This is a genomic window from Rhizobium sp. Root708 (genome assembly GCF_001429725.1).
GTDB lineage: Bacteria > Pseudomonadota > Alphaproteobacteria > Rhizobiales > Rhizobiaceae > Rhizobium.
This window is the reverse complement of record NZ_LMHV01000001.1, coordinates 111,974-223,354: the sequence shown is the minus strand read 5'-3', so window position 1 is coordinate 223,354 and position 111,381 is coordinate 111,974. Positions and strand designations below refer to the sequence as shown.

The 111,381-nt window shown below is 61.2% G+C and carries 113 protein-coding genes (2 of these 113 only partly in view); 74 read left to right on the top strand and 39 right to left on the bottom strand.

Annotated features, from left to right (window positions below; all coding sequences use genetic code 11):
* Together ASE04_RS01100 and rplS are read right to left on the bottom strand one after the other, a co-directional pair.
* On the bottom strand, window positions 1-215 hold the beginning of the coding sequence (locus ASE04_RS01100; protein ID WP_056810593.1) for an aldo/keto reductase family oxidoreductase. 664 nt of this gene lie to the left of the window's left edge; 215 of the gene's 879 nt are visible here — the first part of the coding sequence; it begins with the start codon at window positions 213-215; the stop codon falls past the left edge of the window.
* Between the two features lie 188 nt (window positions 216-403).
* Window positions 404-937 carry a 50S ribosomal protein L19 gene (rplS, locus tag ASE04_RS01095; protein ID WP_056810590.1) on the bottom strand — a complete coding sequence of 178 codons (534 nt, stop codon included), beginning with the start codon at window positions 935-937 and terminating at the stop codon, window positions 404-406.
* Window positions 938-1,282: 345 nt separating this feature from the next.
* Between rplS and ASE04_RS01090 the strand changes: the two genes are divergently transcribed.
* Entirely contained in the window at window positions 1,283-2,740 is a 1,458-nt protein-coding gene (locus ASE04_RS01090; RefSeq protein ID WP_056810587.1) for an NCS1 family nucleobase:cation symporter-1, read from the top strand.
* Between the two features lie 187 nt (window positions 2,741-2,927).
* Here ASE04_RS01090 and trmD read toward each other — a convergent pair whose 3' ends face one another.
* The 5 genes from trmD to ffh all read right to left on the bottom strand — a co-directional run bounded on the left by trmD (window position 2,928) and on the right by ffh (window position 6,635).
* Window positions 2,928-3,608: a tRNA (guanosine(37)-N1)-methyltransferase TrmD gene (gene trmD / locus ASE04_RS01085; protein WP_056811284.1), complete on the bottom strand. Its 681-nt coding sequence runs from the start codon at window positions 3,606-3,608 to the stop codon at window positions 2,928-2,930.
* 8 nt (window positions 3,609-3,616) lie between these two features.
* Window positions 3,617-4,186: a ribosome maturation factor RimM gene (gene rimM, locus ASE04_RS01080; RefSeq protein ID WP_056810585.1), complete on the bottom strand. Its 570-nt coding sequence runs from the start codon at window positions 4,184-4,186 to the stop codon at window positions 3,617-3,619.
* Between the two features lie 116 nt (window positions 4,187-4,302).
* Entirely contained in the window at window positions 4,303-4,671 is a 369-nt protein-coding gene (gene rpsP / locus ASE04_RS01075; protein ID WP_056810583.1) for a 30S ribosomal protein S16, read from the bottom strand.
* A gap of 49 nt (window positions 4,672-4,720) precedes the next feature.
* Entirely contained in the window at window positions 4,721-5,041 is a 321-nt protein-coding gene (locus ASE04_RS01070; protein ID WP_056810580.1) for a chorismate mutase, read from the bottom strand.
* Between the two features lie 16 nt (window positions 5,042-5,057).
* Window positions 5,058-6,635: a signal recognition particle protein gene (gene ffh, locus ASE04_RS01065; protein ID WP_056810578.1), complete on the bottom strand. Its 1,578-nt coding sequence runs from the start codon at window positions 6,633-6,635 to the stop codon at window positions 5,058-5,060.
* Between the two features lie 304 nt (window positions 6,636-6,939).
* On the opposite strand from ffh, the gene ASE04_RS01060 reads away from it, so the two are divergent.
* Window positions 6,940-7,944 carry an MBL fold metallo-hydrolase gene (locus tag ASE04_RS01060; protein ID WP_056810575.1) on the top strand — a complete coding sequence of 335 codons (1,005 nt, stop codon included), beginning with the start codon at window positions 6,940-6,942 and terminating at the stop codon, window positions 7,942-7,944.
* Here ASE04_RS01060 and ASE04_RS01055 read toward each other — a convergent pair whose 3' ends face one another.
* Window positions 7,945-9,903 carry an elongation factor G gene (locus tag ASE04_RS01055; RefSeq protein WP_056810573.1) on the bottom strand — a complete coding sequence of 653 codons (1,959 nt, stop codon included), beginning with the start codon at window positions 9,901-9,903 and terminating at the stop codon, window positions 7,945-7,947.
* Window positions 9,904-10,107: 204 nt separating this feature from the next.
* Here ASE04_RS01055 and dapF point away from each other — a divergent pair, with 204 nt between their 5' ends.
* The 5 genes from dapF to ASE04_RS01030 all read left to right on the top strand — a co-directional run bounded on the left by dapF (window position 10,108) and on the right by ASE04_RS01030 (window position 15,179).
* On the top strand, window positions 10,108-11,013 hold the full coding sequence (gene dapF / locus ASE04_RS01050) for a diaminopimelate epimerase (protein ID WP_056810567.1): 906 nt from the start codon (window positions 10,108-10,110) through the stop codon (window positions 11,011-11,013).
* The gene (gene mtaB / locus ASE04_RS01045) at window positions 11,010-12,284 is read left to right on the top strand and encodes a tRNA (N(6)-L-threonylcarbamoyladenosine(37)-C(2))-methylthiotransferase MtaB (protein ID WP_056810560.1); all 1,275 of its coding nucleotides are present in this window, start codon (window positions 11,010-11,012) and stop codon (window positions 12,282-12,284) included. Before dapF ends, mtaB begins: the two co-directional genes overlap by 4 nt.
* 15 nt (window positions 12,285-12,299) lie before the next feature.
* Window positions 12,300-13,886 carry a signal recognition particle-docking protein FtsY gene (gene ftsY, locus ASE04_RS01040; protein WP_056810558.1) on the top strand — a complete coding sequence of 529 codons (1,587 nt, stop codon included), beginning with the start codon at window positions 12,300-12,302 and terminating at the stop codon, window positions 13,884-13,886.
* 64 nt (window positions 13,887-13,950) lie between these two features.
* The gene (locus tag ASE04_RS01035; RefSeq protein WP_056810555.1) at window positions 13,951-14,595 is read left to right on the top strand and encodes a septation protein A; all 645 of its coding nucleotides are present in this window, start codon (window positions 13,951-13,953) and stop codon (window positions 14,593-14,595) included.
* Complete coding sequence (locus ASE04_RS01030; protein ID WP_056810553.1) at window positions 14,592-15,179, top strand: DUF2585 domain-containing protein; 588 nt, start codon at window positions 14,592-14,594, stop codon at window positions 15,177-15,179. The genes ASE04_RS01035 and ASE04_RS01030 overlap by 4 nt, the downstream gene beginning before the upstream one ends.
* On the opposite strand, the gene ASE04_RS01025 is transcribed toward ASE04_RS01030, so the two are convergent.
* The 5 genes from ASE04_RS01025 to ccmA are packed head-to-tail and all read right to left on the bottom strand — an operon-like array spanning window position 15,180 to window position 18,095.
* Entirely contained in the window at window positions 15,180-15,785 is a 606-nt protein-coding gene (locus tag ASE04_RS01025) for a DsbE family thiol:disulfide interchange protein (RefSeq protein ID WP_056810550.1), read from the bottom strand.
* Window positions 15,782-15,949 (bottom strand): heme exporter protein CcmD, encoded by a 168-nt coding sequence (gene ccmD, locus ASE04_RS01020; RefSeq protein ID WP_056810547.1) that lies wholly within the window; start codon window positions 15,947-15,949, stop codon window positions 15,782-15,784. The genes ASE04_RS01025 and ccmD overlap by 4 nt, the downstream gene beginning before the upstream one ends.
* A gap of 3 nt (window positions 15,950-15,952) precedes the next feature.
* Complete coding sequence (locus tag ASE04_RS01015) at window positions 15,953-16,714, bottom strand: heme ABC transporter permease (RefSeq protein WP_056810546.1); 762 nt, start codon at window positions 16,712-16,714, stop codon at window positions 15,953-15,955.
* A gap of 47 nt (window positions 16,715-16,761) precedes the next feature.
* The gene (gene ccmB / locus ASE04_RS01010; protein WP_056810543.1) at window positions 16,762-17,421 is read right to left on the bottom strand and encodes a heme exporter protein CcmB; all 660 of its coding nucleotides are present in this window, start codon (window positions 17,419-17,421) and stop codon (window positions 16,762-16,764) included.
* Entirely contained in the window at window positions 17,418-18,095 is a 678-nt protein-coding gene (gene ccmA, locus ASE04_RS01005; RefSeq protein WP_056811281.1) for a heme ABC exporter ATP-binding protein CcmA, read from the bottom strand. The genes ccmB and ccmA overlap by 4 nt, the downstream gene beginning before the upstream one ends.
* Window positions 18,096-18,323: 228 nt before the next feature.
* Here ccmA and acnA point away from each other — a divergent pair, with 228 nt between their 5' ends.
* The 3 genes from acnA to ASE04_RS00990 all read left to right on the top strand — a co-directional run bounded on the left by acnA (window position 18,324) and on the right by ASE04_RS00990 (window position 22,729).
* Window positions 18,324-21,014 (top strand): aconitate hydratase AcnA, encoded by a 2,691-nt coding sequence (acnA, locus tag ASE04_RS01000; protein WP_056810540.1) that lies wholly within the window; start codon window positions 18,324-18,326, stop codon window positions 21,012-21,014.
* Window positions 21,015-21,246: 232 nt separating this feature from the next.
* Window positions 21,247-21,984 carry a DUF1223 domain-containing protein gene (locus ASE04_RS00995; protein ID WP_056810537.1) on the top strand — a complete coding sequence of 246 codons (738 nt, stop codon included), beginning with the start codon at window positions 21,247-21,249 and terminating at the stop codon, window positions 21,982-21,984.
* 343 nt (window positions 21,985-22,327) lie between these two features.
* Window positions 22,328-22,729: a DUF2794 domain-containing protein gene (locus ASE04_RS00990; protein WP_056810535.1), complete on the top strand. Its 402-nt coding sequence runs from the start codon at window positions 22,328-22,330 to the stop codon at window positions 22,727-22,729.
* A 6-nt stretch (window positions 22,730-22,735) separates the two neighbouring features.
* Here ASE04_RS00990 and ASE04_RS00985 read toward each other — a convergent pair whose 3' ends face one another.
* The 4 genes from ASE04_RS00985 to ASE04_RS00970 all read right to left on the bottom strand — a co-directional run bounded on the left by ASE04_RS00985 (window position 22,736) and on the right by ASE04_RS00970 (window position 27,559).
* Window positions 22,736-23,293 carry a GNAT family N-acetyltransferase gene (locus tag ASE04_RS00985; protein ID WP_056810532.1) on the bottom strand — a complete coding sequence of 186 codons (558 nt, stop codon included), beginning with the start codon at window positions 23,291-23,293 and terminating at the stop codon, window positions 22,736-22,738.
* A 107-nt stretch (window positions 23,294-23,400) separates the two neighbouring features.
* Window positions 23,401-24,129 carry a Bax inhibitor-1/YccA family protein gene (locus tag ASE04_RS00980; RefSeq protein ID WP_056810529.1) on the bottom strand — a complete coding sequence of 243 codons (729 nt, stop codon included), beginning with the start codon at window positions 24,127-24,129 and terminating at the stop codon, window positions 23,401-23,403.
* A gap of 182 nt (window positions 24,130-24,311) precedes the next feature.
* Complete coding sequence (locus ASE04_RS00975; protein WP_056810524.1) at window positions 24,312-26,855, bottom strand: ABC transporter permease; 2,544 nt, start codon at window positions 26,853-26,855, stop codon at window positions 24,312-24,314.
* Window positions 26,852-27,559, bottom strand: a complete 708-nt coding sequence (locus ASE04_RS00970) for an ABC transporter ATP-binding protein (protein ID WP_056810521.1) — start codon at window positions 27,557-27,559, stop codon at window positions 26,852-26,854. The genes ASE04_RS00975 and ASE04_RS00970 overlap by 4 nt, the downstream gene beginning before the upstream one ends.
* Window positions 27,560-27,623: 64 nt before the next feature.
* On the opposite strand from ASE04_RS00970, the gene ASE04_RS00965 reads away from it, so the two are divergent.
* On the top strand, window positions 27,624-28,268 hold the full coding sequence (locus ASE04_RS00965; RefSeq protein WP_056810518.1) for an arylesterase: 645 nt from the start codon (window positions 27,624-27,626) through the stop codon (window positions 28,266-28,268).
* Window positions 28,269-28,336: 68 nt separating this feature from the next.
* Window positions 28,337-28,930, top strand: coding sequence for an RNA 2',3'-cyclic phosphodiesterase (thpR, locus tag ASE04_RS00960; RefSeq protein WP_056810515.1), 594 nt, complete (start codon window positions 28,337-28,339; stop codon window positions 28,928-28,930).
* Here the strand turns inward: thpR and ASE04_RS00955 are convergent.
* Complete coding sequence (locus ASE04_RS00955) at window positions 28,864-29,337, bottom strand: low molecular weight protein-tyrosine-phosphatase (RefSeq protein WP_056810512.1); 474 nt, start codon at window positions 29,335-29,337, stop codon at window positions 28,864-28,866. The genes thpR and ASE04_RS00955 overlap by 67 nt on opposite strands.
* Window positions 29,338-29,373: 36 nt before the next feature.
* Here ASE04_RS00955 and ASE04_RS00950 point away from each other — a divergent pair, with 36 nt between their 5' ends.
* Together ASE04_RS00950 and ASE04_RS00945 are read left to right on the top strand one after the other, a co-directional pair.
* The gene (locus ASE04_RS00950) at window positions 29,374-29,679 is read left to right on the top strand and encodes a 4a-hydroxytetrahydrobiopterin dehydratase (protein ID WP_056810510.1); all 306 of its coding nucleotides are present in this window, start codon (window positions 29,374-29,376) and stop codon (window positions 29,677-29,679) included.
* A gap of 52 nt (window positions 29,680-29,731) precedes the next feature.
* Window positions 29,732-30,121 (top strand): YkvA family protein, encoded by a 390-nt coding sequence (locus ASE04_RS00945; protein ID WP_056810507.1) that lies wholly within the window; start codon window positions 29,732-29,734, stop codon window positions 30,119-30,121.
* Here the strand turns inward: ASE04_RS00945 and ASE04_RS00940 are convergent, their stop codons facing one another.
* A complete protein-coding gene (locus tag ASE04_RS00940; RefSeq protein WP_056810503.1) occupies window positions 30,122-30,682 on the bottom strand; it encodes a sigma-70 family RNA polymerase sigma factor in 561 nt (186 codons plus the stop codon).
* 333 nt (window positions 30,683-31,015) lie between these two features.
* Here ASE04_RS00940 and ASE04_RS00935 point away from each other — a divergent pair, with 333 nt between their 5' ends.
* The 5 genes from ASE04_RS00935 to ASE04_RS00915 all read left to right on the top strand — a co-directional run bounded on the left by ASE04_RS00935 (window position 31,016) and on the right by ASE04_RS00915 (window position 36,016).
* Window positions 31,016-31,573 (top strand): invasion associated locus B family protein, encoded by a 558-nt coding sequence (locus ASE04_RS00935; RefSeq protein ID WP_056810499.1) that lies wholly within the window; start codon window positions 31,016-31,018, stop codon window positions 31,571-31,573.
* 228 nt (window positions 31,574-31,801) lie between these two features.
* Entirely contained in the window at window positions 31,802-33,037 is a 1,236-nt protein-coding gene (gene rlmN / locus ASE04_RS00930; protein ID WP_056810496.1) for a 23S rRNA (adenine(2503)-C(2))-methyltransferase RlmN, read from the top strand.
* A gap of 94 nt (window positions 33,038-33,131) precedes the next feature.
* Window positions 33,132-34,085, top strand: coding sequence for an ABC transporter substrate-binding protein (locus ASE04_RS00925; RefSeq protein ID WP_056810493.1), 954 nt, complete (start codon window positions 33,132-33,134; stop codon window positions 34,083-34,085).
* A gap of 258 nt (window positions 34,086-34,343) precedes the next feature.
* The gene (locus ASE04_RS00920; RefSeq protein WP_056810490.1) at window positions 34,344-35,225 is read left to right on the top strand and encodes an ABC transporter permease; all 882 of its coding nucleotides are present in this window, start codon (window positions 34,344-34,346) and stop codon (window positions 35,223-35,225) included.
* Window positions 35,222-36,016: an ABC transporter ATP-binding protein gene (locus ASE04_RS00915; protein ID WP_056810487.1), complete on the top strand. Its 795-nt coding sequence runs from the start codon at window positions 35,222-35,224 to the stop codon at window positions 36,014-36,016. The genes ASE04_RS00920 and ASE04_RS00915 overlap by 4 nt, the downstream gene beginning before the upstream one ends.
* Window positions 36,017-36,063: 47 nt before the next feature.
* Here the strand turns inward: ASE04_RS00915 and ASE04_RS00910 are convergent, their stop codons facing one another.
* Both ASE04_RS00910 and ASE04_RS00905 read right to left on the bottom strand, forming a co-directional pair.
* Complete coding sequence (locus tag ASE04_RS00910; RefSeq protein WP_056810484.1) at window positions 36,064-36,705, bottom strand: LysE family translocator; 642 nt, start codon at window positions 36,703-36,705, stop codon at window positions 36,064-36,066.
* Between the two features lie 78 nt (window positions 36,706-36,783).
* Entirely contained in the window at window positions 36,784-37,638 is an 855-nt protein-coding gene (locus ASE04_RS00905; protein WP_056810481.1) for an SDR family NAD(P)-dependent oxidoreductase, read from the bottom strand.
* A gap of 186 nt (window positions 37,639-37,824) precedes the next feature.
* Here ASE04_RS00905 and ASE04_RS00900 point away from each other — a divergent pair, with 186 nt between their 5' ends.
* Complete coding sequence (locus ASE04_RS00900; RefSeq protein ID WP_056810478.1) at window positions 37,825-39,048, top strand: argininosuccinate synthase; 1,224 nt, start codon at window positions 37,825-37,827, stop codon at window positions 39,046-39,048.
* Between the two features lie 48 nt (window positions 39,049-39,096).
* Here the strand turns inward: ASE04_RS00900 and ASE04_RS00895 are convergent, their stop codons facing one another.
* Complete coding sequence (locus ASE04_RS00895) at window positions 39,097-40,281, bottom strand: multidrug effflux MFS transporter (RefSeq protein ID WP_156408672.1); 1,185 nt, start codon at window positions 40,279-40,281, stop codon at window positions 39,097-39,099.
* 202 nt (window positions 40,282-40,483) lie between these two features.
* Between ASE04_RS00895 and ASE04_RS00890 the strand changes: the two genes are divergently transcribed.
* Window positions 40,484-41,125 (top strand): LysE family translocator, encoded by a 642-nt coding sequence (locus ASE04_RS00890; protein ID WP_056810471.1) that lies wholly within the window; start codon window positions 40,484-40,486, stop codon window positions 41,123-41,125.
* A 2-nt stretch (window positions 41,126-41,127) separates the two neighbouring features.
* Here ASE04_RS00890 and ASE04_RS00885 read toward each other — a convergent pair whose 3' ends face one another.
* On the bottom strand, window positions 41,128-41,559 hold the full coding sequence (locus ASE04_RS00885; protein WP_056810468.1) for a hypothetical protein: 432 nt from the start codon (window positions 41,557-41,559) through the stop codon (window positions 41,128-41,130).
* A 212-nt stretch (window positions 41,560-41,771) separates the two neighbouring features.
* On the opposite strand from ASE04_RS00885, the gene ASE04_RS00880 reads away from it, so the two are divergent.
* The 8 genes from ASE04_RS00880 to ppa all read left to right on the top strand — a co-directional run bounded on the left by ASE04_RS00880 (window position 41,772) and on the right by ppa (window position 52,794).
* Window positions 41,772-43,859, top strand: coding sequence for a M3 family metallopeptidase (locus ASE04_RS00880; RefSeq protein WP_056810465.1), 2,088 nt, complete (start codon window positions 41,772-41,774; stop codon window positions 43,857-43,859).
* A 138-nt stretch (window positions 43,860-43,997) separates the two neighbouring features.
* Window positions 43,998-45,113 (top strand): ABC transporter ATP-binding protein, encoded by a 1,116-nt coding sequence (locus ASE04_RS00875; protein ID WP_056810463.1) that lies wholly within the window; start codon window positions 43,998-44,000, stop codon window positions 45,111-45,113.
* Window positions 45,106-46,065, top strand: coding sequence for an ABC transporter substrate-binding protein (locus tag ASE04_RS00870; protein ID WP_056810460.1), 960 nt, complete (start codon window positions 45,106-45,108; stop codon window positions 46,063-46,065). Before ASE04_RS00875 ends, ASE04_RS00870 begins: the two co-directional genes overlap by 8 nt.
* An 11-nt stretch (window positions 46,066-46,076) precedes the next feature.
* Complete coding sequence (locus tag ASE04_RS00865; RefSeq protein WP_056810458.1) at window positions 46,077-47,756, top strand: ABC transporter permease; 1,680 nt, start codon at window positions 46,077-46,079, stop codon at window positions 47,754-47,756.
* Between the two features lie 129 nt (window positions 47,757-47,885).
* On the top strand, window positions 47,886-49,463 hold the full coding sequence (locus ASE04_RS00860; protein WP_056810455.1) for an alkaline phosphatase D family protein: 1,578 nt from the start codon (window positions 47,886-47,888) through the stop codon (window positions 49,461-49,463).
* Window positions 49,464-49,588: 125 nt separating this feature from the next.
* Window positions 49,589-51,406, top strand: coding sequence for a translational GTPase TypA (gene typA / locus ASE04_RS00855; RefSeq protein WP_056810446.1), 1,818 nt, complete (start codon window positions 49,589-49,591; stop codon window positions 51,404-51,406).
* 205 nt (window positions 51,407-51,611) lie between these two features.
* On the top strand, window positions 51,612-52,118 hold the full coding sequence (locus tag ASE04_RS00850) for a GNAT family N-acetyltransferase (protein WP_056810444.1): 507 nt from the start codon (window positions 51,612-51,614) through the stop codon (window positions 52,116-52,118).
* Between the two features lie 139 nt (window positions 52,119-52,257).
* Entirely contained in the window at window positions 52,258-52,794 is a 537-nt protein-coding gene (gene ppa, locus ASE04_RS00845) for an inorganic diphosphatase (RefSeq protein ID WP_056810442.1), read from the top strand.
* A 131-nt stretch (window positions 52,795-52,925) separates the two neighbouring features.
* On the opposite strand, the gene ASE04_RS00840 is transcribed toward ppa, so the two are convergent.
* Window positions 52,926-53,216 carry a YggT family protein gene (locus ASE04_RS00840; RefSeq protein WP_056810438.1) on the bottom strand — a complete coding sequence of 97 codons (291 nt, stop codon included), beginning with the start codon at window positions 53,214-53,216 and terminating at the stop codon, window positions 52,926-52,928.
* Window positions 53,217-53,352: 136 nt separating this feature from the next.
* Here ASE04_RS00840 and ASE04_RS00835 point away from each other — a divergent pair, with 136 nt between their 5' ends.
* Window positions 53,353-54,597: an MFS transporter gene (locus ASE04_RS00835; RefSeq protein WP_056810435.1), complete on the top strand. Its 1,245-nt coding sequence runs from the start codon at window positions 53,353-53,355 to the stop codon at window positions 54,595-54,597.
* Window positions 54,598-54,602: 5 nt separating this feature from the next.
* Here ASE04_RS00835 and ASE04_RS00830 read toward each other — a convergent pair whose 3' ends face one another.
* From ASE04_RS00830 to hemC, 6 genes are all read right to left on the bottom strand, one after another.
* Window positions 54,603-55,364: a glutamine amidotransferase gene (locus tag ASE04_RS00830; protein ID WP_056810433.1), complete on the bottom strand. Its 762-nt coding sequence runs from the start codon at window positions 55,362-55,364 to the stop codon at window positions 54,603-54,605.
* Window positions 55,354-55,839 carry a tellurite resistance TerB family protein gene (locus ASE04_RS00825; protein WP_056810430.1) on the bottom strand — a complete coding sequence of 162 codons (486 nt, stop codon included), beginning with the start codon at window positions 55,837-55,839 and terminating at the stop codon, window positions 55,354-55,356. Before ASE04_RS00825 ends, ASE04_RS00830 begins: the two co-directional genes overlap by 11 nt.
* Before the next feature lie 14 nt (window positions 55,840-55,853).
* Complete coding sequence (locus tag ASE04_RS00820; protein ID WP_056810424.1) at window positions 55,854-57,440, bottom strand: heme biosynthesis protein HemY; 1,587 nt, start codon at window positions 57,438-57,440, stop codon at window positions 55,854-55,856.
* 3 nt (window positions 57,441-57,443) lie between these two features.
* Window positions 57,444-58,655 (bottom strand): COG4223 family protein, encoded by a 1,212-nt coding sequence (locus ASE04_RS00815; RefSeq protein WP_056810421.1) that lies wholly within the window; start codon window positions 58,653-58,655, stop codon window positions 57,444-57,446.
* Window positions 58,656-58,735: 80 nt separating this feature from the next.
* Window positions 58,736-59,440: a uroporphyrinogen-III synthase gene (locus ASE04_RS00810; RefSeq protein WP_056810419.1), complete on the bottom strand. Its 705-nt coding sequence runs from the start codon at window positions 59,438-59,440 to the stop codon at window positions 58,736-58,738.
* A gap of 5 nt (window positions 59,441-59,445) precedes the next feature.
* On the bottom strand, window positions 59,446-60,375 hold the full coding sequence (gene hemC, locus ASE04_RS00805; protein WP_056810416.1) for a hydroxymethylbilane synthase: 930 nt from the start codon (window positions 60,373-60,375) through the stop codon (window positions 59,446-59,448).
* Between the two features lie 73 nt (window positions 60,376-60,448).
* On the opposite strand from hemC, the gene tsaD reads away from it, so the two are divergent.
* From tsaD to ASE04_RS00780, 5 genes are read left to right on the top strand one after another with little or no spacing between them, the layout of a single operon-like run.
* Window positions 60,449-61,546 carry a tRNA (adenosine(37)-N6)-threonylcarbamoyltransferase complex transferase subunit TsaD gene (gene tsaD / locus ASE04_RS00800; protein WP_056810414.1) on the top strand — a complete coding sequence of 366 codons (1,098 nt, stop codon included), beginning with the start codon at window positions 60,449-60,451 and terminating at the stop codon, window positions 61,544-61,546.
* Window positions 61,543-62,526 carry an NAD(P)H-dependent glycerol-3-phosphate dehydrogenase gene (locus ASE04_RS00795; protein WP_056810412.1) on the top strand — a complete coding sequence of 328 codons (984 nt, stop codon included), beginning with the start codon at window positions 61,543-61,545 and terminating at the stop codon, window positions 62,524-62,526. Before tsaD ends, ASE04_RS00795 begins: the two co-directional genes overlap by 4 nt.
* Before the next feature lie 10 nt (window positions 62,527-62,536).
* Window positions 62,537-62,830: a YciI-like protein gene (locus ASE04_RS00790; protein ID WP_056810411.1), complete on the top strand. Its 294-nt coding sequence runs from the start codon at window positions 62,537-62,539 to the stop codon at window positions 62,828-62,830.
* Between the two features lie 2 nt (window positions 62,831-62,832).
* The gene (locus tag ASE04_RS00785) at window positions 62,833-63,264 is read left to right on the top strand and encodes an EVE domain-containing protein (RefSeq protein ID WP_056810409.1); all 432 of its coding nucleotides are present in this window, start codon (window positions 62,833-62,835) and stop codon (window positions 63,262-63,264) included.
* A 7-nt stretch (window positions 63,265-63,271) separates the two neighbouring features.
* Entirely contained in the window at window positions 63,272-63,922 is a 651-nt protein-coding gene (locus tag ASE04_RS00780; protein ID WP_056810407.1) for a class I SAM-dependent methyltransferase, read from the top strand.
* Here the strand turns inward: ASE04_RS00780 and ASE04_RS00775 are convergent.
* Window positions 63,909-64,397, bottom strand: coding sequence for a hypothetical protein (locus tag ASE04_RS00775; RefSeq protein ID WP_082597217.1), 489 nt, complete (start codon window positions 64,395-64,397; stop codon window positions 63,909-63,911). The genes ASE04_RS00780 and ASE04_RS00775 overlap by 14 nt on opposite strands.
* 301 nt (window positions 64,398-64,698) lie before the next feature.
* Between ASE04_RS00775 and sdhC the strand changes: the two genes are divergently transcribed.
* The 18 genes from sdhC (at window position 64,699) to ASE04_RS00685 (ending at window position 82,895) form a co-directional block, all read left to right on the top strand.
* On the top strand, window positions 64,699-65,094 hold the full coding sequence (gene sdhC / locus ASE04_RS00770; RefSeq protein WP_056810400.1) for a succinate dehydrogenase, cytochrome b556 subunit: 396 nt from the start codon (window positions 64,699-64,701) through the stop codon (window positions 65,092-65,094).
* Window positions 65,095-65,105: 11 nt separating this feature from the next.
* The gene (gene sdhD, locus ASE04_RS00765) at window positions 65,106-65,486 is read left to right on the top strand and encodes a succinate dehydrogenase, hydrophobic membrane anchor protein (RefSeq protein WP_056810397.1); all 381 of its coding nucleotides are present in this window, start codon (window positions 65,106-65,108) and stop codon (window positions 65,484-65,486) included.
* Window positions 65,487-65,493: 7 nt separating this feature from the next.
* Complete coding sequence (gene sdhA / locus ASE04_RS00760) at window positions 65,494-67,335, top strand: succinate dehydrogenase flavoprotein subunit (RefSeq protein WP_056810394.1); 1,842 nt, start codon at window positions 65,494-65,496, stop codon at window positions 67,333-67,335.
* Window positions 67,336-67,337: 2 nt separating this feature from the next.
* Complete coding sequence (locus ASE04_RS00755) at window positions 67,338-68,270, top strand: glycosyltransferase family 25 protein (RefSeq protein ID WP_056810391.1); 933 nt, start codon at window positions 67,338-67,340, stop codon at window positions 68,268-68,270.
* Window positions 68,271-68,279: 9 nt separating this feature from the next.
* On the top strand, window positions 68,280-69,059 hold the full coding sequence (locus ASE04_RS00750; protein WP_056810387.1) for a succinate dehydrogenase iron-sulfur subunit: 780 nt from the start codon (window positions 68,280-68,282) through the stop codon (window positions 69,057-69,059).
* Between the two features lie 224 nt (window positions 69,060-69,283).
* A complete protein-coding gene (locus tag ASE04_RS00745; RefSeq protein ID WP_056811279.1) occupies window positions 69,284-69,796 on the top strand; it encodes a protease inhibitor Inh/omp19 family protein in 513 nt (170 codons plus the stop codon).
* A 46-nt stretch (window positions 69,797-69,842) separates the two neighbouring features.
* Window positions 69,843-71,006, top strand: a complete 1,164-nt coding sequence (zapE, locus tag ASE04_RS00740) for a cell division protein ZapE (RefSeq protein WP_056810381.1) — start codon at window positions 69,843-69,845, stop codon at window positions 71,004-71,006.
* 177 nt (window positions 71,007-71,183) lie between these two features.
* Entirely contained in the window at window positions 71,184-72,146 is a 963-nt protein-coding gene (gene mdh / locus ASE04_RS00735; RefSeq protein ID WP_056810378.1) for a malate dehydrogenase, read from the top strand.
* A 40-nt stretch (window positions 72,147-72,186) separates the two neighbouring features.
* Window positions 72,187-73,380 carry an ADP-forming succinate--CoA ligase subunit beta gene (sucC, locus tag ASE04_RS00730; RefSeq protein ID WP_056810372.1) on the top strand — a complete coding sequence of 398 codons (1,194 nt, stop codon included), beginning with the start codon at window positions 72,187-72,189 and terminating at the stop codon, window positions 73,378-73,380.
* A 16-nt stretch (window positions 73,381-73,396) separates the two neighbouring features.
* Entirely contained in the window at window positions 73,397-74,299 is a 903-nt protein-coding gene (gene sucD / locus ASE04_RS00725) for a succinate--CoA ligase subunit alpha (protein ID WP_056810369.1), read from the top strand.
* Between the two features lie 161 nt (window positions 74,300-74,460).
* The gene (locus ASE04_RS00720) at window positions 74,461-77,445 is read left to right on the top strand and encodes a 2-oxoglutarate dehydrogenase E1 component (protein WP_056810367.1); all 2,985 of its coding nucleotides are present in this window, start codon (window positions 74,461-74,463) and stop codon (window positions 77,443-77,445) included.
* Between the two features lie 118 nt (window positions 77,446-77,563).
* Entirely contained in the window at window positions 77,564-78,793 is a 1,230-nt protein-coding gene (odhB, locus tag ASE04_RS00715) for a 2-oxoglutarate dehydrogenase complex dihydrolipoyllysine-residue succinyltransferase (protein WP_056810364.1), read from the top strand.
* Window positions 78,794-78,874: 81 nt separating this feature from the next.
* Window positions 78,875-79,390 (top strand): hypothetical protein, encoded by a 516-nt coding sequence (locus ASE04_RS00710; RefSeq protein WP_244490309.1) that lies wholly within the window; start codon window positions 78,875-78,877, stop codon window positions 79,388-79,390.
* Entirely contained in the window at window positions 79,387-80,139 is a 753-nt protein-coding gene (locus ASE04_RS00705; RefSeq protein ID WP_056810358.1) for an SDR family oxidoreductase, read from the top strand. Before ASE04_RS00710 ends, ASE04_RS00705 begins: the two co-directional genes overlap by 4 nt.
* Window positions 80,140-80,157: 18 nt before the next feature.
* Window positions 80,158-80,796: a LysE family translocator gene (locus ASE04_RS00700; protein ID WP_056810355.1), complete on the top strand. Its 639-nt coding sequence runs from the start codon at window positions 80,158-80,160 to the stop codon at window positions 80,794-80,796.
* A 26-nt stretch (window positions 80,797-80,822) separates the two neighbouring features.
* Window positions 80,823-82,229 (top strand): dihydrolipoyl dehydrogenase, encoded by a 1,407-nt coding sequence (gene lpdA / locus ASE04_RS00695; protein ID WP_056810353.1) that lies wholly within the window; start codon window positions 80,823-80,825, stop codon window positions 82,227-82,229.
* Window positions 82,230-82,351: 122 nt separating this feature from the next.
* The gene (locus ASE04_RS00690; protein WP_200960666.1) at window positions 82,352-82,612 is read left to right on the top strand and encodes a type II toxin-antitoxin system ParD family antitoxin; all 261 of its coding nucleotides are present in this window, start codon (window positions 82,352-82,354) and stop codon (window positions 82,610-82,612) included.
* Window positions 82,605-82,895 carry a type II toxin-antitoxin system RelE/ParE family toxin gene (locus tag ASE04_RS00685; protein WP_056810347.1) on the top strand — a complete coding sequence of 97 codons (291 nt, stop codon included), beginning with the start codon at window positions 82,605-82,607 and terminating at the stop codon, window positions 82,893-82,895. The genes ASE04_RS00690 and ASE04_RS00685 overlap by 8 nt, the downstream gene beginning before the upstream one ends.
* A gap of 21 nt (window positions 82,896-82,916) precedes the next feature.
* On the opposite strand, the gene ASE04_RS00680 is transcribed toward ASE04_RS00685, so the two are convergent.
* Together ASE04_RS00680 and ASE04_RS00675 are read right to left on the bottom strand one after the other, a co-directional pair.
* Window positions 82,917-83,996, bottom strand: a complete 1,080-nt coding sequence (locus ASE04_RS00680; protein ID WP_056810344.1) for a TraB/GumN family protein — start codon at window positions 83,994-83,996, stop codon at window positions 82,917-82,919.
* 82 nt (window positions 83,997-84,078) lie between these two features.
* On the bottom strand, window positions 84,079-85,014 hold the full coding sequence (locus ASE04_RS00675; protein WP_056810341.1) for a tyrosine recombinase XerC: 936 nt from the start codon (window positions 85,012-85,014) through the stop codon (window positions 84,079-84,081).
* A 143-nt stretch (window positions 85,015-85,157) separates the two neighbouring features.
* Here ASE04_RS00675 and ASE04_RS00670 point away from each other — a divergent pair, with 143 nt between their 5' ends.
* From ASE04_RS00670 to ASE04_RS00590, 17 genes are all read left to right on the top strand, one after another.
* Window positions 85,158-86,105 (top strand): GNAT family N-acetyltransferase, encoded by a 948-nt coding sequence (locus ASE04_RS00670; protein WP_056810340.1) that lies wholly within the window; start codon window positions 85,158-85,160, stop codon window positions 86,103-86,105.
* A gap of 21 nt (window positions 86,106-86,126) precedes the next feature.
* The gene (locus ASE04_RS00665) at window positions 86,127-87,263 is read left to right on the top strand and encodes an AAA family ATPase (RefSeq protein WP_056810338.1); all 1,137 of its coding nucleotides are present in this window, start codon (window positions 86,127-86,129) and stop codon (window positions 87,261-87,263) included.
* A 60-nt stretch (window positions 87,264-87,323) separates the two neighbouring features.
* Window positions 87,324-89,540, top strand: a complete 2,217-nt coding sequence (locus ASE04_RS00660) for a primosomal protein N' (RefSeq protein ID WP_056810336.1) — start codon at window positions 87,324-87,326, stop codon at window positions 89,538-89,540.
* Between the two features lie 79 nt (window positions 89,541-89,619).
* Window positions 89,620-90,009, top strand: coding sequence for an AGROH133_08824 family phage infection protein (locus ASE04_RS00655; RefSeq protein ID WP_056811276.1), 390 nt, complete (start codon window positions 89,620-89,622; stop codon window positions 90,007-90,009).
* A gap of 260 nt (window positions 90,010-90,269) precedes the next feature.
* On the top strand, window positions 90,270-90,830 hold the full coding sequence (locus ASE04_RS00650) for a F0F1 ATP synthase subunit delta (protein WP_056810333.1): 561 nt from the start codon (window positions 90,270-90,272) through the stop codon (window positions 90,828-90,830).
* Window positions 90,830-92,359 carry a F0F1 ATP synthase subunit alpha gene (gene atpA, locus ASE04_RS00645; protein WP_056810330.1) on the top strand — a complete coding sequence of 510 codons (1,530 nt, stop codon included), beginning with the start codon at window positions 90,830-90,832 and terminating at the stop codon, window positions 92,357-92,359. The genes ASE04_RS00650 and atpA overlap by 1 nt, the downstream gene beginning before the upstream one ends.
* A gap of 24 nt (window positions 92,360-92,383) precedes the next feature.
* Window positions 92,384-93,268 carry a F0F1 ATP synthase subunit gamma gene (locus tag ASE04_RS00640; RefSeq protein ID WP_056810326.1) on the top strand — a complete coding sequence of 295 codons (885 nt, stop codon included), beginning with the start codon at window positions 92,384-92,386 and terminating at the stop codon, window positions 93,266-93,268.
* Between the two features lie 23 nt (window positions 93,269-93,291).
* The gene (atpD, locus tag ASE04_RS00635; RefSeq protein ID WP_056810323.1) at window positions 93,292-94,740 is read left to right on the top strand and encodes a F0F1 ATP synthase subunit beta; all 1,449 of its coding nucleotides are present in this window, start codon (window positions 93,292-93,294) and stop codon (window positions 94,738-94,740) included.
* 77 nt (window positions 94,741-94,817) lie between these two features.
* A complete protein-coding gene (locus tag ASE04_RS00630; RefSeq protein ID WP_056810320.1) occupies window positions 94,818-95,225 on the top strand; it encodes a F0F1 ATP synthase subunit epsilon in 408 nt (135 codons plus the stop codon).
* A gap of 235 nt (window positions 95,226-95,460) precedes the next feature.
* Complete coding sequence (locus ASE04_RS00625; RefSeq protein ID WP_056811273.1) at window positions 95,461-96,231, top strand: SDR family NAD(P)-dependent oxidoreductase; 771 nt, start codon at window positions 95,461-95,463, stop codon at window positions 96,229-96,231.
* A gap of 104 nt (window positions 96,232-96,335) precedes the next feature.
* Window positions 96,336-96,671, top strand: a complete 336-nt coding sequence (locus tag ASE04_RS00620) for an ArsR/SmtB family transcription factor (RefSeq protein WP_056810317.1) — start codon at window positions 96,336-96,338, stop codon at window positions 96,669-96,671.
* 70 nt (window positions 96,672-96,741) lie between these two features.
* The gene (locus ASE04_RS00615) at window positions 96,742-97,635 is read left to right on the top strand and encodes a LysR family transcriptional regulator (protein WP_056810315.1); all 894 of its coding nucleotides are present in this window, start codon (window positions 96,742-96,744) and stop codon (window positions 97,633-97,635) included.
* A 144-nt stretch (window positions 97,636-97,779) separates the two neighbouring features.
* Window positions 97,780-98,259, top strand: coding sequence for a formate dehydrogenase subunit gamma (locus ASE04_RS00610; RefSeq protein ID WP_056810312.1), 480 nt, complete (start codon window positions 97,780-97,782; stop codon window positions 98,257-98,259).
* Window positions 98,256-99,812, top strand: a complete 1,557-nt coding sequence (locus ASE04_RS00605; RefSeq protein WP_056810309.1) for a formate dehydrogenase beta subunit — start codon at window positions 98,256-98,258, stop codon at window positions 99,810-99,812. Before ASE04_RS00610 ends, ASE04_RS00605 begins: the two co-directional genes overlap by 4 nt.
* Before the next feature lie 4 nt (window positions 99,813-99,816).
* Window positions 99,817-102,696, top strand: coding sequence for a formate dehydrogenase subunit alpha (fdhF, locus tag ASE04_RS00600; protein ID WP_056810306.1), 2,880 nt, complete (start codon window positions 99,817-99,819; stop codon window positions 102,694-102,696).
* 17 nt (window positions 102,697-102,713) lie between these two features.
* The gene (gene fdhD / locus ASE04_RS00595) at window positions 102,714-103,520 is read left to right on the top strand and encodes a formate dehydrogenase accessory sulfurtransferase FdhD (RefSeq protein WP_443216835.1); all 807 of its coding nucleotides are present in this window, start codon (window positions 102,714-102,716) and stop codon (window positions 103,518-103,520) included.
* On the top strand, window positions 103,510-103,758 hold the full coding sequence (locus ASE04_RS00590) for a formate dehydrogenase subunit delta (RefSeq protein WP_056810300.1): 249 nt from the start codon (window positions 103,510-103,512) through the stop codon (window positions 103,756-103,758). Before fdhD ends, ASE04_RS00590 begins: the two co-directional genes overlap by 11 nt.
* 2 nt (window positions 103,759-103,760) lie before the next feature.
* On the opposite strand, the gene ASE04_RS00585 is transcribed toward ASE04_RS00590, so the two are convergent.
* Together ASE04_RS00585 and gloB are read right to left on the bottom strand one after the other, a co-directional pair.
* Window positions 103,761-104,183 carry a cupin domain-containing protein gene (locus ASE04_RS00585; RefSeq protein WP_056810297.1) on the bottom strand — a complete coding sequence of 141 codons (423 nt, stop codon included), beginning with the start codon at window positions 104,181-104,183 and terminating at the stop codon, window positions 103,761-103,763.
* On the bottom strand, window positions 104,183-104,953 hold the full coding sequence (gene gloB, locus ASE04_RS00580; RefSeq protein WP_056810294.1) for a hydroxyacylglutathione hydrolase: 771 nt from the start codon (window positions 104,951-104,953) through the stop codon (window positions 104,183-104,185). The genes ASE04_RS00585 and gloB overlap by 1 nt, the downstream gene beginning before the upstream one ends.
* 53 nt (window positions 104,954-105,006) lie before the next feature.
* On the opposite strand from gloB, the gene ASE04_RS00575 reads away from it, so the two are divergent.
* From ASE04_RS00575 to ASE04_RS00565, 3 genes are all read left to right on the top strand, one after another.
* Entirely contained in the window at window positions 105,007-105,783 is a 777-nt protein-coding gene (locus tag ASE04_RS00575) for a class I SAM-dependent methyltransferase (protein ID WP_056810290.1), read from the top strand.
* Window positions 105,784-105,872: 89 nt separating this feature from the next.
* Complete coding sequence (gene hisC, locus ASE04_RS00570) at window positions 105,873-106,982, top strand: histidinol-phosphate transaminase (protein ID WP_056810287.1); 1,110 nt, start codon at window positions 105,873-105,875, stop codon at window positions 106,980-106,982.
* Window positions 106,979-107,908 (top strand): prephenate/arogenate dehydrogenase family protein, encoded by a 930-nt coding sequence (locus tag ASE04_RS00565; RefSeq protein ID WP_056810283.1) that lies wholly within the window; start codon window positions 106,979-106,981, stop codon window positions 107,906-107,908. The genes hisC and ASE04_RS00565 overlap by 4 nt, the downstream gene beginning before the upstream one ends.
* A 2-nt stretch (window positions 107,909-107,910) precedes the next feature.
* On the opposite strand, the gene ASE04_RS00560 is transcribed toward ASE04_RS00565, so the two are convergent.
* On the bottom strand, window positions 107,911-108,912 hold the full coding sequence (locus ASE04_RS00560; RefSeq protein WP_056810280.1) for a DUF2125 domain-containing protein: 1,002 nt from the start codon (window positions 108,910-108,912) through the stop codon (window positions 107,911-107,913).
* A gap of 11 nt (window positions 108,913-108,923) precedes the next feature.
* On the opposite strand from ASE04_RS00560, the gene ASE04_RS00555 reads away from it, so the two are divergent.
* Complete coding sequence (locus ASE04_RS00555; RefSeq protein ID WP_156408670.1) at window positions 108,924-109,493, top strand: gamma-glutamylcyclotransferase; 570 nt, start codon at window positions 108,924-108,926, stop codon at window positions 109,491-109,493.
* A gap of 2 nt (window positions 109,494-109,495) precedes the next feature.
* Here the strand turns inward: ASE04_RS00555 and ASE04_RS00550 are convergent, their stop codons facing one another.
* From ASE04_RS00550 to ASE04_RS00540, 3 genes are all read right to left on the bottom strand, one after another.
* The gene (locus ASE04_RS00550) at window positions 109,496-110,293 is read right to left on the bottom strand and encodes a lysophospholipid acyltransferase family protein (protein ID WP_056810277.1); all 798 of its coding nucleotides are present in this window, start codon (window positions 110,291-110,293) and stop codon (window positions 109,496-109,498) included.
* Window positions 110,294-110,371: 78 nt separating this feature from the next.
* A complete protein-coding gene (locus ASE04_RS00545; protein WP_082597225.1) occupies window positions 110,372-111,082 on the bottom strand; it encodes a YdcF family protein in 711 nt (236 codons plus the stop codon).
* 74 nt (window positions 111,083-111,156) lie between these two features.
* A protein-coding gene (locus ASE04_RS00540; protein WP_056810268.1) for a cell division protein FtsX crosses the window boundary here: on the bottom strand, window positions 111,157-111,381 show its final stretch. The gene runs 786 nt beyond the window's last position; 225 of the gene's 1,011 nt are visible here — the last part of the coding sequence; its start codon lies off the right edge, out of view — the gene reads right to left on this strand; its stop codon occupies window positions 111,157-111,159.

Sequence of the window (111,381 nt, the reverse complement as noted above, 5' to 3'; positions counted from 1 at the left end):
ATGATCTGGTTGGTGACGTGCGGGCCGTAGAAATCGCTGGTGTCGATGTGGTTGACGCCGCTGTCGACTGCTTCATGCAGCACGGCTATGGCTTCGGCGCCGTCTTTCGGTGGACCGAACACACCCTTGCCGGCCAGTTGCATGGCGCCGTAACCGAGCCGCGTCACCGCGCGCTCGCCGAGTGTGAATGTGCCCGATTTTTCGAGGTTGGACATTGTCTGCTCCCTTTGAAGACGGGGTAGACATAGGGCAGATGCGCCCCGGTGATAACGCCGTGCATCCCGCACGGGCCGTTCGGAATTTCGGACAATGACCAAGGAAGACGGCACTTGTCATGGAGCATGCGCGCAACAAAAAAGGCGACCCGAAGGTCGCCTTTTCAACAATCCCTGAGGATTGAAACTTATTCTGCTGCCGGCTCGGCTGCTGCAGCTTCTGCAGCTGCCTTGGCTTCCGCGGCTTCCTGTGCTGCCTTTTCGGCTGCGAGCGCCTGAGCTGCTGCAACCTTTTCGGCTTCCAGACGTGCCTTTTCCTCGGCCAGTGCCTGACGCTCGGCGTCGTTCAGCTTGCGGGCGCGCGTGCCGGTGTTCTCGACGATACGAGCCGACTTGCCGCGACGGTCGCGCAGGTAGTAGAGCTTCGCGCGACGGACCTTACCGCGGCGAACGATTTCTACGCTTTCGATTGCCGGGGAGTAGACCGGAAATACGCGCTCGACGCCTTCGCCGTAGGAGATCTTGCGAACCGTGAAGTTCTCCTGAAGACCGCCGCCGGAGCGAGCGATGCAAACGCCTTCGTAGGCCTGTACGCGGGTACGGGTGCCTTCCGTAACCTTCACGTTGACGCGGACGGTGTCGCCCGGGGAGAATTCCGGAAGCGTGCGCTGGGCTTCGATCTTGGCGACCTGTTCGGCCTCAAGCTGCTGAATGATGTTCATGACTCAACCTCTTTGTTGGTTCAACAGCCAGAGCGCTCTGAACGATCTATCCTTGGTCGAGCCGCGGATATTTGCCGGTAAGGGCAGGAGCGAATTCGTCTGTTTTTCTTTACGTGGCTGATGGGATTTTTCCCATTCCGGCGTGCGCATACCGTATCGCGCGGGCTTTGTCACCCCTTTGGGCCGGGAAATTTAACCCACCTGCCCTTTAAACCGGGCTTTCCAGGGCCGCATAAGGCATCAAGCCTGTGACTCATTTGATTAAATATTTGTCAAATGCACAACACAGGAGCAGATTCGTTTTCGGGTCAAATTCTGATCCGTGGGAGTTCTGGAGGGGAATGAATGACAATAAGCAATCCGTCGCCCTCGTTGTATAACGAGGACTTGGCGCCCGCTGAGGAGAGGAAGTGGGGCGCCTTCAGCATCTTCAATGTGTGGACATCGGATGTTCACAGCCTGTGGGGTTACTATCTGGCCGCTAGCCTTTTCCTGCTATGCGGTAGTTTCATCAACTTCGTGATCGCGATCGGCATCGGTTCGCTGGTGATCTTCGTCCTCATGAGCCTCGTCGGTAATGCCGGCGTGAAGACGGGCGTGCCGTTCCCGGTTCTCGCCCGTGCCTCGTTCGGCACGTTCGGCGCCAATGCTCCAGCTCTCGTGCGCGCCGTTGTCGCCTGCTTCTGGTATGGCGCGCAGACCGCGGCGGCATCCGGCGCCATCGTGGCGCTTCTTATCCGTAACGACAGCATTCTCGCCTTCCACCAGAACAGCCACATGCTTGGCCATTCCACGCTCGAGGTGATCTGCTACGTCATCATCTGGGCGCTGCAGCTTCTGATCATTCAGCGCGGCATGGAAACGGTCCGCAAGTTCCAGGATTTGGCCGGCCCCGCCGTCTGGATCATGATGCTGGTTCTGGCGGTCTATCTCGTCGTCAAGGCCGGTACCTTCTCGTTCGGCAGCGAGATTCCGCGCGACGTCCTGATCGAAAAGACCAAGGACGCGGGCATTTCGTACGAGCCGGGCTCGTTCCCGGCCCTTGCGGCGGTCGCGGCGACCTGGATCACTTACTTCGCGGCTCTCTATCTGAACTTCTGCGATTTCTCGCGCTACGCCAAGGACACGAAAACGCTGCGCACCGGCAATCTCTGGGGCCTGCCGATCAACCTGCTCGCGTTCTGCCTCGTCGCAGGCGTGACGACTACCGCTGCATTCACCGTCTACGGCGAAGTGCTGCTGCACCCGGAAGCGATCTCGGCGAAATTCGATAGCTGGTTCCTGGCGTTGCTTGCCGCCTTAACTTTCGCCGTCGCAACGCTCGGCATCAACGTGGTGGCAAACTTCGTTTCGCCGGCCTTCGACTTCTCGAATGTCTTCCCCCGGCAGATCAGCTTCAAGCGGGGCGGTTATATCGCAGCCCTGATCGCGTTGGTGCTCTATCCGTTTGCCCCATGGGAAACGGGTGCGGCGCACTTCGTGAACTTCATCGGTTCGACGATGGGCCCGATCTTCGGGATCATGATGGTTGACTACTATCTGATCCGGAAAGGCGAGCTGAACGTCGCAGACCTCTATCAGGAGAATGGCGAGTTCCGCTTCCAGAACGGCTGGCACGGCAATGCCTTCATCGCCTTGATCATCGGCGCGCTGTTCTCGTCGATCCTGCCAACCTTCACATCGATCCTGCCGGAATGGTGGGGAACCTATGGCTGGTTCTTCGGTGTCGGTATCGGCGGTGCCGTTTATTACGTGTTGCGCATGAGCGCACGTGGTTCGGCCGTTGGGGCTGCGTCCAGATAAGGAGATACCCGGCTTCGGCCGGGCATTTTTTCTTCGCCGCCGTCGCCAAGACGGCGGCTTTTCTCAGCTGGGCACAACACCGCGGCATGCCCAGGCAACGGAAGTGATGACGCTTAGGGGATGTTAGCCACGTCTTTTCGATCGATCGCGCGGGAACGTGCCCACTCCATCGACGGGAGGAAGTCTCCTACACGTCAATCAGATCCGGGCGGCGTTCGCGGGTCAGTTTCACCGCCTGCTCGTGGCGCCATTTGTCGATGGCGCCATGATTGCCTGAGGTGAGGATGGCAGGAATCTCGCGGCCTTCCCACTCCTGCGGGCGGGTATAGTGCGGATGCTCCAGCAGTCCGCCCTCGAAGCTTTCGTGCAGTCCGGAAAGATCATTGCCCATGACGCCGGGCAGGATGCGCACGATCGCGTCCAGCACCGTCAGAGCCGCCGGTTCGCCGCCCGAGAGCACGTAATCGCCGATCGAGACCTCTTCCAGCTCGCGCGCATCGATGACGCGCTGATCGACACCCTCGAAGCGGCCGCAGACGATGATGACGCCTTCGCCAGATGCCAGTTCGCGCACGCGCTTCTGCGTCAGCGGCTTGCCGCGCGGGCTCATCAGCAGGCGAGGGCGGCTGTCGTTTTCCGAAACGGTATCAATGGCGCGGGCAAGAACGTCGGGTTTCAGCACCATACCGGCGCCCCCCCCGGCGGGCGTATCGTCGACCGTCCTATGCTTGTCGGTGGCGAAATCACGGATCTGCACGGGCTCAAGCGCCCACTGGCCGCGTTCCATCGCCTTGCCGGCAAGGGAATAGCCGAGGTGGCCCGGGAACATTTCCGGGTAAAGCGTCAGCACCGTTGCCCGGAATGCCATCGCGTCGCTCACTTCTTCTTTTTCGGCGTGTCTGGCGTGAATTTCGCGCTGTCATCCTCGCTGTCGACGAGCCCGGCAGCCAAGGGGTCGATGGTGATCCTGCCGCCTTCGAGGTCGATGTCGAGAACCGATGCCTCGGAGAAGGGGATCAACACGGGGCGCTTGCCCGGACCCTTGAGTTCAAGAAGATCGCCCGCGCCGAAATCGAAAACGCCGGTCACGGTGCCGTAGCTGACGCCCTGGTCGTCGAACGCTTCCAGGCCCTCGAGATCGGCGTAGAAGAACTCGTCTTCCTCCAGCTCCTCGTCCGGCAGGTTGTCGCGATCGATGTAGAGTTCCAGTCCGTTCAGCGCTTCGGCAGCATCGCGGTCGTTGATGCCACGGAAGCGGACGACGACAATATTCTTCATTTCCCGGATATCGAGGACTTCGAAGGTGCGCCCATCCGTGCTGTGCAGCTTGCCGTAGTCACCGAGCGCGGTCGGATCGGCTGTATAGGCCTTGGCGCGCACTTCGCCGCGAAGGCCCTGGGCGCCACCGATCGTTGCCATCAGAACGGGATTTTCAAGCTTTGTCATGGCGTCCCTAGTGTGAAGCCGGAGGTTTGGCTTCTCATAACCGAAGTGGACAGGAATGGAAACGAAAACGGGCGGCATGTCGCCATGCCGCCCGTTCGATGAGGGAAAAATCCCGATTATTCCGCGGAAGCAGCAGCTTCAGCAGCGTCGGCGGCCTTCTGAGCCTTTTCAGCCGCACGCTCCTGAGCGCGCTTGCCGGGCTTAGCCTTTTCCGGGTTGTTCTTGGCATCGCGCTTTGCGAGACCGGCTTCGTTCAGGAAGCGCAGAACGCGGTCGGTCGGCTGTGCGCCCTGGTCGAGCCAATGCTTGATGCGGTCAGCGTCGAGCTTGATGCGAGCATCGTTGTCCTTGGCGAGCATCGGGTTCCAGGAACCGAGGTTCTCGAGGAAGCGGCCATCGCGCGGCGAACGGGCGTCGGCGAGAACGATGTGGTAGTACGGGCGCTTCTTGGAACCACCGCGTGCGAGACGAATTTTCAGTGCCATTTTCTTTACTCCTTGGACTTTTCTGGACCGCCTGATCGGGCGGTATGGTTCATTTTGCTGCGGCGCCGTTTTCGGCGTGGTCCGCGGCGATCTGCTCATGATGCCGGATGACTTCCTTGATGACGAAGTTCAGGAACTTCTCGGCGAAATCCGGATCCAGATTGGCATCCTTCGCCAGATGGCGGAGGCGTTCTATCTGGTATTCCTCGCGCGCCGGGTCTGCCGGCGGCAACTTGTACTTGGCCTTGAGAACGCCGACCTCTTTGGTGCAGCGAAACCGTTCGGCCAGGATATGGACCAGCGCCGCGTCGATGTTGTCGATCGACTGGCGATAGTTCGAAAGCTGGGCTTTGATTTCAGGATCAATCATCTTCTACGCGACCCCTTCACTTCTTCTTTGGCAGGCCGGGAAGGCCCGGGAAACCACCGCCAAGACCCGGCAGCTTGGCGCCGCCTAGGCCTGGCAATCCACCGGCGCCGAGACCGGGCAGCCCGCCGCCCGGCTTGCCGAGGCCGGCGGCTTCCGCCTGCTTCTGGAGCGCTTCGAGTTGCTTCGGATCGATATTGGAGAGATCGGGCATGCCGCCCATGCCGCCGCCGAGGCCACCAAGGCCCATCTTGCCGGCAAGGCCGCCCATCATCTGCTTCATCATGCCGCCCTTACCCTTGCCGCCCATCATCTTCATCATGTCCGCCATCTGGCGGTGCATCTTCAGAAGCTTGTTGATGTCGGAGGCATCGGTACCGGAACCGGCGGCGATGCGCTTCTTGCGCGAATGCTTGAGCATATCAGGGTTGGTGCGCTCGGCCTTGGTCATCGAACCGATGATGGCAATCATCCGACCGAACGTCTTGTCGTTCATGCCGGTCGCGGCCATCTTGTCCTTCATGCCCGCCATGCCGGGCATCATGCTCATGATACCGCCCATGCCGCCCATTTTCTGCATCTGTCGCAGCTGATCGGCGAGGTCGTTGAGGTCGAACTTGCCCTTGGCCATCTTGGCGGCCATGGCGGCCGCCTTTTCGGCGTCGATGTTTTCGGCGGCGCGCTCGACCAGCGAAACGATGTCGCCCATGCCGAGAATGCGGTCGGCGATACGGCGCGGGTGGAACTCTTCGAGTTCGCCCATGCGCTCGCCGACACCGATGAGCTTGATCGGCTTGCCGGTGACGGCACGCATCGAAAGCGCCGCACCGCCACGGCCGTCGCCGTCCATGCGGGTCAGCACGAGGCCGGTGATGCCGACGCGTTCGTCGAAGTTGCGCGCCAGGTTGACGGCATCCTGACCGGTCAAGCTATCCGCGACCAGCAGGATTTCATGCGGGTTCGACTTCTTCTTGATGTCGGCCATTTCGACCATCAAGGGCTCGTCGATATGCGTACGGCCGGCGGTGTCGAGAATGACGACGTCATGGCCGCCGAGCTTGGCTGCCTGCACGGCGCGCGCGGCGATATCGGTCGGCGACTGGCCGGCAATCACGGGCAGCGTGTCGACATTGGTCTGCACGCCAAGCTGGCGCAGCTGCTCCTGTGCTGCCGGGCGTCGCGTATCGAGCGACGCCATCAGGACCTTCTTCTTCTCGCGGTCGGTCAGCCGCTTGGCGATCTTCGCAGACGTCGTCGTCTTGCCCGAGCCCTGCAGGCCGACCATCATGATGACGACGGGGGCGGCCGCATGCAGGTCGACGCCCACGCCTTCGCCGCCGAGCATCTCGATCAGTTCGTCATGGACGATCTTGACGACCATCTGGCCCGGCTTGATCGACTTCAGGATCTCGGCACCGACGGCCTTTTCACGAACGCGGTCGGTAAAGCCGCGCACCACGTCAAGCGCGACGTCGGCCTCCAGAAGTGCACGGCGAACCTCGCGCAGCGCTGCGGAAACATCGGCTTCCGAAAGCGCGCCACGGCCTGTCAGTCCATTCAGAATGGATCCAAGACGGTCCTGGAGGTTCTCAAACATCGGCTCTTCCTTGTGATTTCCTGAAGACGGAAACCTTGTGCTTTTCATTGACGAAAACAAGACGCATAGCCAAAAACCACCCGAGGGCGCATCGCGCTGTCGGGTGTGGACCTCCGGGATCGATTTATACCTTTGCGGGTCCCGGTCGGTGGCTCGAGTCTTGAAGCTCGTCGCAGATTGAGCGGCGGTAAACAGGAAAAAGGGCCGCGAGTCAAGGCAAAGCCGAGAAAAGACGGCGCTTCGGCCTTTCAAAAGCACACACTCGATCCCAGATCAGCTTTCCCTTCAACGGAAACGCTCTTGCATGCCCACGGCCAAACGACGCAATCCCTACTATCAGGGTCCGGTCTCCGATCACTTCGACGGCGCGCATTTCTTCAATCCTGATGGTATCGAGCCACTCGGCTTCAGAGATCTGATGCGATGGCAGTTCGGCGGCGGTCGCGATCGCTGGCCGAAGTCGGTTCCGAGCCAATTCCAGCCAGCCAAACCGGATCTGCGCGTGGATGGCGAGGATATCAGGGTAACGATGGTCGGCCATGCGACCATGCTGGTGCAGGTTGCGGGGTTGAACATCCTGACGGATCCCGTCTGGTCCGATCGAGCCAGCCCCTTCGCCTTCGCCGGACCGAAACGCGTCGTTGCGCCCGGCATCGCGTTCGAGGACCTGCCGCCGATCGATCTCGTGCTCGTTTCGCATAACCATTACGATCACCTTGACGTCGCGACGCTTCGCCGTCTGCAGGCCAAACATCGCCCGCATGTCGTTACACCGCTTGGCAACGATACGATCATTCGCCGCGCCGCGCCCACGATGCAGGTGACGGCGATGGACTGGGGCGAGCGCATCTCGCTTGCGGGCATCGATATCTACGCGGAGCCGGTGCACCACTGGTCGGCGCGCGGCACCGGGGATCGTCGCATGGCGCTTTGGGCAGCGTTCGTCTTGGCGACACCCGCCGGTAAAATCTATCACGTCGGCGATACCGGCTTTCACGGCGGCGTCAATTACAAGGCTGCCCAGCAAAAGCATGATGGCTTTCGCCTCGCCATTCTGCCGTTCGGCGCCTATGAGCCGCGCTGGTTCATGAAGGGCCAGCACCAGAACCCCGACGAGGCGGTGCGCGGCATGCAACTCGCGAATGCCGCCTATGTCGCCGGGCACCACTTCGCTACGTTCCAGTTGACGGACGAGGCGATCGATGCCCCGGTCAAGGCACTGAATAAGGCAATGGCCGATCACGACATCTTGGCTGCGCGGTTCCGGCCGCTAAGGGCAGGCGAGGTCTTCGATGTGCCGCGGACATGATCAGTGTGGCTGAGCTCCCGAGCCGTGCGTATTGACGATGGTGTCCGCTTCCTTGCCGTAAAGCTCCTCGAAATGATCGAAGGTCTTTGAGAAGTGGCCGATGCCCTGTGTTGCGGATTTCAGCGATCGTGCCAGCTCTTCCAGGATACCGCCCGGCACCAGCGCTCGGAATATGTCCCAGCCCTTGGCATGTTCGTCCCGGTCGAAGCCGAGGACCTGTCCCTTGAGCGAGGAAACGAGCGTCACCATGCCTCCGGAGTAGACCGAGGGAATATGGATGTCGACCCGTACGACAGGCTGCATGAGCACGGCGGATGCCTGTGACAGCGCCTGTTTGACGCCCATCTTGCCGGCAGCACGGAAGGCGAAATCGGAACTGTCGACCGAGTGGTACTGGCCGTCGGTCAATGTCACGTCGACGTCGACCACCTGGAAACCAAGAGGTCCCTTCTCCATGGCTTCGCGCGCGCCGGCCTCGACCGCCGGTATGTAGTTTCGCGGCACGGTGCCTCCCTTGACGTGTTCGCTAAAGGTGAAACCCTGGCCGCGCTCGTTCGGCCGCACGCTGAGCTGCACGTCCGCGAATTGCCCCGCACCACCCGTCTGCTTTCGGTGGCGGTAATGCACGTCCGACGTCTTCGAGATGGTCTCGCGATAGATCGGGTTCGGCGCACGATCCGAGACTTCGACCCGGAAGACCTCGGAGAGTGTCTTTCGGAGATCGCGGAGATGGACCGGGCCCTGAGCGCAGATCAGGGCAGCGCCAGTGCCTTCCTCCTGCATCACTTTCAGACCGCGATCGGTTTCTACGAGTTTTGCCAGGGTCGCAGACAATTTCGTCTCGTCGCGCTCGTTGCCGGGAACGAGAATTCTTTCCAGCATCGGCGTCGGTGGCGTCGTCCAGTCGGGTGGTTCGACGCTACCTTGCTGCGTTAGCAGGGCAGGTGCCGGCAAGTGGTCAGATTTCAATGCGACGAAGACGTCGCCCGCCTTGACCGCGCCGGTCATCGGCTTGCCGCTGCCAGCCTCCTGCAATGGACCAAGCGTGGCGCCGCCGAGCGAACCGCCCTGCTTCAGGCCATCGACAAGCGCCCGCATCAAAATCGTCTTGCCGACATTGGCCTTGTGGTAGGCATGGAACGTCACGGCGGAAAGTCCCGCCTCGGCCGCGCCGGAACCTGCGGCAAGCCTTGCCCGCAGTGCTGTCGCCGGTGGCGCTTCGTGGCGAAGAGCTTTCATCAGACGCATGATGCCATTGCTGTGCGAGGCGGTGCCGAACAGCACCGGGATAACCCGGTTCTCCTTCAGAATACGCGAGGAGATCGCGAAGATCGTGTCGCTAGCCGGTTCGCGATCTTCGATCAGCTCCTCAAGCAGCCAGTCATCGAATTCGGAAAGCTGCTCGAGCATCTCTGCTCGCGCTTCGTGTTCGCGCTCGAGAGTATCCTTGGGAAGTTCGATCAGCGCCGAGGGTTGGCCCTCACGGTAGCGCCAGGCGCGCTCGGAAATCAGGTCGCAGCTGCCGACGATCGTATCGCCCTCGCGGATCGGGACCTGTCGCAGCACGAGGGGATGGTTGGAGTAGGTCTGGAGGGCGGCAATGACGTCGCGCAATCGCCCGCGCGGTTCGTCCATCCTGTTGATGAAGATCAGGCAAGGTGTGCCCGAGGCCTCGATGGCGCGCAGATAGGGCGCGGCGAGTACGGCATCGTCAGGTGTCGGTGAAATGCAGAGGATACAGGCATCGCTGGCGAGCAGGGCATCCTGGGCGAGGGCCAGCGCCTCGTTCGCTCCGGGGGTGTCGATTGCACACCATGCTTCGTCCTTGAAATCGAATTCCGTCAGGCTTGATCCATATGGAGAGGCTGACTTTCTGGGCGTTCCCTCGAGCGAGGCCAGCTTTGCGACGAGTGTCGTTTTTCCCGTCTGCGAGGGCCCAAGTACCGTGAAGCAGCGCATCGGCGATCCTCCCTGCCAAAAGCACGCATCCGAGAGCAAGAATGCCTCGAAGCGGCGAAAAGCGCTAGATACATGCGGTCATTCTTAAATATGAAGTCGGTACGGCTTCCCATGAATGTGTCGCTGCGTCCCGGTCCGTCAAGCCACTGGTAATTCCTCGGCATTTCCGCCATATACAGCCCAAACAGAGACGGACATGACACTATGAGCGCAACGGTCGAATTCGCGAAGATGAACGGGCTTGGGAACAAGATCCTGGTCGTTGACATGCGTGGCCGCGCCGACAGGGTGACGCCGGCCGCAGCCATCGCTTTGAATGCCGCCCCGGACACGCAGTTCGACCAGATTATGGCGATCCACGATCCGAAGGCAGCGGGTACCGATGCCTGGATCGATATCGTCAATTCCGACGGCTCGAAGGCGCAGGCCTGCGGCAATGGCACGCGATGCGTCGTGCAGGCGCTTGCGTCGGAAACCGGCAAGAAGGTTTTCACCTTCCAGACGGTGGCGGGTATCCTCAATGCCGTCGAGCACGAGGATGGGACGATCTCGGTCGACATGGGCAAGCCGGTCTTCGAGTGGGACAAGATTCCGCTTGTCGAAGAATTCCATGATACCAGCCGCATCGAGCTGCAGATCGGACCGATCGACAATCCGGTGCTGCATTCGCCCTCCGTCGCGTCGATGGGCAATCCGCATGCGATCTTCTGGATCGACCGCGATCCGATGTCGTTCGATCTCGGCCGTTTTGGACCGCTGCTTGAAAACCATCCGATGTTCCCCGAGCGCGCCAATATCACGCTGGCGCAGGTGACCTCTCCGAGTTCGATCACGACGCGAACCTGGGAACGGGGCGCGGGGCTCACGCTTGCCTGCGGTTCTGCCGCCTGTGCGACGGCTGTTTCCGCTGTTCGCACCGGACGAACCGGACGCGACGTCGCGGTGAAGGTCGCAAGCAGCCCAAATCAGGGCATACTCAACATTGAATGGCGCGAAAGCGATGGCCACGTCATCATGACCGGCCCCGCTGAATGGGAATGGTCCGGCACGCTCGATCCGGCCACGGGTTCGTGGTCGCGCGATGCGGCGCCTGGAGCGGAAGCGCGGTGAGCGGCGTCGAAGTCATCACCTTCGGCTGTCGTCTCAATACCTACGAATCCGAAGTGATGCGGGCGGAGGCCGAAAAGGCCGGGCTCAACAATGCCATCCTCGTCAATACCTGCGCCGTCACCGGCGAGGCTGTCCGTCAGGCTCGCCAGGCGATCCGTCGTGCGCGGCGTGACAACCCGCATGCCCGCATCATCGTCACCGGCTGCGCTGCCCAGACGGAGAAGGAAACCTTCGCCGAGATGGCAGAGGTCGATGCCGTCCTTGGCAACGAAGAGAAACTGAAGAGCGCCTCCTATCGCGCCCTGCCGGATTTTGGCGTTTCGGCCGAAGAGAAGTTGCGCGTCAACGACATCATGAGCGTGCGCCAGACCGCGCCGCAGATGGTCAAGCACATCGATGGTCACGTGCGCGCTTTCATCCAGGTCCAGAACGGCTGCGACCATCGCTGCACCTTCTGCATCATCCCCTATGGTCGCGGCAATTCGCGTTCCGTGCCAATGGGGGCGGTTGTCGATCAGGCGCGTAAGCTCGTCGAAAGCGGGTATCGGGAAATCGTTCTGACCGGGGTCGATGCCACCAGCTACGGCGCCGACCTGCCCGGCGAACCGACGCTCGGGCTGCTTGCGAAGACGCTTCTGAAGCAGGTGCCTGATATTCGCCGCTTGCGGCTTTCATCGATCGACAGCATCGAGGCGGACAAGCACCTGCTGGACCTGATCGCCGAGGAAGCGCGGTTCATGCCGCATCTCCACCTTTCGCTGCAGCATGGCGACGACATGATCCTGAAGCGGATGAAGCGTCGCCATTCGAGCGCGGACGCCTTGGCCTTCGTCAACGACGTGCGCCATCTGCGGCCGGAGATGAGCTTCGGGGCCGATATGATCGCCGGGTTCCCGACCGAGAGCGAAGAGATGTTCGCCAATGCCGCGCGGCTGGCGGAAGAGGCCGGTATCGCCCATCTTCACGTGTTCCCGTATAGCCCACGGCAGGGGACGCCCGCCGCGCGGATGCCGCAGCTCGATCGCGCGCTGGTCAAGGAGCGGGCAGCGCGGCTTCGCGCTACTGGACATCGCCTGCATCAGTCCCATCTCGACGGAATGGTCGGAACGCAGCAATGGCTGCTGGTGGAAAACAACGGTTTGGCGCATACGGAAAACTTCACGCTTGTCGCAGCGGCGGGACTGGCGCCCCGAAGCTTCGTGCAGGCTGCCATCACCGGGCACAACGGCAAACACCTCGACATGCAATTGACGGCCGCCGACGCGGCCTGAGTTTACGGAATCCTCATGGCGTTCAATTTCATCAAAAAGGTCTTCACCTTCGGCCCGAAGCCTGAGGAAGAGCAGGCGCCGGAGGCGGTTGAGACGAAAGCGCTCGAAGCCGAACTGGAGCCCCGTTCCCGCGAGGAAAACCTTCCTGTTGCGGCCGACCCGGTCCTCGCGGAAGAGATGGATACGGCCGGTGGGCCGGCCGACGACATAGGCGAGGACGCTCCGATCGAGGAGATTGCCGAGCAAGCGGAAGCGCTGGTCCCCGTCGAGGAAGACGTTTCCGAGGTCTTGCCGCCGGAGGTACAGGCGAGCGACATCGGCATTGTGCCGCTTTCGCTGCTCGAGGCCGAAGCCGACGTCGAAACGCCCACCGAAAGCGCGCCCGAAGAGACTGTTCCTGTTGCGGCTTCTGTGCAGCCGGAGATCGGTGAACAGGCGGAAGAGGAAGGCCTTGCGCAGCCGGTATCCGCTGCCGAGGTCGAAGAGGCACCGGTTACCGAGCTTGAAGCGGACGCGGAACCGCAACCGATCGTGGGCGATACGACTCCCGCTGAGCCCGAGATATCCGTTCCGGTGGAAGATGACGCCGTTTCCGGTGATGCGTCCACCGCTCCCGCTCTGCCGAAGGGATTTGCCACCGGTCCCGCGGTTTCAGAGGCCGTGCCTTTGGTGCCTGCGCCCAAACTTTCCTGGTTTCAGCGGTTGCGTGCCGGCCTTGCCCGCACCTCGTCGCAGCTCACCGGCCAGATCGCCGCCCTCTTTACCAAGCGCAAGCTCGACGACGAGACGCTGCAGGATCTCGAGGATCTGCTGATCCAGGCGGATCTCGGCGTCGAGACGGCGATGCGCGTCACCGATACGCTGGCCTCCGAGCGCTACGGCAAGGACGTGACCGGCGAAGACGTCAGCCGCATCATGGCAAACGAAATTGCCAAGGTGTTGAAGCCGGTCGCCAAGCCGCTGCAGCTCGATCTCAGCCACAAGCCGCACGTGATCCTTGTCGTCGGCGTCAACGGAACAGGCAAGACGACGACGATCGGCAAGCTGGCGTCGAAGCTCTCGGGCGCCGGCCTCAAGGTGATGGTGGCTGCTGGCGATACCTTCCGCGCCGCTGCGATCGAGCAGCTGAAGATCTGGGCCGATCGCACCAAATCGGAGTTCATCGGTACCAAGCTCGGCGCGGATGCTGCCGGTCTTGCTTACGACGCCTTCGAGCAGGCCAAGGCGAAGAAGTGCGATGTGTTGATCATCGATACCGCCGGCCGCCTGCAGAACAAGGCGGAGCTGATGGCAGAGCTCGAGAAGATCGTTCGTGTTCTCGGCAAGCTCGATCCAGACGCACCGCATACAGTCCTTCAGACACTCGACGCGACGACTGGCCAGAATGCCCTGTCGCAGGTCGAAATCTTCCGCAACGTTGCCGGCGTCAACGGGCTGATCATGACGAAGCTCGACGGCACGGCGCGCGGCGGCATCCTCGTGGCGATCTCCGCCAAGCACAAGCTGCCGGTCTATTTCATCGGCGTCGGCGAGGGTGTTGATGATCTCGAGCCTTTCGAAGCCGAGGATTTCGCGCACGCCATTGCCGGGCTTGGCCAATAATGCCACAGATATGCCGACAAACACGGGCAAGCGTCTCGTGTGGCCACAACGGATTTGAGATAGAATGACGACAGAGAGCGAAATCACCCCAAGCGCGGCCGACAGGCATCACCCGATGCTGAAGCTGGCGCTGGAGCTTGGCCCGCTGCTGATCTTCTTCTTCGCCAACCTGCGCGGCGCATGGCTTGTCGAGCGGTTTCCTGTTCTCCTGGAGCTTGGCGGCCCGCTGTTCGTGGCAACGGCTCTCTTCATGGCCGCGACGGTAACCTCGCTTGTTGTATCGAAGGTCATGCTCGGGCATTTGCCGATCATGCCCTTCGTGTCGGGGATCGTGGTCGTCATCTTCGGATCGCTGTCGATCTACCTGCAGAACGAGACCTTCATCAAGATGAAGCCGACCATCGTCAACGCGCTCTTCGGCGTTTCGCTGCTCGGCGGGCTGGCTTTCGGCAAGTCGTTGCTCGGCTACGTCTTCAATGCGGCCTTCCAGCTCGACGCCGAGGGATGGCGCAAGCTGACGGTTCGTTGGGGCATCTTCTTCCTCTTCCTCGCCGTGCTGAACGAGGTCATCTGGCGCAATTTCTCCGATGACTTCTGGGTTGCCTTCAAGGTTTGGGGAACGATGCCGATCACCATCATCTTCACAATGGCGCAGATGCCGCTCATCATGAAGCACACGGTAACGCCAGCGGGAGAGGCCGAAAAGTGACAGTCGCAGAAACGCAGACGAAGGTTCGCCATCAGACATTCTGGTTCGCAGCCTGTCTGCTGGTTCTGCTGGCGCAGGTGGTCTCCGAGTATCTCATGGGCCGCACGCCGATCTGCACCTGCGGCTATGTCAAGCTGTGGGAAGGCGTCGTCAACTCCAGCGGCAATTCACAGCACCTTTCGGACTGGTACACGCCGTCGCATATCATCCACGGGTTCATCTTCTACGGCGTGGCGCATCTCGTCCTGCGTGGAAAACCGTTTGCCGCACGCCTGCTGTTGGCAGTGGTCATCGAATCCGGCTGGGAGTTGCTGGAGAATTCACCGATCATCATCGATCGCTACCGCACGGCGACGATCTCGCTCGACTATTACGGCGACAGCATCATCAATTCAGCGATGGACACGGTGTTCATGGTTGTCGGCTTCATCGTTGCCTCGCGCGCGCCGGTGGCTTTGACGGTGGCGATAGCGATCTTCTTCGAGCTTCTGACTGGCTACCTGATCCGCGACAACCTGACGCTCAACGTCTTGATGCTGGTCTGGCCCGTCGAGGCGGTCAAGACCTGGCAAAGCGCGATCTGATCAAGAAGCGGGCTTGCTCAGCGCCTTTGCCATGGCGGGCAACAGGCCTTCCTTCAGGCTGATGTCGTCGAACGGGCCGACACGCTTGTAAAGGATCGTGCCGTCAGGCGCGACGAGATAGCTTTCCGGGATGCCGTAGACACCCCAATCGATCGCCGCCTGCCCCTTGGGGTCGACGCCGATCGCGGAAAAAGGATTGCCGAGTTCGCCGAGGAAGCGAACGGCGTTGTCGTTCTTGTCCTTGTAGTTGATGGCAACCACTTTGAGGCGGCTATCCTTCGCCAGTTCCGTCAGGATCGGATGTTCTTCGCGGCAGGGGATGCACCAGGAGGCGAAGACGTTGACGAGCGTGAGCTTGCCCTTGATGGCGCTGTCGGTCAGTGCCGGCAGGTTAGAGCCCTCGAGCCGCGGCAGGTTCAGCGCGGGTGCCTTCGTGCCGAGCAATGCCGAAGGGATTTCCGAGATATCCTTGCCGTGGACGTCCTGATCGTAAAGCATCTTGGCGGCGGTGGCCGCAATGCCGGCAAAGACGACCAGCGGGATCAAGGCGACGGCATAGCGTCCAAATCCTTGTTTGGCGGCCTTCGTTTCAGGGCTGGTGCTCATTCGCCATCCTTTGCGCGCGCCGAGCGGCGGCGGATTCCGGAAGCCTCAAGGGCTGAGAGCTCCCTGCGGCGGGCGCGGCCGTCGGCCCAGGTCCAGATCGTAACCGCTACTGTCACAAGCGCAGCAAAGCCGTAGGAGCCGTAAACATAGAAAGCGTGTGTCATGGGTTATGCCTCGCGGCTCGCGAGGCGCGCTGCCATGCGGCGCTGCGCCGCGACGCGGCGACGCCAGATTTCGTTGCGCATCGCCATGATGTGCAGCGTGAAAAAGAGTGCCGTGAAAGCCACCGCCATCACCAGCAGCGGCCGCAGGAATTCCGGATCGATAGCCGGGCCATCGAGACGTATGACGCTGGCGGACTGATGCAATGTGTTCCACCAGTCGACCGAGAACTTGATGATCGGGATATTGACGAAGCCGACGAGGATCAGCACGGCGCTGACGCGTGCGGCCTTGGATGGCTCGTCGATTGCGCGGTTGAGCGCGATAAGCCCGAGGTACATCAGGAACAGGATGAAGACCGACGTCAGCCGGGCGTCCCAAACCCACCAGGTACCCCACATCGGCTTGCCCCAGAGCGAGCCGGTGACGAGGGCAATCAGCGTGAAGGCGGCGCCGAGCGGGGCTGCAGCCTTGGCCGAGACGTCGGCCAGAGGATGGCGCCAGACGAGCGTGCCGATCGCTGAGAGGCTCATGATCGTATAGCCCATCATCGACAGCCAGGCCGCTGGGACGTGGATATACATGATGCGAACCGTCTCGCCCTGCTGGTAGTCGCCTTCGGTCGTGAAGCTGAGATACAGCCCCACTATGAAACAGAGGGCGGTGAAGGCGGCCATCCAGGGAAGGATGCGTGCGGCCAGCGCCAGAAACCGCGTCGGGTTGGCGAGATCGCTGAATTTCGTGATGGCAAGGCTCGTTTCGCTCATGCCGTTTCCTTACCCCGATATGCCTTATGCCGCAATCGAGCGCTCCATCAATCCGACGTGTTGCGCAGTGCCAGTGCCGCCGCGGCCGGGCCGATGACGGCAAAGAACAGTGTCAGCGCGATAAGGATCAGAAACGGCGGCAGAAAGGGAGAGGGGCCCTCAACGGCCGCGTAGGTGGCGCTGACGCCGAAGATCAGCACCGGGATGGCCAGTGGCAGCACCAGGATGGAGACCAGCAAGCCACCGCGCGGCAGGGCGACGGCAACGGCTGCCCCGACGGCGCCGATGAAGGTAATCGCCGGCGAGCCGACAAGCAGTGTCAGCACCGTCGTGCCGATCGCCCTCTCGCTCATGTTCATGAAAAGACCGAGCAGCGGCGAGGCGATGACGAGCGGCAGGCTGGTGGCGATCCAGTGCGCCAGGCACTTCACCAGCACCGTCAGGACCAGCGGCGTTTCCTGCATCAGCATGAGGTCAAGCGAGCCATCGTCGCGTTCGGCCTGAAACAGGCGGTCGAGGCCGAGAAGTGCCGCCAGCAACGCGCCGATCCAGACGATCGCCGGGCCGATGCGGGAGAGCAATGCGAGATCGGGTCCTACACCAAAGGGGATGACCGCAACGACGGTCAGGAAGAAGAGGACGCCAACCAGCGCGCCGCCGCCGGCGCGGATGGAGAGCCTCAGGTCGCGCAACAGCAGTGCGGTCATGCCCAAACTCCCGGTCCGGAGTGAGCAAATCCAGCCATCCGTAATTCCTGCGCGTCTTCCAGGCCGAGTGGCTGATGGGTCGCTGCAAGCACGATCCCGCCCTTTTGGCGATGGGCCTCTATCAGGTTGGCAAAGAGGCGGTCGCCACTTGTGTCCAGCGCTGCTGTCGGCTCGTCGAGGATCCACACCGGTCGATAGGCGACAAGCAGCTTGGCGAAGGCAAAGCGCCTTTGCTGGCCGGCCGAGAGATAGCCGAAGGGGAGGTGGGTGATCCCGCCAAGTCCTACGGCCTCGGCGGCGTCGTCGATGGAAAGCGCGGGCGTATCGTACGTGTCTCCGAGAAAGCGGCGCCAGAAGTCGAGGTTCTCGGCGACCGTCAGCTCGCTTTTCATTGCATTGCGGTGTCCGAGGTAATGGCTGATTTCACCGACGCGCGGATGAACGCTGCCGTGTGAGTCCGTGAAACTCACCGAGCCCCTTTCTTGCTGTAGAAGGCCGGCGACGACACGCAGCAAAGTCGACTTTCCGGAGCCGTTCTTGCCCGTCAAAACCAGTGCTTCGCCTGACGTCAGGCGGAAGGATACACCCGCGAAAATCAGGTCTTCCCCGCGGAGGGCGGACAGATTGGTTGCCTCGAGAGAGAAGACGTTTGAGAGGTTTAATTTTTGAGTCATCGCAATGCAAAAAAATCCGAAATGGGCCACGCACTCTCTGGCACCTTTCCCTGAAACTATCTATATGTCCCTAACCACGCCAGCGGTCGGCGTGAATTTCATCCTAGCGCCGAACATGAGGTCTGACTTCATGTGCGGACCGCGGAAATGGCCGTACCCGCATCCTGATGTGCCTTTAGTGCATAGGCGTCCGCACAATTGTGTTCGCGATCAGAAACGGGGTCTCTCGTGTCTAAATCACTTGATAGCTTCAACTGTCGTTCCGTCCTTACCGTCGATGGTAAGGACTATGTCTATTTCAGCCTGCCGAAGGCCGAGGCAAATGGCCTGCCCGGCGTTTCCAAGCTTCCCTATTCGATGAAGGTTCTGCTTGAGAACCTGCTGCGCTTCGAGGACGGCCAGTCCGTGACCAAGGAGCACATCCTTGGCGTCGCCGAATGGCTTGATAACAAGGGCACGGTCGAAAACGAAATCGCCTATCGCCCGGCGCGCGTTCTGATGCAGGACTTCACCGGCGTTCCCGCCGTCGTCGATCTTGCCGCGATGCGCGACGCGATGGTGTCGCTCGGCGGCGATCCGGAGAAGATCAACCCGCTGGTGCCTGTCGATCTCGTCATCGACCACTCCGTCATCGTCGACGAATTCGGTACGCCGCAGGCATTCTCCAGGAACGTCGAGCTGGAATACCAGCGCAACGGCGAGCGTTATCGCTTCTTGAAGTGGGGCCAGCAGGCCTTCCAGAATTTCCGCGTCGTGCCGCCGGGCACCGGCATCTGTCACCAGGTCAATCTCGAATATCTCGGCCAGACCGTGTGGACGAAGGAAGAGGATGGCGAGACGATCGCTTATCCAGATACCTGCGTCGGCACGGACAGCCACACGACGATGATCAATGGTCTCGGCGTTCTCGGCTGGGGTGTCGGCGGTATCGAGGCGGAAGCGGCCATGCTTGGCCAGCCGGTGTCGATGCTTCTGCCTGAGGTCATCGGCTTCAAGCTGACGGGCAAGCTCAAGGAAGGCGTCACCGCGACCGACCTCGTGCTGATGGTCGTGCAGATGCTGCGCAAGAAGGGCGTGGTCTCGAAGTTCGTCGAATTCTTCGGCCCCGGCATGGACAACATGCCGCTCGCAGACCGCGCGACGATCGGCAATATGGGCCCGGAATACGGCGCCACCTGCGGCTTCTTCCCCGTCGATGGCGAAACCATCAACTACCTCACCATGTCCGGCCGGTCGCATGACCGCATCGCGCTGGTCGAGGCCTATTCGAAGGCGCAGGGCATGTGGCGCGATGGCGATGGCTCGGATCTCGTCTTCACCGATACGCTCGAGCTCGATCTCGGCGACGTCGTGCCCGCCATGGCCGGCCCGAAGCGCCCCGAGGGCCGCATCCCGCTGGAAAACATCGCGTCCGGTTTCGCCGGCTCGATGGACGCCGATTACAAGAAGCCCGGCCAGCTCGCTAACCGCTATGCGGTCGAAGGCACCGACTTCGATCTCGGCCATGGTGACGTGGCGATTGCCGCCATCACCTCCTGCACCAACACGTCCAACCCGTCGGTGCTGATCGCCGCCGGCCTTCTGGCCCGCAATGCCGTGGCGAAGGGTCTGAAGACCAAGCCGTGGGTGAAGACCTCTCTGGCGCCTGGGTCGCAGGTGGTCGCCGAATATCTGGCGAAATCCGGCCTGCAGGCGGATCTCGACACGCTCGGCTTCAACCTCGTCGGTTTCGGATGCACGACCTGCATCGGCAATTCGGGGCCGCTGCCGGCGCCGATCTCGAAAACGATCAACGACAAGGGGCTGATCGTTTCCGGCGTTCTGTCCGGTAACCGCAACTTCGAAGGCCGTATCTCGCCCGACGTGCAGGCGAACTATCTCGCCTCGCCGCCGCTCGTCGTTGCCTATGCGCTCGCCGGCACGGTGCAGAAGGACCTGACCAGCGAGCCGATCGGCGAGGACCGGGACGGCAATCCGGTTTTTCTCAAGGATATCTGGCCGACCTCGCACGAAGTGCAGTCCTTCATCCAGAAATACGTCACCCGCGAGCTCTACGAGACGAAGTATGCCGACGTCTTCAAGGGTGATGCCAACTGGCAGGCCGTGCAGGTTCCTCCGGGCCAGACTTATGCCTGGGACGACAACTCGACATATGTGCAGAACCCGCCCTACTTCGTCGGCATGGGCAAGACCGGCTCCGGCGTCTCCGACATCAAGGGCGCCCGCGTCCTCGGTCTCTTCGGCGACAAGATCACCACCGACCACATTTCTCCGGCCGGTTCGATCAAGGCGGCCTCGCCGGCCGGCGCTTACCTGCTGGAGCACAATGTCGGCGTCGCCGACTTCAACCAGTACGGCACGCGTCGCGGCAATCACGAGGTGATGATGCGCGGCACCTTCGCCAATATCCGCATCCGCAACCACATGCTCGGCCCGAACGGCAAGGAGGGTGGCTACACCATCCACTACCCGTCGAAGGAAGAGGAATCGATCTACGACGCGGCCATGCAGTACAAGGCCGAGGGCGTCCCGCTCGTCATCTTCGCCGGTGTCGAGTATGGCAACGGCTCGTCGCGCGACTGGGCGGCGAAGGGCACCAACCTCTTGGGCGTCAAGGCCGTGATCGCGCAGTCCTTCGAGCGCATCCACCGCTCGAACCTCGTCGGCATGGGGGTCATCCCCTTCGTCTTCGAGGAAGGCACGACCTGGGCAACGCTGGGGCTGAAGGGCGACGAGATCGTCACCATCGAGGGGCTCGAGAACATCAAGCCGCGCGAGAAAAAGATCGCCAGGATCACCTATGGCGACGGCACCGTGAAGGACGTTCCGCTGCTGTCGCGCGTCGATACGCTCGACGAGGTCATCTACCTCAACAATGGCGGTATCCTGCAGACGGTTCTCCGCGACCTCGCTGCCTGATTTTTAACGGACTTCCATGAGAATGACCGCCGGAAAGAGATTTCCGGCGGTTTTTTGTTTGTTCAAAGGGGCCTTTCGCGGCAGGTCACGACGATGTGTTTTGCTCGTCAGCCGAGAAGCCGCGTCTCACCCCTTCGTGACTTTCCGTTTCCGGCCGCAGCGACTATCTCTACGATCAATAGTCGGAGCCGACCTCGCGAGGCCGTCGGCGCTGAAGAAAAGGTAAAGTTGAATGCGCGCGCGGTTGATGATTTCGCTGGTTGCAGTGGTCGCTATGGCGAGCCCGCTTTTTGCGCAGGAAGCTCCCAAGGGCGTCGTCGAGCTTTTCACGTCCCAAGGCTGCGCTTCCTGTCCCCCCGCCGATGCCGCGTTTCGCAAGCTCGTTGAACGGGGCGATGTGATCGCTCTCGCATACCATGTCGACTACTGGAACTACCTTGGCTGGGCCGATACGCTGAGCTCCAAGGAGAACACCGAGCGTCAATATGGCTATGCGCGCAGCATGGGCCGCAGCAACGTCTACACGCCGCAGGTGATCGTCAACGGCCGGGACCATGTCGCCGGTGCCGATCTCAATGGCATTGCCGGCAAGATTGATTCGTATGCCAGCGATGGCAAAGGGCTCACGGTTCCGATCAAGGCGCGCGTCAACGGAGACGAGCTCGAGATCAAGATCGGCGGTGGTCCGGGCAAGGCTAATGTGGTGATGGTCTATTTCGATCACGAAAAGACGATCAATGTCGAGAAGGGCGAGAATGGCGGCCAACAGATCGCCTATCTCCGCAGCGTCTCCGATGTCGAAACGGTCGGCATGTGGGATGGCAAGGAAACGAGCTTGACGCTGCCTGCCAACGTCCTGCAGAAGCCCGATTTGGAGGGCTGTGCGATTCTGCTTCAGACATCGACGGCGGATGGGACGCCTTCAGCAATTCTGGGCGCAACCGTCATCATGGCGGGCAAGAACATCTGATAGTTTCATCTGCGTTGCAGATGGAAACCGGGGTGGCCCGGCTGATCGTATTCGGGGCTGGGGTTAAGGTCGATACGGTCAGCCGGGCCCTTTGGCGCGCTGGCGCCAAACTCGCGATTTGCTACCCAGTGGGGTGCGCAAATCTTCTTGCATCGGACTCAGACGAACCCGCAGCTCGATTGGGAGCGAATTTCTATTGCAAATGAGGCGCTGTTTTGACTGAATTGCGGCGCGGGGGAGATTGCACAGAGTATGCTTAATGTGCGCGAGCGCCCGCTTGCAATTTGTAAACGCTGAGGCAAACTGTCATTCACCTGTCACGAACAGAGGCCTTTGGAGACTGATGACAGATCAGCCGGATTTGCGGCCGGGGGAGATCCGAGCCGCCGACAACAGTTCGTCCAGCGTCGTGGATCTCAAGGACTACAGGCAGAGCCAGGATCCGCTTCCAGTCACGTTTCACCGCCGGGAACTCGATGCGATCTTGTGGATCTACGGGCGGATGGTCGGCGAGGGGGAATGGCGGGACTACGCCATCGACCATCTGAAGGACCGGGCTGTCTTTTCCGTTTTCAAACGCTCTGGCGAAATGCCCCTCTTCCGCATCGAGAAAAACCCGAAGCTCGCCGCTAAGCAGGGCGCGTTCTCGGTGATCAATACGAGCGGTGTCATCCTCAAGCGTGGACACGAACTGCAGCAGGTTCTCAAGGTCTTCAACAAGACGCTGAAACTTGTCGAGAAGTGACGCCGGTCAACTGTTGAAAAGCGTTCCGGGGTAGGTCGTCGGATCAGGGTCGGTCGAGTTTCCGTCGCCGAGCGCTCGCTGCATGATCATCGTATCCAGCCACTTGCCGTGCTTGTATCCGGTTCCCTTCAGGCGGCCTGTTTCTTCGAAGCCCGCGCTGCGATGTAGCGCGATGGACGCGGGGTGAGCGCCTCCGATGACAGCGGCCATCTGCCGGAAACCGAGCGCGATGCAGCGTTCGATCAACTCATGCAAGAGCAGCCTCCCTATGCCTTTTCCTCGGGCCTCAGGCCCCAGATAGATCGAGTCCTCCACCATCCACCGGTAGGCTGGTCTGGTGCGGAAGGCCGATGCATAGGCATAGCCCAGCAACCGATTCTCGTCGTCCACGGCTGCGATATACGGATAACCCTGGCCGGTGATGGCGGAGAAGCGTGCAGCCATGTCCGTCACTTCAGGCGGCGCGATCTCGTAGCTTGCGACGCCGTTCAAGACGGATTCCCGATAGATCGCGGTGATGGATTCTAGATCGGAGGGAGAGGCGTCGCGAAGGAGGATTGGCATTCGGTGGACCGGAGCTGAGAAGACGGAGCGTCCACAAAGCACTCTCGGGGTTGCCGTTCAAACAAAAAAGGCGGCCGAAGCCGCCTTTCCGTATTGGTGAGCCCGCGTTACTTGCGGTCGCCCATGAACTGCAGAAGGAACATGAACAGGTTGATGAAGTCGAGGTAGAGCGTCAGCGCGCCCATGATCGCCTTGCGGCCAGCGACGGTCGCGCTGTCGGCTTCGTAGTACATGTCCTTGATGCGCTGCGTGTCGTAGGCGGTCAGACCCGAGAAAATCAGGACGCCGATGACCGAGATCGCAAACTGCACGGCCGACGAGGCCAGGAAGATGTTGACGACCGACGCGATGATCAGGCCGAAAAGACCCATCATCAGGAACGAGCCCATCGCCGACAGATCACGCTTGGTGGTGTAGCCGTAGAGCGACAGGGCACCGAACGAGGCCGCTGTCACGAAGAACGTCTGTACAACGCTCTGGCCCGTGTAGATCATGAACACCGAGGAGAGCGACAATCCGACAAGTGCGGCATAGACCCAGAAGGTCGTCTGCGCAGCGGATACGCTCATGCTATTGATCCTGAAGCTCAGGAAGAAGACCATCGCCAGCGGTGCGAAAATAACGACCCACTTCAGCGGGCTCGTGTAGAGCGCTGCGCCAAACGCGGTCAGCTGTCCGTCGGAGACGGCGAATGTAAAGGCGAAGTAGGCGGCCAAACCGGTGATCGCCAAACCGAGCGCCATCAGGTTGTAAACCTTGATCATGTAGGCGCGCAGGCCCTGGTCGATCATCTCGCCGGTTTGTGCGCGGCTTTGGTAGTTACGTAGGTCAGCCATAGTTTCCTCTTGACAGCTCCGATTGGAAAACGGTGTCGGGTTCTCGACCCGGGCGCCGCTGCGGAGCTCCAGCATGCCTACTGAGCAATATGAGGCTTTCGCCTGCAGCAAACAAGAGCCTTACAACCGCCGATCAGGTTAAATCGCAGTAAGGTGAAGCGAAATCCGGCTGCGAACCATCGTCAAAGTTCACGCAAAACGGGTGCGGCTTTCTGCCCGAGAATTCGCCACGTTCCGATCAGGCCGATGCCAACCGTCAGCACCAGAGCCACGACAAGCGTGCTGCCGGCGACGGCGGGGAGGAAGTGTGACGGTATCCGCATGATGCGGGCGACGATGAACCAGGCCGCGATGCCACCTGCGAACAGGGCGAAGATGGCGGTTGCTGCACCGAGGATCAGATATTCGTAGCAGAATGCGCGGATAAGCATTTTTCTTGTTGCGCCCAATGTCTTCAGCACCACGGCGTCATGGGTTCGCGCCCGGTTTCCGGCGGCCAGCGCACCGGCCAGCACGAGAACGGACGCGATCAGGGCCACCGAGGCGGCGGCACGGATAGCGGTCGCCAGCTGCGCAACCAGCGTATTGACGATATCGATCGCGTCCTTGACGCGGACGCTGGTAATCGTTGGGTAGGTGTTGGTCACCGACTTGAGGATCGCAGCCTCCTCGGACGCAGTCGCGGTCGGGTCGGTCAGGGTTGCAAGCCAGGCATGCGGTGCGCCCCGGAAGGTGTTCGGCGAGAACACCATGACGAAATTGATCGAGAGCGATTCCCATTCGACCTTGCGCAGGTTGGCGATCTTGGCCGAGATGTTGCGGCCGAGGACATTGACGGTGACACTGTCGCCGATCTTCACCCCGAGTTCCTTGGCCTCTTCCGCCGAGAAGGATACGAGCGGTTCGCCGCTGTAGTCCTTCGGCCACCACGTTCCATCGGTCAGCGATGCGTTTTCCGGGAGGGTCTCCGAGTAGGTAATGCCGCGATCACCGCGAAGAACCCATTGTCCGGCCGGTGGGACTTTCATTTTTGCCACGTCCTGCCCGTTGAAGGCAAGGATGCGGCCGCGCAGCATCGGCACCTCGACAAGCTTGCCCTCCGGCGCCTGTTTCGCGACCAGTTCACGGAACTGCTTTACTTCCGCGCCCTGGATGTCGACGAAGAAGAAATTCGGGGCTCCCGCGGCCATGCGGCCTGTCAGCTGCTGACGCATGTTGCCGTCGATCAGCGTCAGGGTCACGAGCAGTGCCAAGCCTAGGCCAAGCGACAGCACGACGGCTGGCGTCAGGGCGCCGGGCCGATGAATATTGCCGATCGCTAGCCGCAGCGCCGGCGAATTGACCCGCGGACTGCGTTTTGCCAGCCATGCGATGCCGGCTGCGACCGCTCGCAGCACCACGAAAGCGAAGGCAATGGCGCCGATGAAGACGAGAGCGATCAAGCGGTCGTGGGCCGTCGCGATTGCCAGGCCGGCCAAGGCGGCAAGGAAGGCTGCCGCCAGGACCACATACGGCCACGAGGGAAGCCCCTTCGCCTCGAAACCCTGCTCGCGGAAGAGTGCGGTTGCTGGAATTTCGCGGGAATGGCCTAGCGGCATGATGGCGAATGCGAGTGTGGTCAGGACGCCGAAGAGAACCGATACCGCCAGCGCAACCGGATAGAGGGTCGGCGCGGTCGAGACGGGCAGGAACTGCGCCAGGAACTGTGAGGCGATGATGGGCGCCAACGCGCCGATCACCAGGCCGATCGCAATGCCGCCAAGCGCGATGATGCCGATCTGGAAGAGATAGATCAGGACGATCGTGGCAGCAGGCGCGCCTAGGCATTTGAAGGTCGCGATGGTCGTTCGCTTCGCGTCAAGAAATGCGCGGACTGCGTTCGCCACGCCGACACCGCCGACGATCAGCGCCGTCAGCCCGACGAGGGTGAGAAACTGGGAGAAACGCTCGATGTTTTCCGTCAGCGACGGTGCGGCGCGATCGCTGGTGCGGATCGACCAGCCGGCGGAGGGAAACTCCTTGGCTGCCCGGTCGCGGATACCGGCCACATCGCCCCGGTTCTCGAGCCGGATCTTGTAGGCATGCTCGACAAGGCTTCCCGTCTGGATGAGACCGGACGCCTGCAGCGCCTTGCGGCTGACAATGAGGCGTGGTGCGAAGCCAAAACCTTCCGAAACCGCGTCCGGCTCCGTCTTCACGGTGCCCGTGATGTTCAGGATCACGTTGCCGAGAAGAATTTCGTCTCCAAGCCGGAGACCGAGACGGTCAAGCAGCAAGGGGGCCGCAACCGCGCCATAGGTTCCGTTTTGGTCGGCCAGGAGGGTATGCAGGGGATAGTTCGGTTCTGCTTCGAATTTCCCGTAGAGCGGATAGGTGCCGTCAACGGCCTTTACCTCGACCAGCGCCTGGTCCGATCCGTCCGGCTTGCGGGCCATCGAACGCAGACCGGTGGAGACCGATACCTTGCCCAGTCCCTGCAGGAAGCCAAGTTCCGGTTCGGTTGCCTCGCGATTGTTGAGCTCGAAGCGAACGTCTCCAGCCAGAATTTCCTGGCCGCGCGTCTCGATCGTATCGGTGATCGATTGGGACACCGAGTTGACCGCCGCAATCGCGCCCGTGCCGAGTGCGATGCAGGCCAGGAAAATGTAGAAGCCCCTCAGGCCTCCTCTCAGCTCACGCAGAGCCAGACGAAAAGCGAGCGAAATTCGCGGGGTAACCAGCGTCATGCGATGGCCGCTTCGGATGATACGGCAGCGCTGTCACCCTCGATCTGGCCGGACCGAACGCGAATTTGTCGAGAGCATCGCTTTGCAAGCGCCTGATCGTGGGTCACGAGAAGCAGGGTCATCCCCCGCTCCGCCTGCTTGGCGAAAAGAAGGTCAGCGATCTGGCGGCCGGTATCGGCGTCGAGATTTCCGGTTGGCTCGTCCGCAATCAGCAAGGCGGGCGAAGGGGCGAGCGCGCGGGCGATCGCCACGCGTTGTTGTTCGCCGCCGGAAAGCTGACCGGGGTAGTGGTTCAGACGATCACCGAGGCCAACGGATTTCAGTTCGCGCCGCGCGATCTCGAAGGGGTTGGCGACATTGGCGAGCTCGAGCGGGACGGCCACATTTTCGAGCGCGGTCATGTTGGCGATCAGATGAAACGACTGGAACACGATGCCGATATTGCGTCCTCGGAAGTCTGCGACCTGATCTTCTGTAAGCGTGTGAAGGGGCGTATCGCTGATGTTGATTTCGCCGCTGTCCAGTTTTTCCAGGCCCGCCAGCACCATCAGCAAGGTCGACTTCCCGGAGCCGGACGGACCAACGATGCCGACGGATTCGCCAGCTGATATCGTAAGATCTATGCCCTTGAGAACGTGGACCGAGGCTGCCGCATTGCCGAGCGTCAGATCCGCTTCCTTCAATTCGATGATGGTTTTTGCCAACAGTCTTCGCCCTATATAGATGCGGATAGCACGCCAGTCTTCGGCCCAATCTAGGGAAAGCGGAATGAGTTTTAAAGTTGCCGGCCTTCACATCGCTGTCATTGCAGCCGCCCTGCTGTTCTCGACAGTCGTTAATGCACGAACCATAGCCCTGGTCGGTTTCGGGGACAGCCTGATGGCAGGGTATCAACTGCCGCCGGGCGATGGCTTTCCGGAGAAAATGCAGGCGGCGTTGAAAGCGAAGGGCGTGGACGTGACGATTGCCAACGCAGGCGTCTCCGGCGACACCACGAGCGGCGGGCTTGCGCGAATCGATTGGTCGGTTCCTGACGGTACCGATGGGGTGATTCTCGAGCTTGGCGCCAACGATGCCCTGCGCGGGATCGCTCCGGAACAGAGCGAAAAGAATCTGGATGAAATGCTTGCCCGGCTAAAGGAACGCGGAATTGCCGTCTTGCTCGTCGGCATGATGGCGCCGCCGAACATGGGCGGCGACTATGCTGCCCGGTTTAATCCAATTTATGAAAAACTCGCCAGAAAACATGGTGTTGCGCTCTATCCGTTTTTCCTCGACGGGGTTGTTCTTGATGCCGGCCTCAAGCTTGAGGATGGTATGCACCCGAACAGCAAGGGCGTCGATGTGATGGTTCAGAAGATGGAGCCGGCTATCACGCAATTCATTGGAACGATTTCTACTGTGAAGAATTAGGGACTTGCGCGGGTGGGCAATGCGTGATTCCGTGTGAGCATCTGCAAAAGATTCGGGGAGTGCTCGTTATGCCGAGACTGTTTACCGCCCTCGAAATTCCGCGTAATGCGGCGATGAGCCTCTCTTTGTTGCGCGGTGGTCTCCCTGGTGCTCGCTGGATCGACGTCGAGAACTATCACATCACGTTACGCTTCATCGGCGATGTCGATGGCCGGACCGCAGATGAGGTTGTCGACCGTCTCGATCGCATCGATCGCCCCGAATTTCAAATTCGGCTGGATGGGATCGGATCATTCGGTTCCAAGAAGCCGCATTCGGTGTGGGCAGGGGTTTCTCCTTCCCCGGAAATGAACGCTTTGCAGGCCGAAATCGAACGCATTTGCCAGCGGATCGGGCTTCCCCCGGATCCACGCAAGTTCATGCCGCACGTCACATTGGCGCGAATGAAGTCGGCGCGTGTCGATGATGTCGTCCACTATCTCGCGGGTCGCGGGAATTTCCAGACGACGCAGTTTACCGTGCCGCGTTTCGTGCTTCTCTCCTCGCGGGATTCCGTCGGAGGCGGGCCGTATCTGACGGAAGAGATCTTTCCTCTTCACGAGCCCCTGTCGGCGCCGAGCGCTGCCAGCAGCTTCCTGCAACCGGTCAAGAGCCTGGCATAGACCTGCTCGAAATCACGCTCCGAGCCATAATAGGGATCGGCGATATCCTCGCCGGTTCCGAGAGCGTGATCGCCGAACAGGAAGACGTTGCGGGCGTCGGGCGCTAGTCGCCGCAAGCCTGCGACATGCGTCCGGTCCATGCCGAGAATGATATCGAAACTGTCGATGTCATGTGGCGTCACGCGCCTGGCGCGCTGGTTCGACAGATCAACGCCATGTCGCCTTGCCACAACGATCGATCTGCGATCGGGTGGGTCGCCGACATGCCACCCGTCCGTGCCGACCGAGTCGACAACGACGTCGTGACCGATGCCGGCTCCTGCCGCGAGATGTGACATGATGCCTTCGGCAAGCGGCGACCGGCATATATTTCCGGTACAAACAAAGAGGATGCTGACGCGTTTCATAGAGAACCGTTATCTGGAAACGAGGAGGACAATCGCATGAAACGAGAAAAACTGGAACGGACGGCAATTCAGCAGGAACTCGCCAAGCTCGATGGTTGGTCTGTGGATGGGGAAGCAGCCTCGATCTCCAAGAGCTTCAAGTTCGGCAGCTTTGTCCAGGCGTTCGGCTTCATGACCGAAGCGGCCCTGACCGCCGAGAAGCTCAACCATCATCCCGAATGGTTCAACGTCTATTCGCGGGTCGACGTGAAGCTCAACACGCACGACGCAGGCGGCCTGACCGAGCTCGACTTCAAGCTGGCGGCCGCTATGGAAAAGGCAGCTGCAGGGCGAGTTGATTGAATGGCCCGCATCAATCACCATATCTGCGCATGGACCAAGAGGACTGATCGGAATGGACGACGTCAAATACGGTGAGATTTTGCTGCCAGGCGACGAGGATACGCAGGCTCGCCGGGAGAAGACAGTGCGCAAGAAATTCTGGCCGACCTTCCGGAAAGCGGTTCGACAGATTCCGTTTTCCCGGGATGTCGTCGCCGCGTTTTATTGCGCGCTCGATCCGCAGACGCCGCTGAAGGTCCGCGGCACTCTGCTAGCGGCGCTTGCCTATTTCGTCCTGCCCCTCGACGTGATTCCCGACGTGTTCGTCGGGATCGGCTTTTCGGACGACATCGCGGTCCTGTCGGCGGCCTTTGCCATGGTCAGCCGCCACATGAAGCCGGACCACTATTCGGCCGCGGACAGCGCGCTTGCCGACGAACCTCAGGGCATGAAGACTGTCTGATTAAACGCCTTCGACTTCGAGCAGCTTCTTCAGCTTGCCGAACGCGAGCCGTATGCGCGATTTGACCGTGCCGAGCGGGAGCCCGGTCGCCTCCGCGATCTGGGAATGGGATTGCCCCAGAAAGAAGGCAGCCTTCAGCATCTCACGCTGTTCTTCAGGCAGCCGGCCGACCGCGGCACGGACAAGCGCATCGCGATCGTCATTGGCCACCAGTTCATCCGCCCCGATATCAGCCACCGGCTGCAGCGTCGGGTCGGACTGGTCGAGATTGCGGGCTCGGCTTCGTCTCAAAAGATCGATGCGGCGATTGCGGGCAATGCGGAAGAGCCAGGTCGACAGTGACGAGCGGGCAGAGTCGTAAAGGCCTGCCTTGTGCCAAAGCACCGTCATCACGTCCTGGACGAGTTCCTCGGCTTCGTCGTTAGGCATTTTCTGGCGCAGTAACCAAGATTTGAGGCGCGGCGCGAAATAGTCAAAAAGGACAGCGAACGCTTGCTGGTCACGGCGTTCCGCGACCGCCCTGGCAAGGGCAGCGAAGCGCTGTTTTTCCTCCGCATCCATATTCCGTCAAAAGCCCCCTGGCTCGGCGAATTCCTTACCGGATTTCCAATACCTTAATGACCTACAACGGATTTGGGAAAGGTCAAACTCTTGCCTGAATCTTTATGTCTTAAATTTCCTCAGGGCGCCTATTTGGCACCTCTGTCTGATCGCACATCTCGAGCGAGGTTCCAGCGCTCAACATTGACACTCGGGCGGAAATGACACAGGCAGGCACTTCTTGCGGTCTGTGTTGACGCTTTGGTAACCTGAATTAAGTCAAAATAAAGCAGATCGTGACTACGCGCCGCCCGCTTGTTTCGGGCTCGAATCGCAAGAACCGGCAGGATATCCATGTTTGTAAGAAGTACCGCAATCGCCCTTTCCCTCGTTCTGGCCGGCGCCGGCGTTGCATCCGCTCAGTCCAAGAAGCCCGCTGCCCAGGCAGCGCAGCAACCGGCTGCCGCCGCTTCTTCCGCGCCGACCCGCATCCAGCAGTTCCAGGCCTGGGGCGCCTATTCCTACAAGTCCGGCGCGAGCACTGTCTGCTACGTGCTGTCCGTCCCGACCGAAAAGAAGCCGGCCAACATCGATCACGGCGAGAACTTCTTCATCGTGTCGCAGCGTCCCGGCCAGAACATCTCGTACGAGCCGCAGGCGATGATGGGCTATACGGTCAAGGAAAGCTCCAAGATCGACGTCGTCATCGACAACAAGACCTTCGTGATGTTCACCAAGGACAAGGCCGGCTGGGTCGAGAACGCAGCGCAGGAGCCGGCGCTCGTCGCCGCCATGAAGGGCGGCCACTCGATGACCGTCAACGCCACCTCGCGCAAGGGCACCCAGACCTCCTACAGCTATTCGCTGGCCGGTATTTCGGCCTCGCTGAAGCAGATCGAAAGCTGCAAGTAAGCGTTCCGCGAGAGCGATGAAATTTCAGAAGGCCGGCCTTGTGCCGGCCTTCGTCGTTTTCATCTATAGTGACGCGCGGCAAAAATGATGCTAAAGGCCCGCGCAACAGCGGATAGATCGCGGTTCTTGCCGTATGCTCCGCATTCAATTTCTGCCACCATGCCCTTCCTACCCGCAAGTCATCCGGCTTTCCGGGGCGGTCGCATGTTGAATTCGGGATTAGAGACTATGTCCGTCATGGATGCGATGACTGTTACCAAGCCTTTGGGCGCAGCGACCGGCGGTGCCGACGCTGGGCTGAAGCCCTCGCTGATCGGCCTCAGCCGTGAAGAGATGGGCGCCGCGCTGCGCGAAAGGGGCGTGCCCGAGAAGCAGATCAAGATGCGCGTCGCGCAGCTTTGGAACTGGATCTATGTGCGCGGGGTCTCCGACTTCGACCACATGGCCAATATCTCCAAGGACATGCGCGAGACGCTGAAGACGCATTTCACCATCGCACGCCCCGAGATCGTCGAGGAGCAGGTCTCCAACGACGGCACCCGCAAGTGGCTGCTGCGTTTTCCGCCGCGCGGTGCAGGGCGTCCGGTCGAGATCGAGGCTGTCTATATTCCTGAAGAAGGCCGCGGCACGCTCTGCATCTCCAGCCAGGTCGGCTGCACGCTTACCTGTTCTTTCTGTCACACCGGCACGCAGCGCCTGGTGCGCAACCTGACGGCGGAAGAAATCCTGTCGCAGCTGCTGCTGGCTCGCGATCGGCTGGGCGATTTCCCCGATCGCGAAGCGCCGCAGGGCACGATCATGCCGGCAGAGGGCCGCAAGGTCAGCAATATCGTGATGATGGGCATGGGCGAGCCGCTCTACAATTTCGATGCCGTCAAGCAGGCATTGTTGATCGCGACCGATGGCGACGGGCTGTCGCTCTCCAAGCGTCGCGTGACGCTCTCGACCTCGGGCGTCGTGCCTGAAATCTTCCGCACCGGCGATGAGATCGGCGTGATGCTGGCGATCTCGCTGCATGCCGTGCGTGACGATCTGCGCGACATCCTCGTGCCGATCAACAAGAAGTATCCGCTGAAGGAACTGATCGATGCCTGCCGGACGTATCCCGGCCTGTCGAACGCCCGGCGCATCACCTTCGAATATGTGATGCTGAAGGACGTCAACGACAGCCTCGAGGACGCCAAGGGACTGATCCAGCTGCTCAAGGGCGTGCCGGCGAAGATCAACCTCATTCCGTTCAACCCGTGGCCGGGCACCAACTACCAGTGTTCCGACTGGGCGCAGATCGAGAAATTCGCCGATTTCATCAACTCGGCCGGCTATGCCTCGCCGATCCGCACGCCGCGCGGCCGCGACATTCTCGCAGCCTGCGGCCAGCTGAAGTCGGAATCGGAGCGCATGCGCAAGACCGAGCGTCTGGCATTCGAGGCGATGATGATCGCCAACCACGGCGCGGATGATTGATCAGCAAGTTTGATCCGTTCAGTGTTTTCTAATGATTGATTTCATGGCCTGCTTTTTCTAGAAGCAGGCCAAAATCATACTTGGAGGATACCCAATGCGTTCAATTCTGCTTGCTGTCGCGGCCACGCTGGCCCTGACCCTGCCTGCCAAGGCCGAAGACGTGACCGTCGCTGTCACGGCGATCGTCGAGCATCCGGCTCTCGATGCGGCACGCAAGGGTGTCCTCGATGTACTGACGGCTGCCGGCTACAAGGAAGGCGAGAACCTGAAGTTCATGTTCGAGTCGGCCCAGGGCAACCCGGCAACGGCTGCGCAGATTGCGCGCCAGTTCGCAGGCGAGGGCCCGAACGTTATCGTGCCGATTTCCACGCCATCGGCTCAGGCCGTCGTTTCCTCGACGCGCGATATCCCGGTTGTCTTTACCGCCGTGTCCGATCCCCTCGGCGCGCAGCTGGTCAAGAACATGGACAAGCCCGGCGGCAACGTCACCGGCCTGTCCGACATGTCGCCGGTCGCCGAGCATGTCGCGCTGATCAAGGAAATCCTGCCGAACGCCAAGACGATCGGATACCTCTACAACTCGGGTGAAGCCAACTCGGTATCGCTGCTCGCCGTCCTGAAGGTGGAAGCCGAGAAGGCTGGCCTCAAGGTCGTCGAGTCCGCCGCGACCAAGTCCGCCGAAGTGCAGGGCGCTGCCCGCGCGCTCGTCGGGCGTGCCGATGCGATTTACGTTCCGACCGACAACACCATTATCTCCGCACTGGAAGGCGCCGTTGCCGTTGCCGAGGAAGCAAAGCTGCCGCTCTTCACGGCCGACACGGATTCCGTCTCGCGTGGTTCGATCGCGGCGCTCGGCTTCAACTATTACGATGTCGGCAAGCAGACCGGCGAGATCGTCGTTCGCATCCTCAAGGGTGAAAACCCGGGCGACATTCCGGTCAAGGTTGCTGCTGGTAGCGATCTCGTCATCAACAAGGGCGCCGCCGCCAAGATGGGCGTGACGCTGCCGGAAAGCGTGCTGAAGCGCGCGACGAAGACGATCGACTAAGCCAGTCGCCATAGAGACCTGAATGATCAGCCGCTCCCGTTTGCACGGGGGCGGCTGATCGCATAGAGATGAAGACCCCTCCCAACCCTCCCTACAAGGGGGATGGCTTAACCTAGCTGCACCGCCGAGCTCCAATCGAGGCAGCCGGGCGCCACGGGTCTTCTCCCCCTTGTGGGGGAGATGGCCGGCAGGCCAGAGGGGGTCTGCGTGTCTCCTACGTTCAAGAGCACGCACCAATAGGAAGAAAGGGCAAGAGCCTTGAGTCAGATCGCATTCTGGGGAGCCGTGGAGCTGGGGCTGGTCTATGCCTTTGTCGCGCTCGGCGTTTACCTTGCATTCCGTGTGCTGGATTTTCCGGATTTGACGGTTGACGGTTCTTTCCCGCTGGGTGCCGCGGTAACGGCGGTTCTGATCATCGCGGGCGTCAATGCCTGGTTGGCGGCGCTGGTCGCCATGATCGCGGGCGCTGCCGCCGGCATGGTGACCGCGATGCTCAATGTGCGGTTCAAGATCCTCAACCTGCTGGCATCGATCCTGACGATGATCGCGCTGTTCTCGGTCAATCTTCGCGTCATGGGCAAGCCGAACGTCGCGCTGATCAATGCCGACACGATGATCAGCCCGTTCTTCGGCCATGGTCTGCGAGACTTTTACGTTCGTCCGCTCTTCGTCGGTGTCCTCGTCATTGTCGCCGTCATCGTCGTCTGGCGTTACCTCGAAAGCGATTCCGGTCTGGCGATGCGCGCGACCGGCGCGAATGCCCGCATGGCCCGCGCGCAGGGCGTCGATACCAGCCGGCAGATCTATCTCGGCATGGCGCTCTCCAACGCCCTTGTTGCGTTGGGCGGCGCGTTGTTTGCGCAGACAAACGGCTTTGCGGATGTCACCTCCGGCGTTGGTACGATCGTTGTCGGCCTCGCGGCTGTCATCATCGGCGAAACGCTGCTCGGCCGGCGCGGACTGCTGATCGCGTTGATCGGCTGCGTGCTCGGTTCGATCCTCTATCGTATCGCTATCCAGCTTGCGCTGTCGACTGATGTCATCGGCTTGCAGGCGTCCGACCTCAATTTCGTAACGGCCGTGCTGGTCACGATCGCGCTCATTCTTCCCCGTCTCCGTCGCGGAGGTGCTGCATCGTGATTACGCTCAAGGATATCAAGGTCGTGTTCGGCAAGGGCACGCCGCTGCAGAAGCAGGCATTGAACGGCGTCAGCCTGACGATCGAGGAAGGCTCGTTCGTCACGGTCATCGGCTCGAACGGAGCGGGCAAATCGACGCTGCTCGGCGTGCTCGCCGGCGATGTGCTTGCCAGCGAAGGCCAGGTCCTGATCGGCCACGCCGATGTCACGCGAAAGTCGACGGCTGCTCGCGCCGGCCTCGTCGCGCGCGTTTTCCAGGATCCGTTGACGGGAAGCTGCGGCGCGTTGTCGATCGAGGAGAACCTTGCGCTTGCGGCGCGTCGCGGTGAAACTCGCGGGCTTACATCCGCGCTCGGCCCGAAGCGGCGCGAGCATTTCCGCGAGCGGATTGCCGAACTCAATCTCGGCCTCGAGAACCGGATGCGGGATCGGATGGACTTGCTTTCAGGCGGTCAGAGGCAGGCGGTGTCGCTTGTCATGGCGACGCTTGCCGGCTCCGAAGTGCTGCTGCTCGACGAGCATACCGCGGCGCTCGATCCCGGCATGGCTGAATTCGTCATGGGACTTACGCAGAAGATCGTCTCGGAGCGCAAGCTGACGACGCTGATGGTCACGCACTCCATGCGTCAGGCGTTGGACTATGGCCACCGCACGATTATGCTGCATGGCGGCGAGATCGTGCTCGACGTCAGCGGAGACAACCGCAAGGACCTGCAGGTCGAGGACCTGATCGACATGTTCCGCAAGATGCGCGGCCAGACGCTCGACGACGACGCGCTGCTGATCGGCTAAAGGTAGATAATGTTCCGGGAGGCCAGCGCTTCCCGGCTTTGCTTACTCTAGCGCGCCTGTGTCAGCAGGATTTTTGCCGCGAAGACGGAGAAGACGCCGGCGAAGGTGAAGTCCATGCCGCGCAAGATCCTCTTGTTGGTCTGTAGCCAGCTCGACAGTCCGTCGGCCGCAAAGACGACGGCCGCGTTGACGGGAATTCCGATCACGATGAAGCAGAAGCCGAGGAAAAGCAGCTTCTGCGTCACGGCGGGATCGCCGGCGCTGACGAACTGCGGCAGGAAGGTCATGAAGAAGATGATGACCTTCGGGTTCAGGAGGTTGACCCAGAAGCCCGAGGAGATATTGGCAAGCGGCGTGCCCTTCGAGGCTTCCACCTTGTTGACCGAAAACTTTGAGCCGTAGCGAACCGCCTGGACGGCAAGCCACAGCAGATAGGCCGCGCCGCCGGTCTTCAGGATCAGGAATGCTGTCGGGGATGCGGTGATCAGTGCCGAAACGCCGAAGGCAACCAGCATGGTATGAACGACGATGCCGAGGCTCGTGCCGAGAACCACAAACAACGCCGCCTTCTTGCCCTGCGCCAGTGCGCGGCTGATGGAAAGCGTCATGTCTGGACCGGGTGTCGCTGCAAGCAGAAGGGTCGCGGCAGCGAAGGCGAGAAGCGTGGTGAAGTCGGGCAGGAAATCCATGGTCTACTCTGAAAGCCGGAAACGTGGTTGCTTTTATCCGGCTTCCAGAGAATGTCTAATCAAACCTTCTAATAGAACCTATTCCTTCTGTTCGAGATAGGTTTTGAACTTGTCGGAATAGTCCTTGTGCCAACGCGACAACGGCGGGCGGTTTTCGATGATGTCGCCCATTGCCCAGGCCATGCGGCGTTCGTCCAGGTCGCGAGCGACGTCGTTATCGGGGCAAAGGATGTAGAAATCGCCGCGCTCCAGGCTTTCGATCATGAAATCGACGGTCTGTTCCGACGTCCATGCGGCCGCCGGCTTTTCGGCGCGATCGCCCTTGGTGAGGCCGGTGAAGACGAAGCCAGGGATCAGCAGGTGGGCGGAGATCTTCGAGCCCTCGGTGTTGCGCAACTCGTGCTCGAGCGCTTCGGTGAACACCTTCACGCCGGCTTTCGAGACGTTGTAGGCCGGATTGCCGGGCGGCGTGGTGATGCCCTGCTTGGACCCTGTGTTGATGATCAGACCCGGTTCGCCGTGCGACAGCATATGCTGGCCGAAGGTCCTGACGCCGTTGATGACGCCGAGCAGGTTGACGCCGAGGAGGCTGTCCCAGTTGGCTTGCGCGCTGAAGATCGAGGTCTCGGGGCCGATGCCGGCATTGTTCATCAGAACATGTACGCGGCCCAAGCGCTGGATCACGGTCCGTTCAAGCGCTTCCAGCGAATCCTTTTGCGCGACGTCGGTTTCGACGGCGAGCACATGTTCCTCTCCCGAGATCGCCTTCAGTTCGTCCGCCGCAGCTGCCAGCCGGTCGCCGCCGAGATCGGCGATAGCGACGCTCATGCCGGCGCGCGCGAAATGTTTTGCCGCCGCAAGCCCGATGCCGGAAGCGCCGCCGGTGATGACGGCGACATTGGATTTCTTGATGATGTCTTGGATTCTTGTCATGGCCGGCATCTCCTCAGCATTGTCAGGACGCTGGCAGATATGGGTTGCGCTTTCGCCCTGTCAAATACTATCCGAGCCGCCGATGGCAGCCCTTGCCCTTGCGTCCTGCGCCGATCTCGCTAAAAGTGCCCGCCAGACCGGGCTCGGCGGGTTTACCGCTGCCCCTTTGCAACGGACCTCATCATCATGGCATCGCACAAAGACGTAAAGAAAGTCGTCCTCGCCTATTCCGGCGGTCTCGACACCTCGATCATCCTGAAGTGGCTGCAGACCGAACTCGGCGCCGAAGTCGTGACCTTCACGGCCGACCTCGGGCAGGGCGAAGAGCTCGAGCCGGCGCGCAAGAAGGCCGAGATGCTCGGCATCAAGGAGATCTACGTCGAGGATGTGCGCGAAGAATTCGTGCGCGATTTCGTCTTCCCGATGTTCCGCGCCAATGCCGTCTATGAAGGCGTCTACCTGCTCGGCACCTCGATCGCCCGTCCGCTGATCTCCAAGCACCTGATCGACATCGCCAAGAAGACCGGCGCCGACGCCATTGCTCACGGCGCCACCGGCAAGGGCAACGACCAGGTCCGCTTCGAGCTCTCGGCCTATGCGCTGAACCCCGACATCAAGATCATCGCGCCCTGGCGCGACTGGTCGTTCAAGTCGCGTACCGACCTGCTCGCCTTTGCCGAAGCCCACCAGATCCCGGTTGCCAAGGACAAGAAGGGCGAAGCGCCGTTCTCGGTCGACGCCAACCTGCTGCACTCCTCTTCCGAGGGCAAGGTTCTGGAAGATCCGGCTGTCGAGGCTCCCGAATACGTGCACATGCGCACGATCTCGCCGGAAGCCGCACCCGACAAGGCCACTGTTATCAAGGTCGGCTTCGAGAAGGGTGATGCCGTCTCGATCAACGGCGTGCGCATGAGCCCGGCGACGCTGCTGGCTGCGCTCAACAATTACGGCCGCGACAACGGTATCGGCCGCCTCGACCTCGTCGAGAACCGCTATGTCGGCATGAAGTCGCGCGGCGTCTACGAGACCCCCGGCGGCACGATCCTGCTTGCCGCGCACCGCGCCATCGAATCCATCACGCTCGACCGGGGTGCAGCCCACCTCAAGGACGAGATCATGCCGCGCTACGCTGAGCTGATCTATTACGGCTTCTGGTTCTCGCCGGAGCGCGAAATGCTGCAGGCGCTGATCGACAAGAGCCAGGAGCATGTCGAAGGCGAAGTCACGCTCAAGCTCTACAAGGGCAACGTCATGGTCACCGGCCGCGAGAGCGACAAGTCGCTCTATTCCGACAAGCTGGTTACCTTCGAAGACGACCAGGGCGCCTACGACCAGAAGGACGCCGCCGGCTTCATCAAGCTCAACGCGCTGCGTCTGCGCACGCTCGCCAAGCGCAACCTCTCGAAGTAATCGAGAGCAGTCTGCTGGATATCGAAGGCCCGCCTCGTGCGGGCCTTTTCATTTATCCGTCGTGGCGTGAGGGAGCTTTGCTGCGCGTTGCGAGGCACGCACGAACCAGACGTAGCTCATGATCGAAATCAGCGCCATGATCGGGACCACGGTTCCGAAGGCGAGCAGCGGCGTACCGATGAGCGAACCCGCGACGCCGCCTGCAAAGCCGCCACCCATCTGAATAAAGCCCATCATCGCGGATGCCGAGCCGGCGATATGCGGGAAGGGGTAGAGGCCCGATGTCGTCACATGCGGCGTCAGGAACGCCAATCCGAAGGCCAGGAATGCGATCGGCCCCATGATCGAGAGATAGGACGGCGTGACGAAGTGGACTGACAGCGCGATCATGATGCCGGCGAGCCCAAGCAGGCCAAGCCCGACGCGCACGGAACCGTCGTCACCCAAGCGGGGTGCCGCGTAGCGAAGGCAGACGGAGCCCAGGAAATAGGACCCCGACTGCATCAGCATGCCCAGGCCGAAGGCGGTCGGTGACAGGCCGACGACCTTGATGAGAATGAAGGGTAGCAGCGTCGCCTGCGCGTAAAGCGCGCCGATCGAGCCGCCGAGGACAAGCGAGGCGGAGACGAAGCGGCTTTCGCGGGCAAGCTCCAGATAGGCGCGAAACAGCGGAACCGGAAGTGCGCGTCGCGGATCCGGCGTGCTTGTTTCGCGCATGAAGACGATCACCCCGAAACAGATCAGCAGTCCGAAGCCGATCAGCAGGAAGAAGACCGACTGCCAGCCAAAGGCCGCCAGCGCCAGCCCGCCGATCGTCGGCGCTACGGCCGGCCCGATAGCGATCATGATGCCGATCAAGTTCATGATGCGTGAGGCTTCCGTCCCGGTGAACTGGTCGCGGACGATGGCGCGCGCCACCGTTATCCCGACAGAGGCGCCGACGCCCTGGATCAGGCGACCGGCAAGCAGCCACTCGATGCCGGGCGCAAAGGCGGCAAGCAGGCTGCCGATCACATAGATGCCGATGAACAGCAGCGTCGCCGCGCGACGGCCGAAGGCATCCGAGAGCGGGCCGGCAAGCAGTTGTGCCACCGAGAAGCCGGCGAAATAGACTGACAGCGTCATCTTGATCGCAGAGTCGGACGTCTGGAACGCATGGACGAGTTCCGGCATTGCTGGCGTGTAGATCGACATCGAGATCGGGCCGATGGTTGCGAGGAGCGCGCCGAGCATGCTCGTTCGCCGCTCGCTCATCCGGAATGGGGGCATAGGGATACTCGGTTCTGGTGGCGTGCGCGTTCAGCACGATGGCTGCGGCTTTCCTTCTGTCGGAAGCCGCGTGATCCGGCAATTCAAAAATCTGATGGATCGTCATGACAGCTTGACGCCTTTCGATTGGCGCATAAGCTGCGGCTGACCTTTCCGGAGTTTCTCGATGACCCAATCCTTGCTCGCGGGCGCCTTTCTGGCAGCCCTTCTCTATGTGCTCATTCCCGGGCCTGCCTTCCTTGCTTTGCTCGGCATCGGCGCCGGGCAGGGCCGCCGTGCCGGGGCAATGTTCGTCAGCGGCCATCTGGTCGGCGATCTGCTGTGGGCATCGCTGGCGCTGATCGCGATCATTGGGGCAAAGACGATCGGGACCTTCGTATTCGACGCGCTTGGTCTGCTCTGTGGTTTTTATCTTGCCTGGATCGGCTGGAATGCGGTGCGGGCAAAGCCGAAGGGCGAGGGACAGGCGTTGATGGTGGTGGAGCGACCGTTCCGTCGCGGCCTGATCTTCGGCGTCACCAATCCCAAGGGATACCCGGTGGCCCTGGCGACGTTTACCGCCCTCGTCGCGGGCTCGGCGAGCGCGCTGCAGTTTCATACACTGCCCATCCTGCTGGCGGTTTCGTTCCTTGGCTTCATCGTCGCCGACATGATCCTGATCACCATCATCGGCGCGGGAACGGTACGGCGGTTCTACCGTGCGCACGAACGGCTGATCGTGCGCTGCTCCGGCGTGCTCTTCATGGGCTTTGCCGCGCAGGCGCTCTGGCATGCGACGCCCGGCCTGCTTGGATGGCGTAAGGCCTGAGATCAGACGTCGAGAAAGCTGACGACCGAATTGAGCCGCGCGACCGTTTCGGGGTCGCCGATCGAGTTCGCGATCTGCAGCTGATCCTTGTAATAGTCCCGGAAATTGAAGGTCGTTGCGTCGGTCACGTCCGACAGGTCGAGGATGTTGCCTGACGGGTCGATGGTTCGCATCGGCAGCGGTTCGGAGATCGCTGCAAACGTATCCTGATCAATTGTGCCGGCATCGAAGCTCTGCCTCGCATACTGGCGCAGTTCGCTGGCGCTGATCGCGGAAAAATCGGGTGTTTCCGCGTTGGTATCATCGATCTGGAAGGATGATGAAGCCTTTATCTTGGTGCCGAGCTGTTCTTCTAATTCGTTGTAATAACTGGAATTGTCTTGGTTTCTCTTGAAAAGAAAATACGGCGAAGACCGCACAGAAAGGATTTCCATGGCGTGTATCCACTTGCAATAAGATGATGCCTGAAATTACCGCGCGTGGCGGACGTACGTCAATCGTTAACGATTAGTTAATTCTTATGCATCATTTCTTGCCGTGAACTTTTGGTAGTCCGGCCAGAAGATGTGCATCTGATCGGCAATACCAATTGCGGATGTGCGTCCCTATATTGCCTGTTCCGCTGCCTGCCACAAAGGATTTCCGAATGCCTTCCACACCAGAATTCAACCCGGCACTCGTCGAATGGAACGGTCTCCACGGCTTGCCGCGTTTCGATGCTCTCCATGATGGCGACTTTGCTCCTGCCTTTGATGCAGCACTCGCCGCGCACGACAAAGAGATCGACACGATCGCCGGCAATCCCGAGGCCTCGACATTCGAGAACACGGTCGTTGCTCTCGAGATCGCGGGTGATGAACTGTCTCGCGTTTCGGCGCTGTTCTGGAACCGGGCGGGCGCGCATACCAACGATACGATCCAGGCGCTGGAGCGGGATATCTCGCCGAAGATGTCGCGCCACTATTCCAAGATCGGCATGAATGCGGCGCTGTTTGCTCGCATCGATGCCTTGTGGGAAGCGCGCGAAAGCCTTGGCTTGACGCTGGAGCAGACGCGGGTTCTGGAGCGGCACTGGAAGGGCTTCGTCAAATCGGGCGCGAAGCTGCCGAAGGTTGAGCAGGAGAAGCTTGCTGGGATCAACGAGAAGCTTGCCGGCCTCGGTACCCAGTTCGGTCAGAACGTGCTTGCCGACGAGAAGAGCTGGGCGCTGATCCTTTCCGACGGCCCGGATCTCGCCGGTATTCCCGAGTTTCTGAAGGATGCGATGGCGGCGGCTGCGCGCGAGCGTGGCGAAGAGGGCAAGTTTGCCGTGACGCTGTCGCGCTCGATCATCGAACCGTTCCTGACCTTCTCGGAGCGGCGGGAGCTGCGGGAACAGGCCTTCAAGGCCTGGGTCGCACGCGGCGCGAACGATGGTGCCACCGACAATCGCGGCATTATCAGGGATACGCTCGCGCTCCGCGACGAGGTGGCAAAGCTCCTCGGCTACGGCAACTTCGCCGAACTGAAGCTCGACAACACGATGGCGAAGACGCCTGACGCCGTGAACCACCTGCTCAAGGAAGTCTGGGCAAAGGCGGTCACGCGCGCCGGTGAGGAAGAGGCTGACATCGCCAAACTGATCACCGACGAAGGCAAGAACCACGACGTCATGCCCTGGGACTGGCGGCATTATGCCGAGAAGATCCGGGCGCAGCGGTTCAATTTCTCCGAGGCTGAGCTGAAGCCTTATCTGCAGCTAGAGAAAATCATCGACGCCTGCTTCGATGTTGCCGGCCGGTTGTTCGGCATTCGCGCCGTCGAGAAGAAGGGTGTTCCGGCCTATCATCCCGATGCGCGCGTGTTCGAGATCCGCGATCGGGAAGACAAGCTGGTGGCGCTCTTCCTCGGCGACTATTTCGCCCGCAGCTCGAAGCGCTCCGGCGCCTGGATGAGCTCGTTCCAGTCGCAGCACAAGCTGCCGCTGAAGAACGGCCGGAGCGGCGAGTTGCCGATCATCTACAATGTCTGCAATTTCGCCAAACCCGCCGAGGGCAAACCGGCGCTGCTGTCGCTCGACGACGCGCGCACGCTGTTCCACGAGTTCGGCCACGCGCTGCACGGGATGCTGTCGAACGTCACCTACCCCTCGGTTTCGGGCACGGGCGTTTCGCGCGACTTCGTTGAGCTGCCGTCGCAGCTTTACGAGCATTGGCTGACGGTGCCCGCGATCCTCAAGCAATATGCCGTGCACTTCGAAACCGGCGAGCCGATGCCGCAGGCCCTGCTCGACAAGGTTCTGGCAGCACGGACGTTCAACTCCGGCTTCAATACGGTCGAGTTCACCTCGTCCGCGCTCGTCGACATGGCGTTTCATACCCGCGACAAGGTCGAGGATCCGATGGCGGTGCAGACCGAGGTGTTGTCGGCGCTCGGCATGCCGAAGTCGATCGTCATGCGGCATGCCTCGCCACACTTCCAGCACATCTTCTCGGGTGGTTATTCAGCCGGCTACTATTCCTACATGTGGTCCGAGGTTCTCGATGCGGACGCCTTTGCCGCATTCGAGGAAACCGGCGATGCCTTCAATCGCGAGATGGCGGCCAAGCTCAAGGACAACATCTATTCCGTCGGTGGCGCCATCGACCCCGAAGATGCCTACAAGGCTTTCCGCGGCAAGTTGCCGAGCCCGGATGCCATGCTGGTGAAGAAGGGCCTGGCGACGTTTGAAGAACTGTCGGGTAGCGACGCTTGAGACGGCACGTGTTGCGCGTCATCGATGCGCGACGGCTAAAGTATTGATTGAAGACGGCTTCTTGTCGTCTTCGTCACATGACTGTCACTGAAGCTTAATAAGCAACCGGCATCGATTTTCAACCGATGCCGGTTTTTCATGACCTCTCCACCTTCAGAGACCAATGCGGCCGTTTCGACGGCCGGCGTGGAATTGCATTATGGGGCGACGCCCGTTCTGAAGGGCATTGATATCTCGCTTTCCAAGGGCAAGACGCTGGCGCTGCTGGGGCCGTCCGGCTGCGGAAAGACCACTCTTCTCAGGCTCGTCGCCGGACTGCTCGCGCCGACGAAGGGCTCGATCGCTATTGCCGGCCACACGGTTGCCGATGCCGCAAGCGGCGCCTTTTCGCCGCCGGAACGGCGCAACCTCGGCATGGTGTTTCAGGACTATGCGCTGTGGCCGCACATGACGGTCGGCGGCAATGTCTCGTTTCCGCTCGAAATGCGCGGTGTCGGCAAATCCGAGCGACAGTCCCGGACGATGCGGGCGTTGGAACGTGTCGGTCTTGGCGCCTATGCAGACCGCAGGCCGAGCGATCTCTCCGGTGGCCAGCAGCAGCGTGTTGCGATCGCACGAGCGATCGTTGCCGAACCGCAGCTCATTCTCTTCGACGAACCCCTGTCCAATCTCGATCGCGAACTGCGCGAAAACATGGTCGGCGAACTGGCCGAGTTGATCGCGACGCTTGGTCTGACGGCAATCTACGTCACTCACGATCATAGCGAGGCGCTGACCCTAGCGGACGACGTCGCTGTCATGCGTGGCGGGCTGATCGAGCAGCTGGCATCGCCCGACGAACTGATCGAGAAGCCCGCAACGCCCGAGGTCGCCGACTTCCTGCGCCTCGGCGGTGTCGCCGAGCTCGAATATCGCGATGGACATTGGTTCTTCAAAGGCAGCAGCCTCGCATTGCTGCGTGGCGTCGATGGCGTCGATTGTGCCGTTCGCGTCCTCATCCCCACTGGGTCGATCACCACCGGCGAGATCCTGCCGGGCACGCTTGCCGCAACCGTGCTGCGCTCGCAGTTCCGCGGCGATGGCCATTTGGCGACCGTCTCACTGGTCGGCGCCGAAAAGATAGAACTGCAGGTTTTGAGCCGCGCCAAGCTGCGACCCGGCGAGGCTATCGGTCTGTCGATCGATCCCGGCCAGATCCGCTGGTTCGGCAAACAGGTTTATCCGTCCAAAGAGGAGAATTTGGAGCATGCTTAAGTCGTTGAAGAGCATCACTTTCGGCGTTCTCGCCGCAACGCTGATGGCGGGCGTCGCCCATGCCGACATCACGGTCTACACTGCCGGTCCGCAGGGACTGATCGACAAGCTGTCCGCCGGCTTCACCAAGCAGACCGGCGTCAAGGTCAATGTTTTCCAGGCAACGACCGGCAAGGTCATGGCCCGTATCGAGGCCGAAGCCTCGAACCCTGTTGTCGACGTTCTTATCTCGGCTTCCTGGGATACGGCGACCGACTTCGCCAAGCGCGGCTGGCTCGTATCCTACACCAGCCCGAACGCGGCCAAGGTTCCTGACTTTTTGAAGACCGACACGGCCGTTGCCCAAGGCATTTCGGCGCTCGGCATCGCCTGGAACACCAAGAGCGGTACGCCGAAGCCGGCCGAGTGGACCGACCTGACGAAGCCCGAATACAAGGACATGGTCAACATTCCGGATCCGGCGCAGTCCGGCTCGTCCTTCGAGCTGACCGCGGCTCTTGCCGGCCAGGACGGCTTCAAGCTCTTCAAGGATCTGAAGGACAACGGCGCGATCATCGCCGGCGCCAATGCCGAAGCTCTGAACCCGGTTCTGCAGGGCGCGAAGGCTGCCGTCTTCGGCGCCGTCGATTACATCACGCTCAATGCCAAGGAAAAGGGCGAGGCCATCGATGTGATCTTCCCGGCCTCCGGAACCGTCATCGCGCCGCGTCCGGCCATGATCCTCAACTGGTCGAAGAACCAGGATGAGGCCAAGAAGTTCATCGACTACATGCTCTCCGACGAGGGCCAGAAGCTCGTTGCCGACCAGATGCTGATGCCGGCTCGTAGCGACATTCCGGCCAACCGTCCGCTGATCAGCGATCTGAAGCTGCTGAAGTACGACACCGCAGCCGTTTACGGCAAGCGGAAGGAAACGCTGAAGCAGGTCACCGACACGTTCGGCGGCAAGTAAGGGCAGCGGCGATGAGGACGAAGGATAGTAGCGGTGCTGCGCCGGCCGCCTGGCTGGCGATCGCAGGATTGACTGTTATCGTCGCCGTTCCATTCATCGCCGTTGTGCTTCAGGGCATCTTCCCCAACATCGGACAGGGCTCGTTCGCGGGCCCTTTCTCCTCGTTTGTTGCGACGCTCTTCGATAGCGCGCTGATCGGCATGGCTGGCAACACCATTCTGCTCGGCAGCTGCGTGGTGCTGGCCTCGGCGCTGGTGGCGGTGCCGCTCGGGGTGTTTCGGGCACTCTATCGCATCCCGCTCGCGCCGCTCTGGGATGTGCTGCTGCTCGTTCCATTCATGATCCCGCCTTATATCGCAACGCTCGGCTGGATCATGACGCTGCAGCCGCGCGGCTATCTGCAGCAGATCGCGGGATTCAATCTGGCGCCATTTCTCTTCTCGCTATTCGGCATGACCATGGTCATGGCCTTCAATACATTTCCGGTCGTCTATTTCGCCGTATCGCGCACGGTCGAGGCGGTTGGCGCGCGCTATGCGGATGTCGGCCGCGTCTTTGGCGCGTCGCCGACACGCGCCTTCTTTCGGATCACGCTGCCGCTGTCGGCGCCCGGGCTCGTTGCCAGCCTGATGCTGGTTTTTGCCGCAGCGATCGAGGAATACGGCACGCCGGCAGCGCTTGGTCGTCGCGCCGGCTTCCAGGTGCTGGTGACCGGCATCGACCTGCGGATCTCGGATTGGCCGATCGATCTGCCGGGGGCGGCGATCCTGTCGATCCTACTCGTGGTCATGTCTCTGCTGACATTCCTGCTACAGCGATGGATCCTGGCTCGCCGGTCCTATCAGACGGTGGGCGGCAAACCTTCTGCCAAGGACAAGCGGCCTCTCGGCGCGATGAAGGTTCCCGTGATGATCGCCTTTGCTGTCGTTGCCTTCCTGGCGACGGGCGTGCCGCTGCTGTCGATCCTGTTCACGGCGCTGTCTCGGACGATCTCAGGTGGTCTGGCGCTTGACAACATCAGCGCCGAGAACTTCCTATCCGTCTTCAACAACAGCGCCGGCGCTCTAGGGGCGCTTCTCAACAGCTTCTCACTGGGCATTGGTACGGCGTTGATTACCGGCCTCATCGGCGTTCTGGCCGCCTATACCGTGGTCAAGACGAAGATTCGCGGCCGCGTGGCCATCGACACGATGACGATCCTGCCGAATGCGCTGCCGGGCATCGTCGTTGCCGTCGGGCTGATCCTTGCCTGGAACATGCCCTGGCTGCCGGCAACCCCCTACAACACGGCGTTCATCCTGCTGCTTGCCTATTGCTGCATCCTGCTGCCGCAGCCGGTGCGCTACACGACGGCGGCCTTCCAGCAGATCGGGGACAGCCTGGAAGCCGCAGCCCGGGTCTTCGGCGCCAGCGGAGTAACCGCCTTCCGCCGCATCCTCCTGCCGCTCGTCTTCCCGAGCCTTGCTTCGGCGATGCTGTTGGTCTTCGCGCTTGCCTCGCGCGAACTGGTGGCCTCGGTCGTCATTGCTCCTGTCGGCATGCAGACGATCGCTACCTTCATCTGGCGCCAGTTCGAGCAGGGGTCAATCGGGCTCGGCATGGCGATGGCTTTCATCGCCATCCTTATCACGACGCTATTGCCACTCCTGTTGCTGACGCTGCTTCGCCGCAGTGGTTTGGTGGCAGAATAGCAGCTCGCCAGCGGCGCTCTCGTAACAAAACTGTCGCTGAAGTTTCGAAAAACCGTCATGCCGCCTTCAAGAGGATGACATGACAGTCGCCATAGGTTCGGCCCTCCCGTTAGCCGGATAGACCTTGGCATGAGATTGACTGACACGACCCGCCGACGCTTCCTCTCATCCATGGGTGCGGTTGGCGGCTTTGCACTGGCCGGGTTGGCGATGCCCTATTACGCGCGCGGCTCGTCCAGCCGCCCGGTCTTTACGTCAGGCGTGCAATCCGGCGACGTCGATGCGAATTCCGGTGTGGTCTGGGCGCAGGTAAACCGGCCGGCACGGCTGCATCTGGAATATTCGACGAGCGACCGGTTCGCCAACGCGGTGCGCGTCGCGCCTCTGGACGTGACGCCCGAGACCAATCTTGCGGGAAAGCTGCTGCTTCAGGGCCTCCCTGACGATCAGGAGATATTCTATCGCTTTCGCGCGGCCGACCTGCAGGACGTCAACGATCTGTCGGAGCCTATCCATGGGCAGTTTCGCACGGCCCCCACGGGCAAACGCAGCATCCGTTTTGCATGGTCCGGCGATACGGCCGGCCAGGGCTGGGGCATCGACGACGAGGGGATGCGGACCTATTCGACGATCGCTTACCATCGCCCGGATTTCATGATTCATTCCGGCGACACCATCTACGCGGACAATCCTGTTGCCGATGAGGTCAGGCTGCGGGACGGCGGCGTCTGGAAGAACCGTATCGTCACTGAAGCAAAGCGCGATATCGCGCAGACGCTCGACCAGTTTCGCGGCCAGTGGGCCTATAACCTGCTCGACGATCACGTGAAGGCGTTCAACGCGGTCTGTCCCGTCTTCTATCAATGGGACGATCACGAGGTGCTGAACAATTGGTCGCCCTCGACCGACCTTCGTGATGACGGTCGCTACAAGGAAAAATCGATCGCCACGCTTGCCGCCCGTGCCAGCCGGGCTTTCCACGAGATGACGCCGATCCGCTACGTGGCCGATGAGCCCGGACGGATCTACCGCAAGGTACCTTACGGTCCGCTGCTCGACGTCTTCTTCATCGATCTGCGCTCCTATCGGGGCCCGAACAGTCATGGGCTCGATACCGAGCCGACGCCGGAGTGTCGGCTTCTGGGCGAGCGCCAGGTGGCGTGGCTGAAACGCGAGCTGGTCCGCTCGACGGCGACCTGGAAGGTAATCGCGTTCGATTTGCCGATCGGGCTGGTGATCTGGGACGACTATGGTCATCGGACGGGCAGCGAGTCGATCTCCAATGGCGACAATGGCGCCCCGCGCGGTCGCGAACTGGAGTTCGCCGATCTGCTGCGCTTTATCCGCGATGCCGGCATAGCGAACATGATCTGGCTGACAGCGGACGTGCACTACACGGCTGCGCATTACTACGATCCCGGCAAGGCCAAGTTCCGCGAATTCCTGCCGTTCTGGGAGTTCGTCGCAGGCCCGCTGCATTCGGGAACCTATGGTCCGCAGGAACTCGATATGACCTTCGGCCCGCAGGTGAAATTCATGAAAGCCGCACCCGGCGGTGCGGAGCAGAACCTGCCGCCCTCAGCCGGCATGCAGTTCTTCGGGCTTGTCGACATCGATGGGCAGACCGAGCAACTGACCGTGAGACTGATGGATCGGAACGATAACGAACTATGGCGGACGACGCTCGATCCGCAGATATCGAGTTGATGTCCATGCATGGCAGCAATCCGGCTTTCCCCCCTTTCGCAAAGGCGAAAAACACTGTATGAGCCGCCCAAATGAAATTGGCGCCTTCTCCCAGCGCGGCGCCCCAGCCTCAGAGATTTGAACATATGGCAATTCGCAACATCGCGATTATCGCGCACGTTGACCATGGCAAGACGACCCTGGTTGACGAGCTCCTGAAACAGTCCGGCTCGTTCCGCGACAACCAGCGCGTTGCGGAACGCGTCATGGATTCGAACGATCTGGAAAAGGAACGCGGTATCACGATCCTTGCCAAGGCGACCTCGGTCGAGTGGAAGGGTGTTCGCATCAACATCGTCGACACCCCCGGCCACGCCGACTTCGGTGGCGAAGTCGAGCGTATCCTGTCGATGGTGGACGGCGCGATCGTTCTGGTCGACTCCTCGGAAGGCCCGATGCCGCAGACCAAGTTCGTGGTCTCCAAGGCGCTGAAGGTCGGCCTGAAGCCGATCGTCGCGATCAACAAGATCGACCGTCCCGATGGCCGCCACGAGGAAGTCATCAACGAAGTGTTCGACCTCTTCGCCAGCCTCGACGCGACCGACGAACAGCTCGATTTCCCGATCCTCTACGGTTCGGGTCGCGATGGCTGGATGAACGTTGCGCCTGAAGGCCCGAAGGACCAGGGTCTCGCACCGCTGCTCGACCTCGTGCTCAGCCACGTTCCGGAGCCGACGGTCGCCGAGGGCCCGTTCACGATGATCGGCACGATCTTGGAAGCCAACCCCTTCCTCGGCCGCATCATCACCGGCCGTATCAATTCCGGCTCGATCAAGCCGAACCAGGCCGTCAAGGTTCTCGGCCAGGACGGTCGTCTGATCGAAAACGGTCGTATCTCGAAGATCCTCGCTTTCCGCGGCATCGAGCGTACCGCGATCGACGAAGCGCATGCAGGCGACATCGTCGCGATTGCCGGCCTCTCCAAGGGCACGGTTGCCGATACCTTCTGTGATCCTGCGATCACCGAAGCGCTGAAGGCGCAGCCGATCGATCCGCCGACCGTCACCATGTCCTTCATCGTCAACGACAGCCCGCTGGCCGGCACCGAAGGCGACAAGGTTACCTCGCGCGTCATCCGTGACCGCCTCTACAAGGAAGCCGAAGGCAACGTCGCTCTGAAGATCGAAGAAGCCGAAGGCAAGGATTCGTTCTACGTCTCCGGTCGCGGCGAATTGCAGCTTGCCGTTCTGATCGAAACCATGCGCCGCGAAGGCTTCGAGCTCGCCGTGTCGCGTCCGCGTGTTGTCATGCACCGCGACGAGAACGACCAGCTGATGGAGCCGATCGAAGAAGTCGTCATCGACGTCGATGAAGAGCATTCCGGTGTCGTCGTTCAGAAGATGTCCGAGCGCAAGGCCGAAATGGCCGAGCTTCGTCCTTCGGGCGGCAACCGTCTTCGCCTGGTGTTCAACGCGCCGACCCGCGGCCTGATCGGCTATCAGTCGGAACTTCTGACAGACACCCGCGGTACCGCCGTGATGAACCGTCTGTTCAAGGAATATCAGCCGTTCAAGGGCGAAATCGGCGGCCGTACCAACGGCGTTCTTCTGGCCAATGCGCCGGGTGAAGCCGTTGCCTACGCCATGTTCAACCTGGAAGATCGCGGCCCGATGATGATCGAGCCCGGCGAAAAGGTCTACATGGGCATGATCATCGGCATCCACAGCCGCGACAACGACCTCGAGGTCAACGTCCTCAAGGGCAAGCAGCTGACCAACATCCGCGCCGCCGGCAAGGACGAAGCCGTCAAGCTGACGCCGCCGATCCGCATGACGCTCGACCGCGCTCTCTCCTGGATCCAGGACGACGAGCTGATGGAAGTGACGCCGAAGTCGATCCGCCTGCGCAAGATGTATCTCGACGCCAACGACCGCAAGCGCTTCGCGAAGGCGAAGTCCGCTTAAGTCGAACAGGCTCATCCAAGACTTAGACACCCCGGCCATGGCGCCGGGGTTTTTTATTTTGTGCGGTTCGTCGAATCCTTCTTGTCGCAATAGTTAAAAAAGCGTTAAATTTCAGCCGTTGTCCACATGTTAAGTCTGTGGGCAATTAGCCTTAATGCGTTGATGCATATGGTTAATTGTCCACAACGGGACCAGAGTAAGCGTTATGAAGACGTTGTCGATCGATGTTCGGCGGGCTGAGCCGCATGACTCCCGAGCTATCTCGGAGGTGCACAGGCTTGCGTGGCGTCATACCTATGCCGGTATCATTCCGCATCGCGCGTTGACGCAAATGATCGAACGCCGTGGTGAAAACTGGTGGCGCAAGGCAACCCGCGGTCCTGCAACGCTGCTCGTTCTTGATGTCGCCGGTATCGTCGCCGGTTATGCGACGCTGGGCCTTAACCGGGCGCGGGCATTGCCGCAGGAAGGCGAGATCTACGAACTCTATCTTCGCCCGGAATATCAAGGCATTGGCCTTGGCAACATGCTTTTCGGCGAGGCCCGCAGGCTGCTGACGTCCCTTGGGTGCAAAGGGATGGTCGTCTGGTGTCTGGAAGAGAACGATCGTGGCGCGGATTTTTATCGCGGCCACGGTGGCGTTGACTATTGCGAAGGCATCGAATCCTTCGACCGGAAGCAGCTGAAGAAGATCGGCTTCATCTGGAATTGACCCTGCAGAAACGGGTTTTGACCGGCGCTATGTTCCGTCGGTGAAATTGCCTTCCCCGAACTTCGCCTACAATGCCGTGTTGCGTCGCGGCATGAAACCGATTATTTGGCTGCGAGCAATCACCTCGCGGGAGTATCGCATGCGCATTGACGCCGTTTCCATTGGCAAGAACCCACCTGAGGACGTCAACGTCATCGTTGAAGTGCCCGTCGGGGGCCACCCGATCAAGTACGAGATGGACAAGGAAGCCGGTACGCTCGTCGTCGACCGCTTTCTCTACACGCCGATGACCTATCCGGGCAATTACGGCTTCGTTCCACACACGCTCTCGGAAGACGGCGACCCGATCGACGTTCTGATCGCCAGTACGCGCCCGCTGGTTCCCGGCTGCGTCATCAACGTTCGCCCGATCGGCGTGCTGAAGATGGAAGACAACTCGGGCAAGGACGAGAAGATCATTGCCGTGCCGTCGCCGAAGCTGACGATGCGCTATGACAAGGTGAAGGACTACACCGACCTTCCCGAGATCACGGTGAAGCAGATCGAGCACTTCTTCGAACACTACAAGGATCTGGAGCCCGGCAAGTGGGTGAAGATCTTCGGCTGGGGCGACGCCAAGGAAGCTGGCGCTTTGATCCTCGAGGCGATCGAGCGCGCCAAGAAGGAAAAGGCCTGATCGGTCGGATCTGAATTTATCTAGCTTTTGAAAAAACCCTCCGGGTCGTCACCGATCCGGAGGGTTTTTCTTATGCGGCTTTTACATTCCGTGTTGGCGGCGGCACGTCACGAGGGCGGGCCGGTCAAGGCTCACGCCACCAGCGGGAAGATGGTGTTCCACATCAGCGAGCGGATGAAGAAGATGACCAGCAACAGGATGATCGGCGAAATGTCGATGCCGCCGAGATTGGGCAGCACGCGCCGGATCGGTCGAAGCAGCGGTTCGGTGACGTTGTAGAGGAACATCCCGACCGAGTTGACGAACTGGTTGCTGGAATTGATGACGTTGAATGCATAGAGCCAAGAGAAAATAGCGCTGGCAATCAGCACCCAAGTGTAAAGATTCAAAGCCAAATCAATGGTTTGAAAAAGGGCAATCATCGCGGTCTCCAGTTCTTAGTTGACAGACATGTAGACATTGGCGACTAAACGAGCAAGAGCCGTGTCAAAACGCGCAGCAAATCATGTTTAACGGGCCTCCTGCGAGCGGTTGTCGGCCCTGTTTCTTGGAACGCCAATGTCCTTTGCAGCCACCGGAGACCGCTTTGCCGCTTTCCGGCATTCGTCCTACGCCCGATTCTTCTTCGCGCGGTTCCTGCTGTCGTTCTCGCAGCAGATCGTCAGCGTCGCCGTTGGCTGGCAGATGTATGACCAGACCCGGAGCGCGATTTATCTCGGCCTGATCGGTCTTGTGCAGTTCCTGCCGTCGCTCGTACTCATCCTCGTGACCGGCTCTGTTGCCGACCGGCATAACCGGCGGGCGATCGCGGCTGTGTGCTCTCTCGTCAGCGCGCTCTGCACGCTGGCCCTGTTGTTGATGACGGTGACCGGCACTTTCTCTCCCATTCCGGTTTTCGCGGTGCTGCTGGTCTTCGGCATCGAACGCGCCTTCATGTCACCGGCCATCCAGTCTCTGGCGCCGAACCTCGTTCCGCCGGAGGATCTCTCCAACGCGATCGCCTGGAACTCGTCTTCCTGGCAGTTGGCGGCAATCACCGGACCGGTGCTTGGCGGTCTGCTTTATGGCGTCAATCCGCATACCGCCTACATCGTCGCCGTGGTGTTCGCCGGGCTCGGTGCGATCCTGCTTTTCCTGATCCCGAAGCCGGCGCAGAAGACCACGGGAGAGGCGAAGAGCTGGGACATGATCCTTGGCGGTTTCCGCTTCATCAGGGCCGAGAAGGTCGTCCTCGGGGCTATTTCGCTCGACCTCTTCGCGGTGCTGCTTGGTGGCGCGACGGCGCTGATGCCGATCTATGCCCGCGACATTCTCACGCTTGGCCCCTGGGGCCTCGGTCTGCTCCGTTCGGCGCCCGGTGTCGGCGCGATTGTAATGGCGCTGTTTCTCGCCGCCTATCCGCTCAAGCATCGTGCAGGCGTCTACATGTTCATCGGTGTCGCCCTGTTCGGGCTCGGCACCATCGTTTTCGGCTTCTCGACCAACACCGAGGTGTCGATCGCTGCGCTGGCCCTGATGGGCGCGGCCGACATGGTCTCGGTCTATGTTCGCGAAAGCCTGATCGCTCTCTGGACGCCCGATCAGCTGCGCGGTCGTGTGAACGCCGTCAACATGGTGTTCGTCGGCGCTTCCAATGAACTCGGCGAGTTTCGTGCAGGCACGATGGCATCCGTTTTCGGTGCTGTGCCGGCAGTCATTGTCGGCGGTATCGGCACGCTTGCCGTTGCGGCGATCTGGGCGACCAGCTTTCCACAGCTCCGCAAGATCGACAGTCTGGACGCGCCCTCGCGCGAGCACTCTTAATCGGCTTAACCCGGAAGCGCGATCCTCGTCTCTATCGCGGCCTTAGAAGACTGGCCTTCGAAAACGATATCAAGAAATTCGTTGAGCCATGACCGAAGCGGCGCGTCGAACAACATGCGCCCTTCCAGATGCTCGCGCCCTTGCTGCGCGTTCGGCAGAATGAAGCGATGGGCGCCATGCACCACCCAGCGATGCATCATTGCCCGCGTCAGTTCCGCATGAAACTGCAGTCCCCAGGCGTGTCCGTTGTAGCGAAAGGCCTGGTTAGGATAGGCGTCGCCCTCCGCCAGGAGTTCGGCACCACGGGGCAGGTCGAAGCCTTCGCGATGGAAGTGGTAGACCATCTTGGGCCAATGCATCAGTCGCCGGCCCTTCTCGGTGGCGTGCAGAGGATACCAGCCGATCTCCGTCGAACCATCCTGGTTTGACTGGACCTTGCCGCCGAGCTGGCGAACCAGCATCTGCGCTCCAAGGCAGATGCCGAGCAGCGGCCGCTTTTCTCTGAGCGGCACGTCAAGCCAGTTGATTTCGGCCTTCACGAAATCGTCGGGATCGTTTGCACTCATCGGTCCGCCGAAGACGACGGCTCCGGCATAGTCCCCAAGGGTCGAGGGCAGCTTGTCGCCGAGAACAGGACGGCGGATGTCGAGACGATATCCCTTCTCGACCAGAAGCTGGCCAACTCGTCCGGGGCTCGAGCGCTCTTGGTGCAGCACGATCAGCACTGCACCCCGGTCGTCCCCTTGCGGTGAAGCGTCAGTCGGCATCGTCCTGTACCACCGTGACATCGGTCACCCGTTTTGCCGCCTCCTGGCGCTTCTGGATCCGTTCTCGCGCCGAGATGCCGAGCAATTCGGCAATGCGCCAGATCGCGTCGTCTTCCATTTCGCTTCGTTCGCCGTCGGCGTAGACGATGTCCCAGAGAATGCCGATCAGTTCCACCCGCTGTTCGCTGTTCAGATGGCGCTTGAGATCGGAAGTGAAGCGGTAATAGTCCACCGCCGAGCTCTCGGCTTCCTGTCCCGCCGCGATCAAGGCGTCGAGTTGTTTCCGGTCCAGCCCGTATTGCTCCTTCAGCAGCTTGCGAAGGCGCTTTTTCTCGCTGTCCTTGATCTGTCCGTCAGCTTCCATCACCTGCATACAGAGCGCTGCCACGGCGATGCGGGGATCGTCGGGGGCAAAGCTGTTTTTTGGGCGGTCTGCGGTGAGATTGTGAAAGAATACCTGAAATCGTTCGAACATCCGGGTCCTGTTTTCTAGAATAGGCGAAGCCGCGTCTTGGGTTCGGGTTCCACCATCGAATTGCGCACGCCGGGATCATCCGGACGTCCGCCAAAGAATGGGCGTGCTTCGGTGGGCGTATCGTCGGTCGCCCTTGCCGGCGGGGTCGGTTTCGGTGCGGGCCGTGCTGCCTCCGCGATGGTGGCTGCCCGCTCGAGCTCGATAATCCGGTGGTCGTTGACCGGGCTTTCCGGCCGGGTTTCGCGCACCGGCGGCAGCGTTCTGAGGGCCTGATCGATGGAAACGAGCGCACCTTCCTCGGCAGGGCCTTCAGCCTGGCCATAGGGCACCTTCCAGGCGAACGCGTCTAACTGACCGGTGACCGGCGAGAGCGGCAACCACTTGTCCGACACGAAGCCATCCGCAACCCAAGCTGGATCACGCGGTGCCTTGAGCGCCTGGGCGAGCCAATGCCGGATACGGCCCTGGTCGCCTGTTTCCGCCTCCTCGATGTCGGCAAGCAGCAGGAATGCGGCCTCGCGCGGTTCGGCGCGAGCGGCGGCCTCGGCCTTCGTCCGTGCCTTGGCAAAATCCTTCGTATCGACCGCGGCCTGCGCAACGATCAGAAGCGACTCGACATTGTTCGGGCGCAAGGCTTCAAGCTTCTCGGCGCGCTTCAACCGATCGACGGCGGAATCACCGCTCCTTGCGCGCACGTAGGTACGTCCGATCTCGGGATGCGGGTTGGCCTTCCATGCCTGCTCGAGGATTGCAGCGGCCTTGCGGATCTTGTCTTCGCGGAAGAGCGCCTTCGCCGCGACGATGGCGGCCGGCTCGAAATCGGCGGAAAGCCGCAGGGCATGCGTCGCATCGTCCCTGGCGCCGGCCGGATCGTTTTCGAGCTTCTCCGTCGCCCGGGCAGTCAGCAATACCGCGCGCAAACGGTCAGCCTCCTGCTTCTCGACGATACGGGCGGCCTTCTGCTGTTCAAGCAGCCTGATCGCATCGTCCCAGCGACCGGCCTGACTTCTGTACTCCAGCGTCGCCTGGGCTGCCCATGGAAGATAGGGCGCGTTGTCGGCCGCCTGCTCGGCATATTGCCGTGCCGCCTCGTTGGCGCCGAGGCGCTTGGCTTCGAGATACAATCCGCGCAGTCCGAGTTCTTTCGTCTCGGGATCGGCCGTCATCGCTTCGAACTTCGCCCGTGCCTCGTCATGCCGTCCTTCGATCAGGGCCGCCTGGGCTTCCAAAAGGATGATCAGAGGCTCCTGATCGGCGCGCAGCAGGCCGCGGGAACGCGCTGCCATCTTGCGTGCGAGCAGGGCATTGCCGGCGCCCGCGGCGATCAAGCCGGTCGAAAGCGCCTGATAGCCACGATCGCGCTTGCGGGCGCGGAAATAGCGGGTGACGGCATAGGGTGACGTCCAGATCGATCGAAGCAGCCACCACGCGACCATGACGACAGCGATCAGCGCGATCAGCGCACTGGCGGCAACGATAAGCTTCGTCTGGTAGAGTTGTCCTTCCCAGATCAGGGAAAGATCGCCGGGCCGATCCGCCAGCCACGAAAAGCCATAGCCAAGTACCAGCACGAGAGCAGCGAATATAACGAGCTTGATCATTCCTCAGCCCTCTCGTCCGGTGCCGGAAACTGCCTTCGACAACGCATTGCCGACAAGCTCTTCGACGCGAATACGTGCTTCCAGCGATTGCTTGAAAGCGGCGGAGGTTTGCTTGGCGGCTGCTGGCAGATCATTCCATTCCGCCGATGCGCCGGGCAGGTCGCCGTTCTTGACCTTGTTTTCCAAGCGCGCCGCAATCGCGTCGACGCTATCGCCCTCGATATTGCCGACGGGGCGAACCTTCACCAGCGATTTCGCGCTCGACATCAGGCGATCCGACCAGCTTTCGTTCGGATCAGCCTGATTGGCGGAATCGATGATGGCGGTTGCGACGTCGGGGACCTGGCGGATCAGTTCAGCGCGCGAGGGTACGCCGGTCTCGGCATAGCTGCGAAGGCTTGCGACGACCGGATCATCGGGAGAGACGCCAGCAAACGTATCCAGTTCGGCAGCAAAGGGACCCCCGCGATCAATCGCAGCCTTCAGCGCGGCCGCGGCAATCGCCTGAGCCACCGCTACGTCCTGTCGCGGCTCGTTCAATTTCTTTTCGGCTTGGGCCAAGCGCTTCTCGATGTCCGCCCCATCGGCATTACGCTCTGCGCCGACGCTGGCAACGGCCGTCTGCAACTGGGTGATCTGGCTCGTGAGATCAGCAATCTTCTGATTAAGAGCATCGACGGATGCGCCGTCACCGCCTGCGGGAGCAGCCGTCTTCTCGGCTGCTTCGAGTGCCGCGATCCTGCCCTCGAGCTTGGTGTCAGGCGTTGCAGGAGGCGAGGCCGCGAGATTGGCGACCGACTGCTTCAGCCCATCGATCTCGCCGGCGAGATTGCTCACCTCGGTCGACTGCGAGGGAGTGGCTGACGGGCCAGGCAGAAAGCCAGCATATTGGATGGCACCGGCGCCAACGAGAGCGATCAATCCGCCGACGATACCGGCGGCGATCAAGCCGGAGGTGTTGCCATGGGCTTGGTGTTGACCTACTGGCGGCTCGTCGGCAGCGTCGGCACCATTGAAGGGTTTTTCGGACGGCGCGTCCGGTTCTCTCGGGAGAGGTTCGGTACCGGCACCGGGTATTTCTGATTCGGTCGCGGCCAAGGGCGCCTGCTGATCCTTTTCAGCGTCGTTGGCAGAGGCAATTTCCTGCGCATCCAGATCGATGGTGACCGGCTCGTCGGTACTTTTCGAGTGGCGTGGCGGATTTCCTGATGCCATGGGACCCTCATTTTCCTGTAATGGTTCGAAACTAGTCAGTGATGCTAGTTAAGAAAAGACCTTAGATAAAATTTGGGCAATCATGCGCCTCCGAGAAGCGACAGAAGGGCACCTTCTTCCGGCGTAGAGGCAATGTCGGCAGAGTGTCGCAGCGAGACTGGGATGGCTTCGGCAACGGCTTGGCTGAGGCACAAGAAGCGGACCGCCGACAAGATTTCCTGATGTTCGACGAGCGCAAAGAGGGCCTTGGCCGTCTCGCGGGAGTAAAACAGGATCGCTTGTGGACGGTGAGTGCGCAGCAGTTCTGCCAATTCGGAGGGGTCGACCCGCAGCGGTCGCATTCGGTAGCATTCCACCACAATTACCGGCAGACCGATATCGTTGGCGCGCGCTTCGAACGTGGTCGCCCGCGGGGAGCCGGCGAGATAGGTGACGGGCTCGGGTGATGCGGAAAATATCATATCGGCGAGATCGGCCCCGTTGCCTGCGGAGGCCATGACGGAGCGGAACCCGAGAGCCCTTGCTTCCTCGGCCGTCGCTTCACCGACCGTGAAGACATGTCGGTCGAAATACTCGGGTGCGACTATTGGAAGTGATGCCAGCGCGCGGATCGCTTCGGCGCTGGTGACCGCCAGGGGACCGGGGCGTCCAGCCAAGTCGTGCAAGGCGGCCGGATCGTGCACCGGTTCCGCCAGCGGAAAAAGCATCGGCTCGTGGCCCATGTCGCGAAGGCGTTCTGCGGTGCGCTCGCCCGAACGGAGAGGACGGGTCACGAGCACACGCATGCCGCTCAGCTCCAATCGTCGAAGAAGCTGCTGCCGGCGCGGGCGCGAATGTCCTGCCCGGCGCGGGTACCAAGAGCCAGTGCGTCGCGGCGATGGCCGTCGATGGTCACGGCATGTTGATTGCGCCCGTCCGGCGTTAGGATCAAACCTGAAAACCGGATCTGATCGCCCTCGCAAACGGCGTAGCCGCCGATCGGGGTACGACAGGAGCCGTCGAGCGCTGCCAGGAAGGCGCGCTCGCAGGAGACGGTGTCATATGTCCTGATGTCGTTGATCGGCGCCAGCAGGGTATCAATCTGTGCATCGCCGATGCGGCTCTCGATACAGATCGCACCCTGGGCGGGAGCGGGCGGAAACGTATCGGCATCCAGTATCTCGGTGATCACCTCGACCTTGCCGAGCCGCTTCAGTCCCGCGAGAGCCAGTAGCGTGGCGTCGACCTGACCTTCCTGCAGCTTGCGCAACCGGGTGTCGACGAGGCCGCGGAAGGTGATGACTTTCACATCAGGGCGCATGCGACGAATCAAGGCCTGCCGGCGCAGCGACGAGGATCCGACCGTCGCTCCATGCGGCAGATCGATCAGCTTCGGCGCGGTCCGGCCGATGACGGCATCTCGAACGTCCTCGCGCGGCAGATAGGCGGAAAGATAAAGCCCCTCCGGCAAGGTGGTCGGCATGTCTTTCGAGGAGTGAACGGCAATATCGAGATCGCCGGCCGAGAGCTTCTCTTCCAGCTCCTGCGTGAAGAGGCCTTTTCCGCCGATCTCTGCCAGCGACCGATCGGTGATGCGGTCACCCTTGGTCGACAGGACGACGATCTCGAACATCTCTTCCGGCAGATTATGGGCGGCCATCAGCCTGTCGCGCGCCTCGTGGGCCTGGGCGAGTGCCAGCGGGCTGCCTCTGGTGCCGATCCGGAAAGGTTTTGTTTGCATCCGCATTGATCCGTTGTTACCGGAGTTCCTCGTAAACAGGTTTAACACCCATCGCAATCAACGATCAGGTTTCATGGCTCCCTTTCTACGCATCCTCGGCATTGAAACAAGCTGCGACGAAACCGCCGCAGCGGTTGTCGAGCGGGATGCCGATGGCCAGCCGACCGTTCGATCCGACGTCGTGCTCAGCCAGCTCGAGGAGCACAGCGCCTATGGCGGTGTCGTTCCGGAGATCGCGGCTCGCGCGCATGTCGAGGCGCTCGATACCTTGATCGACGAGGCCTTGAAACGTGCCAATGTGTCGCTCTCGGATATCGATGCGATCGCGGCCACATCGGGCCCGGGACTGATTGGCGGGCTGCTGGTCGGACTGATGACCGGCAAGGCGATCGCCAAGGCATCAGGCAAGCCGCTCTTTGCCATCAATCATCTGGAAGGCCATGCGCTTACGGCGCGGCTGACCGATGGCCTGACGTTCCCCTATCTCATGCTCCTCGTTTCCGGCGGTCACACGCAGCTCATTCTGGTGCGCGGCGTCGGCGACTACGAGCGCTGGGGCACGACCATCGACGACGCGCTCGGCGAGGCCTTCGACAAGACGGCAAAGCTGCTCGGCTTGCCCTATCCGGGTGGCCCGGCCGTGGAGCAGGCGGCCAAGAACGGCAACCCGGAACGCTTCGCGTTTCCGCGCCCGCTTGTCGGCGAGAGCAAGCTGAATTTCTCGTTCTCCGGTCTGAAGACCGCGGTGCGGCAGGCTGCAACAGAGATTGCGCCGCTGACGGATCAGGACGTCGCGGATATCTGCGCCTCGTTCCAGAACGCGGTTTCGCGCACATTGAAGGATCGGATCGGCCGCGGCCTCGAGCGCTTCAAGATGCAGTTCGGCAAGGAGGACGGCCAGCCGGCGCTTGTCGTTGCCGGGGGTGTTGCCGCCAATCTGGAGCTTCGCGAGACGTTGCAGACGCTCTGCGACAAGTATGGGTTCCGCTTTGTCGCGCCGCCGCTTCGGTTGTGCACCGACAATGCCGTGATGATTGCCTGGGCCGGCCTCGAGCGCATGGCAAACGGCGTCTCACCCGATGATCTCGACGTCCAGCCGCGGTCGCGCTGGCCGCTGGATGCGAATGCGGAAACCCTTCTCGGTTTTGGCAAGCGGGGTGCAAAAGCATGAGCGAGAAGATCGCCGTGGTGGGAGCGGGCGCATTCGGAACCGCGCTGGCGGCCGTGATCGCCCTGAACGAACGCGGTCCCACCGTGTTGATTGGTCGCGATCCGTCGCTGATTGCCGATCTGAAGGCCGACCGTCTGCACGAGGCAGCGCTTCCGGGCGTTACCTTGCCGGATTCGCTCGAATTTTCGATCGAGCCATCCGCCGTCAGCGATGCCGATATCGTGCTTTTTGCCATGCCGTCGCAGGCGCAGGCGGATGCCGCCCGCCAATACGCACCCTATCTTGCCAAGAGTGCCGCGGTCGTCACCTGCGCGAAAGGTATCGAGCGGACGACCGGCATGTTGCTGACCGATCTTCTCGAACGCGAATTGCCCGGTCATCCGGTCGCCGTTCTTTCGGGCCCGGGTTTTGCCGCCGATATCGCCAAGGGCTTGCCCACTGCGATGGCATTGGCCGCTGCCGACCTGCCGACCGCGGAGCGGCTCGCGCATGTGATCTCCGGCCGGACGTTTCGTCTCTATGCCTCCGCCGACCGGATCGGCGTGCAGCTTGGCGGCGCGCTGAAGAATGTTCTCGCCATTGCCTGCGGTATCATCGAAGGCGCCGGCCTCGGGGATTCCGCGCGCGCCGCGTTGATCTCGCGGGGGCTTGCGGAAATGTCGCGTCTCGTGGTCGCAAGGGGCGGCCAGGCCGATACGGTTCGCGGCCTCTCCGGTCTCGGCGACCTGGTTCTGACAGCGACCAGCCATCAATCGAGAAATCTGCGCTTCGGCATAGCGCTCGGACGTGGCGACCGCAGCGATCCCGCGCATGGCGAGCTTGTCGAGGGGGCGTTTGCCGCTGCCGTCGCCTCTAATCTTGCGCAATCGCTCGGCATCAGCATGCCGATCACCGATGCAATTTCCGCCATCATCGATGGTAACCTTGGCATCGCCGATGCCATGGATCAGCTGATGACGCGCCCGATCACGACCGAATAGGAGACGGAAGATGCTTTTTGCTTTTCTCTGCAAGGACAAGCCCGGCCACTTGAACGTACGCATGGAAGCGCGTCCGGCTCACGTTGAACATCTCAACAAGCTGAACGCCGAAGGCACGCTGAAGATGGCGGGTCCCTTTCTCGACGCAGAAGGCAAGCCCTGCGGCAGCCTCGTGATCGTCGAGACGGACACGATCGAGGCCGCGAAGGCTTTGGCGGATGCTGATCCCTACGCAAAGGCCGGCCTGTTCGAGAGCGTCGAGGTAAAGCCGTTCAATTGGGTCTTCAACAATCCGGGAGCATGAGCGTGGCGCACTGGCTTTACAAATCCGAGCCTTCGGCATTTTCCTGGGAACAGCTGAAGGCCGCTGGCGAGAAAGGCACCGAGTGGACCGGCGTCCGCAACTATCTCGCGCGAAACAACATGCGTGCGATGCAGATCGGCGACAAGGGTTTCTTCTACCACTCCAATGATGGTCTCGAGATCGTCGGCATCGTGGAAGTCTGTGCGCTGTCTCATCCGGATTCAACGGCCAAGGAAGACCTGCGCTGGGATTGCGTCGATATCCGCGCCGTCCGCGATATGCCGAAGGCCGTCAGCCTTAAGGACGTCAAGGTAAACGAGAAGCTCGCCAAAATGTCCCTGGTCACGTCGATGCGCCTTTCTGTTCAGCCGGTCACTGATGACGAGTGGCTTGAGGTGTGCCGGATGGGCGGGCTCGACAACCCTCCACGCTGATATCCGTTTGAAAACCGATCCAGACGTCTTCATCCGCGCAAATACCGGCGTCTCGTCGCCCCCTCATGTTCCCGAAATCCGCTTGCATCTGGCAAGCGAGGCGCATGATCTGTGGCTGAAGACGGAGGACGAGCTTGCCGAGATCGGTCTGCCGCCGCCGTTCTGGGCTTTCGCCTGGGCTGGCGGGCAGGGGCTCGCCCGGTATGTGCTGGATACGCCCGACATCGTCAGAGGCAAGCGGGTCGTCGATTTTGCGACAGGCTCCGGCTTGGTGGCGATCGCTGCCAAGATGGCTGGCGCATCCGGCGTCACCGCTGTCGATATCGATCCATGGGCGAAGACGGCCGTCGCGCTGAATGCGGATCTGAATGCAGCCGATTTGACGTTCGAATCCACCGATATCGTCGGCAGCGATTTCGATGCGGACGTTCTTCTGGCGGGCGATGTTTTCTATGACAAAGACTTCGCAGCCAAGATCATTCCCTGGTTCGAGCGGCTGACGGCAAATGGTGTCGTCGTTCTTGTCGGAGATCCGGGACGAAGCTATCTGCCCCGCGACCGGCTGATATTTTGCGAGACCTACGAAGTTCCCGTTACCCGAGCTCTGGAGGACAGCGATGTCAAGAAGACCGTTGTCTGGCGCTTCAAGGGCGAATGACGCAGACGCCTGCTTCGTAGGCGCAGCTATTGCCCTTCGTGACATCGATGACCTTGGCCTTGGGAGCCAGGGCTTGCTTCGCGCTTGCAGCATAGAGACGATAGCCGCTGCCGGTCACATAAGTTCCGCCGTTCATGTCATAGGCATAGGAGGAGCCGGCATAGGTTCCGAAGCCTGCGCCGTAGCCTGATTGCTGCACGACGATCGTCACGTTGCCGCGGGCATAGGATGGGCCCGGCCGGTCGAATTGCTTGAGCAGACGGTTGCGCCCGGGACGGCCGTAAAAACCGTCGTGGTGCCGTCGCTCGAAGGCGATCTGGCGACCCGAGAAACCCGTATGGCCGACGGCGAATGGCTTGCGATGATCGAAGCCGCGCTGATGCGGCGCCCGATAGCCGCCGAAATCACCAGCCAGAGCGGGCAATGCGACGGTTGCCGCAACGGCGATCAACAAAAGCCTTGAAGTGGTGGACATCGTGTCTATCTCCGGAAATCGGATGCTTAACAAAGCGTTAACACGAAAATGCTCCAAAAGTGCCGCCGTGTCCACAAGCCATCGAGTATCGCCTGGTTTGGCGCGCTACCAAATCGGCCCGGTTCAAGTCGATGACGCAAATCGATTAAATTCTGGCGGGTTAGCAATTATACTTGTCGTTAGGGGTTTACGTGATTAAACGTCGGCCTTGATGCAACGCACACAGAGGATTTTGTCATTCGTGTGGTTGCTTTGAATGCCCCGAAATCCGGGAGCGCAGAGAAGACGCCGCGAGGTTCTGATGGCGAATGTGACAAATAACCGGCCCCTGTCGCCGCATTTGCAAGTTTACAAACTAATCCCCACCATGCTCATGTCGATCGTCCACCGCATCACCGGTGGCGCTCTGTATTTCGGCACTCTGCTTATCGCATGGTGGCTGATCGCGGCGGCGACCGGCCAAGCCTATTACGACTGGGTCAACTGGATCCTCGGCAGCATCGTCGGCAAACTCGTTCTACTCGGCTATACCTGGGCGCTTCTCCATCACATGGTCGGCGGCTTTCGTCACTTCGTCTGGGACCTCGGCTATGGTTTCGACAAGGCCGTCTCCACCAGGATGGCCAAGGCTTCGATCGTCGTATCGCTCTGTCTGACCGTGCTGGTCTGGGTGATCGGCTTCCTCATTCGCTTCTAAAGGTTGTTCTCATGGATATGCGCACCCCTCTGGGTAAGGTTCGCGGCCTTGGCTCGGCCAAGGAAGGAACCGATCATTTCTGGCGTCAGCGCGTTACGGCCGTCGCCAACGTGCCGCTCTTCGTTTTCTTCATCATCTTCATGATCGTTCACGCGGGCCAACCCTATGCCGAGGTGGTTCACGCCCTGTCGAACCCGTTCGTTGCCGTCGTCATGGGGCTGATGGTCATCTCCGGCATCATTCACATGCGGCTCGGCATGCAGGTGATCATCGAGGATTACGTACACGGCGAGTTCGCCAAGATCGGCCTGCTGATGCTGAACACCTTCTTCTCGATCCTGATGGCAGGGCTCTGTCTCTTCGCCATTCTGAAAATTGCATTCGTAGGATAACCGTATCATGGCACCGACTTCACCCGCTCAGAATGGGAAGGCCTACAAGTACGTCGATCACTCATATGATGTGATCGTCGTCGGCGCCGGCGGCGCCGGTCTTCGCGCGACGCTCGGCATGGCGGAACAGGGTTTCCGCACGGCCTGCATCACCAAGGTGTTTCCGACACGCTCGCACACCGTTGCCGCTCAGGGCGGTATCGCCGCTTCTCTGCAGAACATGACGCCTGACAGCTGGCAGTGGCACCTTTACGACACCGTCAAGGGCTCCGACTGGCTCGGCGACGTCGACGCGATGCAGTACCTCGCGATGGAAGCACCAAAGGCCGTCTACGAGCTTGAGCATTACGGCGTTCCGTTCTCGCGCAACGAAGAAGGCAAAATCTATCAACGGCCGTTCGGCGGCCACATGCAGAACTTCGGCGAAGGCCCACCGGTACAGCGCACCTGCGCCGTTGCCGACCGTACCGGCCACGCCATCCTGCATACGCTCTACGGCCAGTCGCTACGCAACAACGCCGAATTCTTCATCGAGTATTTCGCGCTCGACCTGATCATGTCTGACGATGGCAGCCGCTGCACCGGCGTCGTTGCCTGGTGCCTGGATGACGGCACGATCCATCGCTTCGCCGCCAAGATGGTGGTGCTGGCGACCGGCGGTTACGGCCGTGCGTATTTTTCGGCGACATCGGCCCACACCTGCACCGGCGACGGCGGCGGCATGGTGGCACGCGCCGGCCTGCCGCTGCAGGACATGGAATTCGTTCAGTTCCACCCAACCGGCATCTACGGCTCGGGCTGTCTCATCACCGAGGGCGCACGCGGTGAAGGTGGCTACCTCGTCAACTCCGAGGGCGAGCGCTTCATGGAGCGCTATGCTCCTTCGGCCAAGGACCTTGCCTCGCGCGACGTGGTTTCGCGCTGCATGACGCTCGAGATCCGCGAAGGTCGTGGCGTTGGCAAAGCCAAGGATCACATCTTCTTGCACCTCGACCATCTCGATCCGGCTGTGCTGCATGAGCGCCTGCCTGGCATCTCCGAGAGCGCCAAGATTTTCGCCGGCGTCGACGTGACGCGCGAGCCGATCCCGGTTCTGCCGACCGTTCACTACAACATGGGCGGCATTCCGACGAACTATTGGGGCGAAGTGCTCAACGCCGACAGCTCCAATCCGGAAAGAATCATTCCGGGTCTGATGGCCGTCGGCGAAGCCGGCTGTGCCTCGGTGCATGGTGCCAACCGCCTCGGCTCCAACTCGCTGATCGACCTCGTGGTCTTCGGCCGCGCCGCCGCCATCCGCGCCGGCGAGGTCATCGACCGCGCGTCGCCTGTCCCGCATCTCAACGTTGCCGCCTGCGACAAGATCATGGATCGCTTCGATGGTCTGCGCCACGCCAGCGGCAGCACGCCGACGGCGCATCTGCGCGAGAAGATGCAGCGCGCCATGCAGGAAGATGCTGCGGTGTTCCGTACGCAGGAATCGCTGGAATCGGGTTGCAAGCGCATCTCGGCGATCTGGCAGGAAATGCGCGACATCAAGGTCACCGACCGTTCGATGATCTGGAATTCCGACCTCGTCGAAACGCTGGAACTGCAGAACCTGATGGCCAATGCCATCACGACGATCTACGGCGCCGAAGCTCGTAAGGAGAGCCGTGGCTCTCATGCGCGCGAAGATTACACGGAAGGCAAATTCGCCGGCCGCGACGACGAAAACTGGCGCAAGCATACGCTCGCTTGGCTCAACGACGCGGGTGACGTCAAGCTCGACTATCGCCCTGTTCACACGGAGCTGATCGCTGATGGTATCGATCCCCAGAAGATCGCGCCGAAGGCTCGCGTGTACTAAGGATGGCAGAAACCCTCTCACAGAATGGTTCTCACGGCGCAGCCAACGCGGCTGCGTCGCCGACCAATCGTGAGAGGTCGCTTGGCATTTATGCGATCAACCTGGACCGTTCGCCCGAACGCTGGGCCGCGATCGAGGGGCATTTCGGGAAACTGCGCTGGCCGTTGCACCGGGTAAGGGGCATCGACGCGCGGATCGATCGAGATGGCGTTCTCGCTGTGCGTGGCCAGACGCTCAATTTTCCTCCCGATGGCATCGGCTGGAGTGCTTTTCGAAACCGCGTGTTCACGCTGGTCGAAGAAGCATGCCTCTCAGGTCACGTGCTTGCCTGGCAACAATTCCTGGCATCAGATCATCATCTCGCGCTCATCCTGGAAGATGACGCGGAACCCTATGCCGGGTTTGAAGACACGCTGGCCGAGATCGCGTCACGCTCGAGCGCTGTCGACGTCATCAAGCTCGAGGGCACGCCGCGCCGCGGCGGGCGGCTTGTCGTTCCGGCGGAAGCACTCGGCCAAACCCAGCTGGTTCGGTCGTTCCGTCCGCGCTCGGGTGCTGCCGGCTACGTGCTGACCCGATCAGCCGCGATCCGGCTCGTCGAAGCGGTTGCCCGCATACACATGCCGGTTGACGATTTCCTCTGGAGCCCCAGCCTGCATGGCTGCAAGATCGCCCATGTCTCGCCATGGGTCATCCGGCAGTCCGGCACCGAAAGCACGATGCAGGGCGATCGTTCAGCAAACAAGCGGAAGCGTCGCAACGCGGCGCCGCTCTGGAATGCCTGGCTTGCCGTTCGCCGTTTTGGCCTGCGCCTTGCGGTGTGGTCGCACGCGCTCGAAGGACGCCCGTGGCGCCTGCTCGGCGCGCGGGTTGCGGCTTGGTCTCCTACAGATTTATCATACAACGAAGGGGCGGCTCTGGCCGCCAAGGATTGAGGTCCAGCAATGGTTGAACTCGCTCTTCCCAAGAACTCCCAGATGCGCGAAGGCAAGACGTGGCCGAAGCCGGCGGGTGCGAAGAACACGCGCGAATTCCGCGTCTATCGCTGGAACCCTGATGATGGTCAGAACCCGTCGATCGATACGTTCTACATCGATATCGACGACTGCGGCCCGATGGTGCTGGACGGTCTTCTTTACATCAAGAACAATATCGATCCGACGCTGACGCTGCGCCGTTCCTGTCGCGAGGGCATCTGCGGTTCGTGCGCGATGAACATCGACGGCACCAACACGCTCGCCTGCACGAAGGGTCTGGACGAGATCAACGGTTCGGTGAAGATCTACCCGTTGCCGCACATGCCCGTCGTCAAGGATCTGGTTCCAGATCTGACAAACTTCTATGCGCAGCACCGTTCGATCGAGCCCTGGCTGAAGACGGTTTCGCCGACGCCGGCAAAGGAATGGAAGCAAAGCCACGAAGATCGCCAGAAGCTCGATGGTCTTTATGAGTGCATTCTGTGCGCCTGCTGCTCGGCTTCCTGTCCCAGCTATTGGTGGAACGGCGACCGCTATCTCGGTCCGGCCGTTCTCCTGCAGGCCTACCGATGGCTGATCGATTCTCGCGATGAAGCGACAGGCGAGCGTCTGGACAATCTCGAGGATCCGTTCCGCCTTTATCGTTGCCACACGATCATGAACTGCGCGCAGACCTGCCCGAAGGGATTGAACCCGGCCAAGGCGATTGCCGAGATCAAGAAGATGATGGTCGAGCGCCGCGTCTGATCGTTCGAAGCGAAAGGGCTGCAGTGGCAGCCCTTTTCTTTATCCGATCACGAAGCCTTGATCTGCTCGGCATTGCGCCAAATTTGTCTCGCAGGTACGGCGTTGCTCTCACATCGACACAAAATCTCCCTGCGCTGGCTTGATTCAATACAGCCTTTCAAGATAATTCCGCCGTGATTGCGCGGCAACTTCGGGACAATACTGGAAAAATCAGGAGTATCATGATGCAGTTCAGACATATGGCGACAGGTGTCGTGGTCATTCTGTCGTTAGCTGGCTGCCAGCGCACCGCTTATAATGATGCGAGCTACAGCGCTGCTCCGGCGCCGCTGACGGCTCAGCCGGTGCCATCCGTTCAGGGCGGCCAGCTTCCGCCGCCGAGCGGCTCCTCGCAATTCCCGGCCGCTCCGTCGAACACCGCACCCGTCGCCGGCGCACAGCCCGGCGCGATGGGGGCGAACGCGATGGACGTCACCAAGGAATCGATGGTCGGTAGTTGGCGGGTCAACGGCTCCTGCGACATGTTCCTGACGCTGACTAACCTCGGAAGCGGATCACGCGGCGGTACGCGCGGTTGCGCCGGTGAGCTGACGGCCATGGGCTCCTGGGAAGTCTCCGGCAAGCAGGTGATCCTGAAGGACCGCAGCGGTAACCAGATCGGCAGCGTCTTCAAGACCGCCGATAATGCCTTCAGCGGCCAGACCAACAGCGGACAGCAGATCAGCCTCAGCCGTTAAGTGATACGGCGGCCCGGGCCGCCGATCGTCCATAGGCGGACCCCTTATGCAACCCATGCCGGACTACTCCCTGAGCGTCAGCGAACAATTGAAGTCGCTGACGGCTTCGGGTGCGCTTCAAGTCGATTCAGCCCAGATGCACGTGGCGAAATGCCTGGATCGGGTTCTATCAGCGTTGAAGCAGCGGCGTCCGGCAGCGAAATCCAGTGCGCTCGGTTGGCTGTTCGCCAACAAGAAAAAGCCTTCGGAGGCCGTCAAAGGGCTCTACATCCATGGCAGCGTCGGTCGCGGCAAAACCATGCTGATGGATATGTTCTTCGCGATGGCGCCATCGGCAAAGAAGCGCCGCGCGCATTTCCATGAATTCATGGCCGATGCGCATAACCGCATCGCCGCCCATCGTCTGAAGCTGAAGAACGGCGAGACGAAGCAGGCCGATCCGATCCCGGTCGTGGCGGCTGCCCTCTACGATGAGGCCGAACTGCTTTGCTTCGACGAATTCACGGTCACTGACATTGCCGATGCGATGATCCTGTCGCGGCTTTTCTCCGAGCTTTTCCGGCGCGGCTGTGTGCTGGTGGCGACGTCGAATGTCGAGCCGGACAATCTCTACCGGGACGGGCTGAACCGGAGCCTGTTTCTTCCCTTCGTCGACCTCCTGAAGCAGCATGCAAACGTTGTGAGCCTCGACTCCCCAACCGACTACCGGATGGAAAAGCTCGGCAGCCAGCCGGTCTATCTGACACCCTTGGACGAACGCGCCGATATGGCGATGGATGCCTCCTGGATGCAGGCGTTGCACGGGCGGAAGGCGCAGCCGAGCGAAATCCCGATGAAAGGCCGGTCGATACACGTGCCTCTGACGGTCGATCGCATTGCGCGGTTCTCCTTCGACGATCTTTGCGACAAGCCGCTCGGCGCATCGGATTTCCTTGCAATCGCGGAACGGTTCGATGCGGTCTTCGTCGACCATGTGCCGCTTCTCGGTCCCGAGAAGCGGAATCAGATCAAGCGGTTCATCATTTTGATCGATACGCTTTACGACCATGCAGTGCGGCTCTATGTGTCCGCCGCAGCGATGCCTGAAAACTTGCTGACACAAGCGCGTGGTACCGAGGGGTTCGAATTCGATCGTACAGTCTCGCGTCTCTTCGAAATGCGAAGTGCGGAATATCTTGCCCTGCATAACGAGCGACGAGCCGCAGAGTAACGTTTTGTTGACGATTTATCTTACGTTTACGTAAGAGTTTTATTATCTAACCGATTGAAATTCCTTACTCAAAAATAATCGTTTGCCATTTTTGGGCATTGGGTCTATGCGATTGCCCCATTGGGCGATGCCCCCGCGCGTCGCCTGACGAATTTTGGTCGCAAAGGAAACACCGAAATGGCGCGTAACAAGATCGCACTCATTGGTTCTGGCATGATTGGTGGCACGCTGGCGCATCTCGCCGGCCTGAAGGAGCTGGGTGACATCGTTCTCTTCGATATCGCTGACGGCATTCCTCAGGGTAAGGGCCTCGACATCGCGCAGTCCTCTCCTGTCGAGGGCTTCGATGCCAACCTGACGGGCGCCAGTGACTATTCCGCGATCGAAGGCGCCGATGTCTGCATCGTCACCGCCGGCGTCGCCCGCAAGCCGGGCATGAGCCGCGACGACCTGCTCGGCATCAACCTCAAGGTCATGGAGCAGGTCGGCGCCGGCATCAAGAAGTATGCCCCGAACGCTTTCGTAATCTGCATCACCAACCCGCTCGACGCGATGGTCTGGGCACTGCAGAAGTTCTCCGGCCTTCCGGCCAACAAGGTCGTCGGCATGGCCGGCGTTCTGGATAGCTCGCGCTTCCGCCTGTTCCTCTCCAAGGAATTCAACGTCTCGGTTCAGGACGTCACTGCCTTCGTTCTCGGCGGCCACGGCGACACGATGGTGCCGCTCGCGCGTTACTCCACCGTTGGCGGCATTCCGCTCACCGACCTCGTCACCATGGGTTGGGTCACCAAGGAGCGCCTGGAGGAAATCATCCAGCGCACCCGCGATGGCGGCGCCGAAATCGTTGGCCTGTTGAAGACCGGCTCGGCCTACTACGCACCGGCCGCTTCGGCGATCGAAATGGCTGAGTCCTACCTCAAGGACAAGAAGCGCGTCCTGCCTTGCGCGGCGCAGCTTACCGGCCAGTACGGCGTCAAGGACATGTATGTCGGCGTTCCCACCATCATCGGTGCCGGCGGTGTCGAGCGCATCATCGAAATCGACCTGAACAAGGCCGAAAAGGAAGCCTTCGACAAGTCCGTCGGCGCCGTCGCCGGCCTGTGCGAAGCCTGCATCAACATCGCGCCGTCGCTGAAGTAAGCCTGACGGCCGCTGACGCAATCCAAACAGGAATAGATCCATGAATATTCATGAATATCAGGCCAAGGCTCTCTTGAAGGGCTATGGCGCGCCGGTCGCGGAAGGCGTGGCGATCCTCAAGGTCGAGGAAGCCGAAGCCGCTGCAAAGTCGCTGCCGGGCCCGCTTTACGTGGTCAAGAGCCAGATCCACGCCGGTGGCCGCGGCAAGGGCAAGTTCAAGGAACTCGGCCCTGACGCCAAGGGCGGCGTTCGTCTCGCCAAGTCGATCGAGGAAGTCGTGGCGCACGCCAAGGACATGCTCGGCAACACGCTGGTTACGGCCCAGACCGGAGACGCCGGCAAGCAGGTCAACCGCCTCTACATCGAAGACGGCGCCGACATCGATCGCGAGCTCTATTGCTCGATCCTGGTCGATCGCTCGGTCGGTCAGGTTGCCTTCGTGGTTTCGACCGAGGGCGGCATGGACATCGAGGCTGTCGCCCATGACACGCCCGAGAAGATCCATACGATCGCCATCGACCCGGAAGCCGGTGTAACCGCTGCCGACGTTGCTGCGATCTCAAAGGCGCTTGATCTCTCGGGTGCCGCCGCCGAAGATGCCAAGTCGCTGTTCCCGGCGCTCTACAAGGCGTTCGGTGAAAAGGACATGGCGCTCCTCGAAGTCAACCCGCTGATCGTCATGAAGGATGGTCATCTGCGTGTTCTCGACGCCAAGATGTCCTTCGACGGCAACGCGCTGTTCCGCCATGACGACGTCAAGGCGCTGCGCGACGAAACCGAAGAAGACGCCAAGGAAATCGAAGCCTCCAAGTGGGACCTCGCTTACGTGGCGCTCGACGGCAACATCGGCTGCATGGTCAACGGTGCCGGTCTCGCCATGGCGACGATGGACATCATCAAGCTCTACGGCAAGGAGCCGGCAAACTTCTGTGACGTCGGCGGTGGTGCCGGCAAGGACAAGGTTGCGGCTGCCTTCAAGATCATCACGGCCGACCCGAAGGTCGAGGGTATCCTCGTCAACATCTTCGGCGGCATCATGAAGTGCGACGTCATCGCCGAAGGCGTTGTCGCAGCAGTTCAGGAAGTCGGCCTCAAGGTTCCGCTCGTCGTTCGCCTCGAAGGCACGAATGTCGAGCTCGGCAAGAAGATCCTCAACGAATCCGGTCTCGCGATCACGGCAGCTGACGATCTCGACGACGCCGCCAAGAAGATCGTCGCGGCGATCAACGCCTAATTTGAGGACCTGATAGATGTCTATTCTCGTAAACAAGAATACCAAGGTTCTCGTTCAGGGCCTGACCGGCAAGACCGGCACCTTCCACACCGAACAGGCGCTGGCTTACTACGGCACGCAGATGGTCGGCGGTATCCATCCGAAGAAGGGTGGCGAAACCTGGACCGGTTCCAAGGGCGAAAGCCTGCCGATCTTTGCAACGGTTGCCGAAGCCAAGGAACGCACCGGTGCCGACGCTTCGGTCATCTACGTTCCGCCGGCAGGTGCCGCTGATGCGATCATCGAGGCCATCGACGCCGAGATTCCTTTCATCACCTGCATCACCGAGGGTATCCCTGTCATGGACATGGTTCGCGTCAAGGCTCGCCTCGACCGCTCCAAGTCCCGCCTGCTCGGCCCGAACTGCCCGGGTATCCTGACGCCGGAAGAATGCAAGATCGGCATCATGCCGGGCTCGATCTTCCGCAAGGGTTCGGTCGGTATCGTTTCGCGCTCCGGCACGCTGACATACGAAGCCGTGTTCCAGACGTCGAACGAAGGCCTCGGCCAGACGACGGCAGTCGGCATCGGCGGCGACCCGGTCAAGGGCACCGAGTTCATCGACGTGCTCGAGATGTTCCTGGCCGACGAAGCCACGACCTCGATCATCATGATCGGCGAAATCGGCGGTTCGGCTGAAGAAGACGCAGCACAGTTCCTGATTGACGAAGCCAAGAAGGGCCGCAAGAAGCCGATGGCCGGCTTCATCGCGGGCCGTACGGCTCCGAAGGGCCGCACCATGGGCCACGCCGGCGCTGTCGTTTCCGGCGGCAAGGGCGATGCGGAATCCAAGATCGCTGCCATGGAAGCGGCCGGCATCAAGGTTTCGCCTTCCCCGGCGCGCCTCGGCACGACGCTGGTTGAAGTCCTCAAGGGCTAAGCCAATCTATATACCCGGGCAGCGATCGAACCGTTTGCCCGGGCTTTTGACCTGGAATTGAAATGAGCCGCGGACAGGCGGCTAACGATAGATGCGGCAAGCCGGTCGAGTATCCGGCAAATCACAAGTCAGGAGGCGGGCGAAAGCGTCCGCGTGTAACCATGGCACGGCAAGAAGCCAACGAGCAGTTTCAGATCACCTCGTTCCTGGATGGCGCCAACGCTGCTTACATCGAGCAGCTCTATGCGCGCTACGAGGAAGATCCCGCCTCGGTCAACGAGGAATGGCGGTCGTTTTTCAAGGCGCTTGAAGACAATCCTGACGACGTGAAGCGGGCGGCCAAGGGTGCATCCTGGCGCAAGAGCAACTGGCCTCTGCAGGCCAGCGGCGATCTGGTTTCCGCACTCGACGGCAACTGGGGCGTGATCGAGAAGGTCGTAGAGACCAAGGTGAAGGCCAAGGCCGAAGCAGCCGGCAAGCCGACCGAGGGTGCTGACATCTTGCAGGCGACGCGCGACAGCGTGCGCGCCATCATGATGATCCGCGCCTACCGCATGCGCGGCCACCTGCACGCCAAGCTCGATCCGCTCGGAATCGCCGCGCCCGTCGAGGACTACAAGGAACTGTCGCCGGAGAACTACGGTTTCACCGCCGCCGACAACGATCGCAAGATCTTCATCGACAATGTGCTCGGTCTCGAATACGCGACCATCCCGGAGATGATCGAGATCCTCGAGCGCACCTACTGCTCGACCCTCGGCGTCGAGTTCATGCACATCTCCAATCCGGAAGAAAAGGCCTGGATTCAGGAACGGATCGAAGGTCCGGACAAGGGCGTTGCCTTCACGGCCGAAGGCAAGAAGGCGATCCTGTCGAAGATCATCGAAGCCGAAGGCTACGAGCAGTTCCTCGACGTCAAGTTCAAGGGCACCAAGCGTTTCGGCCTCGACGGCGGTGAATCGCTGATCCCGGCACTGGAGCAAATCCTGAAGCGCGGCGGCAGCCTCGGCCTCAAGGAAGCCGTGTTCGGCATGGCGCATCGCGGCCGTCTGAACGTGCTCTCCCAGGTCATGGGCAAACCGCACCGCGCCATCTTCCACGAGTTCAAGGGCGGCTCCTACGCGCCTGACGAAGTCGAAGGTTCCGGCGATGTGAAGTACCACCTCGGCGCTTCCTCCGACCGTGAATTCGACGGCAACAAGGTCCACGTTTCGCTGACGGCCAACCCGTCTCACCTCGAGATCGTCGATCCCGTCGTCATGGGCAAGGCCCGCGCCAAGCAGGATATGGGCGCTACCGTTTGGGAAGGCGATACCATTCCGCTTTCCGAGCGCGCCAAGGTTCTGCCGCTTTTGATCCACGGTGACGCGGCCTTCGCCGGCCAGGGTGTTATCGCTGAAATTCTCGGCCTGTCGGGCCTGCGCGGCCATCGCGTCGCCGGCACGATGCACGTCATCATCAACAACCAGATCGGCTTCACCACGAACCCGGCCTTCTCGCGTTCGTCGCCCTATCCGTCCGACGTCGCCAAGATGATCGAAGCGCCGATCCTGCACGTCAACGGCGACGATCCGGAAGCGGTTGTCTATGCCGCCAAGATCGCCATGGAATTTCGCATGAAGTTCCATAAGCCTGTCGTCCTCGACATGTTCTGCTACCGTCGCTACGGCCACAACGAAGGCGACGAGCCGTCCTTCACACAGCCGAAGATGTACAAGGTCATCCGCGCCCATAAGTCGGTGCTGCAGATTTATGCCGAGCGTCTGGTGGGCGAAGGCCTGCTGACCGATGGCGAAGTCGAAAAGATGAAGGCCGACTGGCGCGCGCATCTCGAGCAGGAGTTCGAGGCCGGCCAGAGCTACAAGCCGAACAAGGCCGACTGGCTCGACGGCGAGTGGTCTGGCCTGCGCACGGCCGACAATGCCGACGAGCAGCGCCGCGGCAAGACCGCCGTGCCGATGAAGCAGTTGAAGGAAATCGGCCGCAAGCTTTCCGAGATCCCGGAAGGTTTCCATGCGCACCGGACCATCCAGCGCTTCATGGAAAATCGTTCGAACATGATCTCGACCGGCGAGGGCATCGATTGGGCGACGGCGGAAGCGCTGGCGTTCGGCGGGCTCGTCACCGAAGGCCATAAGATCCGCCTCTCCGGCCAGGATTGCGAACGCGGCACCTTCTCGCAGCGTCACTCGGTGCTCTACGATCAGGAAACGGAAGAGCGCTACATCCCGCTCGCCAACCTCTCGTCGACGCAGGCGCGCTACGAAGTCATCAACTCGATGCTGTCCGAAGAAGCTGTTCTCGGTTTCGAATACGGCTACTCGCTGGCGCGTCCGAATGCCTTGACGCTCTGGGAAGCCCAGTTCGGCGACTTCGCCAACGGTGCGCAGGTGGTGTTCGACCAGTTCATTTCGTCGGGCGAACGCAAGTGGCTGCGCATGTCCGGCCTCGTCTGCCTGTTGCCGCACGGCTATGAAGGCCAGGGTCCGGAGCACTCGTCCGCCCGTCTCGAACGCTGGCTGCAGATGTGCGCAGAGGACAACATGCAGGTTGCCAACGTCACGACGCCGGCAAACTATTTCCACATCCTGCGCCGCCAGGTGAAGCGCGACTTCCGCAAGCCGCTGATCCTGATGACGCCGAAGTCGCTGCTGCGCCACAAGCGGGCGGTGTCGGGTCTGGCGGAGATGGCCGGCGAAACCTCGTTCCACCGTCTGCTCTGGGACGATGCCGAGGTGATCAAGGACGGTCCGATCAAGCTGCAGAAGGACGCCAAGATCCGTCGCGTCGTGATGTGCTCGGGCAAGGTCTATTTCGACCTTCTCGAAGAGCGCGAAAAGCGCGGCATCGACGATGTGTACCTGCTGCGCGTCGAACAGCTCTATCCGTTCCCGGCCAAGGCGCTCATCAACGAGCTCTCGCGCTTCCGCAATGCGGAAATGGTCTGGTGCCAGGAAGAGCCGAAGAACATGGGCGGCTGGTCGTTCATCGACCCGTATCTGGAATGGGTGCTCGCCCATATCGATGCGAAGTACCAGCGCGTCCGCTACACCGGTCGTCCGGCTGCGGCGTCGCCGGCAACGGGTCTGATGTCCAAGCATCTGGCGCAGCTCGCCGCATTCCTCGAGGATGCGCTGGGCGGCTAAGAGAATGAGATCGAAGAGGGAGCGACTTAGCGCTTCCTCTTCGCATTAATTCGTTCTTCGGCCTCCGTCGTCGGAACGCCGTCAAAAATTACAACGATCAAAATTCAGGATTTGAACAATGGCCACAGAAATCCGCGTTCCAACTCTCGGTGAATCCGTCAGCGAGGCAACCGTCGGTACCTGGTTCAAGAAGGTCGGCGACGTCATCAAGGCCGACGAGCCGATTCTCGAGCTTGAAACCGACAAGGTGACCATCGAGGTACCGGCTCCGGCTTCCGGCACGTTGTCTGAGATCGTCGCTCAGGCTGGCGAGACCGTCGGTCTTGGCGCACTGCTCGGCCAGATCGCCGCGGGCGCCGCCGCCGCTCCGGCAAAGGCCGCCGAACCCGCTGCCGCCGCTCCTGCTCCGGTTGCCGCAGCCGCTGCTCCGGTCGCTGCCGCTTCCGCGATGCCGCCGGCACCGGCTGCCGCCAAGATGCTTGCCGAGAACAACCTTTCGGCCGATCAGGTCGATGGATCGGGCAAGCGCGGCCAGGTTCTGAAGGGCGACGTGATCGCCGCCGTTGCCAAGGGCATCTCCGCTCCGGCAGCCGCTGCAGCACCTGCCGTTCCGGCTGCTGCTCGTGGCCCGTCGACGGTCGAGGATGCCGGTCGCGAAGAGCGCGTGAAGATGACGCGCCTGCGCCAGACGATCGCCAAGCGCCTCAAGGACGCACAGAACACGGCCGCGATGCTGACCACCTATAACGAGGTGGACATGAAGGCTGTCATGGACCTGCGCGCCAAGTACAAGGACGTCTTCGAAAAGAAGCATGGCGTGAAGCTCGGCTTCATGGGCTTCTTCACCAAGGCCATTACCCACGCGCTGAAGGAACTGCCGGCTGTCAACGCCGAGATCGACGGCACCGACATCATCTACAAGAACTTCTGCCACATCGGCATGGCCGTCGGCACGGACAAGGGCCTTGTCGTTCCTGTCATTCGCGATGCCGACCAGATGTCGATCGCCGAAGTCGAAAAGGAATTGGCACGTCTGGCAAAGGCTGCCCGTGACGGCTCGCTGTCGATGGCCGACATGCAGGGCGGTACCTTCACGATCACCAACGGTGGCGTCTACGGTTCGCTGATGTCCTCGCCGATCCTGAACGCACCGCAGTCGGGTATCCTCGGCATGCACAAGATCCAGGATCGTCCCGTCGTCGTCGGCGGCCAGATCGTCATCCGTCCGATGATGTATCTCGCTCTCTCCTACGATCACCGTATCGTCGATGGTAAGGAAGCAGTGACCTTCCTCGTTCGCGTCAAGGAAAGCCTGGAAGATCCGGAGCGTCTGGTTCTCGATCTCTAAGCAATCGACAGGGCCGCGCGAGCGGCCCTTTTCACCTCAGCGGGGCGTGTAATGTCGCTGGCAATCTCCACAGAGCGTATGATGCTTCTCCGTGCCACTGGCACCGTCGGAGCTTCGCTGGCGTTTCTGCTGAGCTTGCCGATGGCGGCTGTCGGCGCGCCCGATTGCAATCAGGCCCGCGCCGTCTATGCCGACAGGGATGGTGCCTATGAACTGCGTTTCAAGCCGATCGCCTCTGAAGCGGCCTCTGCCAGCAATCTCTTCGCGCTGAAGATACTCAAGAGCTCGTTGGAACTCGACGGCTATGTCATGCCCTCGGAGGATCCGACGCGCGCCGCCGGCATTCTGATGTTCCAATGCCCCGATGGCGATGCGACCGGCGCCGACCTAGACGCATGCACCATATGGCAAGGCCCCGTTTACGGCCTCGATGCCGAGGGCAAGATCGACAATCTCCAGCCTGAAGCCGCAGTGGCTGCCGACGAAATCTTGCTTCCCGGTCTTGGTCCCGCGATCCGGCAGTCGAAGATCTGGGGTAACGATAAGGCGACCGTCGCGCCCTGGGACTTGCTGACATTCAAGGAGTGCGCGAAATGACAGGGCGACCCGTTCTTCTGGTCACCGGTGGCAGCCGGGGCATCGGTGCCGCCGTGTGCCGCCTTGCCGCGCGGCAGGGATGGAATGTTGCAGTGAATTATGCCGCCAACCGTGCTGCCGCCGATGTCGTCGTCGCCGAGGTCAAGACCGAGGGTGGCGATGCGATCGCGATCAAGGGCGATGTCGGCAGTGCGCAGGATATCGCTGCGATGTTCGATGCCGTTGATCGACATTTCGGGCGACTGGATGGCCTCGTCAACAATGCCGGCATCGTCGACGCGCCGCAACGTGTCGACGAGATGAGCGTCGAGCGTCTCGAGCGGATGATGCGCGTCAATGTCACCGGCTCGATCCTTTGCGCCGCCGAGGCGGTTCGCCGGATGTCGTCCAAGCATGGCGGTAAGGGCGGATCGATCGTCAATATATCCTCCATGGCTGCAGTCCTCGGGTCGGCGTCGCAGTATGTCGATTACGCGGCCTCGAAGGCTGCGATCGATACATTCACGATCGGCCTGTCGCGCGAGGTGGCAACCGAGGGGGTGCGGGTGAACGCGATACGCCCCGGCGTCATCGACACGGATATTCACGCGTCCGGTGGCCTGCCCAACCGCGCACGCGACATGGCATCCAGCATTCCGATGCAGCGCTCGGGTACAGCCGAGGAAATCGCCGATGCGGTCCTCTACCTGCTCTCGCCGACGGCTTCCTATATAACGGGCGCCATACTCAACGTAAGCGGTGGCCGCTAGGGTACGAGGACCTTCCAGATGCAGTACTTCTTCGAATTTCTGGGCCTGATGGCCGTATTCTCCATTTTCATCGTGGTGCCGGGCGCCGACTTCGCGGTGATCCTGCGCCAGAGCATCGTGCATGGCCGCCGCGCGGCCGTCATGACCGGCATTGGCATGGGTTTCTCGCTGCTCTTTCACATCAGCTACACGATCCTGGGTCTCGGCCTCATCGTTTCCAAGTCGCTGATGCTGTTTGCGATGATCAAGTGGGCGGGTGTCGCCTACCTCGTCTATCTCGGCATCAAGTCGTTTCGGGCGCCGGGCTTCAACGTGGCCGAGATCAACGTGAGCGAAGAAGACCGCAAGCCGATCTCGGCGCTGAAGTGCCTGAGCATGGGCTTTGTTACCAATGCGCTGAACCCGAAGCCGGTGCTGTTCTTCCTGTCGCTGTTTTCGACGCTTGTTCATCACGACACACCCGCGCTGATCCAGTTCAGCTACGGCATCGGCATGGCCGCTGCACTCGTCGCCTGGTTCGCGGGCGTCTCCACCTTCTTCACCGTAAAGCCCATTCGCGACCGCTTCATCGCAAGCGGCAAATGGTTCAACCGCATCACCGGTGCCGCATTGGTCGGCTTCGGTTTCCGCCTCGCGCTCGCCCGCGCGGCTGACTAAGCAAATAACGAAAAGGAAAAGAAACAATGTCCTATGATGTGATCGTTATCGGAACCGGCCCCGGCGGCTATGTCGCTGCCATCAAGGCGGCCCAGCTCGGCCTCAAGGTCGCTGTCGTCGAAAAGCGCGCCACCTTCGGCGGCACCTGCCTCAATGTCGGCTGCATTCCTTCCAAGGCGCTGCTGCACGCGTCGGAAATGTTCCATCAGGCCGGCCACGGCATGGACGCGCTCGGCATCGAGGTCGCGGCGCCGAAGCTGAACCTCGACAAGATGATGGCCCACAAGGACGCCACCGTGAAATCGAACGTCGACGGCGTCGCCTTCCTGTTCAAGAAGAACAAGATCGACAGCTTCATCGGCACCGGCAAGATCGCCTCCGCCGGTAAGGTCTCGGTTACGGCTGAGGACGGCAAGGTCCAGGAGATCGAAGGCAAGAACATCGTCATCGCCACCGGCTCCGACGTTGCCGGCATCCCTGGCGTCAAGGTCGACATCGACGAGAAGGTGATCGTTTCCTCTACCGGCGCGATCGCGCTCGACAAGGTGCCTGAGACGATGATCGTCGTCGGCGGCGGCGTCATCGGCCTCGAACTTGGCTCTGTGTGGTCGCGCCTCGGCGCCAAGGTCACCGTCATCGAATATCTCGACAAGATCCTCGGCGCGATGGATGGCGACGTCTCCAAGCAGTTCCAGCGCCTGCTCGCCAAGCAGGGCGTCGACATCAACCTGAGCTCCAAGGTGACAGGCGTCGAAAAGGGTGGCAAGGGCGCGAAGGTGACGTTCGAGCCGGTCGCCGGCGGTGCGGCGCAGACGGTCGAAGCCGATGTCGTGCTGATCTCCACCGGCCGCATTCCCTACACGGCTGGCCTTGGTCTCGAAGAGGCGGGCGTTGTGCTCGACAATCGTGGCCGCGTCGAGATCGACGGTCACTTCCGCACCAATGTTGCCGGCATCTACGCGATCGGCGACGTGGTGAAGGGCCCGATGCTGGCGCACAAGGCCGAGGACGAAGGCGTGGCGCTTGCCGAAATTCTCGCCGGCCAGCATGGCCATGTGAACTACGACGTCATCCCGAGCGTCGTCTACACGCAGCCTGAAGTCGCCTCCGTCGGCAAGACCGAGGAAGAGCTGAAGGCGGCTGGCGTCGCCTACAAGGTCGGCAAGTTCCCGTTCACGGCCAACGGCCGCGCGCGCGCCATGCTGGCGACGGATGGTTTCGTGAAGATCCTGTCCGACAAGACCACCGACCGCGTCCTCGGCGGCCACATAGTAGGCTTCGGCGCCGGCGAGATGATCCACGAGATCGCCGTGCTGATGGAGTTCAGCGGTTCGGCCGAAGATCTCGGCCGCACCTGCCACGCCCATCCGACCATGTCAGAAGCGGTCAAGGAAGCGGCTCTCGCCGCTTTCGCCAAGCCGATCCACATGTAAGAGGCTTTGCCATAAGCTTTGACAAGGCCGCGGTCCGAGAGGACGGCGGCCTTTTCGTTCGACTAACAATAATTGTTAGGTCTTGTTGGGTGTGTTGCTGTCGAGGGATGAAGGCGACGAAAATGCGCACCCTTACAATTTCGCTCACGCCGCATCAGGCTGCAAGAATGCAGGATGCGGTGGATAGCGGCGGCTATGCGTCCAACAGTGAAATCGTTCGCGACGCCCTGCGCCTTTGGGAGCAGCGCGAGGAAATCCGGCATTTGGAAATCGCGCGTCTGAAACGGGCGTATGACGAGGGCATTGCCAGCGGCGAGGGGCGTGAAGTCGACGCCGATATTCTCCTTGCCGAACTCAAGGCGGAAAAGCGATCGCGTGGGTAGGTACACGCTCAGCCCTCGCGCGGAAGAAGAGCTGCGGGAGATCTGGCGTTCAATCGCTCCCGACAATGAGCGAGCGGCCGGCAACCTGTTGCGCAGGTTTCTGGAGAAGTTCGCGCTGGCGGCAGGGTATGTGGAAATTGGGCCGCGCGGGCCGGAGTTAAGCGCCGCGGCGCGCATCCTGATCGAGGGGCGTTATGTCGCCGTCCATGAGCCGAGACCGCGCGGTATTCTCGTGGTCACCATAGTCCACGGATCCCGTGAAATCGGGACATGGTTAGGCTAGAAGACGAGCGAGCGGGACCGATTAATTCACCGCCGTCACCGTGAAACCCTGCTTACGCAGCAGCTCGATGACGCCGCCTTCACCCGGCAGATGCAGGGCGCCGACGGCCATGAAGACGTTGCCGTTGGCAAGGATCGGAGCGGCGCGTTCGGCCATCACCTTGTTGCGGTCGAGGATGATGCGCTGCTCGAAGGCGGCGTAGTCGCCGTCATCGTCCTTATTGTCAGGTGACACGGTCTTCAGCATCGGGATCGTCATGCCGATATCGCCGGAGAGGTAGAGATCGGTCATCGTCTCGACGACGTCGTTCATCTTGGAACCGAGAGCCAGCGTCTCGATAAGCGATTTCAGGTGAAAGTCGGTGGGAAGCTCGGCCATGGCCTGCAGCTGTTCGGCCAGGGATTCAAGGCCCTTGACCTGCTTGCCCGACGCGATAGCGTCCGTCGCGATCTTCTGGTCGAGGAACTGGATGCCCTTCGCCTTGCGCGTCATTTCGCAGCCCGGCAGCGCAACGACGCTCGATATCATCCAGGGCCGCATCCGCGAAACCGCGGCAAGCGGAATGCCGCGCTGTTTGAGGCCCTCTTCCAGGCGCGTATAGTCGTCGTGGGAAAGGAGCTTCTCGATGGTCGTTCCATCGGTGAACATCGTCAGTTCCGGGCGCATGAGAAGGGCCGCGGAAGCCTTCTTCTCATCGAGGATCTCGTCCGACTCGATGACAATCGTATTGGAGACGTCATGCGCAGCCTGCGCACGCGGCGGCAGGTTGAGCACCCGCGGATCGGTCACATGCATGCTGCCGAGTAGCCATGACGGCGCTAGTCCCTGCTTTTCGATCTTCCAGAAGATGCCTTTGCCATTCGGCACGGCATCAGCCTCCTTCACGACTTCCGCGTAGCGCGCGGGGTCGCTCTGTTTGAGATCGGTGAGGATGTTGCGGCCGGTGCAGGCGACATCATCGGATGCGGCCGCCGGGGAGACCGACAGCAATATCGCGATGAGCGTTGCCGCGAGCAGCATGTGGAATGCGGCGATCAGCCAGAGCAGGATATTGCCCGGCGATGCTATGCTCAGACTGCGGTGGCCGATGGAGATCGTCATGATGGTGTTCCGGTCACTATGGATTGCTAAGCTCTACGCCGCGCATGCGGATATTCCTTTAAGAGAAGCCGTTAACAAAAGATTACGCCCGCGGATGGGCACGGTCGTAAACTTCAAGAAGACGGGATGAATCCACACCCGTGTAGACTTGGGTGGTGGAAAGGCTGGCGTGCCCGAGCAATTCCTGGATTGTGCGGAGGTCGCCGCCGCCGGCCAGCAGATGGGTCGCGAAGGAATGCCGGAGGGCATGCGGGGTTGCTGTTTCGGGCAAGCCGAAGGCGCTGCGCATCTTCTGCATGGTGCGCTGGATGATCGCCTGCTGCAGCTTGCCGCCACGGGCGCCACGGAAGAGGGGCGCCTGTCTTTCGAGATGATAGGGGCACAGCGCCCGGTATTTCTCGACGGCTTCAAAGACAACGGTCAGCAATGGCACGAGGCGGGTCTTGTTGCCTTTACCGGTGATACGCAGCGTCGTCGCACCGCGACTGAAATGGTCGGGCATCAGGTCGAGCGCTTCCGATATGCGTAGGCCGCAGCCGTAGAGCAGGGCAAACACGGCCGCATCGCGCGCGGCGATCCAGGGCTCCTCGTGCAACTGGGCGTCCTCGCTGACGACAGTCATCGCCTGACGGTCCGAGAGCGGCTTCGGCAGCGATTTCGGTTGCTTCGGAGAGCGCACCGCGCTCGCGCCGGCGGCATTTACCAGGCCCTTCTTTTCGAGATAACGCAACAGTGACCGCAGCCCCGCGAGATTGCGGCCGAGCGACCGGGCGCCGGAACCTTCCTTGCGGCGCGCAGCCAGAAAGGCGCGGAAATCCGCGGGCCGCAGCGCATGGATATCCTTCAGCGTTGCGGGGCCGCCGAGATGGCCTGTCAGAAAGGTCAGAAACTGCCGGGTGTCGCACTCATAGGCGTTGAGCGTGTGCTCGGACAGACGCCTTTCGTTGGCAAGGCTCGCGAGCCAGGCGGTTCGCTCAGCCATCAGTTGCAGGTCGGCGATGATCAGAAGTTCGTTCACGTGTCTGGCCCTTGAATTTGCCAATCCGGCTGCCAATTCTGAGGGAACGACAGTTATGGAATTGCTAATATCGGCCAAGTGGTTGTCATGCTTCCATCATATTAATGACCCTAACTGAGTTTCCCAACGACGCAGGATCTTGAATGCCACGGCGCCACCCCACGACCGCTTTTGGACAGTTCGCGGAAGCGATCTCACTCGTCTCTCAAGGCAGGCCGGGACATATTGTCGATACGCTGATCGCCGAGCGCGGCCAGCGGATCGTGAACCATCCGCTCTGGCCGGTCATGCGGCCCTTTCTCTATACTCTGCTGCGCTACAACAGGGCGATCAGCTTCGCCAACGATGTCGCGAACATGCCGGGCTTCCAGTGCTTCGAGTATATGAGCAACCTCTTGAAGCTCGATATCAACGTCAGTCACGGCGAGCGCATTCCCGAGCGCGGCGGTTTCATTCTCGTCAGCAACCATCCAACGGGCATCGCCGATGGGGTCGCGGTTTTCGACCTTCTGAAGAACAGACGGCCCGACATGATGGTGTTTGCGAACCGCGATGCGGTGCGCGTCAATCCGCGCTTTGCCGAGGTCATCATTCCTGTCGAGTGGCGGGAGGAATACAAGAGCAAGCTCAAGACCCGCGAAACGCTTCAGCTGACCAACCATGCCGTCAAGGAAGGCAAGGCGACCGTCCTGTTTCCCTCCGGGCGCATTGCCTACTGGGCGAACGGGCGGCTGAACGAGCGGCCCTGGAAAACCTCCGCCGTCGGCCTTGCGCGAAAGTACAATCTTCCGATCCTGCCCGTGCACATGACGGCGCGGAACTCGGGCCTGTTCTACTGGCTTGCGAAGTGGTCGACCGAGCTTCGTGACATGACGGTGTTTCACGAACTCCTCAACAAGCGGGGTGACCGCTTTGATTTCGTGGTCGGGAACCTGATCCCGGTGGAGCATCTCGAGGGCGATATCAACGAGGTGACCAAGGCTCTGGAAGACCACACCATCCGTGGGCTTGACGCGGACGGCGATACGCGCTTCCTGCCGCTGGCGTCACCCGCGGAACCGGAACTGATCGCTGCCCATTCAATTCCGTGATCGGATCGGCTAAAGCAAGGCATGCTTCTCCGCTCCATGTTTGCCCAGAACTACCGATCTCTCCGTTCGATCCGCATGGATCTTTCGGGAATCAATCTGTTCATCGGCGAAAACGGGGTCGGGAAATCCAACCTCTATCGTGCGCTGCAGCTCATCCAGGCGGCGACGCGTGGACGGCTGGCCCACGAGATAGCCGCCGAGGGCGGCATGTTTTCGGCGCTCTGGTCCGGCCCGCGCAAGGACTCGGAGGGACCGTTCCGCATTCGCCTCGAAGCTGAACTGTTGGACGAGGAGAGGGCGATCACGTTTCGCTATCGTGTCGAAGCCGGTTTGGGGCCACCGGCAGCCGCGGCGGGATTTCCGTTCGAACCGCAGATCAAGGCGGAAGAGCTTTCGATCGAGACCGGAACGCGACCGGTCACGATGATGAAGCGCGCCGGCCCGGCCATATCCGTTCGCGGGCACGATGGCCGAATGCAGGACTACCCGGAGCAGGCGCTGACCTCGGAAACGGCAATCGCGCTGCTCGGCGATGCCGGCCACTATCCTGAGATCGGGACGTTTCGGCGCGCGGTCGACAGTTGGCGCTTTTTTCACGGTTTCCGGACGGATCGCTTTTCGCCACTCCGCTCGCCTTGTCTGGCCGTGACGGCGCCGCTGCTCGATGAGGATGGCAGCAATATCGCGGCCGTCTTCGCGACGCTGGCGCACACACGGGAAGACACCGTCGATCTCGACCGGGCAGTTGCCGCAGCCCTCGGTGGCGCGCGCCTTGTCGTGCCGCTGCCGGGAGAGACGGCGGAGTTCGGCCTGTCCTTTCCGGAATTTCCAAACCGGGTCTTTCAGCCGCGAGAGTTGTCGGACGGTCAAATCCGCTTCCTTGGGCTGGCCGCGGCGCTGATGTCCTATCGTCTGCCGCCGTTGATTGCGCTCAACGAGCCGGAGGCAAGCCTTCACCCAGACATGCTGCCGCCACTGGCAGACATGATCGCGGAGGCGGCGCGCAGCAGCCAGATCTGGATCGTCACGCATTCGGAAGCGCTGGCTGATGCCGTGCGTGAAAAATGCGGCGCCCGCGCCCGCCGTGTCGTGCGTCAGGATGGCGCGACGTGGATCGACGGTATGCGGCTCACCGGCGCCATCGACGAGGACGAGTAAGCCGGTGCGTGTCTTCTTCCAGGTTTTCTTTTCGCCGCGATGCGGGCATGGTCTCGCCCGATGAGCACAGATTCGTCCGATCTCTTTGGAGCGCTGTTTGAAACGCCGCCGGCAACCCGCACGGTTCCGGTGCTCATTCCCATGCCTGCTCCCAAGCCTTATTCCTACGCCGTACCGGATGGGATGGCGGTCGAGCCCGGCTCGGTCGTGCAGGTGCCACTCGGGCCGCGGCAGGTCATCGGCGTCGTCTGGGACGGCGGCGAGGACGGGGTCGACCCCAAGAAGCTCAGGCCGATTAGCCACGTCTTCGATTGCCCGCCGCTGAGCAAGGAAATGCGTGATTTCATCGACTGGGTCGCGACCTATACACTCTCGCCGCCGGGGCTTGTTGCACGCATGGCACTGCGCGCGCCGAATGCCTTCGAGCCTGAGCCGATGGTGGAAGGGTTGCGCTTCATCGGCGGCGAGCCGGAGCGCATGACGCCGGCGCGGGCGCGCGTACTCGCTGCCGCATCGGATGGCCTGTCATGGACGCGCGCCGGGCTTGCTCACGCTGCCGGTGTCTCGACGAGCGTCGTCGACGGTTTGATCAGCCAGGGGATTTTCGAGACAGTTTTCCTGCCGCCCCCGCCTGTCGTTGCCAAGCCCGATCCCGATTTCGCCGCCGCGCGGCTCGAAGGCCCGCAACGAGAAGCGGCGGACGAGATTCTGGACGAGGTCCGAAAGGGCGAATTCGCGGTTTCGCTGATCGATGGCGTCACCGGTTCTGGAAAAACCGAGGTCTATTTCGAGGCGATCGCGGAAACGCTGAGGCGCGGCAAGCAGGTTCTGATTCTCCTGCCGGAAATCGCGCTGACCGCGAGCTTTCTGGAGCGCTTTCAGGATCGCTTCGGGGCCAAGCCGGCGGAATGGCATTCCGACCTCCCGCCCCGCATGCGCGAAAAGGTCTGGCGCCAGGCGGTGACCGGCGAGGTTCGCGTCGTGGCCGGCGCGCGCTCCGCCCTGTTTTTGCCGTTCGAAGACCTCGGGCTCATCATCGTCGACGAAGAACACGACCCTGCCTACAAACAGGAGGATCGCATCTACTACAACGCGCGGGATATGGCCGTGGTCCGTGGTCGCATCGGTGACTTTCCCGTGGTTCTGGTTTCCGCGACGCCGTCCGTCGAGAGCCAGGTCAACGGCCAGAGTGGCCGCTACACTACCATTCATATGCCGACCCGCTTCGGCGATGCGGCCTTGCCGGACCTTCACCTCGTCGACATGCGCCGACACGCGCCCGAGCGCGGCGGCTTCCTGTCGCCGGTGCTGATTCGGGCGATCGGCAAGACTGTCGAGAAGCAACAGCAGGCGCTGCTGTTCCTTAACAGACGGGGTTATGCACCGCTGACACTCTGCCGCGTCTGCGGCCACCGCTTCCAATGCCCGCAATGTTCCAGCTGGCTGGTCGAGCATCGCTTCAAGAGACAGCTGCAGTGCCACCAATGTGGCCACGCGGAGCGCACGCCTGAAGCCTGCCCGGAATGTGGCACGTTCGATCACCTCGTCGCCTGCGGCCCCGGCGTCGAGCGCATCGCCGAGGAGGTTGAGCGCCATTTTCCCGAGGCGCGAACGATCGTGCTCTCATCCGACATGATGGGCGGCGTCAAGCGGCTGCGGCTCGAACTCGAGGCGATCGCCAAGGGCGAAGCCGATATCGTCATCGGCACGCAGCTTGTTGCCAAGGGTCACAACTTTCCGCTGATGACGCTGGTCGGGATCGTCGATGCGGACCTTGGCCTCGCGAACGGCGACCCGCGGGCCGCCGAGCGCACCTTCCAACTCCTGTCGCAGGTTACCGGTCGCGCCGGGCGTACCGGCTTGAAAAGTCATGGCCTGCTGCAGACTTACCAGCCGCAGCATCCCGTCATGCAGGCGATCGTTTCGGGCGATGCGGGCGCATTCTACGAGAGGGAGATCGCCGAGCGGGAGCGCGCGATCCTGCCGCCGTTCGGACGCTTGGCGTCGATCATCGTGTCGGCGGAAACGCGACACGATGCGGAAAGCCACGCGCGGGCGATCAGAAGCGCCGCGCCTCACGTCACCGGCATTGCCGTTCTCGGGCCAGCCGAGGCGCCGCTGGCGCTGGTCCGTGGAAGGCACCGCTTCCGTCTCCTCGTGCATGGCCGGAAAAACTCGGACATGCAGGGGTTTCTGAGGGCGATGCTGGCGCAGGCGCCGAAGGAGCGCGGCTCCGTGCATGTCCAGCTCGACATAGACCCTCAAAGCTTCTTGTAGATCGCTGTCGCAACAGGCTTTTGCGGCGGACGCCAATTATGCCATAAGAACGCGATTGGGCATGATTTGGGGTCGACTTATGGAGCTATATTTTCCTGAGGAATTGGGCGAGCAACTGGCTTTTTGCTCGGCGGCGTTCGCGGTCTTGGCGGGCCTCATTATTATGTTCGCGCCCGGATATTCGATGCGCCTTTTCGGGCTTCAGCCGCGAGAGGGAAGACGCGATGGATATGCGGAGCTTCGCTCGACCGGCGGAATGTATCTAGCGCTTGGGCTCACCCCTATCATGTTGGCGCAGCCAAATGTTTATCTGGTCTTCGGCGCATCCTTCGCGATGGCGGCTTTTGCCCGCATCATTTCTCTCCTTTCAGATAAGGGGAGCACGATTCTCAACTATTTACTTCTGGTTGTGCAAATCGTTCTGGCGGCGCTTCCTCTCGCCTATGTCTTTGGTTTCTTTTCCGCTTGAGTTGAGCGGATAAATCGAGCGCCAGGCTCTTTATTGCGGCGCATCGCGCATTTTTGCGAGAGAAATCGATGGGAAAGGCGTATTCGGGCGTTACGCGTGTTGCGAGTCCCGATATCCTATGTTAGACGGACCCCGAATTTCGGAAGAAGCAAGAGGCTTCTCTTGCGATTTCTGGGGGAAATCATAACGAATTCAAGATTATAGGTCAGGCGCCCGCCGGGGACCGGATTCTTGGGTTGAAATCAGGGAAATTTGGGCCAGTGGCAGACACATCCCAGCTTACTTCTGGTGTTGCAGAGCGCTATGCCTCGTCGCTATTCGAGCTGGCGCTTGAGGAAGGCGTCGTCGACAGCGTCACCGCGGACCTCGACCGCTTCCAGGCGATGCTTGACGAGAGCGACGATCTGAAGCGTTTCGTGTCGAGCCCTGTTTTCTCGGCCGAGGATCAGCTGAAGGCGATCGTTGCCATCAGCGAGAAGGCTGGCATCAGCGGCTTTTTTGCAAACTTTCTGAAGGTCGTGGCGCGTAACCGCCGCCTCTTTGCCCTCCCGGGCATGATCAAGGCCTTCCGCATCATCGCTGCCAACCAGCGTGGTGAAATTGCTGCCGAGGTTACCTCGGCCCATGCGCTCACCGCAGCGCAGGAAACCGAATTGAAGGCGGCGCTGAAGGGCGTCACCGGCAAAGACGTGGCGATCAACGTCACGGTTGATCCGTCAATTCTTGGTGGTCTGATCGTGAAGGTCGGGTCTCGTCAGATTGATACGTCTCTTCGTACAAAACTCTCTACCCTTAAGCTTGCATTGAAAGAGGTCGGCTGATGGATATCCGCGCTGCGGAAATTTCCGCAATTCTCAAAGACCAGATCAAAAACTTCGGTAAAGAGGCAGAAGTCTCGGAAGTCGGTCAGGTTCTCTCCGTCGGTGACGGTATCGCTCGCGTCTATGGTCTGGACAATGTCCAGGCAGGCGAAATGGTCGAATTCCCCGGTGGCATCCGCGGCATGGCGATGAACCTCGAAGCCGACAATGTCGGCGTGGTCATCTTCGGCTCGGAGCGCGGGATCAAGGAAGGCGACACCGTCAAGCGGACCGGCGCCATCGTTGACGTTCCGGTTGGTCCGGAGCTGCTCGGCCGCGTTGTCGACGCTCTCGGCAACCCGATCGACGGCAAGGGCCCGATCAACGCGACCCGCCGTGCGCGTGTCGACGTCAAGGCTCCGGGCATCATTCCGCGTAAGTCGGTTCATGAGCCGATGTCGACCGGCCTCAAGGCCATCGACGCGCTCATCCCGGTCGGCCGTGGCCAGCGCGAGCTCGTCATCGGCGACCGCCAGACCGGCAAGACCGCGATCATTCTCGATGCGATCCTGAACCAGAAGGCTATCCACGACAACGGCCCGGACGGCGAAAAGCTGTACTGCGTCTACGTCGCTATCGGCCAGAAGCGTTCGACCGTTGCCCAGTTCGTCAAGGTTCTCGAAGAACGCGGCGCAATGAAGTACTCGATCGTTGTTGCCGCCACGGCTTCCGATCCGGCTCCTATGCAGTACCTGGCACCGTTCGCTGGCTGCACGATGGGCGAATTCTTCCGCGACAACGGTCAGCATGCGCTGATCGGTTACGACGACCTGTCCAAGCAGGCTGTTGCTTATCGCCAGATGTCCCTGCTGCTGCGCCGCCCGCCGGGCCGCGAAGCCTATCCGGGCGACGTTTTCTACCTGCATTCGCGTCTCCTCGAGCGCGCTGCAAAGCTCTCCGACGAAAAGGGCGCTGGCTCTCTGACGGCTCTGCCTGTCATCGAAACCCAGGGCAACGACGTTTCGGCCTTCATTCCGACCAACGTGATCTCGATCACCGACGGCCAGATCTTCCTCGAAACCGACCTGTTCTACCAGGGCATTCGTCCCGCCGTTAACGTCGGTCTGTCGGTTTCGCGCGTTGGTTCCGCCGCTCAGATCAAGGCCATGAAGCAGGTTGCTGGCTCGATCAAGGGCGAGCTCGCCCAGTATCGCGAAATGGCCGCCTTCGCTCAGTTCGGTTCGGACCTCGATGCCTCGACGCAGCGCCTGCTTAACCGCGGTGCACGCCTGACCGAACTCCTGAAGCAGCCGCAGTTCTCGCCGCTGAAGACGGAAGAGCAGGTCGCGGTGATCTTCGCCGGCGTCAACGGCTACCTCGACAAGATCCCGGTCAACCAGGTCGGCAAGTTCGAGCAGGGCCTGCTGTCGTACCTTCGTTCGGAAGGCTCGGCTATCCTCGACACGATCCGTAACGACAAGGCCATCAGCGACGATACGAAGGGCAAGCTCACCGCTGCCGTCGATAGCTTCGCGAAGTCCTTCGCCTAATCGGACCTAAAGGACGGATAACGGATGCCTTCACTTAAGGATCTGAAAAACCGGATCGCCTCCGTCAAGGCGACGCAGAAGATCACCAAGGCGATGAAAATGGTCGCCGCGGCGAAGCTTCGGCGTGCCCAGGAGGCGGCCGAGGCCGCCCGTCCGTACTCGCAGCGCATGGGTGCCGTTCTGGCAAACATCGCCGGTGCGATAACGGACGCCGACGGCGCGCCGGCGCTGATGACCGGCACCGGCAAGGACCAGGTTCATTTGCTGGTCGTCTGCACTGCCGAACGCGGCCTGTGCGGCGGCTTCAACTCGCAGATCTCGCGTTTTGCGCGCGATCACGCTCGCAAGCTCATTGCTGAAGGAAAGACCGTCAAGTTCTTCACCGTCGGCAAGAAGGGTTACGACGTTCTGCGTCGTGAATTCGCTTCGCTCATCGTCGAGCGCAAGGAATTGCGCGAGGTGAAGAAGGTCGGCTTCGAGAATGCGGATCAGATCGGCAAGCGCATCATCGAGATGTTCGACGCCGGCGAGTTCGACGTCTGCACGTTGTTCTACTCCGAATTCAAGTCGGTCATCTCGCAGGTTCCGACGGCACAGCAGCTCATCCCGGCATCGGCCCCCACGGCAGTTGTTCAGGATGCGGAGCATGCCGGCGCAGTCTACGAATACGAGCCGGATCCGGCATCGATCCTCGAGGATCTGATCCCGCGCAACATCTCGGTCCAGATCTTCCGCGCGCTCCTCGAGAACGTCGCTGGTGAAATGGGTGCCAAGATGAGCGCCATGGACAATGCAACGCGCAACGCTGGTGAAATGATCAACAAGCTGACGCTTTCCTACAACCGTCAGCGTCAGGCTCAGATCACCAAGGAACTCATTGAAATCATTTCGGGCGCGGAAGCGCTCTGAGGTTAGGGAAAGAGGGTAAGAAGATGGCTAAGGCAGCTACCCCCAAGAAGGCCGCGGCAGGCTCCGCCGGCAAGGTTACGCAGGTTATCGGCGCCGTCGTGGACGTTGCTTTCGAAGGCGAACTGCCGGCGATCTTGAACGCGCTCGAAACCACGAACGGCGGCAACCGCCTCGTGCTCGAAGTCGCGCAGCATCTTGGTGAAAACGAAGTCCGCACGATCGCCATGGACTCGACCGAAGGTCTGGTTCGCGGTCAGCCGGTTTCCGACACCGGTGGCCCGATCACCGTTCCGGTCGGTCCGGAAACGCTCGGCCGTATCATGAACGTCATCGGCGAGCCGGTCGACGAAGCCGGTCCGCTGGTTACCTCGGGCAAGCGCGCCATCCACCAGGATGCACCTGCCTACGTCGACCAGTCGACGGAAGCACAGATCCTCGTCACCGGCATCAAGGTCGTCGACCTGCTGGCACCTTACGCAAAGGGCGGCAAGATCGGCCTCTTCGGCGGCGCAGGCGTCGGCAAGACCGTTCTCATCATGGAACTGATCAACAACGTCGCCAAGGCGCACGGTGGTTACTCGGTATTCGCCGGCGTGGGTGAACGTACCCGCGAAGGCAACGACCTTTACCACGAAATGATCGAATCGGGCGTCAACAAGCATGGCGGCGGCGAAGGCTCGAAGGCAGCCCTCGTTTACGGCCAGATGAACGAACCGCCGGGCGCCCGCGCTCGCGTCGCGCTCACCGGTCTGACGATCGCTGAAGACTTCCGCGACAAGGGCCAGGACGTTCTGTTCTTCGTCGACAACATCTTCCGCTTCACGCAGGCAGGTTCCGAAGTGTCGGCTCTGCTCGGTCGTATTCCTTCGGCCGTTGGTTATCAGCCGACGCTCGCCACGGACATGGGCCAGATGCAGGAGCGCATCACGACCACGACGACCGGCTCGATCACCTCGGTTCAGGCGATTTACGTTCCTGCCGACGACTTGACCGACCCGGCTCCGGCAACCTCGTTCGCCCACTTGGACGCAACGACGGTTCTGTCGCGCTCGATCGCCGAAAAGGGTATCTACCCGGCTGTTGATCCGCTCGACTCTACCTCGCGCATGCTCGACCCGATCGTTGTCGGCGAAGAGCACTACGAAGTGGCTCGTAAGGTTCAGTCGACGCTGCAGCGCTACAAGTCTCTGCAGGACATCATCGCGATCCTGGGCATGGACGAACTGTCCGAAGAGGACAAGCTGGCCGTTGCCCGCGCCCGCAAGATCGAGCGCTTCCTGTCGCAGCCGTTCTTCGTTGCCGAAGTCTTCACCGGTTCGCCGGGCAAGCTCGTCGCGCTCGAAGACACGATCAAGGGCTTCAAGGGCCTGGTCAACGGCGACTACGACCACCTGCCGGAAGCTGCCTTCTACATGGTCGGCTCGATGGAAGAAGCCATCGAAAAGGCCAAGAAGCTCTCCGCAGCGGCTTGATGCATTCACTTACGGCGCGCAGGGTCCGTCCCCGCGCGCCGTCTCTCGTTTCAAAGACAATCAAGAAGTGAAACGTCATGGCTGACAATTTCAATTTTGAACTCGTATCTCCCGAGCGACTGCTGCTGTCGGAGATGGTGACCGAAGTTGTCATTCCGGCAACCGACGGCGAGATGACCGTCATGGCGCACCACGCCCCGACGATGACAACAATCAAGCCCGGCATCGTCAGCGTTCGCTCCGCGAACGGCAAGAAGCAGGACTACGTGGTGTTCGGCGGTTTTGCAGACATTCTGCCGACCGGCTGCACGCTGCTTGCTGAATCCGCTGTCATCGTACAGGACCTGTCCAAGGACGAGTTGACACTGCGTATCGACGCGGCGAAGACCGAACTCGACGACGCACACCACCATGAGCAGAAGTCCCGGCTTGAGCACTACATCATGGAGCTCACGCACCTCAAGGGTGTGGTCAATCAGGACTGATATCGTCTGAATAAGACGGATGGAAAGCGGCCCTTCGAGGCCGCTTTTTTTGTTTTTGCCACATGGTGTCAGCACTTCTCGCGGGGTCGGTGTCAACTCGTGCCGTTGCGAGACATGCAGCGTTGACGGCGGCCGTCGCGCGTGTTTGCTTTCCGCGGTTGCCGCCATAGTTTTCGCTGTGGGGATTCATAACGTTCGGCGCGAAGACGGCGCCACGATGTCCATCGGGGGGATCATGTTTCATCCAAAGCTGTTCGAAAATCGCAATGTCGTGGTGACAGGTGCTGGCAGGGGGATCGGGCTCGAGGTCACCCGCCAGTTTCTGGATTGCGGCGCCAAGGTGCTTGCTCACATCGGTCGTGAAAGCGAGCGTAGCTTGCCGGACTTTCTGCTGACGGCTGAAGCTGATCGGCGTGCGTTTCTGGTCGCCGCCGATTTCAGCAAGGCCGAGGGAACGCGGGCCTTCGCCAACACGGTGCTTTCGACGTTCGACCGTATCGACGTGCTCGTCAACAATGCCGGCACCATGGTCGGCCGTTTTCCCGCCGATCAGCTGACGGACGAGCAGTATCAATCAGTCGTGCAACTTAACCAGACGTCCGTCGTGGAGCTGACACGGGCGCTCATTCCGGCATTGCGGGCGGCGCAGGGTGCGGCGATCGTCAATACGGTTTCGATTTCCGCGCTGACCGGAGGTAGCCCGGGATCGGCAATCTATTCGGCGTCGAAGGCGTTCGTTGCCACTTACTCCAAGGCGCTTGCGCGAGAACTGGCGCCCGCTGGTGTCCGGGTCAACTGCGTTTCGCCTGGCACCATCGAGACGGATTTCCATCAACGCTATTCTTCTCCCGAGAAGCTCGAGGCGACTCGCAAGAGCATCCCTCTGCAGCGGCTTGGCACGGCAGAGGACTGCGCACCGGCCTACCTCTTTCTGGCTGCGCCTTCACTTTCCGGTTATGTGACCGGACAAGTACTTGAAATCAATGGCGGTCAGCTCATTTGCTAACCGCCGGACTTTTTTTGGTATTTTAGAAGATCCAAACGATCGGCATGCGCGTATATGTTATCTTGTGACTTGAGTTTTATAATTCATGCAATCAGAGATATAGAATGCATTTGCCTACACCGAGATCGGGTATGCCCGATCACGAATTTCAGAAATTCTCCGTGCGCGCACGAGAGGCGAGCGATCTTCTAAAAGCGCTCGCCCACCATACGCGGCTCCTCATCCTCTGCATTCTTGCCGATGGGGAGAGAACGGTAGGCGAGATCGAGGATATCCTCGGCATCCAACAAGCGATGGTTTCTCAACAGCTTGCCCGTCTGCGGATGGAGGGGATCGTCAACACCCGCAGGCAGGGTCGGTTGATCTACTATCGCGTGGAGAACCCGGGTACCGTTGCCTTCCTGCGGACACTCTTCGTCATGGTGCCGGCGGACGCCTAACCCCAGCCCTCTTGCCCGTCGCGGTCTTGTCGTGACAATAGCGTGAGCCGAGGTTCGGCGCGGAGGCGGGATGATCGACAAGCTGGAATTCTTTATCGCTCTCGCAAACGAGAAGCATTTTGGCCGTGCTGCCGAAGAGTGCGGAATTTCACAACCTTCGCTTTCGGCAGCGATCCGCCAGCTGGAGGATCAGCTGGGCGTCATTCTCGTGCAGCGTGGTTCACGCTTCCAGGGGCTGACGCCGGAAGGGCAGCGCGTGCTGGAGTGGGCGCGGCGCATCGTCGGAGATACCCGCACCATGCGGGAGGAGATGCGCGCCGCCCGAAAGGGCCTGTCCGGACACATCAAGATTGCGGCAATTCCGACAGCCTTGTCCATGCTGACGAAAATCACGGCGCCATTTCAGGAGCGGCATCCGGATGTGACCTTTTCGATCGTCTCCAGAAACTCGCTGCAGGTCCTGAGCATGCTTGAGAATCTCGAGATCGATGCCGGGATCACCTACCTCGAGAATGAGCCGCTCGGGCGTGTCACCAGCGTTCCGCTCTATGCCGAGCATTACAATCTGATCACGGCTGCCGGCAGCCCTCTCTCTGATCGCGAGAGTGTGACGTGGAAGGAAGTCGGCCTTCTTCGGCTTTGTCTATTGACGGCGGACATGCAAAACCGCCGCATCATCAATCAGCATCTCGCCGAAGCGGGCGCCGTTGCGCACCCGACACTCGAGTCGAACTCGATGATCGTGCTGTTCTCCCACGTCCGGACAGGGCGCTGGGCGAGCATAATGCCGCGCAATATTGCAAAATCATTCGGTTTTCCTGCTGAAATCAGGATGATCCCGATCACCGAGCCGCAAGCCCATCATCTCGTCGGTCTGGTGGCGACGCATCGTGAGCCATTCACGCCATTGGTTTCCGCTTTGCTGCATGAGGCGCGCAATCTCGCCGAAGAGGCGGATTTTTGATAGGTTTATCCTATCGTTTGACGGAACAACATTATTGATCGCTTCGTCCAAGCCTGAGAAAGTTCTATAATGAACTGACGTTAGCGGTCGCAGGCTACGGAAGAGGGCCTTTACCGCGATTCGCAGGCCGCGGGAGGGCTGCTGATGAATATCCATGTCGCCAATGGCGATATCGCAACACGTACCATCGCGATCATCGACCATCTCAAGCATCTCGAAGGCCCGTTGCTGCCGATCCTGCACGAGATCCAGGATGAATTCGGCTATGTCTCGCAAGAGGCGTTACCCATCATCGCGAAAGAGCTGAATCTCTCTCGCGCCGAGGTTCATGGCGTCGTCACCTTCTATCATGATTATCGCGATCATCCTGCTGGCCGGCATGTGCTGAAGCTCTGTCGCGCCGAGGCCTGCCAGTCGATGGGCGGCGATCTGCTGGCCGAGCGCGTCAAGGCGCTGCTTGGCATCGACTGGCACGGCACGACGCCAGATGGAGCGATCACCCTCGAACCCGTCTTCTGTCTCGGGCTCTGTTCGTGCTCGCCGTCCGCGATGATGGACGGCGAGGTACATGGCCGGGTGGACGCCGCCGATCTCGAGGCGCTGATTTCGGAGGCACGTCGATGACCGTCCGGATTTATGTTCCCTGTGATGCGGCTGCCCTGGCATTGGGTGCGGAGCGTGTGGCAAAGGCGACCGCCGAGCAGATTGCGGCTCGCGGGCTCGACGCCAAGATCGTGCGCAATGGTTCTCGCGGCATGCACTGGCTGGAGCCGCTGGTCGAGGTGGAAGTCGCTGGCAAGCGCGTCGGCTACGGGCCGGTGAAGGCGAAGGACGTGGTTTCGCTGTTCGATGCCGGATTGGTCACGGGCAAGGATCATCCGCTCTGTCTTGGCGAGGTTGAGGAACTGCCGTTCCTCAAGCGCCAGACACGCCTGACCTTTGCCCGCTGCGGCATCACCGATCCGCTCTCGCTTGACGATTATGAGGCGCATGGCGGTCTCGCCGGCTTGCGCCGTGCGGTTTCGATGCAGCCCGCCGATGTCGTCAAGGAAGTTACCGATTCCGGTCTGCGCGGCCGTGGCGGCGCGGGCTTCCCGACGGGGATCAAGTGGAAGACGGTGCTCGACGCGCCGGGTGAGCGTAAATACATCGTCTGCAATGCCGATGAAGGCGACAGCGGCACCTTCGCCGACCGGATGATCATGGAAGGCGATCCCTTCGTGCTGATCGAGGGGATGGCGATCGCTGGCCTTGCGACAGGCGCCACCAAGGGCTTTATCTACACGCGGTCGGAATATCCGCATGCGATCGCGGCGATGAGCCGGGCGATCGATATTGCCCGCAGCGCCGGCATCCTCGGCACGTCGGTTCTGGGCTCGGGCAAGGCGTTCGACATGGAAGTCCGCACCGGCGCCGGCGCCTATGTCTGCGGCGAGGAGACAGCACTTCTGAACAGCCTTGAAGGCAAGCGCGGTGTTGTTCGCGCCAAGCCGCCGCTGCCTGCTCACAAGGGGCTCTTCGATTGTCCCACCGTCATCAACAACGTCATTTCGCTCGCCTCGGTGCCTGTGATCATGGACAAGGGCGCTGCCTATTACCGCGACTTCGGCCTTGGCCGCTCGCGCGGCACTATTCCGATCCAGATTGCCGGCAATGTGAAGCACGGCGGTCTGTTCGAGACCGCGTTCGGCATTTCGCTCGGCGAACTGATCGATGACATTGCCGGCGGAACCGCATCCGGGCGGCCGGTGAAGGCGGTTCAGGTCGGTGGTCCGCTCGGTGCCTACTTTCCACGCGCGCTGTTCGATACACCATTCGACTACGAGTCTTTCGCGGCCAAAGACGGCCTGATCGGCCATGCCGGTATCGTCGTCTTCGACGAAAGCGCCGATATGCTGAAGCAGGCGCGCTTCGCGATGGAGTTCTGCGCCGTAGAAAGCTGCGGTAAGTGCACGCCCTGCCGTATCGGCTCGACGCGCGGCGTCGAAACGGCGGACAAGATCGCGCGCGGTATCGAGCCGGAGAAAAACCGCGAGCTGCTTACCGATCTCTGCAACACCATGAAATTCGGGTCGCTCTGCGCGCTCGGGGGCTTCACGCCCTATCCGGTCATGAGCGCCATGACGCATTTCCCCGAAGATTTCGTTCCCACACCTCTCATCGAAGCGGCGGAGTAAGACCATGCCTCTCGTCCATGAAACCGATTACGGCACGCCGGCCTCGACCTCCGAAACCATGGTGACGCTTACCATCGACGGCAACCAGGTGACGGTGCCCGAGGGCACATCGATCATGCGCGCCTCGATGGATGCGGGCATCGAGATCCCGAAACTCTGCGCCACCGACATGATCGACGCCTTCGGTTCTTGCCGCCTCTGTCTTGTCGAGATCCAGGGGCGGGCGGGCCTCCCTGCGTCCTGCACAACGCCGGTTGCGCCTGGCATGGTGGTTTCGACGCAGACGAACCGCCTGAAGGATGTGCGCAAAGGCGTGATGGAGCTCTACATCTCCGATCATCCGCTCGACTGTCTGACCTGTGCCGCCAACGGCGATTGCGAGCTGCAGGACATGGCGGGCGCGGTCGGTCTGCGCGACGTACGCTATGGCTATGAGGGCGACAACCACATCAAAGCGCGAAACAACGGCGATCTCAATCTCAAATGGGAGCCGAAGGACGAGTCCAACCCCTATTTCACCTTCGATCCCGCGAAATGCATCGTCTGTTCGCGCTGCGTGCGCGCCTGCGAGGAAGTGCAGGGCACGTTCGCGCTGACGATTGAAGGCCGCGGCTTCGATTCGCGTGTTTCTGCCGGCATGCACGAGGACTTTGTCTCGTCGGAGTGCGTCTCCTGCGGCGCCTGCGTGCAGGCCTGTCCGACAGCGACGCTGACGGAGAAGTCGGTCATCGAAATCGGTCAGCCTGAGCATTCCGTCGTCACCACCTGCGCCTATTGCGGCGTCGGCTGCTCCTTCAAGGCAGAGATGCGTGGCGAAGAACTGGTGCGCATGGTGCCCTGGAAGGACGGGCAGGCGAACCGCGGCCATTCCTGCGTCAAGGGCCGCTTCGCCTATGGCTATTCCAGCCACACGGATCGCATCCTCAATCCGATGGTCCGTGAGAAGATCACCGATCCCTGGCGCGAAGTGAGCTGGGACGAGGCCTTCGCGCATGTCGCCTCGGAGTTCCGCCGCATCCAGTATCAGTACGGTCGCGATTCCGTCGGCGGTATCACGTCGTCTCGTTGCACCAACGAGGAAACCTATCTGGTGCAGAAGCTGGTGCGTGCCGGCTTCCGCAACAACAATGTCGATACCTGCGCCCGCGTCTGCCATTCACCGACCGGTTACGGCCTCGGCCAGGCCTTCGGTACCTCGGCCGGCACGCAGAACTTCGACAGCGTCGAGCAGAGCGATGTCGTCGTCATCATCGGCGCCAACCCAACCGATGGACATCCGGTTTTCGGCTCTCGCCTGAAGAAGCGGCTGCGCCAGGGTGCAAAGCTGATCGTCATCGATCCGCGCCGCACCGACATCGTGCGTTCGCCGCATGTCGAGGCATCCTATCATCTGCCGTTGAAGCCCGGCACGAACGTCGCGATCCTGACGTCGCTGGCGCATGTCATCGTGACGGAAGGGCTGTTCGACGAGACCTTTATCCGCGAACGCTGCGACTGGTCCGAATTCGAGGACTGGGCGAGCTTTGTCGGCGAGCCGCATCACAGCCCGGAAGCGTCCGAGAAGTTCACCGGCGTTCCGGCCGATCTCGTGCGTGGTGCCGCACGCCTCTATGCCAAGGGCGGCAACGGGGCGATCTATTATGGTCTTGGTGTCACCGAACACAGCCAGGGCTCGACCACAGTCATGGCGATCGCCAACCTTGCCATGGTGACCGGCAATATCGGCCGTCCCGGCGTCGGCGTGAACCCGCTGCGTGGGCAGAACAATGTGCAAGGCTCCTGCGACATGGGGTCGTTCCCGCATGAACTGCCTGGCTACCGTCATGTCGCCGACGATGCGACGCGCGACATCTTCGAGAAGCTTTGGGGCGTCAAGATCAGCAACGAGCCGGGGCTGCGCATTCCGAACATGCTGGATGCGGCGGTCGATGGAACGTTCAAGGCCCTCTACGTCCAGGGTGAGGATATCCTGCAATCCGACCCCGATACGAAGCACGTCGCGGCCGGCTTGGCCGCTATGGAGTGTGTCGTCGTTCACGACCTCTTCCTGAACGAGACGGCGAACTACGCGCATGTCTTCCTGCCGGGCTCGAGCTTCCTCGAGAAGGACGGCACCTTTACCAATGCCGAGCGTCGCATCAACCGCGTTCGCAAGGTCATGAGCCCGCGCAACGGTTATGCCGATTGGGAAGTCACGCAGAAGATGGCGCAGGCCATGGGACTTGGCTGGAACTATACGCATCCGTCCGAGATCATGGACGAGATCGCCGCGACGACGCCGAGCTTTGCGCTCGTCTCCTACGACTATCTGGAGAAGGTTGGGTCGGTGCAGTGGCCCTGCAACGAAGCGCATCCCGAGGGATCGCCGATCATGCATGTCGACGGCTTTGTCCGCGGCAAGGGCAAGTTCATCCGCACCGAGTATGTCGCGACCGACGAGCGGACGGGGCCGCGCTTCCCGCTGCTGCTGACGACGGGCCGTATCCTCAGCCAGTACAATGTCGGGGCCCAGACACGCCGCACGGAAAATGTGGTCTGGCATCCCGAGGACCGTCTGGAGATCCATGCGCACGACGCCGAACAGCGCGGCATTCGTGACGGCGACTGGATCAAACTGATGAGCCGCTCGGGTGATACGACGCTGCGGGCGCTGATCACCGACCGTGTGGCACCGGGTGTCGTCTACACGACCTTCCACCATCCGGATACGCAGGCGAACGTCATCACGACGGACTTCTCGGACTGGGCCACCAACTGCCCGGAGTACAAGGTGACCGCCGTGCAGGTCTCGCCGTCCAACGGCCCGACCGACTGGCAGCGGGACTATGACGAGCAGGCACGCCAGAGCCGACGCATCGTCAGCAAGCTGGAGCCAGCCGAGTGATCGAGCGCCCGACCCGTATTGCCGTCAGGCGCACCGCCTGCAGCGGCGGTGTCGTCCTGTCCGGCGAGCGGATCGTTCCGGAAGAAGTGCCGATCGCGTTTTCCTATGGCGGCAGCACGCATGCCGTGATGATGGGCACGCCCGCCGATCTTGAGGATTTTGCTATCGGCTTCAGCCTCACGGAAGGAATCATTTCCGATGTCGGTCAGATCGCCGGCATCGAGATCGTCGAGACCGAGAGCGGCATCGATGTCCAGGTGGCACTGGTTGATGATGTTGCCACGGCCCTGACGGCGCGCAGACGCAGCATGGCCGGGCCTGTCGGCTGCGGTCTCTGCGGCATCGAGTCGATCGAGCAGGCGGTTCGCAAGGTACCTGACGTGAGGGCCGTGTCCCTCAAGGCTGCCCACGGAGACATCGTTGAGGCGGTTTCGCTATTGAATGGCGCGCAGCCGCTACATCGCGAGACGCGCGCCGTACATGGCGCCGGCTTCTACCTGCCGGGCAAGGGACTGCTTGCCGTGCGAGAGGATGTCGGCCGCCACAACGCGCTCGACAAGCTCTGCGGCGCGGTGATCTCCCAGAAGCGATCCGGGGCTGAGGGCGTCGTCACTGTCACCAGTCGTCTGTCCGTCGAGATGGTCCAGAAGGCGGCGATCCTCGGCAGTTCCATTCTTGTCGCTATTTCGGCGCCGACAGCCCTTGCTATTCGCACGGCCGATGAAGCCGGCATGACCCTCGTTGCCCTCGTGCGCGGCGAGGACTTCGAGATTTTCACGCATACGCACCGCATTCAGCCGGGAAGTATTTCCGATGTCGCATGATACGCACAGCAAGCTGGTCTATATGGCCAACCAGATCGCCACCTTCTTCACCAGCCAGCCGGCCTCCGAGGCGGTTGAGGGCGTTGCGGCACATATCAACAAGTTCTGGGAGCCGCGCATGCGGCGGCAACTGTTCGAGATCCTGGAGACGGGGGATAGCGGGCTGCATCCGCTCGTTCTCGACGCGGCCCGGATGATCAAGAAACCCGAGCCGGTCGCAGCGGTCACGCAGCCCTGATCTCAGCCTGCCGGCTTCCAGTCCGGTGGCGCCATTTCGAAGCTCGCAAATTCGAAGCCGGGTGCAACCGTGCAGCCGACCAGCGTGAAATCGCCGAGCGTTTCAGCAGATTGCCACCAGTTTGCCGGGATGATCGCCTGCGGGCGTTCGCCGGCGCGGATGTCCGTCCCGAGCCGCAAGGTTTCGCTTGCTTTCCCGTCTTCGGAGCGATGTAGCGCAAGCGGTGCACCGGCGTAGAAATGCCAGACCTCGGCCGCGTCGTGCACACGGTGCCAATGCGAGCGTTGTCCTGATTTCAGCAGGTAGTAGATCGCCGTCGAATGCCCGCGCCTGTCGTCGGGGCTATCGCGAAAAGTCTGGACGTACCAGCCGCCTTCCGGGTGCGGCTGCATCGAAAGCGCTTCGATAATCTCGTCCGGCGACATCAGAAATTGTCCTTGCGCTTGCGGATTTCGGCAAACACCTCTTCGTTCGTCTTGCTCTCCATCAGCAGGTTGCGGCGGATCGCGGGGTCGCCGGCGCGCAGGAAGGGGTTCGTTTCCTTCTCCAGAGCAAGCGTGGTGGGGATGGTGAACTTGCCCTCGGCCCGCATTGCTTCGATCTCGGCGGCGCGGCTCTTCAGCCGTTCGTTGGTGGGATCGATCGTCAGCGCGAATCGGGCATTCGACAAGGTGTACTCGTGGCCGAAATAGACCGCCGTTTCATCGGGGAGCACCGCAAGCTTCTGCAGGGAGTGCCACATGTCGGCCGCCGGTCGCTCGAAGAGCCGTCCACAGCCGAGCGCGAACAGCGTATCTGCGGCAAACAGAAGCTTGTCGTCGACGAAATGATAGCAGATGTGGCCTGCCGTGTGGCCGGGCGTCTCGATCACGCTGATGGTGTGGTCGCCAAACAGAAATGTGTCGCCGTCGGCCATCGTCTTGTCGAGGCCCGGTATGGCGACAGCTTCATTGATCGGCCCGACGATCTCGCAGCCGTACTGCTCCTTGAGCGCAAGGTTGCCTTCAACGTGGTCGGTGTGATGGTGGGTCGTGAAAATGTGGGTGATCGTCCAGCCGCGTCGATTGGCGGCGGCCACGACGGCATCCGCATCGGGGGCGTCGATCGACGCCGTCAGATCGGTTTCCGGATCATGCACCAGCACCCCGAAATTATCGGTGCGGCAAAGAAAAACATCTAAATCCAAAGGTTTCATCGCTCAAAATACCTCTTTATCGCGGACATACCGGGAATGTAGAGGTTCCCATCTTGAAGTCCAATCGACCATTGATAACATTTGGTGCAATGCACGCCGATATCGTAGACCTGCGCCAGTTTTATCACTCGGACCTTGGCCGAATTGCCGAGCAGTCGATTTCCATGGCGCTGTCGTCGCTATGGGTGCGGCTGCCGCAGGAGCGGCTTGTCGGCCTCGGCTATGCCGTGCCGTTTCTCGATCGTTTCCAGGCCGATACGGAGCGCACATTTGCGTTCATGCCGGCCGGGCAAGGTGCGGTCAATTGGCCGATGGGTTCGCTGTCGAGCACCGCGCTTATCTTCGACGAGGAATTGCCTCTGCCCGACTCGTCGATCGATCGGGTGCTGATGGTTCATTCGCTCGAGTTCGCGGAGAGCCCGCGTGAAACCTTGAAAGAGCTCTGGCGGGTGCTGGCGCCCGGCGGGCGCCTCGTTATCGTGGTGCCGAACCGTCGCGGCGTATGGGCCCGGATGGAGCACACGCCTTTCGGCTCCGGGCGTCCCTATTCACGCGGCCAGCTGACGCATCTGCTGCGCGAGACGAACTTCACACCAGGCGCTACCGCCGAGGCGCTGTTGTTTCCGCCGTCCAAGCTTCGCACGATGATGCGGGTTCGCGGTGTCTTCGAGCGTGTCGGGCGCGCATTGTGGCCCGCCTTCTCCGGCGTTATCATCGTCGAAGCCCAGAAGCGGCTCTATCAGGGCCTGCCGGTGGCCGCCCGCGCCTCTCGCCGCGTCTTCGTTCCGGTGCTGGCACCTCATGGCGTTCCGACGACGCGCAGCAGATAGCCGCTCGGCACTCGACAAGATCGTCGTTCCGTTCTATTGCCTCTGGGCAATTTTAGCCGGATTTCCGGTGTTTTTCCAAGGTCGATCCCATGAGCGAAGAGATGAGCAAGCCCGTTCCGCGTCCCGGTATCCTGGATATCGCAGCCTATGTGCCGGGCAAGGAGCACGCCCCAGGCGTTGCACGCGTCTACAAGCTTTCGTCGAACGAAACGCCGCTTGGTGCCAGCCCGAAGGCGATTGAGGCATTTCGCGCCGCTGCCGCCAATCTGGAGCGTTATCCCGACGGTCAGGCCATCGAATTGCGCGAGGCGATCGCTGCTGTGCATGGTCTTAACCCGGCTAACATTTTGTGCGGCAACGGCTCCGACGAACTGCTCGGGCTTCTTTGCCACGTCTATCTCGGCGCCGGCGCCGAGGCCATCATCACCGAGCACGGTTTTCTCGTCTACAAGATCCAGATCATGGGCGCCGGGGCAACGCCGGTCTCGGTCAAGGAGAAGGACGCGACGGTTGATGTCGACGCCATCCTCGCTGCGGTGACCCCGAACACGAAAATGGTGTTCATCGCCAACCCCGGCAACCCCACCGGCACCTATGTTCCGGTCAGCGAGATACGCCGGTTGCAGGCGGCTCTCCCGAAGAACGTCGTTCTGGTGCTCGACGCGGCCTATGCCGAATATGTTCGCCGAAACGACTATGAGGCCGGGATCGAAATCGTCTCGTCCAACGCAAACGTCGTGATGACGCGCACTTTCTCGAAGGTCTACGGCCTAGCGGCACTCCGGGTCGGCTGGATGTATGCGCCGGCCGAGATCGTCGATGCGCTAAACCGTGTTCGCGGGCCGTTCAACATGAATTCGGCCGCGATTTCAGCAGGTGCTGCAGCGATCCGCGACCAGGCCTTTGTCCAGGAAACTGTCGTCTTCAACCAGATGTGGCTCGACAAGCTCACCTCCGCTTTCGAGGCGCTCGGGCTGAAGGTTACGCCGTCGGTCACCAATTTCGTCCTGATTCATTTCCCTGACGTCGACGGCAAGCGCGCCGCTGACGCCGATGATTTCCTGACGAGCCGCGGCTATATCCTGCGCGCCGTGAAGGGTTACGGGTTTGCCAATTCGCTGCGTATGAGCATCGGCCCCGAGGAAGCGAACCGCGGCGTCATCGAGGCGCTCGGCGAATTTTTGGGACGCAAGGCATGACCGCCCAGTTCGATCGCATCGCGCTGATCGGCATCGGCCTGATCGGCTCCTCGCTCGCGCATGACATCAAGCGGCTCGGGCTGGCGAAAGATGTGGTGATTGCGACCCGCAGCGCCGAAACGCTCAAGCGCGCCGAAGAGCTGGCGCTTGGCGACCGCTATACGACGTCTTCGGCGGAGGCCGTCGAGGGTGCGGATCTGGTCATCGTTTCGGTGCCGGTCGGCGCTTCCGAAAGCGTGGCGAAGGAGATCGCCGGCAGCTTGAAGCCGGGCGCGATCGTGACCGACGTCGGCTCCACCAAGGCGTCCGTCATCGCGCAGATGCAGCCGCATATGCCGCCGCAAGTTCACTTCATTCCGGGGCACCCGCTGGCAGGCACCGAGAAGTCAGGCCCGGACGCCGGCTTTCCGGGTTTGTTCGAGGGACGCTGGTGCATCTTTACGCCGGTTGCCGACACCGATCCTGTCGCGCTGAATACGCTTCGTCAGTTCTGGGAGACGCTCGGCTCCAAGGTGGATGAGATGGATCCGGAGCACCACGACAAGGTGCTCGCGATCGTCTCGCATCTGCCGCACATCATCGCCTATAACATCGTCGGCACGGCCGATGACCTGGAGACGGTGACCGAATCTGAAGTCATCAAATATTCGGCGTCCGGTTTTCGCGACTTCACGCGTCTCGCGGCATCGGATCCGACGATGTGGCGCGATGTCTGCCTGCACAACAGGGATGCGATCCTTGAGATGCTCGCACGGTTCTCGGAGGATCTTGCCTACCTGCAGCGTGCGATCCGCTGGGGCGAAGGCGACAAGATATTCGAGCTGTTCACCCGCACCCGCGCAGTCCGCCGGTCAATCATACAGGCGGGGCAAGATGTGGACGCGCCGGATTTCGGACGCCCACATGCCCTGGACAAGAAGCCCTAAGGTCAGATCGGCGGGATCGAACCGAGCGGGATAAAGCCGCTGACGGTGGCATTGCCCTTGTTGACGACGAGATCGACGGAAACCTTGTCGCCGCCGCCCGCCAACGCCTTCAAGAGCTTGGCCGCGGTATCGACGCTTTTCGCGATCTCCGGAAAGGTCGTCTTGATGCTGTCGCGCCACGGACCGAGGCGCTCGATCTCCAGCTTGAACTGGCCCGATAGATAGCCCTCCTCGTCGAAGGAGAAGGGGCCAGTGACGGTCATGACCTTGCCGTCGCCGATATCGGCCACCGCCTTACGCAGTTCGCCGCTTGCCCCATAGAGGCCCTTCTCGTCGCTGCCATCGATCATGCCGGCTTTGCCGGCCAGCGTGATGTCGGCGCTCGCGGTCAGCTGCGGGAAGACCTGCGGCCAATCCTTGATCTTCGTGTTAGAGCCCATCACGGCGACTGCGCCATCGAGATCGGCACCGTTCTGGCGAAGATGGATTTCGGTGTGGGTGGAATCGAAATTGACCGTCTGGCCGTTGGCGGACGATGTGGCGACGACCTTCAGACCGTCGATGACGGTCGAAGAGCGGTCGATGCCTTTCAGTTTCGTAACGAGGCTGGATTGCAGGTTCGCCCATTCGGCATTGATCGAAAGACCGTGCGCGGTCCTGATCTCCGCCGGAGAATCGAGCTCCCAGACAATATGGCCCGGCGCATAGACCTGGGCCGCTGAGCGAAGCTCGCCGAAGCTTGCCGAGACGCCGTTGACGTTGTCGTCGACATCGACCTTCGAGCAGAAGAGGCCGATGCGGAACGGGAAGCCGCGGAAATCGATGTTTGCGCATTCGCCGGTCACGCCGGCGCTATCGCGTGGCGCAATGGCCCTTAGCACCGTCGTCTTCAATTGCGAGGCGGCATAGAACCAGCCGCCGGTGTAAAGCGCGATGACCAAGATAATGCCGCCGCCAAGCAGCCAGAACTTCCTGCCGCTGCTAGATTGGCTTGACGCTGCCATGATGTTCTCCAATGGTGAATCGCAAAGAGAATTTCGGTCTGGCGTGCGATATGGACGAATTTTGGGTGTTTGGCTACGGATCCCTGATGTGGAATCCGGGCTTCGAGTTTGTAGAGCGGTCTCAAGCGCTTGTCCGTGGGTATCGACGCGCGCTATGCGTCCGATCCTGGGTGCACCGGGGAACGGAAGAGATTCCGGGGCTGGTGCTCGGGCTTGATCGTGGCGGATCGTGCCGGGGAATGGCCTTTCGCGTCGCTTCCGACCTCTGGCACGAGGTGATAGAATACCTGCGGGAGCGCGAGCTCGTCACCAATGTCTATCTGGAACGCCACCTGTCACTGCAGCTTGCCGGCGGGCGGAGCGTCAAAGGTGTGACCTATGTCGTCGATCGGAACCATACGCAATATGCGGGCGCGCTGGACGCGGTCGCAGCCGCGCAGATCGTGCATGAAGCGCAGGGCAGATCAGGCCCGAACGACGCCTATGTCTTCAACACGCTGGCGCATATGAAGGACATGGGTATCCGGGATCACTGGCTCGAACAGGTCGTCGGAGAAGTGGAGCGGCTGCGGGCGGCTTGACGTCAGGCGCGGGCAGCGTTTTCCTTGCGAAGCTCTTCAAGCCGATGGGCAGCTGTCGGGGGCATCGGCAAGTCCGGATTGCGCTCGGCCGCGTCGATCAGGAGTTCATCACTGGCCCGTTCAGTAACGTCGATCAGATGCGCGAAGAAGGCATCAGGATCCATTCCCGGCTGGATGGCCGGCAAAATCCGTATCTTGAAGTGGCCTGGATAGCGCATGGTGCTGCGGCGTGGCCAAAACAATCCGGGATGCATGGCGACCGGCACCACCGGCAGCTTCAGGTCGCGGTACATCCGCGCGATCCCGTATTTGTAGAGAGGTTCAGCACCCGGCGGGCGACGGGTTCCTTCCGGATAGATGATCAACTGGCGACCTGTCGCGAGTTCTTCCTTCGTGCGGCGCAGGGCCTCGACCATGACCTTGCCGCGCGCACCGCGATTGATCGGGATCATCCGCTGCTTCTTGGCATACCAGCCGAACAGCGGGATCCACATCAACTCGCGCTTCAGGATGTAGACCGGGTCATTCAGCCAGGGCAGAAGCGCGTAGGTGTCCCAGAAAGACTGATGCTTGGGCGCCAGGATGTAGCTGCCTGACGGCAGGTTTTCCATTCCTTCGATCTCGAATGTGGTCCCGACGATCTTTTCCATCAGCCAATGGTTCGACAGCGCCCAATTCTTCGGGACGCGGTAAGCGAGCTTACGCGGGGCCAGGAAGTAGAAGGGCGAGAAGACGAGCATCCGGAGGATGAGATTGGCGTAGAAGATCGTGTTGAAAAGGACGGAACGCAGCGCGATCATGAAGTTTCCCAAGGCAAGTGTCCGCAACGAGCGGCTGTGTCGTCCTACACGATATTGCGCGCCTGAAAAAGCGCCTGTTCAGCTTTGTCCGTCGGAAGCGGCCGAACGCAAGCCGGGATGGCGGCCAAGGCCGGTCAGGTTCCGCGCACCGGCAAGAAGCACTTTCAAGTACTCCGCGAGCATGACACGCATGGCGTTGGGATCGGTGAACCACGCGCTGGTCTTCAGATCGGTATTGACGACGGGATAGGGGATGAACTGCGTCTCCGGATCGACATAGGCAAGCTCCGAGAGACTGCGGGGCATATGGTAGTTGTTGGTGACGACAAGCACGCTCTTGTAGCCCTTGGCGTGAATCCAATTTGTCGCCTCCTCGGCGTTGCCGATGGTATCGAGCGCGTCGTAGCCGATGTCGACGCAGCAGGCGAAGAGTTCCGGTGTCGCCTGTGTCATCTTGCGGATTTGCTTGCTTGTCGTCGTCGGGTGAACGCCCGAGATCAGCAGGCGCTTGCCGGCGCCCTTCTGCAGCAGTTCGACAGCCTGATCGATCCGCTGATAGCCGCCCGTCAGCACCACGATTGCGTCGGCGCGCGGATCCAGCGGCGGCTTCAGGGTCGTTACCGAATCGGCGAAATGGAGAAAGCCGCCGAAGATGAGGGCGATCGCCAGCACAAAGGCAAAGCCGCCCCAGCGCAACATCCGCCGCACCGGCCCGCGCCGTGCAGGCTCGGACCCGGAGCGGCTAAGCTCCGGTCTCGATCGACTTGTGTTGCGGGGCATATGGCTCATGCTCATGAATCGAAAATTATACGCAGATTGCGGCAGCGAACAGACGCTTTGATGGCAAAAAAGGCATGGCAAGCTCAATTGGCGAGGCCGTCGGCTCGTGTCGGGTCCGAACGAAGCGTGTCGATCTCATAGATCGTCCGCATTACGGTCAAGCGTGCCGTGACCGTTGTCAGGAGGGCAATGACGATCATGGTGGCGAAGATGCCTGCATAGCCCAGGGCGCCAACGGAAAAGGTGCCGAAAAGCGCGGTTGCCTGGTCGGTCTGGGGGGTCGCTATTGTGTGGCTTTGGAGGAAGCC

Excerpts from the sequence above, each read along its gene's own strand:
- ASE04_RS00565 (WP_056810283.1), top strand. The coding sequence starts at position 106,979 with ATGACCGCCCAGTTCGATCGCATCGCGCTGATCGGCATCGGCCTGATC.
- ASE04_RS00825 (WP_056810430.1), bottom strand. The coding sequence starts at position 55,839 with ATGTTCGAACGATTTCAGGTATTCTTTCACAATCTCACCGCAGACCGC.
- typA (WP_056810446.1), top strand. The coding sequence starts at position 49,589 with ATGGCAATTCGCAACATCGCGATTATCGCGCACGTTGACCATGGCAAG.
- ASE04_RS00905 (WP_056810481.1), bottom strand. The coding sequence starts at position 37,638 with ATGACAAGAATCCAAGACATCATCAAGAAATCCAATGTCGCCGTCATC.
- ASE04_RS00875 (WP_056810463.1), top strand. The coding sequence starts at position 43,998 with ATGACCTCTCCACCTTCAGAGACCAATGCGGCCGTTTCGACGGCCGGC.
- ASE04_RS01025 (WP_056810550.1), bottom strand. The coding sequence starts at position 15,785 with ATGAGCACCAGCCCTGAAACGAAGGCCGCCAAACAAGGATTTGGACGC.
- zapE (WP_056810381.1), top strand. The coding sequence starts at position 69,843 with ATGCAACCCATGCCGGACTACTCCCTGAGCGTCAGCGAACAATTGAAG.
- ASE04_RS00630 (WP_056810320.1), top strand. The coding sequence starts at position 94,818 with ATGGCTGACAATTTCAATTTTGAACTCGTATCTCCCGAGCGACTGCTG.
- gloB (WP_056810294.1), bottom strand. The coding sequence starts at position 104,953 with ATGAAACCTTTGGATTTAGATGTTTTTCTTTGCCGCACCGATAATTTC.
- ASE04_RS00605 (WP_056810309.1), top strand. The coding sequence starts at position 98,256 with ATGACCGTCCGGATTTATGTTCCCTGTGATGCGGCTGCCCTGGCATTG.
- hemC (WP_056810416.1), bottom strand. The coding sequence starts at position 60,375 with ATGCAAACAAAACCTTTCCGGATCGGCACCAGAGGCAGCCCGCTGGCA.
- ASE04_RS00880 (WP_056810465.1), top strand. The coding sequence starts at position 41,772 with ATGCCTTCCACACCAGAATTCAACCCGGCACTCGTCGAATGGAACGGT.
- odhB (WP_056810364.1), top strand. The coding sequence starts at position 77,564 with ATGGCCACAGAAATCCGCGTTCCAACTCTCGGTGAATCCGTCAGCGAG.
- ASE04_RS00830 (WP_056810433.1), bottom strand. The coding sequence starts at position 55,364 with ATGCCGACTGACGCTTCACCGCAAGGGGACGACCGGGGTGCAGTGCTG.
- ASE04_RS00940 (WP_056810503.1), bottom strand. The coding sequence starts at position 30,682 with ATGGATGCGGAGGAAAAACAGCGCTTCGCTGCCCTTGCCAGGGCGGTC.
- ASE04_RS00945 (WP_056810507.1), top strand. The coding sequence starts at position 29,732 with ATGGACGACGTCAAATACGGTGAGATTTTGCTGCCAGGCGACGAGGAT.
- ASE04_RS00925 (WP_056810493.1), top strand. The coding sequence starts at position 33,132 with ATGCGTTCAATTCTGCTTGCTGTCGCGGCCACGCTGGCCCTGACCCTG.
- sucC (WP_056810372.1), top strand. The coding sequence starts at position 72,187 with ATGAATATTCATGAATATCAGGCCAAGGCTCTCTTGAAGGGCTATGGC.
- ASE04_RS00745 (WP_056811279.1), top strand. The coding sequence starts at position 69,284 with ATGCAGTTCAGACATATGGCGACAGGTGTCGTGGTCATTCTGTCGTTA.
- sdhD (WP_056810397.1), top strand. The coding sequence starts at position 65,106 with ATGGATATGCGCACCCCTCTGGGTAAGGTTCGCGGCCTTGGCTCGGCC.
- ASE04_RS01055 (WP_056810573.1), bottom strand. The coding sequence starts at position 9,903 with ATGCGCTGCTTCACGGTACTTGGGCCCTCGCAGACGGGAAAAACGACA.
- ASE04_RS00550 (WP_056810277.1), bottom strand. The coding sequence starts at position 110,293 with ATGATCGCGCTGCGTTCCGTCCTTTTCAACACGATCTTCTACGCCAAT.
- ASE04_RS00820 (WP_056810424.1), bottom strand. The coding sequence starts at position 57,440 with ATGATCAAGCTCGTTATATTCGCTGCTCTCGTGCTGGTACTTGGCTAT.
- ASE04_RS00815 (WP_056810421.1), bottom strand. The coding sequence starts at position 58,655 with ATGGCATCAGGAAATCCGCCACGCCACTCGAAAAGTACCGACGAGCCG.
- sdhA (WP_056810394.1), top strand. The coding sequence starts at position 65,494 with ATGGCACCGACTTCACCCGCTCAGAATGGGAAGGCCTACAAGTACGTC.
- ASE04_RS00900 (WP_056810478.1), top strand. The coding sequence starts at position 37,825 with ATGGCATCGCACAAAGACGTAAAGAAAGTCGTCCTCGCCTATTCCGGC.
- ccmB (WP_056810543.1), bottom strand. The coding sequence starts at position 17,421 with ATGACCGCACTGCTGTTGCGCGACCTGAGGCTCTCCATCCGCGCCGGC.
- ASE04_RS00755 (WP_056810391.1), top strand. The coding sequence starts at position 67,338 with ATGGCAGAAACCCTCTCACAGAATGGTTCTCACGGCGCAGCCAACGCG.
- ASE04_RS00680 (WP_056810344.1), bottom strand. The coding sequence starts at position 83,996 with ATGACGATCTCCATCGGCCACCGCAGTCTGAGCATAGCATCGCCGGGC.
- ASE04_RS00670 (WP_056810340.1), top strand. The coding sequence starts at position 85,158 with ATGCCACGGCGCCACCCCACGACCGCTTTTGGACAGTTCGCGGAAGCG.
- ppa (WP_056810442.1), top strand. The coding sequence starts at position 52,258 with ATGCGCATTGACGCCGTTTCCATTGGCAAGAACCCACCTGAGGACGTC.
- ASE04_RS00710 (WP_244490309.1), top strand. The coding sequence starts at position 78,875 with ATGCTTCTCCGTGCCACTGGCACCGTCGGAGCTTCGCTGGCGTTTCTG.
- ASE04_RS00980 (WP_056810529.1), bottom strand. The coding sequence starts at position 24,129 with ATGGCTGACCTACGTAACTACCAAAGCCGCGCACAAACCGGCGAGATG.
- ASE04_RS00950 (WP_056810510.1), top strand. The coding sequence starts at position 29,374 with ATGAAACGAGAAAAACTGGAACGGACGGCAATTCAGCAGGAACTCGCC.
- ASE04_RS00665 (WP_056810338.1), top strand. The coding sequence starts at position 86,127 with ATGCTTCTCCGCTCCATGTTTGCCCAGAACTACCGATCTCTCCGTTCG.
- fdhF (WP_056810306.1), top strand. The coding sequence starts at position 99,817 with ATGCCTCTCGTCCATGAAACCGATTACGGCACGCCGGCCTCGACCTCC.
- ASE04_RS00655 (WP_056811276.1), top strand. The coding sequence starts at position 89,620 with ATGGAGCTATATTTTCCTGAGGAATTGGGCGAGCAACTGGCTTTTTGC.
- ASE04_RS00810 (WP_056810419.1), bottom strand. The coding sequence starts at position 59,440 with ATGCGTGTGCTCGTGACCCGTCCTCTCCGTTCGGGCGAGCGCACCGCA.
- ASE04_RS00865 (WP_056810458.1), top strand. The coding sequence starts at position 46,077 with ATGAGGACGAAGGATAGTAGCGGTGCTGCGCCGGCCGCCTGGCTGGCG.
- sucD (WP_056810369.1), top strand. The coding sequence starts at position 73,397 with ATGTCTATTCTCGTAAACAAGAATACCAAGGTTCTCGTTCAGGGCCTG.
- ASE04_RS00840 (WP_056810438.1), bottom strand. The coding sequence starts at position 53,216 with ATGATTGCCCTTTTTCAAACCATTGATTTGGCTTTGAATCTTTACACT.
- ASE04_RS00885 (WP_056810468.1), bottom strand. The coding sequence starts at position 41,559 with ATGGAAATCCTTTCTGTGCGGTCTTCGCCGTATTTTCTTTTCAAGAGA.
- ASE04_RS00660 (WP_056810336.1), top strand. The coding sequence starts at position 87,324 with ATGAGCACAGATTCGTCCGATCTCTTTGGAGCGCTGTTTGAAACGCCG.
- ASE04_RS00965 (WP_056810518.1), top strand. The coding sequence starts at position 27,624 with ATGAGTTTTAAAGTTGCCGGCCTTCACATCGCTGTCATTGCAGCCGCC.
- ccmA (WP_056811281.1), bottom strand. The coding sequence starts at position 18,095 with ATGACTCAAAAATTAAACCTCTCAAACGTCTTCTCTCTCGAGGCAACC.
- ASE04_RS00720 (WP_056810367.1), top strand. The coding sequence starts at position 74,461 with ATGGCACGGCAAGAAGCCAACGAGCAGTTTCAGATCACCTCGTTCCTG.
- ASE04_RS00610 (WP_056810312.1), top strand. The coding sequence starts at position 97,780 with ATGAATATCCATGTCGCCAATGGCGATATCGCAACACGTACCATCGCG.
- ASE04_RS00560 (WP_056810280.1), bottom strand. The coding sequence starts at position 108,912 with ATGGCAGCGTCAAGCCAATCTAGCAGCGGCAGGAAGTTCTGGCTGCTT.
- ASE04_RS00860 (WP_056810455.1), top strand. The coding sequence starts at position 47,886 with ATGAGATTGACTGACACGACCCGCCGACGCTTCCTCTCATCCATGGGT.
- ASE04_RS00850 (WP_056810444.1), top strand. The coding sequence starts at position 51,612 with ATGAAGACGTTGTCGATCGATGTTCGGCGGGCTGAGCCGCATGACTCC.
- ASE04_RS00990 (WP_056810535.1), top strand. The coding sequence starts at position 22,328 with ATGACAGATCAGCCGGATTTGCGGCCGGGGGAGATCCGAGCCGCCGAC.
- ASE04_RS00910 (WP_056810484.1), bottom strand. The coding sequence starts at position 36,705 with ATGGATTTCCTGCCCGACTTCACCACGCTTCTCGCCTTCGCTGCCGCG.
- dapF (WP_056810567.1), top strand. The coding sequence starts at position 10,108 with ATGAGCGCAACGGTCGAATTCGCGAAGATGAACGGGCTTGGGAACAAG.
- rplS (WP_056810590.1), bottom strand. The coding sequence starts at position 937 with ATGAACATCATTCAGCAGCTTGAGGCCGAACAGGTCGCCAAGATCGAA.
- ASE04_RS00890 (WP_056810471.1), top strand. The coding sequence starts at position 40,484 with ATGACCCAATCCTTGCTCGCGGGCGCCTTTCTGGCAGCCCTTCTCTAT.
- ASE04_RS00975 (WP_056810524.1), bottom strand. The coding sequence starts at position 26,855 with ATGACGCTGGTTACCCCGCGAATTTCGCTCGCTTTTCGTCTGGCTCTG.
- ASE04_RS00790 (WP_056810411.1), top strand. The coding sequence starts at position 62,537 with ATGCTTTTTGCTTTTCTCTGCAAGGACAAGCCCGGCCACTTGAACGTA.
- ASE04_RS00705 (WP_056810358.1), top strand. The coding sequence starts at position 79,387 with ATGACAGGGCGACCCGTTCTTCTGGTCACCGGTGGCAGCCGGGGCATC.
- ASE04_RS00585 (WP_056810297.1), bottom strand. The coding sequence starts at position 104,183 with ATGTCGCCGGACGAGATTATCGAAGCGCTTTCGATGCAGCCGCACCCG.
- ASE04_RS01035 (WP_056810555.1), top strand. The coding sequence starts at position 13,951 with ATGACGACAGAGAGCGAAATCACCCCAAGCGCGGCCGACAGGCATCAC.
- trmD (WP_056811284.1), bottom strand. The coding sequence starts at position 3,608 with ATGGCATTCCGGGCAACGGTGCTGACGCTTTACCCGGAAATGTTCCCG.
- lpdA (WP_056810353.1), top strand. The coding sequence starts at position 80,823 with ATGTCCTATGATGTGATCGTTATCGGAACCGGCCCCGGCGGCTATGTC.
- atpA (WP_056810330.1), top strand. The coding sequence starts at position 90,830 with ATGGATATCCGCGCTGCGGAAATTTCCGCAATTCTCAAAGACCAGATC.
- hisC (WP_056810287.1), top strand. The coding sequence starts at position 105,873 with ATGAGCGAAGAGATGAGCAAGCCCGTTCCGCGTCCCGGTATCCTGGAT.
- ffh (WP_056810578.1), bottom strand. The coding sequence starts at position 6,635 with ATGTTTGAGAACCTCCAGGACCGTCTTGGATCCATTCTGAATGGACTG.
- rlmN (WP_056810496.1), top strand. The coding sequence starts at position 31,802 with ATGTCCGTCATGGATGCGATGACTGTTACCAAGCCTTTGGGCGCAGCG.
- ASE04_RS00620 (WP_056810317.1), top strand. The coding sequence starts at position 96,336 with ATGCATTTGCCTACACCGAGATCGGGTATGCCCGATCACGAATTTCAG.
- ASE04_RS00555 (WP_156408670.1), top strand. The coding sequence starts at position 108,924 with ATGGTGAATCGCAAAGAGAATTTCGGTCTGGCGTGCGATATGGACGAA.
- ASE04_RS00700 (WP_056810355.1), top strand. The coding sequence starts at position 80,158 with ATGCAGTACTTCTTCGAATTTCTGGGCCTGATGGCCGTATTCTCCATT.
- ASE04_RS00750 (WP_056810387.1), top strand. The coding sequence starts at position 68,280 with ATGGTTGAACTCGCTCTTCCCAAGAACTCCCAGATGCGCGAAGGCAAG.
- ASE04_RS00985 (WP_056810532.1), bottom strand. The coding sequence starts at position 23,293 with ATGCCAATCCTCCTTCGCGACGCCTCTCCCTCCGATCTAGAATCCATC.
- rimM (WP_056810585.1), bottom strand. The coding sequence starts at position 4,186 with ATGACAAAGCTTGAAAATCCCGTTCTGATGGCAACGATCGGTGGCGCC.
- atpD (WP_056810323.1), top strand. The coding sequence starts at position 93,292 with ATGGCTAAGGCAGCTACCCCCAAGAAGGCCGCGGCAGGCTCCGCCGGC.
- ASE04_RS00545 (WP_082597225.1), bottom strand. The coding sequence starts at position 111,082 with ATGAGCCATATGCCCCGCAACACAAGTCGATCGAGACCGGAGCTTAGC.
- ASE04_RS01090 (WP_056810587.1), top strand. The coding sequence starts at position 1,283 with ATGACAATAAGCAATCCGTCGCCCTCGTTGTATAACGAGGACTTGGCG.
- ASE04_RS00935 (WP_056810499.1), top strand. The coding sequence starts at position 31,016 with ATGTTTGTAAGAAGTACCGCAATCGCCCTTTCCCTCGTTCTGGCCGGC.
- mdh (WP_056810378.1), top strand. The coding sequence starts at position 71,184 with ATGGCGCGTAACAAGATCGCACTCATTGGTTCTGGCATGATTGGTGGC.
- ASE04_RS00775 (WP_082597217.1), bottom strand. The coding sequence starts at position 64,397 with ATGTCCACCACTTCAAGGCTTTTGTTGATCGCCGTTGCGGCAACCGTC.
- ASE04_RS00870 (WP_056810460.1), top strand. The coding sequence starts at position 45,106 with ATGCTTAAGTCGTTGAAGAGCATCACTTTCGGCGTTCTCGCCGCAACG.
- ASE04_RS01015 (WP_056810546.1), bottom strand. The coding sequence starts at position 16,714 with ATGAGCGAAACGAGCCTTGCCATCACGAAATTCAGCGATCTCGCCAAC.
- ASE04_RS00995 (WP_056810537.1), top strand. The coding sequence starts at position 21,247 with ATGCGCGCGCGGTTGATGATTTCGCTGGTTGCAGTGGTCGCTATGGCG.
- ASE04_RS00640 (WP_056810326.1), top strand. The coding sequence starts at position 92,384 with ATGCCTTCACTTAAGGATCTGAAAAACCGGATCGCCTCCGTCAAGGCG.
- tsaD (WP_056810414.1), top strand. The coding sequence starts at position 60,449 with ATGGCTCCCTTTCTACGCATCCTCGGCATTGAAACAAGCTGCGACGAA.
- ccmD (WP_056810547.1), bottom strand. The coding sequence starts at position 15,949 with ATGACACACGCTTTCTATGTTTACGGCTCCTACGGCTTTGCTGCGCTT.
- sdhC (WP_056810400.1), top strand. The coding sequence starts at position 64,699 with ATGGCGAATGTGACAAATAACCGGCCCCTGTCGCCGCATTTGCAAGTT.
- ASE04_RS00895 (WP_156408672.1), bottom strand. The coding sequence starts at position 40,281 with ATGCTCGGCGCGCTCCTCGCAACCATCGGCCCGATCTCGATGTCGATC.
- rpsP (WP_056810583.1), bottom strand. The coding sequence starts at position 4,671 with ATGGCACTGAAAATTCGTCTCGCACGCGGTGGTTCCAAGAAGCGCCCG.
- ASE04_RS00615 (WP_056810315.1), top strand. The coding sequence starts at position 96,742 with ATGATCGACAAGCTGGAATTCTTTATCGCTCTCGCAAACGAGAAGCAT.
- ASE04_RS01060 (WP_056810575.1), top strand. The coding sequence starts at position 6,940 with ATGCCCACGGCCAAACGACGCAATCCCTACTATCAGGGTCCGGTCTCC.
- thpR (WP_056810515.1), top strand. The coding sequence starts at position 28,337 with ATGCCGAGACTGTTTACCGCCCTCGAAATTCCGCGTAATGCGGCGATG.
- ASE04_RS00955 (WP_056810512.1), bottom strand. The coding sequence starts at position 29,337 with ATGAAACGCGTCAGCATCCTCTTTGTTTGTACCGGAAATATATGCCGG.
- ASE04_RS00590 (WP_056810300.1), top strand. The coding sequence starts at position 103,510 with ATGTCGCATGATACGCACAGCAAGCTGGTCTATATGGCCAACCAGATC.
- ASE04_RS00835 (WP_056810435.1), top strand. The coding sequence starts at position 53,353 with ATGTCCTTTGCAGCCACCGGAGACCGCTTTGCCGCTTTCCGGCATTCG.
- ASE04_RS01070 (WP_056810580.1), bottom strand. The coding sequence starts at position 5,041 with ATGATTGATCCTGAAATCAAAGCCCAGCTTTCGAACTATCGCCAGTCG.
- ASE04_RS00625 (WP_056811273.1), top strand. The coding sequence starts at position 95,461 with ATGTTTCATCCAAAGCTGTTCGAAAATCGCAATGTCGTGGTGACAGGT.
- ASE04_RS00690 (WP_200960666.1), top strand. The coding sequence starts at position 82,352 with ATGCGCACCCTTACAATTTCGCTCACGCCGCATCAGGCTGCAAGAATG.
- ASE04_RS00795 (WP_056810412.1), top strand. The coding sequence starts at position 61,543 with ATGAGCGAGAAGATCGCCGTGGTGGGAGCGGGCGCATTCGGAACCGCG.
- ftsY (WP_056810558.1), top strand. The coding sequence starts at position 12,300 with ATGGCGTTCAATTTCATCAAAAAGGTCTTCACCTTCGGCCCGAAGCCT.